This is a genomic window from Kitasatospora sp. NRRL B-11411 (assembly GCF_000721345.1).
Lineage (GTDB): Bacteria > Actinomycetota > Actinomycetes > Streptomycetales > Streptomycetaceae > Kitasatospora > Kitasatospora cineracea.
This window is the reverse complement of record NZ_JOGH01000020.1, coordinates 1-101,788: the sequence shown is the minus strand read 5'-3', so window position 1 is coordinate 101,788 and position 101,788 is coordinate 1. Positions and strand designations below refer to the sequence as shown.

Below are 101,788 nucleotides of genomic sequence, written 5' to 3'. Positions count from 1 at the left end.
CCGCCCCACCCCCACCCCCGCGAACACCTTCCCCCATCCGTAGGCGTGTCTCCCCGCAGCACCCCCTCCGCGGGGAGAGCCCCCCGTCACCTCCAGGACGAGTTACCCTCACCCGCCTGGTACTGCTGCGGGTACCCCTGCGGCTGTTGCCCCTGCCCGTACCCGTACCCGGTCGGCTGCTGCTGGTAGCCGTATCCGTACCCGGAGCCGCCCGGCCCGGCAGGACCGCCGGGGCCGTTGCCGTTGTCGCCGTTCCTGGAACGCCGGACGAGCACGACCACCACCACGATCACGACCAGGACGAGTACGCCGCCCCCGACCGCGAGCAGCATCCCCGTGCTGCTCTTCCCGCCCTCCGCGTCACCGCTCGCCAGCGGGGCGGCCGAACCACCCCCGGCACCGGCCGACGGCGACTTCGAAACCGGAGCGGACGGCGCGGAGCCACCACCCTTGCCACCGCTGTAGTCCGGCTCCGCCCGATCGGTCAGCGGATTCTCCTTCGGCCCGTTGTCCACCGCCGGGTTCGCGGCCAGCGCACCGGACGGGGACGCAATGCCGTAGCCGTACTTCTCGTTCGGGAACGGGCCCTGGCCCTCGGGTTTGAAGGCGCTCCTGGTGATCCGGTTGATGACCTGGCCCGCCGACAGGCCCGGGTACTTCGACCGCACGAGCGCCGCGACCCCCGACACGATGGCCGCGGCCTCGGAAGTACCGGAAGCCGTCCCGTACCCGTGCTTGAGGTCGGCCCGGTGGATGCCGTCGGCCGGAGCCGCCAAGGTCACCTGCGGGCCCGTGGTCGACTTGGGCCACATGCTCCCGTCCTGAGCGACGCCAGACACCACCACCACGCCCGGGAACCCCGCGGGGTAGTCGATCGGCAAGCCGGCGTGGTTCCCGGAGGCCGACACGAGGACGACGTCCTTGTAGATGGCGTAGTTGATCGCGTCCCGGTACCCGGGGTCCCTCGGACTCCCGCCGTAGAACGACATGTTGATGACCTTGGCGCCGTGGTCGACCGCAAAGCGGATCGCCTCGCCGAAGTCCACGTTGTCGACCGTGCCCAGTTTTTCATTGAAGTCGAACTTCACCGGCAGGATCTTCGCCTTGGGTGCGATCCCCATCACGCCGGCGTTGTTTCCGTGCCCGTGCGCGGCAATACCGGAGGCCATCGCCGTACCGTGGCCCTCGGTGTCGATCCGCCCGTCCCCACCGGCACCAGTGAGATCGAGACCAGGGAGCACCTGCCCGGCCAAATCCGGATGGCTCGCGTCGACGCCGCTGTCGATGACCGCGACGATCACCCCGTCGCCCTGGCTGACCGGCCAGACGTCCTTGGCCAGACCGTACTTGTTCAGCACCCACTGCTTCTGCCGCTCCTGGTCCGCCGCAGCCGGACCGGCGCTCGCACCCCACAGCAAGGCCCCCGCAGCGAACGCGGCCAGGCCGCGCACGAATCGGCTGGTCGTCAAACCAATCCCCCCATTGGACAGCCACCCGAGGATCATCGATCCCGCCGGGCGGCCAGACAGTATTCTGATTTTCATTGACCGAAAAATTCCACTACGCCAGGCACGCGACCCCGCGAAGAAAGAACTCCCCTGGCACGGCAGGGAATCGAGACAGTCGAACCGCTCTCTCGGACAATCCCGGGCACCCCCACATCGATCGCCCGGAATCGTCCCCGAACAGCAGCAGACCCCCCACAGCCCGGCCAGGGCATTACACCGACTGACCGACCGCGAGAGGTCTGCTACCTACCGGTCAAGCACCGACCGACTCAACTCTGGTACGGATTCCCCCCGGCCGGCGGCTGCTGCGGCGGGTACCCCGGCACCTGCTGCCCCTGCTGGTACCCGTACCCGGCCGGCTGCTGCTGCGGCGCCTGCTGCTGGTACCCGTACCCGGGACCACCCGGCCCGCCGGGCGCCCCCGGACCACCGGGGCCCCCAAGACCGCCGGGGCCACCGCCGTTGTTGCCGTTCTTGGAACGCCGGACGAGCACGACGATCACCACGATCACGATCAGCGCGAGCACACCGCCACCGACCGCGATCAGCATCCCCGTGTTGCTCTTCTTGCTGTCCGCGTCACCGCTCGCCTGCGGAGCGGTCGAGTTCCCGGCACCGGCCGACGGCGCCTTGGAAGAGTTGGACGCCCCCGAGGACGGAGCGCTCGTATCACCGTAGTTCGGCTCCGCCCGCTTGAGCAGCGGGTTCTCCTTCGGCCCGTTGTCCACCGCCGGGTTCGCGGCCAACGCCCCTGCCGGAGACACGATGCCGTAGCCGTACTTGTCGTTCGGGAAGGAGCCCTGGCCCTTCTGCTGAACGGCGCTCTTGATCATCCGGTTGATGACTTGGCCCGCGGACAGGTCCGGGTACTTCGACCGCACGAGCGCGGCAACTGCCGAGACGAAAGCCGTTGCGTCGGAAGTGCCGTCGCCCACGACATACCCCTGCTTCAGGCCTGCGTGCATGATGTTTTCAGCGGGAGCGGCCAAGGTCACCTGCGGCCCCGTGGTGGACTTCGCCCACAGGTCGCCCTGCTCATTGATGCCCGAGACTGCCACCACTCCTGGCGCGGCCGCCGGGTAGGAAACCGGAAAACCCGGATCGTTTCCAGCTCCGCCGACAAGCACGACGTCTCGCTGAACGGCATACTCAATTGCCGAACGGAATTCCGGCTCGAAGGCGGCCCCGGCAAAGGACATGTTGATCACTTTGGCGCCGTGGTCCACTGCATAGCGAACGGCCTTGGCGTTCTGCGCACCACTGGCGCCACCTTCGACCTGGGCTCCATCCCGCCCGGGGACCCTGATCGGAAGAATCTTTGCCTTCGGCGCGAGTCCCATGACGCCAGCGTTGTCTCCGTGACCGTGCCCGGCGATGTCGCTGGCCATGCCCGTACCGTGACCGTCGGTATCGATCCGGCCATCCGGGCTGTCGCCAATGATGTCGAGTCCGGGGAGGACCTGCCCGACCAGGTCGGGGTGGTTCGCGTCCACCCCGGAGTCGATGACGGCCACGATCACCCCCTCGCCCTGGCTGATCGGCCAAACCCGCGCGTCGACCCCGTAGTTCTTCAAGGGCCACTGTGCTTCGCGGATCTGGTCCGCCGCCGCAGGTCCGGCGCTCACGCCCCACAGCAGGGCTCCCGCAGCGAGCGCGGCCAGACCGCGCACGGATCGGCTGGTCGTCAAGCCTCGTCACCCCTCATTGAGCGGCCGCCCCGCAGACCCTCGAGTCTGCAGGGCGGCCAGGTAATGTCCGACTGTTCTACTGACCGAACGTCATTCCACCACGTTCGGGTTCGCGTTCCCGCCGGAGGCCCAGGTCTCCTCGTCCTCCACCAGGTAGTCCGGTCGGTCCGAGGTGCCCTTCTTGGCGCGCTTGCTCGACTGGCCGTGGCCGGCCATGCCCGCGCCGTTGCCGGCCGCGCCGCCCTGGCCCCGGCCACCCGCGTGACCGGCCTCGGCGGCTCCGGCGACCTGGCCGGGGCGGCTGCGGCCGATGCCCGACCCGCCCTCGGAGAAGGCCCGTCCGCCGGTGCTGCCGTGCGCAGCCTCGCCGACCATGCCACCGGCCCGGCCCGCCAGGCCACCACCGGCCCGGCCGCGGAGGCCACCACCGGCACCGCCCTCACCGGCGCCACCGCCGAGGCCGCCACCGCCCAGGCCACCGGCCCGGCCACCGGTCCCGCTGCCCGCACCGGCGCCCGCGGCACCACCCGTACCGGCGCCACCACCGTTCAGGCCGTTGGAGCCGAACGTCCCGGACTTCGAAACGCTGTTGCCGCTGAACCCGGCGCGGGCACCGATGCCGGTGCCGCCCGCCAAGGTCCCGCCACCGCCGCCGACCAGCCCGGTGCTGGTGCCGCCACCGCCGAACCCGCCGCTGCCACCGCCGGACGGACCCTGCAGACCGCCGGACCCGCCGGGGCCGCCGATCGTCGAGGTGCCGCCACCGCGGATGCCGCCGGTACCGCCCTGGATGCCGTCGATCCCCGTGCCGGGGCCCTTCGGCTGCGGCAGCGGGTTGGCCGTTCCTCCGGAGATGCCCGCGTCCGTCGGACGGATCACCGCGGCCTTGACCTTCGGCGCCTGCGGCGCCCGGGTGGTCGAGGTGCTCTTGAGCGAGGTCCGCGACCCGGAGGAACCGCTCACCTGCCCGGCGCCCTGGACGAGACCGGTACTGATGCCCGCGATCGCTGCGACGAGACCTGCGGCGCCTCCGTTGTCCGGCGGCGTCACTTCTCGGCTCTGCTCCTCGACTGTCTTTGTCCCCGGAGGCTGTAGACGGCTGGCCGTGGCGCTGTACTTGGCCGCCAGCACCTGCATCACGCCGACTGCCTCTTGCTTACGCGTGTCGGCGATGCCCTGCTGGGTGTCCGCATCACTGATGCCGACCGATTCCTTGGCGGCATCACTGATTCCGTCGCCGACCTTGTCCCAGAACCCGGGCTCCTCCGGCATGTCGCTCTTGGCCTGGTCGATCGCCGCGGACATCAACTGCAGCGCAGTGGCCGTGTGGTCCGCGTGAGCGGCCAGAGCGTTGACGCTGTCGGCGAGTGAGGTCATGTGCGTGTGGAAGGCGTCGCTGGTGCTGCCCTGCCAGGTGCTGGTGGCGTCGCCGGTGGCGGTGGTCAACGCACTCTGGATCTGCGTCAGGGTCTGGTGCGCTCGACGCCAGGGATCTGCCGCGGCCATGACCGAACCGGAGTCCATCGAGTGGACCATGGAAATCAGCTCGGCATGGCTGTGGGTGGAGAAGTCGGTGACCACGCCACCACTCTGGTCGGCCATCCTCATCGTGCAGCACCTCGCCCCATGTCTGCGCCTGCTTCCCTGCTCTTCCGCGCCGTCACCATTGCGGCCTCGTCGTAGTCGTCGGCTGGCTCGTCGTGGTCGTGGTCGTCGGCATTGACGCGGCCTTCTGCCGTGCATCCAGCTCCGACTGGCTCCAGGTCGTGGCCCAACCATCCTGCGACAGCGTCATACGCGTGCGGGTGTCCTGCTCGTGCTCCTCGTAGTTCGCAGCCGTGTGGTCCGCGTTCTGCTGTGCGGCATCGATGGCTTCCTGAATTCTGTTGAGAAGCATGCTCAGCTCAGTACGCATGACGTTGTACTGCTTGTACAGCTCCTGCGCTTCGGGAAAACTCCCGAATGCCGCCGAGCTGACCCCACTCGGGCCATAGACCGCCGAGGTGCTGGCACCGCTCTCGTACTCGCTCAGCAAGCCGCGCACCTGGGCCGCGAACGCCCGCAGGTTGTCGACCTCGACCTGGAAGCCGTTGCCGCTCGTGCTCATGTGTCTCGTACCTCCCCCGTACCTGCTGCCCCGCGCGACTGCTGCTCGACCGCCTGGGGCCTGAAAGAAAGTTGGCTCCAACCTCTATGTCTAACACATGGAACGGGCCGTCAACACGCCCCCTGGTGGGTGCGGGTGGGATCAGGTGGCGGCGAGGGCCCGGCGGCAGAGGGAGTCGGCTCGGCGGGTGGTTTCGGGGAGGCGGTAGGAGGGGGTGAGGGCGAGGGTGACGGCGGTGGCTTCGTCGAGGCCGATGCGGTGGCCGACGGAGAGGAAGACGGGCTTGACGCCCTGGCGGGTGCGCAGGGCGCGGCCGACGGTCTCGGGGCCGTCGAGGAGGGGGGACCAGTCGCCGCGGCGGTCGCCGGGGGGCTGGTGGGTGAAGGTGAAGGGGTTCTTGGCGATGCCGAGGGTGGGGAGGCCGGTGTGGACGCCGAGGTGGCTGGCGAGGCCGAGGCGGCGGGGGTGGGCCAGGCCGTAGCCGTCGCAGACGACGAGGTCGGGGGTGCGGGTGAGGCGGGCGAGGGCGTCGAGGACGGCGGGGAGTTCGCGGAAGGCGAGCAGGCCGGGGACGTAGGGGAAGGCGACCCGGCCGACGGCGGTGGACTGTTCGACGACGTCGAGGGTGGCGTAGTCGAGGAGGACGGCCGCGGCGGCGACCACGTCGCGCTCGTCGTCGTAGGCGACGTCCACGCCGGCGATCAACGTGCCGGGGCGGCGCGGGGGTTCGGGGCCTTCGGGGACGACCAGGGGGCGCAGGCGTTCCTGTTCGGCGCGGGCGGCCTCGGCGGTGGTGGGCCAGTCGGCGGGGACGGTCATGGCGGCTCCCGGGGTCGGAGACAGGTGCGGGGACGTGCGGCGGACGGCTCCGGGCGCGCTCGACCGCCCTCCCCACGCTGTTCGGCGGCGGCGCTGCGCGGTACGCGTGCTCGGCGTTCCGCCGTACGGCACGTTATCGGGCAGGCCCGGACCGCAGTTCGGCCAGTGCAGCAGCCGCGGTGACCGCAGTGACCGCAGTGGCCGCGGCAGCCGGGGTTCCGTCAACGTGGTGGTTGCGGTTCCACCGATGCGGCGAGCGCGGAGGACGCGGTCGCGCGCTGCCGGGGCGTGAGTCCGTGCGCCCCCTGTGCCCCGGAGTAGGTCAACTCCCGGCGGTTAGGCTGTACTTACCGATGTTGTTCCGCCGTACCTGTCGAGCCGGGTCCCCCGCCCGCCGCTCCACCGCTGTTCCCCGTCGCTCTCCCCGCTCCGCGCGAAGGGTCGTCCGCCATGCCGCGCCCCGCCGTTCCGTCCCGTGCCGTCACCGCGTCCCGGGCTGCCCGGCTCGTGTCCGGGAGTCGTTTCAGTGCCGTGCAGTTGGGTGTCGGCACGCTGATCGCGGTGGTCGCCGCGGTGGCGCTGCTGGCCGTGTCCGGGGAGACGGGGGTGTGGCGGATCGCGGTGCTGGTCGGCTTCGCCGTCGCGCTCGGGACGCTGTCGGCCGTCCTGCTGTCCCCCGCCACCACCCGTCGCGCGCCGCAGGCGTTCGCGCCCCGGACGGCGGCGCCCGGCACCGACCAACCCGAGCCTGCGGCCACCGCCGCCCGGCAGCCGGCGTACGCGCACCAGTCGCGCTAACGCAGCATCCGAGGGGAGCCCGAGGGGAGCCCGGAGCGGACCCGAGGGGAGCCCGGAGCGCGAACGCGAAGACTCCCGGGCCGGCGGCAGGTGAACGGCTGCCGCAGGCCCGGGGCCCAAAAGGGAACGACCGGCCAAACGACCGACCGCCTGACCGGCCGAACGTCCGGTCAGGCGGTCGAGACCACCACGGTCTTGGCCGCCTTGTCGTGGATGCACTGACGGTAGGGCTTGTCGAAGACGCCGAACAGCCCGTCGACGGCCCACCAGAGGCCGCCGCAGCAGATCAGTGCGGGGACGATGAAGGTCGCGGCGCGGCTCCAGGCGGCAGCGGCGGTGGGGGCGGTGCCGTCGGCGAGCATGGCGACCCTGACCTTCATCAGCTTCTTGCCGAGGGTCTGGCCGTCCCGGCTGAGCATCAGGCCCTCGTAGACCAGGTACAGCGCGCAGCTGAACCAGAAGGAGCCGATCCAGCCGCTCTGCTTGTTGAAGTGCAGGAACGGGAGCAGCACCACCACGGCGATCACCTGCACCATGAGGTAGTCGACCAGCCGGGCGAGGATCCGCGCGCCCCAGCCGCCGAGCGCGGGCATCCCGGGAACGGGCCCGGGCCCGGGGCTGCCGTAGGGCGAACCGTACGGGTCACCGGGACCTCCGGGACCTCCGGGGCCGCCGGGGCCGCCGGGCGGGGGGCCGTAGCCGGGGGGCGGGCCGTAGCCGGGCGGCTGGTTGCTGTCGTGGGGGGAGCCCGAGCCAGCCGGCGCGCCGTACTGGCCGCCGTAGCCGGGCGGGGTGTCGTACGGGCTGCCCGAGGGCGGGGGCTGCTTGTCGAAGGAAGGCCGTCCGCCCTCCTCCGGCTCGGTTCCGGAGGGGTCGCTGGTGCTCATGGCACGAGTAGACCATCGCAAATACTACGATGTTGGGATATTTGCGCCGTTTCTGCCCGTTTAAGTTCGTTCCACCGCCTTCCGCACACCGGCCGACCGGGCCCGACCGGACGACGGGCCGTGCAGCGGCGGGCGGTTGACGGCGCCTCAGCCGCGCTCCACCCGCACCACCCGGGTCCGTGCCGCCCGGTCGTGCCAGCCGCGCCGGGCGGTCCGGTCCAGCAGCGCGACGGCCGGGCCGAGCAGGACGGCGGTGCCCAGGCCGCGCAGCAACCAGCGCACCAGTGAGCGGCCGAACCCCGGCGCACCGGTCCCGCCCGCGGGGACCACCCGGACCCGGGCCAGCCGCTTGCCGAAGGTCTGACCGGTCCGGGCGATCGGCAGCACCTGGTACAGCAGCCCGAACACCAGCAGCACGCCGAGCAGCACGCCCACCCGGCCCAGCACCGTCCCGTCCAGCAGCCACACCTGGTGCTGACGGCCCGTCATGCTCGCGGCCTGCGCCGCCTGGTCGATCTTCTCCTGGACGTGCGCCCGCACCGTCCCGACCATCGGCACCGCGACGGCCGCACCGACCACCGCCGTCACCACCCCGTCCACCAGCCACCCGAACGCCCGCGCCCCGACCCCCGCGGGCACGGCCGCCGGGGCCGCCGGACGCCGCTTCCCGGCCCCGTCGGCCGCAGCGGGACGGCGGGCCGCCGCACCGGTACGGGCCTCCGCCTCCCGGGCCTCGGCGGCCCGACGCGGCGGTCGGACCCGCTCGCTGGTGACGTGCGCCGTCCGCGGCTCCCGCCCCGGCCGCTGGGCCTCAGCGCTCGAAGCCGGGGCCGGGGCCGGCGCCGGGCTCGGAGCCGCCACCGACGCAGCCGCAGGCTCGGGCGCACCTACAGATTCGGACTCGGGCTCGGACTCGGGCTCCGGGTCGACGCCCCAGGAGACCCAGCGCGGGGCCCCACCGGTCTCCATCAGCCCGCGCTGCGCCTGCGGATCGGCCCGCCAGCCCGAGGCCGGGTCGGCGGACGTCGGCTCCGCCGGTTGCGGCACCGGTTCGACCAGCGCGCCGGGCGCAGCGGACAGCCCCACCGAACCGCCACCGCCGGCCCCGTGCCAGGGCGTGCCGCCGAGCGGCTGCGCGACCCGCGGCACGGGCTCAGGCTCCGGCTCGGGCGCGGGCTCCGACAAGAGCTCCTCCACGGGCGCGGCCCCGGTCAGCTCCAACGGCCGGACGACCGCCTCCACCTCACGAACCTCCGGCCCCCGCCGCGGCGCGACCACGGCCCCGGTCCCGGCCCCGCTCCCACTCCCGCCGATGTGCAGCGCGGCAGCAGTGGCCCAGGACTCGGCCGCGACCGGCCGCAGCCCGTTCCCGGCGACCGCCCACGGCCCGGCCTCGACGGGGCGCAGCGGCTCCATCTCACTGCGGGGACGGATCTCCAACTCCCCCGGACCGTCGAACCCGGCCCCGACCCCGCCCCCGGCCCCAGCCCCGGGACCAGCACCGTTCCCGCCCCCGCCCCCGTCCCCGTCCGGCCCGGCGGCCGTCTCCGGGTGGGCCGACATGGTGAAGAGCGCCTGGGCAGCAGTCTCGTCGAGGTAGATCGGACCGGTCTCGACCAGCGGCGCGGCGGGAGCGGCGGGGACCAGGCCGGGCGGGAGGCTGTAGGGGGGCGCGGTGAGGTAGCGGGCGACGAAGCGCGGCGGGTGGAGGGCCTCGCCGGGGGCGGGGGCGGGGCGGCTGGTGCCGGGGACCCAGGCGTGGCCAGCCCAGTAGCGGAGGAAGCCGGGCACCGAGGGGTCGGGGTAGTAGCCGGGCGCTCCGGCGTCCCCGGCCAGGGTGGCGCCGAGAATCGAGCCTGCGGTGGAGGGCCGGTCCGTCATTGCGTCTTCCTTCGTACCGGCACCGCGGCGTGTGGGTGTGCGGACGTGGGTGGGGGAGCCGCGGGCGGAGAGTCGCCGGGCAGTCACAAAGGGTAGTACCTCGGGCGGCCTCGTCCCCCGGGTTCACCGGAACTCGTGAAACGAACGGGGACACGTGGTACCGCGGTTACCCCCTGGGGTGGAGGGGGCGGCTCCGGGACGGTGACGGGCGGTGGCCGACACGGCCCCGGGTACCGGGTTCCGGTGCTCCCGTCCGGAACAACCGGGGCGGGGCGGAAAAGGTTCTGCCGGAAAAAAGTTCCGCGGAAAGTCCCGGAACCCGTGTAAGAGTCCGCGGCCGCCCCGCTCTCGGCTGGTGCGGGGCCGAACGGCGGCCCCGCGTGGCGGAGAGGTGAGGACGATGGCCGGACAGTCGACCGGAGTGGTGGAGCAGGAGCTGGAGCTGAACCTGGTGCTGTCGCCGGAGCGCAGCGTCCCGGTGGCGGCGCGGCTGTCGTACGGGAGCCACGACCCGTTCGCGGTGTACGTGACCTTCCACCTGGACAGCGGAACGCCGGTGACCTGGGTGTTCGCCCGGGAGCTGCTGGTGGAGGGGACGTTCCGGCCGTGCGGCCAGGGCGACGTGCGGATCTGGCCGACCCGGTCGGGGCGGCGCAGCGTGCTGTGCATGGCGCTGAGCTCGCCGGCGGGCGACGCGCTGCTGGAGGCGCCGCTGCCGACGGTGGCGGCCTGGCTGGAGCGGGCGCACCGGCTGGTGCCGCCGGGGGCGGAGCTGGAGGCGATGGACCTGGACGGTTCACTGGCGGAGCTGCTGGCGTGAGGGGGCGCGCGGCACGGCCCCGGGCGCGGGTGACGGCGTGCGCACAGCCACCGGCCCACCCGCACCCGACGCCCGCGCACCCGTGTCTGCACCCGGTGCCCGCCCTGGACGCGGCCCCGACCCGGCCGCCCGGCCGCCCGCCGGAACGCCCACCCTCGGGACGCCCGGGACGGACGGCGGCACCGAACAGAACGACGCCACGGAACAGGACGGCAGCACCGACCCAAACAGCGGCACAGATCCGAGCAACAGCACAGACCCGAGCAGCGGCACGGGGACGGAACAGCACGGCGGGCCCGGCGAACGGCCGCCCCGGGGTTCAGCGGGCCGCGGGGGCCTTCTGGGCGCCGGGGCTGCCGAGCCCGTCCACGCCGCTGCGCGGGGCGGGGACGCGCACCAGCGGGGCGCCGGCCGCACGCCGCCGGGAGCGGACCCGGAGGGCGGCAACGGCGAGGAAGCACAGCCCCATCAGCGGGTAGACGCTCGCCGGGAACTGCTTGAGCACCGACAGGTGCAGGTCCAGGTCGCCCTTGTGCGGGACGATCCACATGGCGAAGGACAGGAAGCCGAGCAGCGTCAGACCGAAGACGAGCCGCCAGCGCAGGCGCCGGACGGCGGCGGGGCGGGAGCGTTCGTGCGCGGCCTCGGCGGCGAGCAGGACGAGGACGGGGACGCACCACACCCAGTGGTGGGTCCAGCTGATCGGGGAGACCAGCACCGCGGTGATCAGCGCGGTGCACACGCTCCAGGCGTCGGCGCGCGGCGACCAGCGGGCGCTGCGGTGCGCCCAGACGGCGATGCCGAGTCCGGCGGCGGCGACCAGGACGCCGAGCAGGGTGGCGGCGGCGCCGGGGGTTTCGAGGTGCATCTGCCGGGCGACCAGGCCGCGCAGCGACTGGTTGTCGACGATGACGGTCTTGCCGACCCGGCTGGAGTCGAACATGTACTTCGTCCAGAAGCCCCAGGTGGCGTCGGGGAGCACCAGCGCGCCGATCAGGAAGGTGCCGACGAAGGTGGCGCCGGCCACGAACGCGGCCCGGACCCGGCCGGTGACCAGCAGGTAGACGGCGAACAGGCCGGGGGTGAGCTTGATCCCGGCGGCGATGCCGATGGCGACGCCCTTGCTGCGGGCGGAGTCGGGGCGGGTGAGGTCCCAGAGGATCAGGCAGGCCAGCGCGAGGTTGATCTGGCCGTAGCGCAGGGTGGTGAAGACCGGTTCCAGCCAGACGCCCAGTCCGGTGACCAGCAGGACGCCGACCGGCCGCAGGTCGCGGCGCGGCCAGCCGACCAGTTTGAAGGACAGGTGGGCGAGGGTGGCCAGCAGCAGCAGGTTCCCGGCGGTGACGGCGAGGCGCAGGAACGGGACGCCGAACCAGGTGGTCGGCACGAACAGCATCGCGGCGAACGGCGGGTAGGTGGCGGGCAGGTTCCACTCGGTGACCCGCAGCGCGTACAGGTCGTGGCCGTCGGCGACGGCGGCGCCCTCGGCCCGGTAGACGATCATGTCGACCATCGAGGTGCCGACGAAGTGCCGGACCGTCGCGTAGGCGAGCAGCGAGACCAGGGCGACCGCGGCGGCCAGCCGCAGCGGGCGCCGGGGGGCGGCGCGCAGGGCCGCGGTGATGGCGGTGAGCTGTCGGCCGGGGGCGGTCAGGACGCGCTGCCAGGCCGGGACGGGCGGCCGGTCGGGGCTGCCTGGGGGCGTGCCGCGTTCCGTGTGCACCGTGCTCACTGTCTTGCTCCGTCCGCCGTCGACCTGCGCTGGCCAGCAGCCGACACTACCCGAACGGTCGGCCGCCGCCACTGGTCGCGGTCACTCCGGGCTCCCCTCCCGGGGCCGTCGGACGGACAGACGGCCGCACGGACGGACAGACAGACGGACAGACGGCCGGGCCCGGCCCGCCGGTCGGCCGCTGTTCGAATTCCGACCGGGCCGCCGACCGGCCCCGCCCGCGTCGCCGACCGCTCGACAGAACGTTCGGCACACCGTTCGACGGACCGCTCGATCGAACGGCCGCCGGAGCGCCCCACGGACGGGTCGCCGCCGCCGGGCCGCGCCGGTTCCGGGCCGCGCACCCCCGTGGTGGGCCCGCCCGTCCGGGCCGGGGCCGCATGAGACAGCGTTGGCCGACGCTTAGGACGCATTTAAGGGAGGGGATCGACACCGAGCTGCCGCCCCCGCGGTAACAGCTCCTGTGTCGGCATCGTGGCCCCCGGCGTCCGGTCCTCAGTCCTTGCGGATCAGCCGGCCGGTCCGGCGGCGCTGCTGCCTGGGCAGTTCGACCTCGGTGCGGGTGTTGAGCCGCACCGCGATCTCGGCGCCGCCGAGGACGGCGGAGCGGCCGAGGACGACGTCGCCGCCGGTGCCCTCGGCGAGTTTGCGGACGATGTCCAGGCCGAGGCCGGTGGAGCCCTCGCCACCGTGTCCGGCGCCGCGGCGGATGGCCGCGTCCGGGTCGGTGAAGCCGGGGCCGCCGTCGCCGACCAGGACGGTGACGGCGTCCTCGGCGGCGACCACGTCGACGGCGAAGGGGGTGCCGACGGCGGTGTGCCGGAAGACGTTGCCGAGCAGCGCGTCGACGGCCGCGGCCAGGTCGCCGCGCTGCACCAGGACGGGGGCCGGCTCCTCGTCGCCGGCCAGCTGCCAGGGGCGGCCCTCGTCCTCGGCGAGCGCGGACCAGAACCCGACCCGGTCCCGGACCACCTCGACGGCGTCGCAGCCGAGGGCGACCGGCGGGGCGTCCACCGGGTGGCGACGGGCGGAGCGGATGATCTGGTCGACCTCGCGCTCGAGCTGGGAGACGGCGTGCCGGGTGGCGTCGGCGGCGTCGCCCTCGCCGAGGGCGGCGGCGTTGAGCCGGAGCACGGTGAGCGGGGTGCGCAGCCGGTGCGACAGGTCGGCGGCGAGTTCCCGTTCGGCGGCCAGCAGGTGGACCACCCGGTCGGCCATCGCGTTGAACGCGTAGGCGGCCTCGCGGAGTTCTTCGGGCGCGCCGGCCGCTTCGCGCCCCTCCACCGGGACCCGCACGGTGAGGTTGCCGGAGCCGAGCGAGCGGGCCGCGGTGGCCAGGCGGCGGGCGGAGCGGATGATCCGGGTGCCCATCCGGTCGGCGACCGCGACGGAGACCGCGACCAGGGCGAGCGCGACGCCGGAGAGCACCAGCCAGGCGGTGCCGACGCCGCGCGAGAGGTCCGCGTCGGGGACGAACACCTCGACCATGGCGACCCGGCCGTTGTCGACGGCGACGGGCTGCAGCAGCGCGTAGCCGCCCTCGACCCGGACGGTGCCGGCCCGGACGGTGCGGGTCCAGCCCTGGCTGTCGGTGCTGGGCAGTTGGTCGTTGTCGGTGCGGGCGCTGCCGACCGTGGCGCCGCCGGGCAGGTGGACGGCGAGCCGGTCGCGGGCGCCGGAGTCGGTGGAGGCCATCGCCTTGGCGATGGCCTCCTGGTCGGTGGTGATGGCCAGCGCCGGGCCGAGGGCGGCGGCCTGCCGTTCGGCGGCGGTGAACGCCCGGTCGCGGGCGGTCTGTTGGACCATCAGGCCGAGCGGGATGAGGAAGGCGAGCGCGACCATGACGGTGCCGGCGATGGCGGCCTTGACCATCGCCCAGCGCAGCGAGCGGAGGATGCGTTTCACGTCGCGCCCCCGACCGGTCCGCCGGGGGCCTCCAGCCGGACGCCGACGCCGCGCACGGTGTGCAGGTAGCGCGGGCTGGAGGCGGTCTCGCCGAGCTTGCGGCGCAGCCAGGACAGGTGGACGTCGATGGTCTGGTCGCCGCCGTAGGTCTGCCGCCACACCTCGGCCAGGATCTCCTTGCGCGGGACGACCACGCCGGGCCGGGCGGCGAGGAAGGCCAGCAGGTCGAACTCGCGGCGGGTCAGGTCGAGCCGCTGCCCGTCGAGCAGGGCCTCGCGCCGCTGCGGGTCGATGGCCAGGCCGCCGACCCGCAGGATCTGGGGTGCCATCAGGGCGCCGCCGCCCAGTCTGCGCAGGACGGCGGCCATCCGGGCCGTGAGGTGCTCCCCGGAGAAAGGTTTCACCAGGTAGTCGTCGGCGCCGTCGTTCAGCAGCCGGACGATCTCCGCCTCGTCGTCCCGCGCGGTGGAGATGATCACCGGGACGTTGGTCAGGCCGCGGATCATCTTGAGCGCCTCGCTGCCGTCCAGGTCGGGCAGGCCCAGATCGAGGACCACCAGGTCGCAGCCGACCTGGGCGACTTCGCGCAGGGCCTCCAGCGCGGTGCCGACGGAGCGCACGGCGTGGCCGGTGTCGGCCAGATGGCGGATCAGGGCGGAACGCACAAAGGGGTCGTCCTCGACCACAAGCACTGTTGCCATGGGGCTGCACGGTACGGCATGGCGGCGCACTGGTCTGTACCTCGGGTGGCTCCGGGACGGCCCGGCCCGGGCGGGGCCTTGAGCTTCCCTGAAGCTCACCGCCCTTTTTCCACAAGGTTTCTGTGGAATGCCCGGCCCACTGACCTGGCCGTGACCTTCGTACGGCAGGATGGCCCGCGATGCGGAGCGGACTGGTTCAACTGGGCGCCTGGACGGCGGCCACCGGAGCAGCGGTGGCGTTGTCCTGGCTCGGCGTGCACGCGGTGCTCGTCGACACGGTGTTCGAGCAACCGGTGGCGGTTCAACTGCCTTCGGTGGCCTCCTCGAAGCCGGGGGGACCGGCCGGGCCGACCCCGTCGGGGCCGCCCCCGAGCAGCGCGCCGCCGTCCGCGGCGGCCCCCAGCCCGAGCCCGGACCCGTCGGCGGGCGCCACCACCCCGGCGGCCGCGGGGTCGAGCGCCCCGGCCCGGCCGAGCGCGACGGCCCGCAGGAGCAGCAGCCCGCCCAGCACCCTGCACAGCTACCCGATGCTGGGCGGCCGGGTGGCGCTCGACGTGCGGGCCACCGAGGCCCGGCTGGTCTCGGCGGTGCCGGAGGCGGGCTGGTCGATGCAGGTCTGGCACGGCGACCAGTGGCTTCAGGTCAACTTCTCCAAGGACGACCGGGTCTCCACCCTCATGGTGTCCTGGAACGGCACCGCCCCCAACGTGCAGACCTTCGTGGTGGGCAACTGACCGGCGCCCCGGGCCCGTCGGACGCCTGGAGCCGGGGGCGAACGGGCCCCGCGGCCGCACCGCGGGTGCCCCGACGGGCGCCCCGGAGGACGCCCCGGAGGACGCCCTGGACTGGGCGGATGCCCCGGGCCCGCAGACGTCCCGGGCTGACGCGCGGGCCGGGGCGGCCGCACAATGTCGGTCGATGCCCGACCGCTCGCACCACCCCTGGAGCCGCCCCGTGCCCCCGCAGCCCGACGCCATCGACGCGCTGGACGGAAAGCTGATCCGGCTGCTCGCCGAGGAGCCGCGGATCGGCGTGCTGGAGTGCTCGCGCCGCCTGCAGGTGGCCCGCGGCACGGTGCAGGCCCGGCTGGACCGGCTGCAGGCGCGCGGGGTGATCGGCGGCTTCGGCCCGCAGGTGGACCCGGCGGCGCTCGGCTACCCGGTGACGGCGTTCGCCACCCTGGAGATCTCGCAGGGGCAGGGCGCGGACGTCCGGGCGCACCTGGCGGCGGTGCCGGAGGTGCTGGAACTGCACACCATCACCGGCCACGGGGACATGCTGGTGCGGATCGTGGCCCGTTCGAACGCGGACCTGCAGCGGGTGATCGACCGGGTGGTCGGGTTCGACGGGATCGTCCGGGCGTCCACCGCGATCGCGCTGGAGAACCCGGTGCCGTTCCGGGTCCTGCCGCTGGTGGAGCAGGCCGCCGGGGGCGGCTGCTGACCGGGCCGCCGCCGGTCCGCCGGGCGCGCCTCCCGGATTCGGCCGATTTTTGGCATATGCCTCTGCCCGTGCACGCAAAGATCGCAGCCATGAGCATACGTACCGCACCCGCCGCGTACCCGCCGGCTGCCCCGACGTCAGCACCGCGCCCGCACCGGCCCGTCGGGGACCGGGGGGCGCGGCGATGAGCCGGCTCACCGAGGCGCCGACCCTGATCGCCTCCGCGCAGCGCGCCCTGCGGCTGCTGGAGGCCGCCGCCCGGCACCCGTCGGGCGCCACCGCCAAGCAGCTCGCCCGGGACACCGGGCTGGCCCTGGGCACCACCTACCACCTGCTGCGCACCCTGGTGCACGACCGCTACCTGGAGCGGCGCGAGGGCCGGTACCGGACCGGCCCCGCGGTGTCCGGGCTGACCGGCCGGAACGGGCCCGAGGGCCCGGCGCCCGGCCCGTCCCGGCCGGGCGGGCTGGACGGGCTGCTCGGCCGGATCGCCCACCAGCTGTCCGCGGCCGTCCACTTCGCCCGCTACAAGGACGGCGAGGTGGACCTGGTCGCCGCGGCCCCCGCCCCCGGCGCCCCCACCGCCGACCCGCGGCGCTTCCGGTCCGGGGCGCACGCCCACGCGGCCGGGAAGACCCTGCTGGCCCTGATGTCCGCCGAGGAGCGGCGCTCCCACCTGGCCCGCTACCCGATGGTGCCGTTCACCCCGTACACCCTGCGCGAGCCCGCCCACCTGCCGCTGCTGCCCCGGCACGGGCCGCAGCGGGCCGCGCCGATCACCCAGTACCGGGAGTACGCGCTGGACACCGCCGGGGCGGCGGTGCCGCTCGTGCTGGGCGGCGACCTGGCCGCGGTCTCGGTGGCGCTGCCGATGGCCCAGGCGCACCGCTTACCGGAGATCGCCGCCCTGCTCCGGGCCCGGGTCGGCGACGACCTGGTGGCCGCCGCGTTCGGCCGGTAGCGCCGGGAGCGCCGTACGAGGGGGACGGGCGCACGGGGGCGCCCCGCCCGGTCCCGTCACCGGCTCCGTCACCGGCTCCGATCCGCCCGCCCGCTCGCCCGCCGGGGCCTTCCGCCGCCGGTGACGGGGCGTCAGCAGTGCGGGACGGCGCCGCCGCTGTTCAGCGCATCGAGCGCGGCGATCGAGTCGGAGAGGGTGTCCACCGGCACCAGTTGCAGGCCGTCGGGGGTGTTGACCTTGCCCTGGGCGCACTCGCTGCGCGGCAGCAGGAACACCGTGGCCCCGGCCGCGCGCGCCGCCTGGGTCTTGAGCGGGATGCCGCCGACCTGGCCGACCCGCCCGTCCGCGTCGACCGTGCCGGTGCCGGCCACGTTCCGCCCGCCGGTCAGGTCGCCGCCCCGGCCGTTCCCGGCGATCTTGTCGACGATGCCCAGCGCCAGCATCTGGCCGCCGCTCGGGCCGCCGATCCGGCCCAGGTCGATCTCGACCTTGACCTGCTCCGGCGACAGGTGCAGGTAGTTCAGCGCGGCCAGGGTGGCGCTGTCCTGGGACTGCGTCATCTGCTGCTGGGTGGCCTCGTCGGCCTTGCCGCTGTCGCTCTCCGGGTAGACCTCCTCGGTGGGCACCACCGCCCGCTTCGGGTCGGCCCAGGCCGCCAGCGAGTCCCACAGGGTGTTGCGCTGCCCCGGGTTGGTGGCCTCGACGGTGACCACCCGCAGCTGGCCGGTGGTCTCGCGCTGCGGCGTCCCGCTGACCCGGATCACCGGGTTGCTCCCGTTGTACGCGCCCAGGGTGTCGGCGGTGTCGCCGGGCGACTCCAGGGTGAAGGGCAGCGGCACGAACGCGGCCACCGCGAACAGCGCGAGCACCGGCAGCGCGCACAGCGCGAGCGCGCGGGTGCGCGGGGCGGTCAGGGCCGGGGGCAGGTTCTGGGAAGGCACACCCCGCATCCAAACACACCGCGCGGCCCGGCACGGACGGCCGCGCGGATCGGCCGGGGGCCCCGGGGCGTCCCGGGGCCGGCGGGTTCAGCGCAGCGCGTCGGCGACCTCGGTGGCGGCCTCGACCACCCGCGGGCCGACCCGCTCGGGCACCAGGCCGTTGAGCATCACCACGCCGACGCTGCCCTCGATGCCGCTGAGGCCGATCAGCGCGGCGGCCGCGCCGCTGGCCCCGGACTGCTCCTCGGCCCGGGTGATCACGCAGCCCTGCTCGGGGCGGCGCTGGCCGGGGAAGCTGCGGGCCTCCAGGATGGCCCGGCCGGCCGCGCTCTCGGAGAGCGGGTGCCGCAGGCCGGTGCGGTAGGCGACGTGGAAGTCCGTCCAGGTCGGTTCGACCACGGCGACGGCGAGCGCCTCGTTGCCGTCGACCAGGGTGAGGTGAGCGGTGGCGCCCAGGTCCTCGGCGAGCGAGCGCAGCGCGGGCAGCGCGGCCTCGCGCAGCAGCGGGTGGACCCGGTGGGCGAGCCGGAGCACCCCGAGGCCGACCCGGGCGCGGCCGCCGATGTCCCGGCGGACCAGGCCGTGCTGTTCCAGGGTGGCGAGCAGGCGGTAGACCACCGTGCGGTTGACGGCGAGCCGGGCGGCCAGCTCGGTCACCGTCAGCCCGCGTTCGGAGTCGGCCAGCAGTTTCAGTACCCGGACACCTCTGTCCAGGGTCTGGGAAGTCTCAGCAGTCACGAGGCGCCAGGTCCTTTCCGCGGCAAGTCCGACCCTACGACAGAACTGCCGTGAGCCGCACCGGAATTGGTCGCGCGCAGGAAGGGTGTCCGGCGCGGGAGTCCGGCCTCGGCGACGTCGACGGGACGCGGGGCTCCGCGGTACCCGTCCGGGCTGATGGGTGGGTCCCGGACGATTGTGGGGAGACGCTAATGAACGGGGCCGCCCGGTGGAAGTGGTTGTCCAAAATTCGGGCAGCATCGATGGAAAGTCGTGATGAAAAATCGGATAAGGCACTCATAACTCGCGCCGCAAGCACTCAAGCGTCCGATATCAGTGCGCCGCCGGGTCGGCGGGTCCGGCGGCCGGGCGGCTCAGAACAGGTTGCGGCCGACCGTCCAGAGCACCGCGCCGACGAGCAGCGCGGCCACGGCGCGCGGGCCCATCCGCAGCCGCCAGTGCCGCCCGGCCAGCCCGTGCCGCAGCCGCACCGCGAACCAGGCGGCGACGAACGGCAGGGCCAGCAGCAGCGCGGCGTTGTCGTGCCAGGCGGCGGCGAGGTCGCCGTGCAGGAGGTCGTACGCCATCCGGGTGCCGCCGCAACCAGGGCACTGCAGGCCGGTCAGGCGACGCCACGGGCAGAACGGCAGCACCTGGCCCGACCGGTGCGGGTCGCGCGAGTAGAGGTACGCCGCGCCGGCCAGGCCCGCGGCGAGCAGGCCGAGCGGGCCGGCCGCGGGGTGGCGCAGCAGGGCCGGGGAGCGGCGCGGCGGGCGGGGCGGGCCGGTGGACGGCCGACGGCCGGCGCCCCCGTCGCGGTCGTCCGCGGGACGGGGGTGCCGGCCGGCCGGTTCGGTGGGCACGTCAGGGGCGCAGCAGGCGGCCCTGCGCGTCGGTGCGGGTGTCGCTGACCAGGAAGATGATGCCGTCGATCAGCGCCCAGAGGCCGAAGCCGCCGCAGGTGAGCAGCTGGGCGACGCCCATGCCGACGTGGCCGGTGTAGAAGCGGCCGATGCCGAGGCCGCCGAGGAAGATCTGCAGCAGGCCGGCGACGAGCTTCGACTTGTCGGACAGCTCGGGGTTCTGGGCGGGGTACGCCACGGGGTGCTCCTCAGGGGTTGCGGGCCGGCAGGCCGCGTGGACGGCGGCGCCGACAGGTGTGACCGCATGCCGAGGCGTCCCCATGTGTGGTGTCCCCCCAGCACCGGCACGCCGCAGATTAGCGGATCATGCGATCACATGTCTCCACATTCCCTTTGCCAAGTGTTGAAGGTGTGGAGCCGACGACCCGTCAGCCCTGGGTGGCCCACTCCCGGATCCGGCCGATCCGCGCCTTCAACTGGTTGGCGGTGGCCTGCGCGGTGAGCGGCCCGCCGCACTGCCGGCGCAGCTCGTTGTGGATGGTGCCGTGCGGCTGCTCGGTGCGGTGGTGCCAGGCGGCGACCAGCGCGTTCAGCTCCTTGCGCAGCTCGCGCAGCTCCTGGTGGGTCACCACCGGGCGTTCGTCGGCCGGGAGTTCGAGCAGGTCGGCCTCCTCGGCGGGCTTGGCCTTGGAGCGCTGGATCTGCCGGTGCTGACGTTTCTGCAGCAGCATCTGCACCTGGTCGGGTTCGAGCAGGCCCGGGATGCCGAGGTAGTCCTCCTCCTCCTCGCTGCCGGGGTGCGCCTGCATGCCGAACTCCATGGCGTTGTACAGCACCCGGTCGAAGACCGCGTCGCTGCCCAGCGCCTCGTAGGAGAACTCCTCGGTGCCGGTGTCCGCCCCGTCGTTGGCCTTCTCGGCCTCGGCGAGCAGCCGGTCCTCCTCGTCGAACAGGCCCTCGCCCTCCTTCTTGGGCCGGTCCAGGACGTGGTCGCGCTGCAGCTCCATCTCGTTGGCGAAGCCGAGCAGCATCGGGATGGTCGGCAGGAACACCGAGGCGGTCTCGCCGCGCTTGCGGGCGCGCACGAAGCGGCCGACGGCCTGGGCGAAGAACAGCGGCGTGGAGATCGAGGTGGCGTACACGCCGACGCACAGCCGGGGCACGTCGACGCCCTCGGACACCATCCGGACGGCCACCATCCAGCGCGAGGTGCCCTCGGCGTAGTCGGAGATCCGCTGGGAGGCCTCGGCCTCGTCGGAGAGCACCAGCGCGACCTTCTCGCCGGTGATCTCGCGCAGCAGCTTGGCGTACGCGCGGGCCACCGTCTGGTCGGTGGCGATCACCAGGCCGCCCGCGTCCGGGATGCCCTTGCGGACCTCGGTCAGCCGCCGGTCGGCGGCCTGCAGCACCGCCGGGATCCACTCGCCCTGCGGGGCGAGCGCGGTGCGCCAGGCCTGGGCGATCAGGTCCTTGGTCATCGGCTCGCCGAGCCGGGCCTCCAGCTCGTCGCCGGCCTTGGTGCGCCAGCGCATGTTGCCGGAGTAGCTGAGGAAGATCACCGGGCGGACCACGTGGTCGGCCAGCGCGTGCCCGTAGCCGTAGGTGTAGTCGGCGATCGACTTGCGGATGCCGTCGCTGCCCGCCTCGTACTGGACGAACGGGATCGGGTTGGTGTCGGAGCGGAACGGGGTGCCGGTGAGGGCGAGCCGGCGGGTGGCCGGCTCGAACGCCTCGAAGCAGGCCTCGCCCCAGGACTTGGAGTCGCCGGCGTGGTGGATCTCGTCCATGATCACCAGCGTCTTGCGGGCCTCGGTCCGGTTGCGGTGCAGCATCGGGTTGACCCCGACGCCCGCGTACGTGATCACGATGCCCTGGTAGTCCTTGGACAGCGGGCCCGAGGAGTACGCCGGGTCGAGCCGGATCCCTATCCGGGCGGCGGCCTCGGCCCACTGCTTCTTCAGGTGCTCGGTGGGCGCGACCACGGTGACCTGCTGCACCAGGTGGTTGTGCAGCAGGTAGGACGCCAGGGTCAGGGCGAAGGTGGTCTTGCCGGCGCCCGGGGTGGCGACTGCCAGGAAGTCCCGGGGCTGCTTCTCGATGTACTGGTCCAGCGCCCCCTGCTGCCAGGCCCGCAGGCTGGCCGCGGTGCCCCAGGGGGCGCGGCCCGGGAAGGCCGGGGAGAGGTGCGCGGCGGCGGAGGTGCCACTCGGGCGGGGGTGGGTGCTGTCGGCGTGCGAGAACAGCGGGGCCATCGAGGAGGAGGCGGCGGTAGTCACGGTCTCCGAACAGGGTCGTCGCAGGTCAGGGCCCATGTACGGCCCTTCCCCCGCGGGCGGCGGGCGGTCGTGGAACCCGCCCAGCCTAGCCCCTCCCGGAGCCCGGTCGGCCGCCGCGGCACGCCCCTGTGGCGTGCGTCCCACTGCGGCCGGGCGCTCGTCACCGGACCTGCACACGGCCCGGCCGGGCGTCCGGGGCAGCCGCCTCCGGCACCGGCCGCGGATGCGTCCGGCCGCCGGGGGAACCGGCCGCCGCGGGCCCGCCGGGCGGCGGCGCCGCGCTCCGGCCGCGCCGTCGCGGCCCGCCTACCCGCGGGCCTCCGCGGACCCCTCGCGCCCTTCGCCGGTGCCCGGCCGGGCCGCCGCCGGGTGCGCGCCGACCGGCAGCGGCCGGCGCGGCGTCCAACCGGAGACCGCGCGGTCGGAGGTGTCGCGCAGCGCGGTCCGGGCAGCGGACCGGTCGTCCTCCCGGCCGGCGACCCGGGGGCGCACCTCACAGCCCGCCGCGGCCTCGATCCGCCGCTCCGGGCCGTCGAACGGGGACAGCAGCAGCGCGGCCAGCAGCGCCGCCGCCCCGGCCAGCCGGAGGTTGACCCGGCGCAGCAGCACGAGGCGGCCCCGGCAGTCGGCGCAGTCCGCCAGGTGCCGCCGGACCCGCCGCCCGGCCCGGCCGCGGGCCTGCCCGGCGAGCGCCGCCCAGTGCGCGGCGCAGCCGGGGTCGCGCGGGGCGCCGGGGTAGGCCCGCAGGTAGGCCAGCCGCAGTCCCTCCCGGGCCCGGTGCAGCAGGACGGCGGCGGCGCCCCGGCCCAGCCCGAGCCGGTCGCCGACCTCGCCGGGCGGCAGTCCCTCGACCTCGGAGAGCCACAGCGCCCGGGCCCAGCGCGCGGGCAGTTGGGCGAGCAGGCCGCGCATCCGGTCGGTCTCGGCCACCCGGGGCGCCGGGTCGGCGGCCTCCCCGCCGCCCCGCTCGGGCAGCGTCCCGGCGGCCCGTTCGCGCACCGGCGCGGCCGCCAGGTGCCGGACGGTGGCGGCCAGGTAGGCCCGCGGGTCCTCGATCCGGTGCCCGGCGGCGAGCCGCCGCCACACCCGCAGGTGCGCCTCGGCCACCAGGTCCTCGGCCCGCCAGGGGTCGCCGCCGGTCAGGCCGCGGGCGTACCGCAGCAGGCCGGGGTGGTGGCGCCGGTACAGCTCGGTGTACACGGCGAGCGGGGCCCGCCCGGCCGTCCGCACTCGTTCCTCGATGGTCACGGCCCTCCCCGGGGTCGCCGGACGGGCGGTCCACGGCGGCCCGGGCGGCTCCCGCGATCCTGCCCGGCGGGCCCGCCGCTGCCCATGGGGGGGCGCGGACCGGCGGCCCGGAATACCCGGGTTGGTCCACCCGGGTGTGACGCAGATCACTGAAGGAGGGGCCGGAACCGGTGTAATCCCTTCCGCCCTTCCCGACTCTTCCTCACCGGGGAGCGACACCGGTCGCACCCGTACCAGCACGCACCTTCGGGAGGAACCGCCGTGTCCGCAGCGCCCGCGCCGGTCGAGCACACCACGCACGCCCGGCTGATCGTCAGCACCCACCGCTCCGCGCTGCTGCGGGTGACCCTGCACTACCGGGCCGACGACCCACTGGCGGTCCGGATGGTCTTCCCCGCCGAGTACGCCCTGGAGCCCGACCCGCTGGACGACCCGGCCGACCCGTACGGCGACCAGTACGGCGACCCGGCCGACCCGTACGCCGACCTGCCCGCCGAGCCGTCCCCCGAGCCGTCCCCCGGGCCGGCCGACGGGGTCGAGTGGGTGTTCGCCCGCCAGCTGCTGGCCGCCGGGCTGGACCTGCCCAGCGGCGAGGGCGACGTCCACGTCCGCCCCGCGCTCGGCACCCGCACCGTGGTCGAGCTGCGCTCCCCCGAGGGCGTCGCGCTGCTCCAGTTCGACCGGGCCGACCTGCGCCGCTTCCTGTGGCACAGCTACCTGGCGGTGCCCGAGGGCCGGGAGCTGAGCCACCTGGACTGCGACCGGGCGCTCGCCGAGCTGCTGGCCTGACCGGCCGCCGTCCTGGCGGCGCGCCCTCACGCACCGTCAGGACGGCGGCCGCTCGGGCCCGACGGCTCCCGGCCGCGCGACTCCCCCGCCCGCTCAGGCCCGCTGGGTGCGGACCAGGTGGGCGTAGACCACCACGTTCCCGTCGTAGCCGCCCTCCCGGGTGAAGCCGCCGCCGCAGGTGATCAGCCGCAGCTGGGCGTCGGGGGTGGCCGCGTACACCTTGCGGTCGGGGAACCCGCTCTTCGGGTAGACCTCGACCCCGTCGACCTGGAACCAGGCGGCCGCCCCGTCCGCCCGGGCGACCTCCAGCTGGTCGCCCTTGCGCAGCGAGCCCAGCCGGTAGAACACCGCCGGGCCGTGCGCGTTGTCGACGTGCCCGGCCAGCACCGCCGCCCCGCTGGAGCCGGGCGCGGCGCCGTCCCGGTACCAGCCGGCCAGGTTGCGGTCCTCCTCCGGCGGCGGCTGCAGCCGGCCCTCGCCGTCCAGGGCGAGCCGGGCCACCGGCGCGTCCACCCCGAGCACCGGGATCCGCACCCGCACCGGCGGCGAGGGCGGCAGCGCGGGGACGGCCGGGCCGACCGGGGTGCCGTCGTACGCCTGCGCGGCGGCCGGCGCCGGCGGCAGGGTGCCGGTCAGGCCGCCGTTCAGCAGCCAGGCGCCCGCGACGACGGCTCCTGCGGCCGCCACCGCCCCGGTCCACGTCCGCTCGCCCACCGCACGCCCTCCGTCCTCCGCCGACTCCGGCCCGCCCAGTTCACCCGGGTGCCGGGGCCCGGGCACCCGGTGGGTTCTGTCCGGGTGACGCGCCGTCAGCGCGGCGGCGGCCGCGCCGCAGCCGGGGCCTGGTCAGGAAGCCCTCGGCCAGCGCGGTGGCCAGGCCGATCGCGGGCAGCTCGGAGGGCTTCTCGTACAGCACGTAGCGCGGCTCCCAGACCGGCCGGTAGCGGGCGTTCGCCCGGTACAGCGACTCCAGCTGCCACCAGCGGGACAGGAACCGCAGCACCCCGCGCCACAGCCGCAGCACCGGGCCCGCGCCCAGCCGCGGCTCGAACGCCTCGCGGAACATGGCGAAGTTCAGCGACACCCGGGCCGTCCCGAACTCCCCAGCGCGGCGCAGCAGTTCGGCGACGGTGTACTCGACCAGGCCGTTGTCGGACTCCCGGTCGCGGCGCATCAGGTCGAGCGAGAGGCCGTCCGCGCCCCAGGGGACGAAGGAGAGCAGCGCGGCCGTCCGCCCGGCCCCGTCGCGGCACTCGGCAAGCAGGCAGTCGCCGTCCGCGGGGTCGCCGAGCCGGCCCAGCGCCATCGAGAAGCCGCGTTCGGTGCGGCCGTGCCGCCAGGCGTCGGCGAGCCGGACCAGGTCGGCGAACTCCTCGGCGGGGACGTCCCGGTGGCGGCGGACCACGACCGTGTACCCGGCCCGGGCCAGCCGGCGGCAGGTCTGCCGCAGACCGCGCATCTCCCGGCCCTCCAGGGTGAAGCCGGCCGCGGCGACCACCGCCTCGTCGCCCAGGTGCAGGGCGCGCAGCCCGGCGGTCCGGACGTAGACGGTGCCGCCGCGCTCGCCGGCGCCGGTGACGGCGGGGATCCAGGCGTGCGCGCGGGCCCGGCGCAGCCACTCCTCGATCGCCTGCGGCCAGGCCTCCGGGTCGCCGACCGGGTCGCCGGAGGCCAGCGCCACCCCGTTGACCACCCGGTAGGCGACGGCGGCCTTGCCGCTGGGCGAGAAGCACACCGACTTGTCGCGGCGCAGCGCGAAGTAGCCGAGCGAGTCGCGTCCGCCGTGCCGCTCCAGCAGGGCGCGCAGCGCCCGTTCGTCCTCGGGGCCCTGTCCCTCGGCGCCGTGCGCGGAGCGCAGCAGGATCCGCAGGGTGAGCAGCAGCAGGGCGGTGGCCAGCAGGTTGAGGCCGAGGTCGACCCAGCCCGGCACGTCCACGTCGGTGACCCGGAGCACGCCGGAGACGGTGACCAGCCGCAGCACCGCGTACCGGGCGGCCTCGCCCCAGCCGGGCACCCCGTCGGTGTGCGCGAGCCGGACGGCGACGGCGCCCAGGCCGGTCAGCAGCGCGCCGCCGAGCAGCAGCACGGCGGCGGCCAGCGGCAGGTTGCCCCGCCCGCCGCGGACCCGGAACACCGGGCGGGCGGCCAGCAGGGCCAGCAGCAGCGCCAGGGTGAGGGCGGCGGAGACCCAGTTGAACGGGTGGGCGCGGTACTCGGGGAAGGCCAGCGCCAGGGCGTAGACGGCGGCGTGCACGGCGGTGACGGCCAGCGCGGCGATCCAGGCGGCCCGCTTGCGGCGGCGCAGCATCACCGCGAGCAGCCCGGTCAGCAGCGCGGTGGTGAAGCCGGAGGTGACCAGCACGGGGGTGAAGTACTCGCCCCGGTCGGCCCGTTCGACCTGGGCTCGGAAGGGGGCGACCAGCGCGCCGAGCAGGTTCAGCAGGGTGGCGATCCGCAGGTACCAGCGGGCCGCCGCGGCGCAGCGCAGCCGCCAGCGCGCGGGCGGCCGCCCGGGCACCGGCTCGGCGGGCACCGGATCGACGGGCGCGGGCTCCGGCGCCGCGGCTTCCGGCGGGGCCTCCGGGTCGGCGTCGGGGGTGCCGGCCACCAGGTCGTACGCGGCGGTCTTGACGGCGACCAGGCGGCGGTGGATCCGGTCCTCGCGGCGCTCGGCGCGGGCCAGCCGGCGGGGGCGGGAGCGGTAGCGCCAGCGGGCCCACGGGCTGGCGGGGCGGGCGAGGCGGACGGCGCCGACCAGGGCCAGCGGCCAGAGCATGATGCCCAGCAGCCCGGTCCAGGTCTTGCCCTTGAGCAGGCTGACCACGACCAGCGCCAGCAGCACGGCCGCCCCGGCCAGGGTCGGCCCGTCGGGGTGCCGGGCGAAGCCGCCGAGCGGGAGTTCGCCGACCAGCAGCAGTCCGATCGTCGCGGCGGCCAGCATCACGGCGTCCACCGAGGTGCGGCCCTGGGTGGACCAGTAGACATCCTTGAGGTGCAGCACCAGCGCGAACTCGTCCAGCACCAGGCCCGCGCCGACGCCGAACCCGAAGCCGAGCAGGTTCCACCAGTCGCCGCCGTCGCCGCGCACCGCGAACGCGGCGACCCCGCAGACCAGCAGCAGGGTCTGGCCGAACACCACGTGGTGGATGTGCAGCCCGCCCGGGGCCACGTTGCCCGGCCACCAGCGGACCCGGGCCCGGATCATCCGGGTGCTGAGCCGGATGAACAGGAACGACAGCACCAGGCCGAGCAGCAGCAGGAACAGCGGCTCCCGTCCGGTGTCGACGATCCGGTCGCGGTAGGCGTCGATCAGCGGCTGCCACATCGGCGGGTGCGACCTCCGTGTCTGCGGGTGCGTCGGGCGGCGGGGTGCGCCGGCGGGTGCGTCGGGCGGGCTGGGTGCGTCGGACGGTACGGGCGGGCCGGGCCGTGCGCCGGTCGCCCTGACGTCCAGTCAACTCCCCGGCCCCGCCGCCGCCCCGGCCCGGTGCGCCGAACAGGTGAGCGTCCCGGCGTGGCGTCCCCCGGTCATCCGTACCGGGGGCGTGCTTACCGGCGCGGCGCCCGGACGCGTGCCATGCTGAGGCCGACTCCCCCGGACGACGCATCTCTCCATTTCATCTGATGGACCGTTCATCCGGCCGGTGACTTCCCCTGACTCCCTGGTGAACGGATGTGAGACATGGACGCCCTCTCCCGCAGGACGCTGCTGGCCGCCGGTGCGGCGACCGCCGCCACCCTGGCCGCCGGCTGCGCCAGCACCTCCGGGAGCGGGGGCTCCGCCCCGCCCGCGCAGGCCGACGGCCTCGCCGCGAACGGCAGCCCCAGCGCCGTCCCCAAGCCCCCCGCCACCCTGATCGGCGACGGCTCCACCTCCGACACCGGCCCGCAGCCCCACCAGCCGCAGGCCGTCCCGCTGGAGGCCGGCCAGCGGCCCCCGCAGTTCGTGGTCTTCTCCTGGGACGGCGCCGGCGAGCTCGACAACCAGCTGTTCAGCCGGTTCCGGAAGCTCGCCAAGGAACACGACGCCACCATGACCTTCTTCCTCAGCGGCATCTACACCCTGCCCGAGTCGAAGAAGACCCTGTACCACCCCCCGCAGCACTCGATCGGCGCCTCCGACATCGGCTACCTCAGCGACCAGCACATCCGCGCCACCATCGAGCAGGTCAGCGCCGCCTGGCTGGACGGCCACGAGATCGGCACCCACTTCAACGGCCACTTCTGCGGCGCCAACGGCGGCGGCAAGTGGTCCCCCGAGGACTGGGACAGCGAGATCCAGCAGGCCATGGACTTCGTCATGAACTGGCGCACCAACACCGGCAACACCGAGCTCCCCGCGCTGCCCTTCGACTACCGCAAGGAGCTGATCGGCGGCCGCACCCCCTGTCTGGAGGGCCAGCGCGGCCTGCTCCCCACCGCCGTCAAGCGCGGCTGGAAGTACGACAGCTCGGGCCCCGGCGGCCTGCAGATGTGGCCGCAGAAGTTCGCCGGCGGCGCGCTGTGGGACATGCCGCTGCAGTCCATCCCGTTCCCCGGGCACACCTTCCAGGTGCTCTCGATGGACTACAACATCATGTACAACCAGTCCGGCGACAACACCAAGGGCGACCCCGGCAAGCAGGCGTTCTGGCAGACCCAGGCCCGCGACTCGTACCTGGCCGGCTTCGACCGCGCCTACAACGGCAACCGGGCGCCGTTCATCATCGGCAACCACTTCGAGCAGTGGAACGGCGGCATCTACATGAACGCCGTCGAGGAGACCCTCAAGCAAATCGCCGACAAGCCCGAGGTCCGGATGGTCTCCTTCCGGCAGCTCGTCGAATGGCTGGAGGCCCAGGACCCGGCGGTGCTCAAGAAGCTCCAGGCCCTCCCCCCGGGCCAGGCCCCGAAGGAGGGCTGGAACGCCTACCTCGGCGGGTCCGGCACCCCGGCCAAGGGCGCGGCCTCCCCGTCCGTCCCGGCGGTGGCGGGCGGCAAGTAGCCCCGGCCCCACCCCCGGCCCTCGGCTCCACCCCGGCCCTCGGCTCCACCCCGGCCCCCGGCTCCGGCCGGGCCGCGCTCCCCGCCCGGGCGCGGCCCGGCCGGAGCCGTCCGTCAGGCCGCGGCCTTCGCCGTCGCCCGCCCCGACAGGACCGCGCCGACCAGCGCGACCGCCGGCATGGTCAGGAACACCGCGGCGAACGCCCCCGCCGGCAGCGCCCCGCCGTCCGCCGCCGTGCCCACCGCGCCGCCGCCCAGGGCCGCGAACAGGACGCCCGCCAGGCCGGTCAGCAGCACGTTGCCCAGCGCGTCGCTGAGCTGCAGGGCCGCCGAGTTGCCGCCGGTCTCCTCCGGCTCGGACAGCTTCATCATCAGCACGCTGATGCTGGCGATCGCCAGGCCCATCCCGGCGCCGCCGACCGCCCAGAACACCGCCGTCACCCACACCGGCACCGCCGGGAACAGCACCAGCGCCGCCCCGCCGACCGCCACCGCCGTCGCCACGAAACCGGCCCGAATCAGCGCCGCCCGGTGCCGGTCCGCACCCGGCCGCCCCTGCAGCCAGGACCCGAACGCCCAGGACAGCCCGCCCGGCGCCAGCGTCAGGCCCGCCATCGTCACCGACAGCCCGCGCTGGGTCTGCATCATCAGCGGGATGAACAGCTCCGACGCGAAGAACGCACCCGCCGCGACCCCGCGCAGCAGCATCACCGTCGGCAGCCCGCGCGCCGCCCGCAGCGTGCCGCGCGGCAGCAGCCGCAGCACCGCCGGGCCCATCAGCACGAGCCCGGCCACGGCCGGCAGCGGCGCCCAGGCGTCCAGCCGCTGGCCCGCGTACTGCAGCAGCGCCGCACCGACCGCGACCATCGCCGCGTCCCGGGTGCGCCGCCAGTCGTACCGGCCCGCCCGCACCGGCGGCTGGGACCGCTCCGAGCGGCGCAGCGCCGGCCCCATCACCGCGAGCGGCAGCAGCACCAGCACAGGCACCGCGAGGAACACCCAGCGCCAGCCGAGGTGCTGGGTGACCGCGCCGGAGATCACCGGGCCGAGGATCGAGGGCAGCACCCAGGCCGCCGAGAACGCCGCGAACACCGACGGCCGCAGCCGCTCCGGGAACGCCCGGCCGACCACCACGTACAGCGCGACGATCACCAGCCCGCCGCCCAGGCCCTGGACCGCCCGGCCCGCGACGAACATCCACATGTTCACCGCCGTGCCGGCCGTCACCAGCCCGGCGGCGAACACCGCGATGCCGCTGAACAGCGGGGCGACCGGGCCGCGGCGGTCGCACCACTGCCCGGAGACCACCATCGCCAGCAGGGTGGTGGTGAAGTACCCGGAGAACGCGAAGGCGTACAGGCCGATGCCGTCGAGCTGCTGGGCGGCCGTCGGCATCGCGGTGTTCACCGCCGTCGCCTCGAAGGCCAGCAGCAGCACCACCGACACGATGCCGAGGGTCAGCGCCCGCCAGGGGCCGCTGAGCACTCCGCCGGTGCCGTCGTCGCCGGGGAGGAGGGGATGCGGGGGCGCTGCCGTTTCGGCCTGGGAGGTGCTGGTCACCTCGACATGGTAAGTGCCGTTGCGGCAGTTTGATCCTGACCTGCGGTCGGAACCGGACTCCGCCCCGCGGCCTAGGACCTCCCCCGCCGCACCGGGGCGGGCATCGCCGCAGGCAGTACGGGCATCGGCGCAGGCAGTGCGGGCAGTACAGGTGATGGAGGCATCAGTGCAGCGCCTTGAGTCCGACCACCCCGGACAGGATCAACACCAGGCAGGTGATCCGGGCCGCGCTCACCGCGTCCCCCATCGCCACCATCCCGTACACCGCGGTGCCCACCGCGCCGATGCCGACCCACACCGCGTACCCCGTCCCCAGCGGGATCGACCGCATCGCGTACGCCAGCCCGCCCATCGACAGCGCCAGCGCGACCGCGAACACGACGCTCGGCACCAGCCGCGAGAACCCCTTGGACGCCTCCAGTGCCACCGCCCACACGGTCTCCAGCACTCCGGCCACGATCAGAACCACCCAAGCCATGACGACGGACTCCTCCGCAGTAGTCGAACCACCTACCGCGCCGTCTTGTCGTGCCGGGTACGACGCACCTCGTCCGGGACGCGCCGCGAACGGCCGCCTCACCACCGAAGGTAGCACAGCGGCGAAACACGGAATTCATGAAAGGACATTGACTCCGCCCCGCCGCCGCCCGCTATAGTGAATTCACCGGACCGCAGGAAGCATCCGGTGCAGCCCCACACAGTCCGGCACGGTCCGGCACACGACAGGAGAAGGCGATGAACAGGAAGACGGCGGCCCTCGCAGCGCCCCGCACCTGTGCCTCCTGTCCCGGCTGCGCCCGCTCCTGTCGCCGCGGCCACCGCTGCCGCTGTTGCGCCTGATCCGCAACTCCCCTGTGCCGCAGGCGTCCTGACGTCTGCGCGGGCCCGATCGCGCCGTTCGCGGCACCGTTCCAGCACCGTTCGCACCACCCCCATGACCATGTGCCCGAGTGGCTGAGGGAACCGCCTGCAAAGCGGTTTACACGGGTTCGATTCCCGTCATGGTCTCCATTCCACCCCGGCGGAATTCACCGGGCGCCCGCCATTCCCGGCCGGGCACCCGGTGAATTACGCCGCCATTTTCATTTTCCCTTTTCGATTTGCGCTCCCCCGGTTCCCGCCCCCGCCGTCCGGAAACTCCCGGGCGGCGCCGGCCGTTGTCCCGGGCATGGCCTCCAGCGACGGCACCGTGCCGCGGATCGAACCCTGCGGCAAACGCATCCGCACCTACCTCGGCGGGCTGGCGGTGGCCGACACCACCCGCGCCCTGCTGGTCTGGGAACGCCCCCGCCACCCCGTCCACTACTTCCCGACCGCCGACGTCCGCACCGACCTGCTCACCCCCACCGACCGGGTCTCCAGCCGCCCCCTGCTCGGCACCGCCCGGGTCTTCGACCTCACCGCGAACGGCCGCACCGCCGAGCACGCCGTCCGCCAGTACCCCGACGCCCCCGCCGGGGCGCTCCGCGACCACCTGCGCTTCGACTGGGCGGCGATGGACGCCTGGTACGAGGAGGACGAGCAGGTCTTCACCCACGCCCGCTCCCCGTACACCCGGATCGACATCCTGGCTTCCTCCCGCACCGTCCGGGTCGAACTCGACGGCACCCTGCTGGCGCTCTCCCGCTCCCCGCGCCTGCTCTTCGAGACCGGCCTGCCCGTCCGCTGCTACCTCGCCCCCACCGACCTGGTCCTCCCGCTCTTCGAACCGGGCACCCGCACCACCCACTGCCCCTACAAGGGCGCCGCCGACCACCTCTCCGTCCGCCTCGGCGACACCCTCCACCCGAACATCGCCTGGACGTACCCCACCCCGTTCGCCGAGTCCCAGAAGATCGCCGGCCTGGTCGCCTTCTACGACGACCGGGTCACCCTCCACCTCGACTGACCACCCCGCGCGCACAACGGCGGCGGGCGCCGGCAACGGTCCCCAGGACCACCGCCGACGCCCGCCGCATCCCCGTTCGACTACTCGATGACGCCGGGGTTGGCCTCGCCACCGCGCCAGGTGTCCTCGTCCTCGACCAGGTAGTCGGGACGGTGTCCCTGGTTCTTCTTCTTGCTGCCGCCGCTGCCCGAGCCGCCGTGCATCCCGGCCGCGCCCGCCTGCCCGGCACGCCCCTTCCCGATGCCCGAACCGCCCTCGGTGAACGCCCGTCCACCGGCACCGCCGGCCTTCGCACCACCGACCGTGCCACCGGCCTTGCGCACCAGGCCGCTGCCGCCCTTGCCACCGGCAGCACCACCCCGCGCACCACCGGCGCCACCGCCGTGCATGCCGCCCATCCCGCCGGCTCCCGCAGCCCCGCGGGCACCACCGGCACCCGAGCCACCGGCCCCCGCAGCACCGGCACCGGCACCACGGCCGACACCTCCGGCACCCGAGCCACCGGACACCCGGCTGCCACCGGCCCCGCCGGCACCCGACAGCCCACCGCCGCCGGACACCCGGCCACCACCGCCGAGACCACCGCCACCGGGCAGGTAACCGCCACCGCCGACACCCGGCACGTAACCACCGCCACCGGACCCGCCGACACCACCGCCACCACCACTCGGCAGCGTCCCCACCCCACCGGGCAGCCCACCACCGGACCCCGGCGGCGTCCCCACCACAGGCGGCGGGTCAACCCCCAGGATCCCGGTCGAAGGCGGCAGCGGCGTAGGCGTGAACGTCGGCGGAGTGAACGGCGGCAACGTCCCCCCAGGAGGCAACGTCCCCCCCGGCGGAACCACCGGCTGCACCGGATGCACCGGCTGCGTCGGATGCGGCCCCCCGGGCAGCCCCGTCGTCGGGGGCTGCTGCGGCTCCTGCGGCGGCACCCCGCTCGGGTACTTCGGGTTGGGCAGGCTCGGCGGGGTGTGGCCGGGCGGCAGAACCGTGGTGGGCGGGTCCGGCGGGAACTTCGTTACCGGTCCTTCGATACCGATCTGCTCGTTGCCACCCATGTACGACGCAGCCTGGGTGTACTGCGGGCCCAGGTGCTCCATCACACCGATCGCGTACTGGTGCGCGACCTCGGTGGCGGACAGGTCGTGCGCGTTCTTGTTGACCGCGTCGATCCGGTTCATGCCCGACGCGAGGTCACGCTTGAACCCCTCGTCCGAACTGGCGAAGCCGTCGCTCAAGGTCTTGCCGACCCGGTCCATGAAGCTAGGGACCTTGATCTGCGACATGGTCGACTTGGTCTGCTCGAGCGCGGTCGCCGCGTAGTTCATCGCCACGGACGTGTTCTGCGCGTGCGCGGCGGTGCTGACCATGCCCTGCTGGATCTGCCCGCCCTTGGCGGCGAAGCCCTGCGAGGCCGCGCCGGTCCAGTTCGCGGTGGCGTGCTCGATCGCCGCCTGCAGGTCCGCGGCGGCCTGCGTCAGCTCCTCGTGGACGTTCTGCCAGTGCTGACCGACTTCCTTGATCCGCCCGGGATTCGAGCCGGACACCATGTTCTTGAGCGGGATCAGGGCGTAGCTGTCGAACTGCGTCCTCTCGGCCATCTCTGACTCACCCCGCCTGAATCTGGTTCATGGTTGTCTGACCGTCGTCCTCACGACCCACGTAGCGGTCGTGGACGATCTGGGTCTTGTCGCCGTACTCGTTGATGAGCGCGTCGATGGACGAGATCGTCTGGGTCAGGAACGCCTGCATGTTCCCGTGCGCGCTGTACAGTGCCCGGGCCTCGACGAAGTCACCGCCGAAGGCATCCTGGGTGATGTCGGTCTTGTACTTGGTGTTGGTCCCGCAGGTGCTGATGTTCTGCTGGAGGGCCCGCAGTCGTTTGACGACTGCCTCCAGCTCTGCAGGGTTGACGCTGTATCCGTCGGACACGAGGCCCTCTCCCCCTGGAGTGTCGAAACTTCCCCGTGGTAGCACTCTGACTGACGGGTTGTCTCAGTCAGAGCGTTCGATCGTATCGCGTTTGGACGGCGCGCTAACACACCGTCAACGCGATTGGTTCCCGTCCTGGTACGGGTTGTTATAAGGCGGCTGCTGCGGCGGGTAGCCGTACGGCGGCGGGGGCTGCTGCCCCGGGTGACCCTGCTGACCGTACGGCTGCTGCTGCGGGGGCCACCCCGGTGCGGCCCCGTACGGAGCCGGGGCACCGGCCTGGGCCTGGAAGTTCTGTGCGCGGTTTCGCTTCCTGCTACTGGCCACGGCGATCACTGTCACCACGACGATCAGCACGACCAGGGCACCACCGATACCCAGGATCAAGGGCAAAGGCGATCCCGACGACGATTTTTGAACACCCGGCACCGCCTCGGGGGAACCCAGCCCGCCCGTACCCGCGCCGGCGCCGCCCGAGTCGTTCGACTTCGGCGTCTCGGCGCCCGTGGAAGGAGCAGCAGCACCGGCAGCCAGGGGGCCCTGCGCGGATCCGGCCGGAACGTTCGCGGTCAGGGCCTTGTAGGGCTGGATGGTCCCGTACCCGTAGTGGGAGTCCGGTAGTTGGGAGACACCTGCCGGAGCGGCAGCGGTCTTCACCAGCCGGTTGGCCACCTGCCCTGCCGTGAGGTCGGGGTACTTGGCGTACACCAGGGCCGCCGCGGCAGAGACATAAGCGGTGGCAGCCGAAGTCCCGTCGCCGATGCAGTACGGGTTCCGGCAGGAGCCGACCGTCTCGGGGGCGGCCGTCACAATGCCGACACCGGGTGCCGTCAGCATGAGCTCGGGACCGTAGTTCGACTTCCCCCAGATCTTCTGGTTCTTGTCCACGGCACCGACCGCCAACACACCTGGGGTGTTCGCCGGGGTGCGGACCGCGCCGGCGTCGTTACCGGAACCGGCCACGACCAGCACCTTGTGCTGGAGGGCGTAGGACACCGCCTCGACGAAGTCTTCCGGTCCACTCGTGGTCGTGACCTGGGAGATGTTGATGACCTTGGCACCGTGGTCGACCGCCCACTTGATGCCCTGTGGCATCGTGTTGCCTTCCCCCCGGTAGACCGGCAGGATCTTGACCCCGGGCGCGAGACCGACCACCCCCTCGCCGTCGCCGTGCCCGTGACCGGCGATCAGACTCGCCATGCCCGTCCCGTGCTCATCGGTCGGCTTGGTCTCACGCCCCTGGCCTTCCGGGTCGTACCCGGGCAGGAGCGACCCCGTCAGGTCCAAGTGGCTCGCGTCGACCCCGCTGTCGATCACCGCGACGATCACTCCGTCGCCCTTGCTGACCGACCACACCTTGTCCAGCCCGAAGTACGAGTTGGCCCACTGCCCGTCCCGCACCTGGTCCGCCGACGCCACCGGCGCCCCCGAGAACAGCACGCCCGCGGTCAGAGCGGTCGCGCCGAGCACACCTGTCAGTCTGGCCAGCCTCATCAAACACCCCGTCAGTAGACAGCCCGTTCGTTCTCGCAGCGCCCCCGGAACACAGGACGGTCCGATCGTATCGTCCGCCACCCGCCCTGGCACTGGCCTCCCGTGGCAGGGCCACTACATTTCCTCGGCTACCGACCGCCGCCCTGGTGAGGCCCCTGATAGGGCGCCTGCTGCTGCGGATACCCCGGCGGCGGCCCGTACGGTTGCTGCGCGTACTGCTGCGGCGGCGCGGGCGGCCAGCCCGGCGGGGCGGTGTGGGGCGGCGGGACGGGGCCCGGTTGGTAGGGCAGCGGTTGGGCCCGCCTGCGCTTCCGGCTGCTCGCCACTGCCGCCACGACGATCACCACGATCAGGAGTGCCACCGCGCCGCCGCCGATGCCCGCGATCAGTGGCAACGACAGGCCGGACGACGGCTGTTGGACGCCCTGCACGGCCGAAGGGGAGCGGTGGTCGGCCGGGGCCTGGCCGGTGCTGTCCGTGGTTGCGGTGTCGGCGGCGGCTGCGAGCGGGCCTTGTGCGGAGCCCGCCGGGATGTTCGCGGTCAGTGCCTCGTAGGGACGGATGACACCGTATCCGTAGCGACTGTCCGGCAGTTGGGAGACACCTGCGGGAGCCGCGGCGGTCTTCACCAGGCGATTGGCAGCCTGCCCCGGCGTGAGGTCAGGGTATTTGGCGAACACCAGGGCCGCCGCGGCCGAGACGTACGCGGTGGAGTCCGAAGTTCCATCAGCCATGCAGTACTGCGAGGTGCAGGAGCCTGGCCCGCCGGTACCAGCCATCACCACGTCGACGCCGGGCGCTGTCAGCATGAGTTGGGGGCCGGAGTTCGACTGGGGCCAGACCTTCCGGTTCTTGTCGACCGCGCCGACGGCCAGCACCCCGGGCACACTGGCCGGAGGGAGGACCGGACCTCCGTCGTTGCCCGCACCCGCCACGATCAGCACCTTGTGCTGAAGGGCGTAGGCCACCGCCTCGGTGAAGGAGTCCCGCTCTGCCGCGTCCGTGACTTCGGAGATGTTGATGACCTTGGCACCGTGGTCCACTGCCCACTTGATGCCCTTCGGCATGGAGCCGCCGTCTCCGTGGAAGATCGGCAGGATCTTGGCACCGGGCGCGAGGCCGACCACGCCCTCGCCGTTGCCGTGCCCGTGACCGGCGATCAGACTCGCCATGCCCGTCCCGTGCTCGCTGGTCGGCTTGATCTCCCGGCCCTGGCCCCCCGGGTCATAGCCCGGCAGTAACGACCCGGTCAGATCCGGGTGACTGGCCTTGACCCCGGTGTCGATCACCGCGACGGTCACCCCGTCGCCCTTGCTGACCGACCACACCTTGTCCAGCCCGAAGTACGAGTTCGCCCACTGCCCGTCCCGCACCTGGTCCGCCGACGCCGCCGGCGCGGTCGGCAGGGTGCCGAGCAGGATGCCTGCGGTCAGGGCGGCCGTGCCCAGTGTTCGCGTGATTCGGCTGTGCGTCATGCGTGTCCCCACCCCCCGGTCGGTGTCCCGGCCCGGGTTGTGGGGGCTGGGACGGGGGGATCGTATCGTTCACGCACTGCTGGTGGGGAAAGGGCTGGTGGGGGTGGGTCGGGGGCTGTGCTATGAATGGCGCGTCGTTCGTCCAGGGGGGTCTCTTGACGCATCCGCCGCAGTCCGGTGGACCGGTGCCGGGGCAGCAGTCGTTTCCGGGGCAGTCGGGGCCGGTGTACCCGCCTCCGCCGTACCAGCAGTACCAGGATCAGCAGTACCGGCCGCCGTACCCGTACCCGTACCCGTACCCGCCGCAGCCGCCGCGGCGGGGTGCGCGGGTGCTGGCGTGGCTGGGGATCGGGGTGGTGCTGCTGGTGGTGGCGGCCGCGGTGGGTGGGACGGCGTACCTGCAGGTGCACCGGAAGCGGCCGACGACGCCCGCGTACGTGGTGGAGCAGGAGAACTGGCGCAAGGTCGCGGACGGGTTGACGCGGGCGCTGGCGGCGAAGGACGAGGAGGCGTTCGTCCGGCCGTTCGCGGCGGGGGCGGTGAAGGACCGGCAGCGGCTGGTGTTCCGGAACCTGCTCAAGGTGCCGTGGGAGACGGCGCGTTGGGAGGTGTCCACGTCGCCGTTGAACGGGCAGTTGCGGGTGGACTTCGTGCACCAGGTGAAGGACGTGGACAACCTGCCGATCGCCGAGGAGTACGGGTGGCAGGTGCTGCCGGTGGGGTCGGGCACGGAGGTGATAACCGGGGTCGGGGCGGTGAAGGACCACCAGGGCAAGAGCCTGGACACGGGGTACTACCCGGCGCCGTGGGACGTGTACGACGACCTGTCGGTGCGGGTGCGCGACCACCTGGTGGCGATGGCGGACAAGGGCCAGGAGGGCGAACTGGACCGGGACGTGGACGTGCTGGCCCGGGCCGCGGGGGACGACCTGTCGGCCTGGCGGCAGTTCGCGCCGGCGCCGGTCGGCGAACGGCGGGGCGCGCAGGGGTTCTTCGTGGTGCTGGAGAAGAACCGGGAGGTCTACAACAAGCTGTACCAGGGCGACGGGAAGCAGGACGACAGCCTGGAGGCCGGCGTCAACATGCCGGTGGTGGCGGCCGACGCGCCGGGCCGCAGCGGTGCGGACGGGATGACGGTCGGCAGCAGCCGGATCGTGATGGACACCACCGACAGCCGGTTCACCGGCTCGCACTGGCAGGAGGGCGTGACGGACATCGGCCGGCACGAGATGGCGCACGCGATCGTCGCCACGCTGCTGTCGGAGCGTCCGACGGCCGCCGGCAAGGGGCAGCCGCACGACTGGGTGGCGGAGGGTTTCGCCGAGTTCATGGCGCTGCGCGGCAAGGACTCGCTGGCCCGCGAGGAGTTGGCCGACGACCTGCGCGAGGTGGAGTTCGACGGCCGGCTGCCGGGCGAGGAGGGCGAGTTCTACGCGGACACCGCCGAGGCCCGGTCCGCGAACTACGCGCTGAGCGGCGACGCGGTGCGGTACCTGGCGGCGACGTACGGGGAGGCCAAGGTGTTCGCCTTCGTCGCCGCGCACTACGCCAAGCCAAGCGGGTACGCGGAGGAGCTGGCCGCGGCGACCGGCCAGAGCGGCGACGCGTTCCAGACGGCCTGGGCGGAGCACGTCCGCGCCGCGACGTCGGCGACCAAGAGCAAGACCAAGTCCAAGACCGACCAGAAGCGCTGAAGCCCCGCCCGAACGGGCGGGGCCACCGAACCGAGCAGGCCCGCGTCAGGCCGGCACCGTGGCGTCCTCCGGCAGGATCGGCAGCCGTCCGACCGGCAGCCCGGTCGCGGCGCGGACCGCGGCGGCGACCGCGGCGGGCGCGACCACGGCGGGCACCGCGCTGACGGCCTTGGCGCCGAACGGGGCGACCACGTCGCGCTCCTCCAGCAGGGCGGCGATCCGGACGTCGGGGGTGTCGAGCGCGGTGGGGAGCCGGTAGCCGGTGAGCGAGGCGTTGACGGGGACGCCGCCCTCGGTGCGCAGGTTCTCCAGCAGGGCGAGTCCGACGCCCTGGGCGACGGCGCCCTCGATCCGGTCCTCGATCTGCCGGGGGTTGAGGGCCCGGCCGACCTCTTGGGCGACGGTGACGTCGACGACCCGGACGGCGCCGAGTTCGATGTCGACGTCCACGACGGCGCGCATCGCGCAGAACGCGATGGAGACGAAGGCGTCGCCCTGCCCGGTCTCGGGGTCGAGCGGCTCGGTGGGGTGCGGCCGGCACTGGGCGGTGGCCCAGAGCTCGCGGCCCTCCAGGGCCTCGCTGACCGGCATGCCGAGCACGCCGTCATACGAGGTGATCTTCCCGTCGGTGATGGTGAGCAGTTCGACGGACATGCCGAAGTCGGCGGCGATCGGCTGCAGCATCTGGTGGCGGACCATCAGCGCGGCCCGCTCGACGGCGCCGCCGGAGACCCAGGTGTGCCGGCTGCGGGCGGCGGGCCCGGCCGCGGACTGGTCGGAGTCGACGGGCGCGATGTACACCTCGCTGACGCCGAGCACGGACTGGACGATCTGCCGGGCCAGGGTGGCGAAGCCCTGGCCGGAGTCGACGGCCGCGCAGATCACGGTGGCGTGGTCGCCGGAGACCCGGACGGTCGCGGTGGCGACCTCGTCCTCGCCCTCGGCGCCGAGCATGTGCACCATGCCCACGGCGTAGCCGATGCCGCGCCGCACCGCGGCGGGGTCGCCCGCGCCGCCGGGGCCGCCGGGCAGCAGCCAGTCGGCCTCCGGGTCGTCGAGCGGGAGGGCGGGCAGCGGGGAGGCGTCGAGCGCGTCGAGCAGGGCCTCGACGGGGGCGGGGCAGGTGACGGCCTGTCCGGTGGGCAGCGGGTCGCCGGTGGTCATGGCGTTGCGGCGGCGGATCTCCACCGGGTCGACGCCGAGCTGCCGGGCGAGCTGGTCGAGCTGCGACTCGTAGGCGAAGCAGGTCTGCAGGGCGCCCTCGCCGCGCATCCGGCCGGCCGGCGGGTTGTTGGTGCGCACCGCCCAGGCGTCGACGAAGACGTTGGGGCAGGTGTAGGGGCCGACCGAGAAGGCGACGGCGGCGGCCAGCGCCTCGGCGGAGACGTCGGCGTAGGCGCCGCCGTCGAGCAGGATCTGCGCCTCGACCTTGACCAGCCTGCCCTCGGCGTCGGCGTGGTGGCGGTAGCGCAGCAGGGCGGGGTGCCGGGTGTTGTGGGCCTGGAAGGACTCGGCGCGGGTGAGGGCCATCTTGACCGGCCGTCCGGTGCGCAGCGCGAGCAGCGCGAGGGTGACTTGGAAGGAGAGGTCCTCGCGGTCGCCGGTGGCGCCGGGGACGCCGGTGACGACCAGGCGGACCCGGTCGGGGTCGAGGCCGAGGCGGGCGGCGGTGCGGTCGCGGTCGCCGTGCGGGTCGGTGGAGGACAGGTGCAGTTCGACGCCGCCGTCGGGGCGGGGCACGGCGAGGCCGGCCTCGGCGCCGATCGGGGCCGGGTCCTGCCGGCCGACCTGGTAGAGGCCCTCGACGACGATCTCGCCGACCGCGTCGGGGTCGCCGGTGCGCAGCGGCAGGTGCCGGAACAGGTTGCCGTCGGGGTGCAGCGGGGCGGCGTGGAAGGCGGCCTCGGGGTCGGTGACGGGTTCCAGCACCTCGTACTCGACCAGGATCGCGGCGGCGGCCAGCCGGGCGGTGTCGGGGTGGTCGGCGGCGACGGCGGCGACGGCCTCGCCGTGGTGGCGCACGACGCCGGCGGCGAGCACGGGGCGGTCGGCGGCGAGCGGTCCGTCGGGGGCGCCGTCCGGGGTGCCGTCCGGTCCGCCGGGGAGGTCGGCGGCGGTGACCACGGCGTGCACGCCGGGGACGGCGAGCGCGGGGGCGGTGTCGACCGAGACGATCCGGGCGTGCGGGTGCGGGGAGCGCAGCACGGCGCCCCAGAGCAGCCCCTCGGCCCACAGGTCGGCGGCGTAGGGGTAGATGCCGAGGGCCTTGGGCAGGGCGTCGGTGCGCAGCGGGGAGGTGCCGAGGCCGGTGGTGCCGGTCTCGTGGTCCGCGGGGGCGGCCGCCGGGAGCTCGGTGGCGGAGGTCATGCGTTCTCGTCCTCGGGGAGGCGGATGCCGTGGGCGGGGGTGGCGTCGTGGCCGGGGTACGGGGTGCCGTAGCCGTCGGTGCCGTAGCCGTCGGTGGCGTAGACGGTGCCGTCGTAGGGGCCCGCGTCGTGGTACGTGGTGGTGCCGAACGGGTCGGTGCCGCCCGCGGCAAAGGCGTCGCCCGCGGGGAAGGCGTCGGGAGCGGCGAAGGCATCGGGAGCGGGGAAGCCGCCGGGGGCCGCGAAGCCGCCGGGGGCCGCGTAGGCGTCGGGGGCCGCGTAGGCGTCGGTGCCGGTCCAGGAGCCCGGGACGGCGGTGCCGTGCGGCAGGGTGGGCGGGTAGGCGTAGCCGCCGGCCCGCAGGGTGTCGTCGTCCTGCGCGACGGGGGGCTGCGGCGGGGCCGGCTGGTCGGCCTCGTGCCAGATCTCGGAGTCGGCGTACAGCGGGAGTTCGCCGCCCGGGTCGGGGTGCGGCGGTTCGGCGGCGGCCGGGGGGGCGTGCTCGGCGGCCGGGCCTGCGGCGGCGGCCTGTTCGGCGGCTTCGAGCTCGGCTTCCAGGGCGGCTTCGCGGGCGTCGGCGACGGCCTGGACGGCGGCGAGCGCGCCGCGGTAGCCGGTGCAGCGGCACAGGTTGCCGCAGAGCGCCTGGCGGGCCTCGACCTCGCCGGGGCGGTGGTTGCGCTGCAGCAGGTCGTGGACGGCCATGGCGAGGCCGGGGGTGCAGTAGCCGCACTGGACGGCGCCGGAGTCGGCGAGCGCCTGCTGGACGTCGCTGGCGCCGCCCGCGCCGGACAGGCCCTCGACGGTGTTGATCTCGCTGTCGGCGGCGAGCGCGGCGGGCACCAGGCAGCCGTTGACCAGCTGGCCGTCGACCTGGATCGAGCAGGCCCCGCACTCGCCCTGTTCGCAGCCGTCCTTGGCGCCGGCCAGGCCGAGCCGCTCGCGCAGCACGTACAGCAGGCTCTCGCCGATCCAGGCGTCGGTGACGGGCCGTTCGACGCCGTTGACGCGCAGCGCGTACGAGGCGGTGGGGCGCACGTCGCCGGTGAGCGCCCCGGGGTGGTTCAGCAGTTCGTCCGTCACTTGAGCGCCCTTCCCAGTGCCCGGCGGGCCAGCACCGCCACGGTACGCCGCAGGCGGGTCGCTGCCGAGCCCGCCCCCTCTCCGTGCGGCCCGCCCTCGGGGACGCACGCTCCGGCCACGTACTCGCCGAACGCGGCGAGCGCGGCGGGGTCGATCAGGACCGCGCCCTCGGCGCCGCGGGCGTCCCAGTCGATGCAGCCGGCCACCCAGCTCTCGGCCTCCAGCGGCCGCAGCGGGACGGGGGCGACGGCGCCGACGGCGCAGCGCACGCCGCGCCGGGCGGGGTCGAGGACCAGGGCGACGGAGGCGGCGGCGCGGGCCGGGCCGCTGCGGCCGGTGGACTTGAGGAACACCTGGGGGGCGTGCAGCAGCGGGACCCGCACCCAGGTGAGCAGTTCGCCGGGGCGCAGCGGGTCGAGTCCGGTGAGCAGGTGGCTGATCGGCACGTCGCGGACGCTGCCGGCCCGGGCGAGGGTGGCGGTGGCTTCGAGGGCGGCGAGCACCGGGAGGGTGTCGCCGGCCGGGTCGCCGGTGGCGACGTTGCCGCCGAGGGTGCCGACGTTGCGCACCTGCGGGGGTCCGGCGGTGCGGGCGGCGTCGGCGAGGGCGGGGATGAGGGCGGCGAAGTCGGGGCGGTCCATCCGGGCGTGGGTGAGTCCGGCGCCGAGGACGGCGGTGCCGCCGTCCTCGTAGCGCCAGCCGCGCAGTTCGGTGATCCGGCCGAGTCCGATCAGGGCGGCGGGCCGCAGCCGCCCGGCGTTGACGGCCTCCATCAGGTCGGTGGCGCCCGCCACCGGCACCGCCCCGGGGGTCGCGGCCAGCGCTTCGACCGCCTCGTCCACCGAGGCCGGCAACATGATCGTCCGGTTCACCAGGTTCCCACCGTGCTCCATTTGCAGTGCGGACTGCCGCCCGTAGGGTACGGGCGATCGGTGCGGGTTGGGCAACTCTGGCACACAAAGACCGCTGATCATTTCCCGGGTGGCGGACAGGTCCGAACAACTCGGGACAACTCCGGACGCGGCCGCGATCAGGTCGTGTCCCGGGTGATCGGTTGTTCACCTGGTCATGACGACCGGGCCTCGCCCGGAGTTCCCTACTCCTGACTCTCCGTCACCGGGCCCGCGGGCTCACGGGGCGGTGTTCTCGCCGGACGGTCCGGGCGGCCCGGCCAGCGGGCGGCCGACGATGCCGGGCTTGCGCTGCCAGGGGAGCGGGCCCTCGGGGCGTCGGTACTCGATGCCGAGCGCGTCCAGCCGCGGGTAGTGGCCGGCCATCCGGCGCTCGAAGCCCGCCCAGTCGCGCGCGGCCGGGTCGCGCGGCAGGTCGGACCAGGCGACCTCGGCGAACGCGGCCAGCCGCGGGAACGCCTTGTAGTCGACGTCCCGGCCGGTGTCCATGAACTCGGTCCAGATGTTCGCCTGGGTCCCGATGACGTGCGCGGCGGCGTCCCCGTCGAGCTGCGGCGGGACGGGCTCGAAGCGGTAGACGTCCTCCAGCGTGCGCACCCAGCCGACCGGGACCGGCTCGTCCTCGCCGTCGGCCTGCCGGTGGTCGAGGTACACGTGCTGCTCGGGGCACATCACCACGTCGTGCCCGGCGTTCGCGGCGGCGATCCCGCCGTCGTAACCGCGCCACGAGGAGACGGCGGCACGCGACCGCGGCCTCGCCTCCGGCTGCTCCTGACCCGGCGCCGGCGTTCCTCGCTCCGGCGCTCCCTCGTTCCTCGGTCGCTTGTCGCTCGTCCCTTCCGGCCCCGGCGCAGCCTTCGGCTCGGCCGCAATGACCAGCCCGCCCTCCAGGATCTCGTCCCAGCCGATCAGCCGGCGGCCGCGCTCGGCCAGCCAGCGGTCGAAGTGCCGGATGATGTGGCTCTGCAGCTCGAACTCGTCCTCGAGGCCGAGTTCGGCGATCCGGGCCTGCGCGGCCGGGGACCGCTTCCACTGGTCCTTGGGGCACTCGTCGCCGCCGAGGTGCACGAAGGTGGAGGGGAAGATCTCCAGCACCTCCTCCAGCACGTGCTCGTAGAACCGCAGGGTGGCCTCGGAGGGGTTCAGGATGTTCTCGCTGACGCCCCAGTCGGTCCAGGTGCCGAGCGCGGCGGTGTCGACCACGTCGGTGTTGCCGAGCTCGGGGTACGCGGCGACGGCGGCCTGGTTGTGGCCGGGCAGGTCGACCTCGGGGACGACGGTGATGTGCCGGGCGGCCGCGTACGCGACGATCTCGCGCAGGTCGTCCTGGGTGTAGTAGCCGCCGTGCGGCTGGTCGTCGTGCCGCTTGCCGGCCCGGTAGCCGACCATCGAGCGCTCGCGCCAGCCGCCGACCTCGGTGAGCTTCGGGTAGCGCTTGACCTCGATCCGCCAGCCCTGGTCGTCGGTCAGGTGGAAGTGCAGGACGTTGAGCTTGTGCGCGGCGAGCTGGTCGATGAAGCGCAGCACGCCGGCCTTGGGCATGAAGTGCCGGGAGACGTCCAGCATGGCGCCGCGCCAGCCGAACCGGGGCGCGTCGCGGACCTCCACCGCGGGCACCGTCCAGCTCGCGCCGGGCAGCGGGGCGCTGCGGTACGCGGCGGGGCCGAGCAGCTGGCGCAGGGTCTGCGCGGCGTGCGCCAGGCCCGCGGCGCTGCCGCCGGTGAGCCGGACGGCGTCGGCCGCGGCGCTCAGCCGGTACTCCTCGGCGCCGAGTTCCGGGTCGAGCGCCAGCACCAGGTCGCCGTCCTGCCCGGCGGCGGCCGGGTCCAGGTCGAAGCCGGTGGCGGCGGACAGCTCGGCGCGCAGCCGGCGGGCGGCGGCCCCGGTGCCGGGGGCGGCGGCGATCCGGGAGCCGGCGTGCAGGACGAAGGGCGGGGCGTCGGTGCGGGCCTGGACGTGCGACGGGGCAGGGATGAGGTCCATGGGCCTCATCCTGCCCCGGACCACCCCGATTGGCATAGACCAGTCGGGAGGTATCTGCGCAGGTCGTCCGCGGTCAGTCCTTCTTGTCGTCCCCGCCGGGGTTGTTCAGCCCGTCGAAGATCTCCTTGCACATCGGACAGACCGGGTACTTCTTCGGGTCGCGCCCGGGCACCCAGACCTTGCCGCACAGCGCCACCACGGGAGACCCGGAGAGCGCGCTCTCCATGATCTTGTCCTTCTGGACGTAGTGGGCGAAGCGCTCGTGGTCGCCGTCCCCGTGCGAAGTCTGCGGGACGGGCTCGACCAGGGTGCCGGTGCCGAGACCGCGCTCGGGCTCAAGAGTGCTCATGGGTGCCAAGTCTATGGGGGCCGCCCGGAACCGGGCCACCACGTGCGCGGGCTCCGGGCTCAGTTCAGCAGCGGGTCGTCGGGGTAGGTGGCGAGCATCGCCAGCGGCCCGCGCTGGCGGCGCAGCACCTCCCGCCAGAGCCGGTCCGGCTCGGCGCAGGAGACGTCGCCCGCCTCGCAGTCGACCGGGTGCCAGGCACCCTCGGCGATCTCCTCCTCCAGCTGCCCGGGCGACCAGCCCGAGTAGCCGGCGAACACCCGCATCCCGCCGAGCACCCCGGCCAGCACCTCGGGCGGCGCCTCCAGGTCGACCAGGCCGATCGCGCCGTGCACCCGGCGCCAGCCGAGCGGGTCGGCGCCGTGCTGCTCCTCGCCGGGGACGACGGCCACCGCCAGCGCGGAGTCCAGGGCCACCGGGCCGCCCTGGAAGAGCACCGCCGGGTCGCCCGCCAGCGGCGCCCAGCCGTCCAGCACGGCGGCCACGTCCACCGGGGTGGGCCGGTTGAGCACCACCCCGAGCGCCCCCTGGGCGTCGTGGTCGAGCAGCAGGACCACCGACCTGGCGAAGTTCGGGTCGGTCAGCACGGGCGTCGCCACGAGCAGTCGCCCGGTGAGCGAGGGGGCCGCTTCCATGTCTGACATCATGCCCCCGACCGGCCGTCCCCGGACACCCGGCGACCCGCTCCGCGGGGCCGCCGGACCGGCCCTCGACGGGCCACCCGTCCGGCCCAGTGGCGGTGCCGTGGAGTCCCCCCTACAGCATGATCACCATTAGGGCACACCGGAACCAATCGCCCACCCCCTACCATCTAGTGGTGGTGAAGGGCCCTTCCCCCAACTCCGCAGCCGAAAACCTCCTGCGCACCCGGATTGCGAGAACGATGACCGACGACGTCCTGCTGGTCCACGGCGGAAACCCGCTCGAAGGCGAGATCCAGATCCGCGGCGCCAAGAACCTGGTCCCCAAGGCCATGGTCGCCGCGCTGCTCGGCCAGGGCCCCAGCAGACTGCGCAACGTCCCGGACATCCGGGACGTCAAGGTCGTCCGCGGCCTGCTGCAGCTGCACGGGGTCACCGTCCGCACCGGCGACGAGGACGGCGAGCTGATCCTCGACCCGTCGCACGTGGAGTCCGCCAACGTCGCGGACATCGACGCGCACGCCGGCTCCTCGCGGATCCCGATCCTGTTCTGCGGTCCGCTGCTGCACCGGCTCGGGCACGCGTTCATCCCGGGCCTCGGCGGCTGCGACATCGGCGGCCGGCCGGTCGACTTCCACTTCGAGGTGCTGCGCCAGTTCGGCGCGACCATCGAGAAGCACCCGCAGGGCACCTACCTGGTGGCCGCCCAGCGACTGCGCGGCACCAAGATCGAGCTGCCCTACCCGTCGGTCGGCGCGACCGAGCAGGTGCTGCTGACCGCGGTGCTCGCCGAGGGCGTCACCGAGCTGCGCAACGCCGCGATCGAGCCGGAGATCGTCGACCTGATCTGCGTGCTGCAGAAGATGGGCGCGATCATCTCGCTGGGCACCGACCGCACCATCCTGGTGACCGGTGTGGACGAGCTGGACGGCTACACCCACCGGGCGCTGCCGGACCGCCTGGAGGCGGCCTCCTGGGCGTGCGCGGCGCTGGCCACCAAGGGCGACATCTACGTCCGGGGCGCCGAGCAGATCCCGATGATGACCTTCCTGAACACCTTCCGGAAGGTCGGCGGCGCCTACGAGATCGACGACGCGGGCATCCGGTTCTGGCACCCGGGCGGCGAGCTCAAGGCGATCGCCCTGGAGACCGACGTGCACCCGGGCTTCCAGACCGACTGGCAGCAGCCGCTGGTGGTGGCGCTGACCCAGGCCACCGGCCTGTCGATCGTGCACGAGACGGTGTACGAGTCGCGGCTGGGCTTCACCGGGGCGCTGAACCAGATGGGCGCGCACATCCAGCTGTACAGCGAGTGCCTGGGCGGCACCCCGTGCCGGTTCGGGGCGCGCAACTTCAAGCACTCCGCGGTGGTCTCCGGCCCGTCCAAGCTGATGGGCGGCGAGCTGGTCATCCCCGACCTGCGCGGCGGCTTCTCGTACCTGATCGCGGCGCTGGCCGCCGAGGGCACCTCCACGGTGCACGGCATCGACCTGATCAACCGCGGCTACGAGAACTTCATGGACAAGCTGCGCGACCTGGGCGCGCACATCGAGCTGCCCTCGGGCTCCGAGGTGTCCGAGGTCCTGCTGACCGCCTGAGCGCGGCGCGCGGGAAAGCCGGTGGCCCGGACCCCCGAGGGGGTCCGGGCCACCGGTGCGTTCAGCTGCGGGGGGTCACTTGCCCTTCGCGGCTTCCTTCAGCTTCGAGCCGGCGCTCACCTTGACGCTGTAGCCCTCGGCGATCTGGATCGGCTCGCCGGTCTGCGGGTTGCGGGCGGTGCGGGCGGCGCGCAGGGTGCGCTCGAAGGTCAGGAAACCGGGGATGGTGACCTTCTCGTCGCCCTTGGCGACGACCTCGCCGGTGATCTCGGCGAAGGCGGCCAGCACGGCGTCGGCGTCCTTGCGGGTCACCTCGGCGCGCTCGGCCAGCGCGGCCACCAGCTCACTGCGGTTCATGTGTACTCCTGTGGTCTGTTGCTCTGCCGTGCACGGAGGCATGGCCGGTCCGCGCGACGGTGTTCGTTCAGGCGAGGGGTGGTCAGGGGCCGGGCTCGCACCGCGAAGCGCCGCAAACTGCCCGCCTGGGTACGAATCCTGCCCCGACCGGCACTGAGAAAGCCAATCGGGAACCGGCGTGGTTGACCCGAACAGCGCCCACCCGACGGAGGTGTGACGCTCCGTCGGCTCCGGCACGGCCGGAACGGGCGGCGGCCGGGACGACACGCCGTGACGCAACTGGGGACGTACCGTACTTGTCGGACACGCCTCCCCGTCGCAGGGCTACCGTACGCCCTGGCACCGACAAGCCCAAACACGCCCCTTGCCCTTGTGTCGCAAGGGCTCGGGCGCCCCCGCCGGACGCGGGGACGCCGGACGGGGCGGAGCTCAGAGCTGAACGGCCGGGAAAGCACCGGTGTCGAGCGTCCCGACGATGCCCGGGGTGGGGGTCTCGGGGGCCGGCTCGGCGTCGCCGCGGGCGGCCACCGCGGCGTCCCGGACGGCGGCCGCGACGGTCTTGGCCACGCCCGGGTGGAAGACGCTGGGGATGATGTAGTTCGGGTTCAGCTCGTCGTCGGTGACGGTGGTGGCCAGCGCCCGGGCGGCGGCCAGCATCATCTCGGTGTCCACGCTGGCGCTCTGCGCGTCCAGCAGGCCGCGGAAGACGCCCGGGAAGACCAGCACGTTGTTGATCTGGTTGGGGAAGTCGCTGCGGCCGGTGGCGACCACCGCGGCGGTCTGCCGGGCCACCGCCGGGTCGACCTCCGGGTCGGGGTTGGCCAGCGCGAAGACGATCGCGTCCTTGGCCATGGTGGCCAGGTCGTCGCCGTCCAGCACGTTCGGGGCGGAGACGCCGATGAACACGTCGGCGTCGGCCACCGCCTCCTTGAGGGTGCCGGTGCGGCCGGAGCGGTTGGTGTTCTCGGCGATCCAGCGCAGGCTGTCGTTCAGGTCCTCGCGGCCCTGGTGGACCACGCCGCGGACGTCCGCCACGGTGGCGTGCGCGACGCCCGCGGCCATCAGCAGCTTGAGGATCGCGGTGCCCGCGGCGCCGGCGCCGCTCATCACGACCCGGATCTCGCCGATCTCCTTGCCGACCACCTTGAGCGCGTTGGTCAGCGCGGCCAGCACCACGATCGCGGTGCCGTGCTGGTCGTCGTGGAAGACCGGGATGTCCAGCGCCTCGCGCAGCCGGGCCTCGATCTCGAAGCAGCGCGGCGCCGAGATGTCCTCCAGGTTGATGCCCGCGAAGCCCGGCGCGATCGCCTTGACGATCGCCACGATCTCGTCGGCGTCCTGGGTGTCCAGGCACAGCGGCCAGGCGTCGATGCCCGCGAACCGCTTGAACAGCGCCGCCTTGCCCTCCATCACCGGCAGCGCGGCCTTCGGGCCGATGTTGCCCAGGCCCAGCACCGCGGAGCCGTCGGTGACCACCGCGACGCTGTTGCGCTTGATGGTCAGCCGGCGGGCGTCCTCCGGGTTCTCGGCGATCGCCATGCAGACCCGGGCCACGCCGGGGGTGTAGATCATGCTCAGGTCGTCGCGGTTGCGGATCGGCAGCTTCGAGGACATCTCGATCTTGCCGCCGAGGTGCATCAGGAAGGTGCGGTCGGAGACCTTGCCGATGCTCACGCCGTCGATGGTGCGGAGCTTCTCGACGATCTCCTGGCCGTGCGCCACCGAGGACGCCGCCACGGTGACGTCGATGCGCAGCGCCTCCAGGCCGGAGGCCGTGACGTCGAGACCGGTGACCGAACCGCCGGAGGACTCCACCGCGGTGGTGATCGAGCTCACCGCGTTGCCGGTGGCCGGGACCTCCAACCGGACCGTGATCGAGTTCGAGACACTGGGCACCGTCGCCATCGACGTCCTTCTTCCTGAATCAACAAACTGTTGAAGTTCCATGCCGCTCGGCATGCTAGACCTCGATGGTCGCACCGACCAAGGGCTTGCCAGAAATAACGTGCATTGAGTGTGCGGACCCCACAAAGCGCCCGGTCCGGAGCAGCACCTCCTTGCCCGTCGGCGCGGATGCGTTACATTGGAACGGCACCGGCTCGATCCAAGCCCCCGGGCCCAACCTTCGTCCCTTCGAGGGACCACTTGCCGCGAGGCGAGCATGGCGGGTCGGTGTTCAACGTGGCGAAGGCCCCCCACCTCCGGGTGGGGGGCCTTCGTGCTGCTCCGGCTACTTCAGCAGCGCCGGGACGCCCGCGGCGTCCGGCAGGTCGTCCGGGCCGGAGAGCACCGTCAGCCGCTGGGTGGCCCGGGTCAGCGCCACGTACAGCACCCGCAGGCCCGCCTCCGACTCGCCCGCGATGCCGGTCGGGTCGGCCACCACCGTGGCGTCGTACTCCAGGCCCTTGGCCTCCAGGCTGCCCAGCGCCACCACCCGCTCGCCCAGGCCCGCGGTCCAGGTGGCCGCCTCGGCCCGGCGGTCCATCGGGACCACCACCGCCACCGTGCCGTCCACCTCGCCCAGCAGCCGCTCCAGCTCGGCCCGGGCCGCCGCGCCGAACGCCGCCGCGTCCGGCTCGCGGACCGCCGCGAACCGCGGGTGCGCGCCGGTGGCCCGCACCGCGCTCGGCGACGGGGTGCCCGGGGCGGCCAGCTCCAGCACCTTCGCCGCCACCTCGGCGATCTCCGCCGGGTTGCGGTAGTTCACGGTCAGCGTGTGCCGGCGGCGCGGCTTGCCCGCCAGCACCTCGTCCATCGCCGCCTGCGCCTCCTGCGGGAACGGCCAGGAGGACTGCGCCGGGTCGCCGACGATCGTCCAGGTCGCCATCCGGGAGCGGCGGCCGATCATCCGCCACTGCATCGGCGTGAGGTCCTGCGCCTCGTCGACGATCACGTGCGCGTACTCGCGCCGCTCCTCCGGAACGCGCTCGCGCTCGCGCTGGCGGTACATCCGCTCGCCGTACGTGGTGACCTCGTCCAGGCCGGTCAGCATGTCGACCGCGTCCACCTCGCGCACCTTCGGGCGGGCCGGCTCGCCGAGCAGCACCTGCAGCTCGTCCACCAGCGCCACGTCGTGCGCGGACAGGTCGCCCGCGCCGCGCTCGTCCAGGTGCCGCCAGGACGCGGCGAGCAGCCGGGACTCCTCCGGGGTGACCGCGCGGCGGGCGATCCGGTTGGTGTGCCGGTGCTGCTTGAGGGTGGCCAGCACCCGGCGCGGGGTGACGGCGGGCCACCAGGCGTCCAGGAAGGCCAGGAACGGGGCCTCGTCGGACACGTACTCGTCGAAGGACTCGCGCTCCTCCTGGCGCTGCTCGCGCTCCGCGTGGCTGGTGGGCTTCGGCAGGTCGCGGACCGCCTCCGACCAGAGCGCGTCCAGCAGCAGGCGGCGGGCCCGCGGGCGCAGCAGGTTCAACGGCGTGCCGCCGCCGCCCACCACGTTGCCGCGCACCGCCTTCAGCCGGCCCGCGTCCAGCCGCAGCGCCCGGCCGCGGGCGAACACCTTCAGCTCGGTCGGCGCGCCCAGCTCCAGGGCCGCCCGGGCGGCCCGGCGCAGCAGCTGCACCATCCGCGCCGAGCCCTTGATCCGGGACACCTCCGGGCTGTCGTAGCGGGACGCCTCGATCCCGTCCACCAGGCTGCCGACCGCGCGGATCGCCACCTGGCCCTCCTCGCCCAGCGAGGGCAGCACGCCCTCGGTGTACGAGACCAGCAGCGCGGTCGGGCTGACCACCAGGATGCCGCCCGCGTACCGGCGGCGGTCCTGGTAGAGCAGGAACGCGGCCCGGTGCAGGGCCACCGCGGTCTTGCCGGTGCCGGGGCCGCCGGTGACCAGGGTGGCGCCCGCGGCGGCGGCCCGGATCACCTCGTCCTGCTCCTTCTGGATGGAGGAGACGATGTCGCGCATCGAGTGGCCGCGGGCCCGGCCCAGCGTCGCCATCAGCGCGCCGTCGCCGACCACGGCCAGCTCCTCGCCGTCCAGGGTCGGCGCCAGGTCGGGGCGGAGCAGGTCGTCCTCGACGCCGATCACCTTCCGGCCCTTCGACCGGATCACCCGGCGCCGGATCACCCGGCCCGGCTCCAGCGGCGTCGCCCGGTAGAACGGCGCGGCGGCCGGGGCCCGCCAGTCGATCACCAGCGGGCCGAACTCGGCGTCCAGCACGCCCAGCCGGCCGATGTGCAGGCTCTCGGCGACGGCCGGGTCGGCCGGGTCCAGCGGAGTCTGGGACGGGATCCCGTGCTCCTCCGGCGCGTCGGCCTGCTGGAGGTCGATCCGGCCGAACAGGAAGTCCTCGAACTCGTTGTTCAACCGCTGCAGGTGGGCACCGGCCCGGTACACCTGGGCGTCCCGCTCGGCGAGCGCGCCGGGGGTGCCGACCTGCACCCGTTTGGCGGCGTCCTCCAGGATGTACTCCGCCTCGGCCAGCTTCTCCTCCAACCGCCGGTAGACGGTGTCGAGATGCCGTTGCTCCCCCGCGATCTCGCGGTCGCGGACGGTGTCGGATCGGTGCTCGGCGGAGCCGTGCGCGCCCAAGGAGCCCCCCAAAGGTGCGGAGAAAAAGGCGGACGGAAGATCTTACAGGGAACCGGCCTCCTCTCCGGTAGACGGGGGCCCCGCCGAACGCCCGGACCCCGCTCGGCGGCCCCGCCCGGCGGCTCCGCCCGGTGGCTCCGCTCAGTGGTCGAGCGAGAGCCGGTAGCCGCGCTTGACCACGGTGGTGATCAGGCCGGGGGCGCCGAGCGACTGGCGCAGCCGGGCCATCGCGGACTCCACGGCGTGCTCGTCGTCGCCGCTGCCGGGCAGCGCGCGGAGCAGGTCGGCGCGCGGGACGACCCAGCCGGGGCGGTGGGCCAGGGTGCGCAGCAGGGCCATGCCGGCCGGCGGGACGGGGCGCAGCAGGCCGTCGACCAGGGCGGCCCGGCCGCGCAGTTCCAGGGTGTGGCCGGCCACCGGGAGCGGGCGGGAGCGGGCCGGGAGGGCGGCGGTGAGGGTCTGCACCATCGCGCCCAGCCGCATCCGCTCGGGCCAGACGGTGGGGACGTCCAGCGCGTCCAGGGGCGCGGCGGTGACCGGGCCGACGCAGACCGCCAGGACGTCGCGGCGCAGGGCGTGCAGCAGCTCCTCGGTGCGGCCGCGCTCGGCGGCCCGCTCCAGCAGGCTGATCGCGGCGGGCGCGGAGGTGAAGGTGACGGCGTCGACCGCGCCGGTGCAGGCCGCGTCGAGGAGGCGGTCGAGCGGGCCGGGGTCGGCGGGCGGCAGCCAGCGGTAGACCGGCACCTCGACCACGTCGGCGCCGGCGGCGCGCAGCGACTCGACGAAGCCGGGCAGCGGGGCGCCGTGCAGCTGGACGGCGATCCGGCGGCCGTCGACGCCCTGGTCGAGCAGGTGGGAGAGGACCTCGGCGGAGGACTCGGTGGCGGCGGAGAAGGACTCGCGCAGCCCGGCGGCGCGGATCGCGCCCTTGGCCTTGGGGCCGCGGGCCAGCACGGCGGCGCGGCCGAGGGCGGCGCGCAGGTCGTCGCCGAGGTCCCAGCCGTCGGCGGCCTCCAGCCAGCCGCGGAAGCCGATGCCGGTGGTGGCGACGGCCAGGTCGGGCGGGTCGGCGATCAGGGCGCGGGTGGCGGTGTGGAGCTCGCCGTCGTCGGCGAGCGGGACGATCCGCAGGGCGGGGGCGCGCAGCACGTCCGCGCCGCGGCGCTGCAGCAGGGCGGCGAGTTCGTCGGCGCGGCGGGCGGCGGTGATGCCGACGGTCCAGCCGGCCAGCGGGCCGGCCTCGGCGGGCCCGGCAGCTTCGGTGGGCTCGGCGGCGGCGGTCGCGGCTTCGGTGGGCTCGGCATCGGTGGGCGCCGGTTCGGCCGGCTGGCATCGGGTCGGGTCGGCCATGCGGTGTGGTCCTTAGCTGCGCGGCCCGGGGTGTCCTGGCGAGGGACGGGGCGGCGGTCGGGTGGGTGATCAATCGTGTCCGGTCGCGGTGTCACCCCCGGGTCGCCCCGATTACCGGCGTGTTTCGCGGCAGGTCGGGGCGGTCCGGGGGCTTCCGAGGGGGTGCTTGCGGGGTGCTTGCGGGGTGCTTCCGGGAGTGTGACGCCCGGTCAGACCCGGGTGAGGGCGGGGGTTTCGGTGGCGGCCCCGGCGGCGGGGCGGCGCAGGTAGACCGCCCAGGTGAGGGCGGAGCAGACGGCGTAGGCGGCGAGGAAGGAGACGAAGGCGGGGGTGCCGGACTTGGCGATCAGGAAGGACTCCCGGAAGGCGAGGTTGATGAAGAGCCCGCCGAGGGCGCCGACCGCGCCGATCACGCCGATCGCGGCGCCGGACATCCGGCGCGACCAGGCGGCGGCCTCCTCGGCGGCGGCCCCGGCGGCGATCCGGTCCTGGGCCTTGGCGTCGAAGATGCCGGGGATCATCTTGTAGGTGGAGCCGTTGCCGAGCCCGGCGAGCACGAACAGGGCGACGAAGCCGGTGAGGAAGACCGGCAGCGAGCGGATCGACGAGGCGTAGGTGACCGCGCTCGCGGCGGCGGCCATCGCGGCGAAGTTCCACAGCGTGATCCGGGCGCCGCCGTACCGGTCGGCGAGCTTGCCGCCGAGCGGGCGGATCACCGAGCCCAGCAGCGGGCCGAGGAAGGTGAGTTGGGCGGCCTGCAGCGGGGTGCGGCCGAACTGGTTCTGCAGCACCAGGCCGAAGGCGAAGGAGAAGCCGATGAAGGAGCCGAAGGTGCCGATGTACAGCACCGACATCAGCCAGGTGTGCTTCTCCTTGACGACGGCGGCCAGCGCGCCGGTGTCGGAGCGCATCGGGGCGAGGTTGTCCATGAACAGGGCGGCGCACAGCGCGGCGACCACGATCAGCGGCAGGTAGACGCCGAGCACCAGCCGCGGGTGGCCGGCTCCGGCCCAGGCGATCACGCCGAGCGAGACCAGCTGGATCACCGGCACCCCGATGTTGCCACCGCCGGCGTTCAGGCCGAGCGCCCAGCCCTTGTGCCGGGCCGGGTAGAAGGCGTTGATGTTGGTCATCGAGGAGGCGAAGTTGCCGCCGCCGAACCCGGTGAGCGCCGCGACCAGCATGAAGGTGGTGTACGAGGTGCCGGGGTGCATCACGTACCAGGCGGCCAGGGCGGGCAGGAGCAGCAGCAGCGCGGAGACCACCGTCCAGTTCCGGCCGCCGAACCGGGCGACCGCCACGGTGTAGGGGATCCGGACGAAGGCGCCGACCAGGGTGGGCATCGCCACCAGGAAGAACTTGCCGGCCGGGTCGATGCCGTACTCCTTGCCCATGAAGAGCACCATCACCGACCACAGGCTCCAGATCGAGAAGCCGATGTGTTCGGAGAGCACCGAGAAGGCGAGGTTGCGGCGGGCGGTGCGGCGGCCGGTGGCCGCCCAGAACGCGGTGTCCTCCGGGTCCCACTGCTGGATCCAGCGGCCGCCCGTCCTGCCGCGCGTGGTGGTGCCGTCCATGGGGCTGCTCCTTCGCGTTCCGTTGTCCTTGGGCATGACGCTAGGAACCCACGATTTCGGACTCGTTGTGCGGTGTGAAGGGCGCGGTACCGTCCGCTCACCCGGCCCGGGGGCGGCGTGTGAGGGCCCGGGACGCACGAGAGCCGCCCTCCGGTGAACGGGGGCGGCTCTGCGGTGCACATGGGGTGGTGGAGATGCCGGGAATCGAACCCGGGTCCAGTGAAGTGGATTCAGGACTTCTCCGAGCGCAGTCCGCTGTGAGTTTCTCGGCCCTGGCGGTCACGCGGACAAGCCGCCAACAGGCCCAGTCACTGTTTGGTTTCCCCGCCACCCCCGCGACCGGGGTGGAAGGTTGAGTTCCCTAGATTATGCCAGGATCCGGGTCGGGAACGCCCCGGGCTGACACCCATTCACTTTCGCAGATCAGGCTGCGAGAGCGAACTGCTGGGAATCGCGCTTAGAGTTGGCGATTATTTTTTTGCGACAGATGGTTAACGAGATCATTGCCGCGTTCCTCGGCTCGCTTCTCCTGTTTCGACTGTCACTGTCGAAACCGATCATCCCCATGTTTTTTTGAGAAACAGCTCCGGCGGGCGGGGCCCTCCGGGTGGTGCGCTGCCATAGTACTCAACCGGCGCGTCAAGGGTCCAGCGCATTGATGCCCGGGGGCGGCCCCGGTCCCGGACCGGGGCCGCCCGAGGTCAGTTCGCGCCGGGCAGGCCGGTCCGCTGGGCCAGCCAGGGCAGCGCCAGCTTGAAGCTCGCGGTGCCGAACTGCCAGTCGTGCTTGCCGGGGTGGACCTCGACCTTGGTCTCCAGGCCGGCCTCCCGGGCGGCCCGGTCCAGGATCTGGGCGCTCTCCAGGTGCTTGCCGCCCTCCTCGTCGCCGACCAGGAAGTAGCCGCCGGAGCCCCGGTAGGCGTCCTTCTTGGCCCGGCCGAGGACGGTCACCGGGTCGTGCGCGTCCCAGGCGGCGGCGTTCCCGCCGTACAGGTCGTTGATGGTGGTCTGCTTGCCGCCGAGGTTGGGGCCGGTGTCGCCGGAGATGTCGACGAAGTGGCCGAACACGTCGGGGTGCAGCACGGCCAGGTCCACCGCGCAGGTGCCGCCCATCGACCAGCCGGCCACCGCCCAGGAGTGCGGGCCGGAGGCGGAGCCGAAGGTCTTGGCGATGTACGGCGGGACGTCCTTGACCAGGTGGTCCTCGGCGTTGCCGGGCTTGCCGTTGACGCACTCGGTGTCGGTCTTGAAGTTCCCGGTGGCGTCCACCATCACCAGGATCGGGGCGTAGCCGTTGTGCGCGGCGGCGTACGCGTCGGCGGTGCTGATCGCCCCGCCGGCCCGGATCCAGTTGTCGGGCGCGGCGAACTGGCCGCCGATCATCTCCACCACCGGCAGCTTGGGCCGGACCTTGCTGCGGAACCAGGCCGGCGGCAGGTAGACCAGTTCGCGGCGGTGCTTGAAGCCGCTCGGCTCGGCGGGGATGTCCACCGCGACCACCCGGCCCGCGTTGGACCGGCCGACGGTGGCCAGCGCCTCCTCCAGCGTCATCTGCTGCGGCACCGGGGCGTCCGTCAGGTCGCCGAACGCCGCGTTCACGTTCGGGTAGTAACCGGTGGAGATGTTGATCGAGTTGGCGGCGCACAGCAGGGACATCCCGAGCGCCACCGGGACGGCGACCAGGTTCCACCAGCGGGCCCGCCGGATGCCGGCGGCCAGGCCGCCCAGGCCCAGCAGGGCGCAGCAGACCCAGAACCAGAGGCCGAACGGCAGCGGGTCCTGGACGTCGCCGAACAGCGACACCAGCAGGGCTATCAGGCCGGTGCCGGCCAGCGATCCGCCGACCACCCAGGGCAGTCTGCGGCGGAGCCAGAACGGGCTGAGCCGGAACAGGGTCCCGACCACCGCGACGACGGCCAGTATCCGGAAGGTCCACGGCAACCAGCCGCTCAACAGCGAGATGTCCACCCGCAGATGATACGGAGACGTCCGATCACGGCCCGCCGCCGGGCCCCGCTCCCGGGGCCCGGCGGCGGATCAGCCCTGGCCGGAGCGCCGGCGGGCGGCGGCCACCGCGCGGTCGGACTCGCGGCGGTCCTGGCGCTCGCGCAGGGTCTGCCGCTTGTCGTACAGCTTCTTGCCGACGGCGAGGGCGAGTTCGAGCTTGGCGCGGCCGTCCTTGAAGTAGAGCGACAGCGGGACCAGCGTGTGGCCGCTCTCCTTCGCCTTGGACTCGATCTTGCGGATCTCCATCTTGTGCAGCAGCAGCTTGCGCTTGCGCCGCGCCGAGTGGTTGGTCCAGGTGCCCTGGGCGTACTCGGGGATGAAGACGTTGTCGATCCAGGCCTCGCCGCCCTGGACGTACGCGTAGCCGTCGACCAGGTTGGCCCGGCCCTCGCGCAGCGACTTGACCTCGGTACCGGTGAGCACCATGCCGCACTCGTAGGTGTCGAGAATGGTGTACTCGTGCCGCGCCTTCTTGTTCTGCGCGACCAGCTTCTTGCCCGTTTCCTTTGCCATAGCCCGGTCATTCTCGCACTTCGGCGGCGGGCGCGGCAGCCCCTTTACGGCGCGGCGGGCCCGGCGGCCCCGGCGGCGGGCGCAGCGGGGGCGGCGGGGGTGCCGGTGGCGCCGGGGGCGGAGCCGCTCAGCCCGTCCAGCACCTTGAGGGCGAGCGCCTGCGGGTCCTCGCCGGCGGCCGGCACGTCGGGCTGGACGCCGGTGCCGTCCGGGGAGCGGCCGGCCGGGGTCTGGTAGCGGCCGACGGTGAGTTCCAGCACCGAGCCGTCGGCGAGCCGGCTGGGCTGCTGGACGGTGCCCTTGCCGAAGGTGCGGCTGCCCACCAGGACGGCCCGGCTGCGGTCCTGGAGCGCGCCGGCCAGCAGTTCGGCGGCGCTCATGGTGCCGCCGTCGACCAGCACCACCAGCGGGACGGCGGTGTCGCCGCCGGGGGCGGCGGTCAGTTCGCGGTGCTCGCCGTGCACCTGGTAGCTGGCCACCGGGCCGCCGTCGAGGAACACCGAGGCGGTGTCGACGGCCTCCCCGACCAGCCCGCCGGAGTTGCCGCGCAGGTCGAGCACCACGCCCCGGGAGCCGGCCTCGGCGGCCCGCACCTGCTCGGCGACGCCCTCGGTGAAGGCGTGCACGGCAATCCGGGCCACGCCGGGCGCCGGGTGCTCCACCTCGACCTCGCGGGTGGAGAGTTCGGCCCGGGTGAGGGTGAGTTCGCGCACCGGCCCGGCCCCGTCCCGGACGTCCACGGCGACCGTGCTGCCGGCCGGTCCGCCGCGCAGCCGGGAGACCAGTTCGGTGACCGGCAGTTGCTCGGCGGGCGCCCCGTCGACGGTGACCAGCCGCTGGCCGGGCTCGATGCCGGCCCGGGCGGCGGGCGAGCCGGGCACCACCTCGGCGACCAGGGTGGGCCCGCCGGCCTCCCGGTCCACGTTCAGCCCGACGCCCGCGTACCGGCCGCCGGTGAGGTCCGCGTACTGCTGCGGGCTCAGGTAGGCCGCCCAGCGGTCGCCGCTGTCTCCGACCAACTGCCGGGCCTGCTGCGGGGTGAGGTCGGCCCCGGCGAGGTCGGCGGGCGGCGGGCCCTCGGACGACGAAGGGGCCCGGGAGGAGCCGTCCGGCTCTCCCCAGGCCCCCGAGGCGGCTCCGGCGAACAGCACCGCGCCGAACACCAGGCCGAGCGTCATCCCCTGGCGTACCCGCTGCGGTGTCGGCATGCCCGCGAGTCTAGTGCCGCGGCGGGCCCGCCGGCCGGTGGCGCCGACGGTCCGTCAGACCTTCAGGTACTTGCGCAGGGTGAAGAACGCGGCCACGCCGGCCATCGCCATGCCGACCACGACCAGCAGCGGGATCACCGCCAGCACCGAGGACAGGCCGATGAAGTGGATGAACGCCACCTTCTTGGCCAGCCAGCCCTGGACGAAGAAGTGCCCGCCCAGCAGCAGCGCCGAGGCCAGCGCCGAGCCGAGCAGCGCGGCGAACGCGGCCTCCGCGATGAACGGCATCTGCACGTAGAAGTTGGAGGCGCCGACCAGCCGCATGATGCCGGTCTCGCGGCGGCGGCTGAACGCGGACACCCGGACGGTGTTGACGATCAGCAGCAGGGCGACGAACAGCATCAGCACCATGATCACGAACGCGGCGGTCTGCAGGCCGCGCAGCAGGCCGAACAGGTTCTCCAGGATCTTCCGCTGGTCCTCGACCGACTTCACGCCGGGCTTGCCGGCGAAGGCGCTCTGCACCACGTCGAACCGGGTCGGGTCGTTCAGCTTGACCCGCCAGGACTGCGGCATCGCGTCCGGGCCGACCGCCGCCAGCAGCGGGTTGTCCGGGTTGCTCTCCTGGAAGTGCTTGAACGCCTCCTGCGAGTTCTCGAAGGTGTAGTTCTGCACCAGCGGCATCTTCGCCAGGCCGTCCTTGACCGCCTGGATCTGGTCGTCGGTCGCCTCGCCCGACGCGCACTGCGGCGAGTTGTGGTCCGCCTTCGTGCAGAAGTAGATGCTGACCTCGACCTTGTCGTACCAGTAGTCCTTCATGGAGTTGACCTGGTCGCGGACCAGCAGCGAGGCACCGGCGAGGGCGAGCGACAGCGCGACACTGACCACGACGGCGATGGTCATGGTCAGGTTGCGGCGGAGACCGACGCCGATCTCCGACAGAACGAACTGGGCGCGCATGCTTCTCTCTTCTAGCTCTGGTAGCCGTAGACGCCGCGGGCCTGGTCGCGGACCAGCAGGCCCTTGTCGAGCTCGATGACGCGCTTGCGCATCTGGTCGACGATGGCCTGGTCGTGGGTCGCCATCAGCACGGTGGTGCCGGTCCGGTTGATGCGGTCGAGCAGCTTCATGATGCCGACCGAGTTCTGCGGGTCGAGGTTGCCGGTGGGCTCGTCGGCGATCAGCAGCATCGGCCGGTTCACGAACGCGCGGGCGATCGCCACGCGCTGCTGCTCACCGCCCGACAGCTCGCCGGGCATCCGGTCCTCCTTGCCGCCGAGGCCGACCAGGTCGAGCACCTCGGGCACCACCTTGTTGATGGCGCTCTTCGGCTTGCCGATGACCTCCAGGGCGAACGCCACGTTCTGCCCGACGGTCTTGTTCGGCAGCAGGCGGAAGTCCTGGAAGACGGTGCCCAGTTGGCGCCGCATGTGCGGCACCTTCCAGTTCGAGAGCTTGCCCAGGTCCTTGCCGAGCACGTGCACGTCGCCGGTGGAGGGGCGCTCCTCGCGCAGGCACAGGCGCAGGAACGTCGACTTGCCCGAACCGGACGAACCGACCAGGAAGACGAACTCGCCCTTCTCGATCTCCAGCGAGACGTTGTCCAGGGCCGGACGGTTCTGCTTGGGATAGGTCTTGGAGACGTTGTCGAATCTGATCACGGCTGCATCACGGGGGCCATCCTAGGTGGATCGGAGCCAGTGACCTTACGCGATGCCCAACTGCACCCGCAGTCGCCGGACGCCTACTGACCGTGGTTTCGTCAGGTGTTGTTCGGGTTCGCCCCGGAAATTGCGAGCTACGTCACAGATCGATAACCCTTCTCCTCCGGGAGCCGAGGGGTGGGGAACCTGGCAGAGTGGTAAGCAGTCGGAACCGAATCCGCCTCCGGCACGTTGGCTATGCAGCAAGGAGGAGATCGCATGACCTGCGACCAACTGGTGTGCGCCAACTGCAACGGCCGCGTGAGCGACGGCCGCTGCCCGGTGTGCCGCGCCAACCGGGCCCGGCTCCAGCAGGAGCAGCACGGGCCGTTCGCCGCGCTCAACCCCGCGGTGCTGCTCGGCCTGCTGTTCGCCGCGGTGCTCGTGCTCGCCCTGCTGCTGCGCTGACCTCGGACCACGAACCACAAACCACGGGAAGGGCCCCTCCGCCACGGCGGAGGGGCCCTTCCCGTTCTTGCCTTGCCGCTCTTTAACCGCGCGTTCAGTTCTCGCGCTGCTTGCGCCAGCGGATGCCCGCCTCGATGAAGCCGTCGATGTCGCCGTCCAGCACCGCCTGCGGGTTGCCGACCTCGTGCTCGGTGCGCAGGTCCTTGACCATCTGGTACGGGTGCAGGACGTAGGAGCGCATCTGGTTGCCCCAGGACGAGCCGCCGTCCTTGAGCGCGTCCATCGCGGCGCGCTCCTCCTGGCGGCGGCGCTCCAGCAGCTTGGCCTGGAGGACGTTCATCGCCGAGGCCTTGTTCTGGATCTGGGAGCGCTCGTTCTGGCAGGAGACCACGATGCCGGTGGGCAGGTGGGTGATCCGGACCGCGGAGTCGGTGGTGTTGACGCCCTGGCCGCCGGGGCCGGAGGCGCGGTAGACGTCGATCCGCAGGTCGCCCTCGTCGATGTCGACGTGGTCGGAGGTCTCGACGACCGGGAGCACCTCGACGCCGGCGAAGGAGGTCTGCCGGCGGCCCTGGTTGTCGAACGGGGAGATCCGCACCAGGCGGTGGGTGCCCTGCTCGACCGAGAGGGTGCCGTAGGAGTACGGCGCCTTGACGGTGAAGGTCGCGGACTTGATGCCGGCCTCTTCGGCGTACGAGGTGTCGTAGACCTCGGTCGGGTAGCCGTGCCGCTCGGCCCAGCGCAGGTACATGCGCATCAGCTGCTCGGCGAAGTCGGCGGCGTCGACGCCGCCCGCCTCGGCGCGGATGTTGACCAGGGCCTCGCGGGCGTCGTACTCGCCGGAGAGCAGGGTGCGCACCTCCAGCTCCTCGACGGCCTTCTGCACGGCGACCAGCTCGGTCTCGGCCTCGGCGCGGGTGTCCGCGTCGTCCTCGGCCTCGGCCAGTTCGAACAGGACGCCCAGGTCCTCGACCCGGCCGCGCAGGGTCTCGACCTTGCGCAGCTCGCCCTGGAGGAAGGAGAGCCGGCTGGTGACCTTCTGCGCGTTCGCGAGGTCGTCCCACAGATTGGGGGCGGCTGCCTCCTCCTCCAGGGTCGCGATGTCGGCCCGGATCTTGTCCAGGTCGAGGACGGCCTCGATCGACGCCATGGTCGAATCGAGGTTCTTGAGCTCTTCGGAAGGATCGACGGCTGCCACGCCTCAAGGGTAATGGTTCGGCGGGGGGGCTCGGCTACAACCGGGGGTACCAGCCGGTGTGCACCGCCGCGGAGGCGCCCGCGGGGGGCTCGGCGGCGAACGCCGTCCACGCGGCGGCGGCGCCCGCGAGCAGCAGGACCACGGCGATCAGCACGGCCAGGGTGCGGCGGCGGCGGATCATCTGGGCCCGGGTGCGGCGGTGCGGGCCGGCCGCGGGGCGGTCGCGCTGGGCCCGGGACTCCTCGGCGTAGGAGGCCAGCTCCTGGGCGGAGGGGCGGCGCAGGCTGGTGTGGGTGTCCCGGGTGGAGTCGGGCTGCGGGCCGGGCACCAGCGGGACGGCGGGGCCGCGGCGGCGGCGGTGGGTGCCGCTGCCGGCGAAGGCGTCGCTCTCGGCGTAGACCGCCTCGCCGGGGGTGGGGACCTCCTCGGCGGCGGCGCGCTGCTCGGGGACGGCGAGCGGGCCGACGCCGGCCAGTTCGGGCAGCAGGGCGCGCAGCCGGGCGGCCAGCTCGGCGGCGCGCAGCCGGGAGGCGGGGGCCTTGGCCAGGCACTCGGAGATGATCCGCCACAGGCCGTCCGGCATGCCCTCGACCGGGGGGACGTTCTCGGTGACGTGCCGGCGCAGCACCGCGCCGGTGTGGCCGCCGCCGAACGGGGTGGTGCCGGTGAGCAGTTCGTACAGCACGGTGGCGGTGGCGTAGATGTCGACGGCGGCGCGCGGCTCCAGGCCCTCGATGATCTCGGGGGCGAGGTAGTCGGGGGTGCCGATGATCCGGGTGGCCCGGGTGCGGCGGGGGGCGTCGACCAGGCGGGCGATGCCGAAGTCGGTGAGCTTGGCGCGCGGGGCGCCGCCGGGGCCGGGCGGGGCGGCGAGGTCGAGCAGGACGTTCTCCGGCTTGACGTCGCGGTGCACGATGCCGGCGGCGTGCGCGGCGGCCAGGCCGTCGGCGACGTCGGCGATCACCGAGGCGGCGACCAGCGGGCTGAGCACGCCGTCGCGCTCCAGCCGGGTGCGCAGGTCGCTGCCCTGGACCAGGTCCATCACCAGGGCGAGGTCGCTGCCGTCGACCACCATGTCGTGGACGCCGACCACGTGCGGGTGGTCGAGGCCGGTGAGGGCGGCGCGCTCCTGGACGAAGCGGCCGACCAGCACCTGGTCGGCCGCGAGGTCCTCGCGCAGCAGCTTCACCGCGACCGGGCCGTCGGGGCCCTCGCCGAGCCACACGGAGCCGGCCGAGCCGCGGCCGATCACCTGGTGGACGGTGTACCGGCTGCCGATCTTGCGTGCCAATGCTGCTCCGTGGGCTCGTGTAGGTCGGTGCTCGACGAACAACCTACGCGCCCGCGGGGCCTCCGGGGGCCGCGGAGGGCCCCCGGGGAGGTACCGATCCGGTGGAATTTCGCGAGATTGTCGACAAAGCGTCAATTCCACTGTCAGGTATGGCTGGTGACCCAGTTCCGGGCCGAGTCGTACCAGCCGACCACGTTGTCCCAGTAGTGCGGCAGCGGCGTGAAGTTCCACAGCGCCAGGCAGCCGACCGCCAGCACCACCAGCACCAGCAGGCAGCCCTTCAGGCAGCCCAGGCCGGGGATCCGCATCCGGTTGGGGCTGCGCCGGCGCGGCTCGCGCTCGCGCTCCCGCTCGCGGGGCGGCTCCGGCTCCGGGCGGCGCTGCGGGGCCGGCGGCTCGGCCCGGCGCTGCGGGGCGCCGTAGTTCGGCGGCGCCTCGTAGCCCGGCTGCCCGCCGTAGCCGGCCGGCTGCTGGTGCTGCTGCTGCGCCTGGTACGGCGGCGGGGCGACCGGCGGACGGCCGCCCCGGCCCTGCTGCGGGTGGCCGCCCTGCTGCGGCTGCTGGGGCTGGTACGGGCCCTGCTGCGGGGCGTAGCGGCCGTCCTGCGCGGGCCGCTGGTAGGGCGGCGGGGCGACCGGCGGGCGGCCGCCGGGGCCCGGCTGCGGGTAGCCGCCGCCCTGCTGCGGGTGCTGGCCGGCCTGGTACGGGCGCGGGGCGACCTGCGGCTCGCCGGGGCCGTCCGGATCGAAGTAGCCGATCCGGGTCTGCGCGTTGCGGTCCCGGGCGGCGCGCAGCTGGGTCTGCCAGGGGTGCGGGCCCTCCGGCTGGGCGGGGGCCTGCTCGGGGGCGGGCGGCACCGCGGGCATCACCCGGGTGCGCTCCGCGGGCGGGGCGGCGGGCGGCTGCGGGGCGATCAGCTGGGTGCGGTCCTCGGTGCCGGGCGCCGGCGGCTGGTGCGCCATGACCTGGGTGGCGGCGGCCGGGTCGTAGCCGACGCCGGCCAGGGTGGCGTCGTGCGCGCCGGCCGGGGCGGCCGGCGCCGGGGCGGGCACCAGCAGGTCGCCGACGGCCAGCGCGGCGTCCACCGCGGCCGGGGAGGAGTGCACCCCGACGCCGGCCGCGACCACCCGCAGCGCCTCGGCCAGCGAGACGGCGGTGGGGCGCTGGGCCGGGTCCTTGCGCAGGCAGCGCTCGACCACCGTCCACAGCGGCTCGGGCATGGTGCGGGGGCGCTGCGGCTCCTGCGCGAGGTGGGCCTGCAGGACCGCCAGCGGGTTGTCGCCCTGGAACGGCGGGCGGCCGGTGACCAGTTCGTACAGCATGATGCCGGCGCCGTAGACGTCCACCGCGGCGGTCTGCGGGCGGCCGTCGGCGGACTCGGGGGCGACGTAGACGGGGGTGCCGACGAACTCGTGGGTGCGGGTGATGCCCGGGGAGTCGGCGAGCCGGGCGATGCCGAAGTCGGTGAGCATCGGGTGCATCCGCTCGTCGCCGTCCACCGCGAGGGTGGCCAGCAGCACGTTGGCGGGCTTGAGGTCCCGGTGCACGACGCCGTCGGCGTGGCTGGCGGCCAGCGCGTCGGCGATCTGGGCCATCAGCAGGGCGCCGGCGATCGGCGACAGCGGGCCGGACTCGCGCAGGTAGCGGTACAGGTCGGGGCCGTCGACCAGGTCCATCACCAAGGCGAGCAGCTCGCCCTCGACCACCAGGTCACGGGTGCGGACGATGTTGGGGTGGGTCAGCCGGAGCAGGACGGAGCGCTCGCGCAGGAAGCGCATCACCACGTCCGGGTCGGCGGCGAGCTCCTCGCGCAGCACCTTCACCGCGACCGCCTGGCCGGGCAGCAGGCCCGGCACGGCGGCGTCCTCGCGCACCCGGCCGCGCCAGACCGTGCCGGTCGCTCCGCGTCCGAGGCTCTCCTCGAGCAAGTACTTGCTGCCGACAGGCCGCACCTGTGCACTCCGTTCGGTCACCCGGCGCCCGCTGCCGGGGCCGCGTTCCGGCACTCCCCCGTTCCCGTGAACGGCGCCGGGGCCTGGGGAGTCCGCCCGGGCGGGCGGGCTCCCGTATTTCGGCAACTCTAACGGTGCCCGAGCGGGTTTCCGAGGCGTTGCCCGGCCGGGCCGCGCGCTGTCGGCCGGGCGGGCGTCCGGGGCTCCTTGACCTGACTCCCCGTCGGATTCACCATGGCGATGATCGCAAGATCGTCAAATCCGGTACCGTGCGCGGACTGTCCGTCCCGAGTGGCAGGATGGCACGCACCACACGTGTGCAGAAGGGACCCCGGGCGAGATGCAGATCCGGCTCACCGTCCTTCGACCGCGCAGCGGCCCGGCCGCCCCCGGCAGCACCGGCGGCACCGGCAGCGCCGCCGACGTGCTGGTCACCGCGCCGGACGGCACCGCGCTCGGCGCCGTCGCCACCGCGCTGGCCGGAGCGGTCGGCGTCCGCGGCCCCCGCTCCGCCACCCACGTCCACCTCTACGACGGGGAACGGCGGTTGGACGAGCAGACCCCGCTCGGCCACCCCCCGCTGGTGGACGGCGCGGTGCTCTCCCTCGGCGAGCCCGACCCGGACGCCGAGGGCGCCGACGAGCGCCCCGCCGCCGAGCTCCGGGTGGTCGGCGGCCCCGACGCCGGCGGCGTCCACCGCCTGCACGGCGAGCGGATCCGGATCGGCCGCTCCGCCGAGGCCGACGTCCCGCTCGACGACCCCGACGTCTCCCGCCTGCACCTCGCCCTGCACCTGGCCGCCGACGGCCGCGCCACCGTCCAGGACCTCGGCTCCACCAACGGCACCCGGCTCGACGAGCAGTGGCTGCGCGAGGAGTCCGCCGACGTCGCCCCCGGCGCCCTGCTGCGGATCGGCGAGTCCACCCTCCAGCTCGCCCGCACCGCGGACACCCCGGCCCGGCCCACCGTCCCCGACGGCGAGGGCCGGCTCCGGCTCGCCCCGCGCACCGGCGCCCGCACCGCCCCCGGCCGCCCGCCGCTGCCGCCCGGCCCGCCCGAGCCCGAGCAGGCCCCCGCCACCGGGCGCGGCGGCCGCTGGCTGCGCCGCGGCAAGGCCGAGGCGCCCGCCCCCGACGGCGGCCGCCAGCACGACGCCGCCCGGCTGCGGCAGGCCGCCAACCAGCGCGAGCGCTGGCCCGACCCGGCCGCCCTGCTGCTCACCGCGCTCGGCACCGGCCCCCGGCTGTGGGAGCGCGGCCCCGACCACCCCGACGCGCTCACCCTCCGGCTCGGCACCGCCGACCTGCCCGCCGGCCCCGGCGCCGTCCCCGGCGCCCTGCTGCCCGCCGTCCCCGTCACCGTCGACCTGCAGACCGCCGGCAGCCTCGGCCTGGCCGGCCCGCGCCACCGCCTCACCGGCCTGGCCCGCGCCGCCCTCGCCCAGCTCGCCGCCCTGCACCCGCCCAGCGGCCTCGCCCTGGTCGTCGTCGCCGCCGGGCAGCCCGCCGAGGACTGGGCCTGGGCCCAGTGGCTCCCGCACCTGCGCCCCGCCCACGGCCAGGCCTGCCGGCTGCTCTACGGCCTCGGCCCCGAGCAGGCCGAGGCCCGGCTCACCGAGCTCGCCGCCGCCACCCCCGGCCCGCCCGCCACCGTCGTCCTGGTCGACGGCGACCCCGGCACCGAGGCCGGCCGGCACGCCCTCGCCCTGCTGCTGCGCCAGGGCCCCGCGGCCGGCGTCTTCGCGCTCTGCCTGGCCGCGGCGCCCGAGGAACTCCCCACCGGCCTGGGCGCCGTGGGCACCGTCACCGGCGAGGTCTCCACCCGCCTCACCCTCGACCGCCCGGCCAACGGCACCCGCGAGCGCCTCACCGACGTCGCCCTCGACGCGGTCTCCCCCGCCTGGGCCGAACGGCTCGCCCGCACCCTCGCCCCGCTCACCGAGGCCGACACCGGCGCCTCCCCGCGCGGCCCGCTGCCCGAGGCGCTGCGCCTGCTCGACCTGCTGCGCTCCGAGTCGCTCTCCCCCGCCCGGCTCGCCGAGAGCTGGCAGGCCCTGCCCGCCGGGGCCGGCGGCGCCACCGCCCTGCTCGGCACCGCCCGCGGCGCCGGCGGCGAGGAGAACTGCGCCGTCGACCTCGCCGAGGACGGCGACCACCTGCTGATCGGCGGCGGCCCCGGCTCCGGCAAGTCCGAACTGCTGCGCAGCCTCGCCGCCTCGCTCGCCGTCTCCGAACGGCCCGACCGGCTCGCCCTGCTGACGGTCGACGGCGACCGCGCCGAGGACGGCGGCCTGGCCGGCTGCACCGACCTCCCGCACGTCACCGGCCACGTCAACGCCGCCGAGGACCCGCGCGGCGCGCTGCTCGCCGCCGAGCGCCTCACCGACGAACTCGCCCACCGCGAAGCCCTGTTCGACGGCCTCACGTTCACCGACTGGCACACCCGGCGGGCCCTCGCCAAGACCCCCGCCCTGGTCGGCGGCCCCGCCGCCGACCCCGCCCCGCAGGTCCGGGTGGTCGAGCCGCGCCGCTCCCCCGACGCGCCCCCGCCCCCCGCCGCCGACGCCGCGCCGCCCCGGCTGGTCGTCCTGGTCGACGACTACGACGCGCTGCTCGGCCCCGCCTCCCCCGGCGGCCGCCCGCTGGCCCGCGCGCTGGCCGCCGTCGCGGTGCACGGCGCCCGGCTCGGCGTGCACGTGGTCGCCACGACCGGCTCGCCCGAGAGCACCGCCGGCACCGAGCTCGACGAGTGCGCGCAGCTGCGGATCGCCCTGCGCACCGAGCAGCCCGGCGACTCCGACCTGCTGGTCCACCTCCCGGACGCCGCCGCGCTCCCCGGCACCACCCCCGGCCGCGGCTACCTGCGCCGCCCGGACGGCGCGGTCACCGCCTTCCAGGGCGCCCGGGTCAGCGGCCGCATCCCCCGCACCGCGACGCTGCGCCCCACCGTCGTCGCCCAGCGCCTGGAGGACCACGGCGCCGCGCCCTCCCCCCGTCCGGTCCGCGAGCTCGGCAACGGCCCCACCGACCTGGCGCTGCTCGCCTCCGCGCTGCGGCGGGCCACCGAGAACTGAGCCTCAGCCGGCCGGGTGCGGCAGGTAGCGGGGCTCGGGGTGCGGCCAGGTGAAGTCCAGGAAGAGCGGGTAGTCCCGGCGCTCCAGGCAGCGCAGCAGGAACGCGTCGAAGCTGCCGCGGGTCGCGTACCACTGGCCGGTGTCGCTGAACACCGCGATCGGCCAGCGGTCCGGGTCGGGGCCCTGGGCGAGGAAGAACCAGGCGCCGCCGTAGCGGTCGGAGCCCCAGCCGATCAGGCCGCCGGGTTCGGGGTGGTACGGGAACGGGTCGAAGTCCGGGTTGCGCTCCTGGCCCTGCCGCCACCCGTACCAGGTGCCCCACAGGGCGCGGGCCTCCGCCGCGGTGCCGTCCACCGGCCCGAAGACGGTCAGGAAGCCGTCCAGCACGCCCGGCCCCCGGCGGTCCACGAACGCCTTGTACGCGCCCGGCAGCGGCACCCCGAGCAGCGCCTCGGCGGCGTCCCAGCTCGCCGGCGCCCCCGGCCGTCCGGGCTCCCCCAGCAACTCGTCCAAGCGTTCCGTCACGCCCCCATCATCCCCGCCGGGCGGGACGGTTCGCACCGCCCCCCGGCCCGGTTCAGCCCGCGGCGTCCGGGAGTTGGGGCGGGCAGGAGCCGCCGGGGGCGGTGAGGAGCTCGAAGTGCCACATCTCGTTGGCGTAGACCTGGCAGAGGCCGTAGCGGGTGCCGTGCCGGCCCAGCCAGTCGGCGGCGTCGGTGGGGCCGACGTCGACGGCGTGGCCGGAGACGTGGGTGGACTTCTCCGGGGTGTTGACGTAGCGGCGGGCCAGGTCGAGGGAGCCGTAGCGGCCGACCGCCCGGTCGAGCAGGCGCTGCTGGTACGAGGGGCTGCGCCGGCCGGAGGTCAGCCGGAGCTCGACGCCCTGCGCGCGGGCGTCGGCCGCCGCGGCCCGGACGGCGGCGAGCAGCGCCGGGTCGAGGCCGCGGACCGCGGGGACGTCCGCGTCGACGGCGACCGAGCCGCCGGCCGGGATCCCGTCCCCCGCGCCGTCCCCGCCGCCGCCGGGGACCAGGCTGTACGCGGCCACCGCGCCGAGCAGCGCCACCGCGCCCAGTCCGGTGATCGTGGTCCGTGCGCTCTTCTTCATCTCCGCCTCCCGGCCGTCCGTGTCTGGGTCCCGGGCCCATTGCAGGTCGGCGGGTGTTGCGCGGGCGTCTGCGCCGGGGCATACGTTTTCGACATGCCCGGCGGTGTCCAATGGCCGGGGGCGTCGAGGAACGGGAGCGGTGCGTGCGGGTGCTGGTGGTGGAGGACGAGGAGTACCTCGCCGAGGCCGTGCAGGCGGGACTGCGGCTGGCCGCGATCGCCTGCGACGTGGCGGGCGACGGCGAGTCGGCGTGGGAGCGGCTGGCGGTGCACCGGTACGACGTGGTGGTGCTGGACCGGGACCTGCCGGACGTCCCGGGCGACGAGGTGTGCCGGCGGATCGTCGCGGCCGGGCTGGGCTGCCGGGTGCTGATGCTGACCGCGGCGGCCCGGCTGGACCAGAAGGTGGCCGGATTCGAACTGGGCGCCGACGACTACCTGACCAAGCCGTTCGACCTGGCGGAGCTGGTGGTGCGGCTGCGCTCGCTGGCCCGCCGCCCGGCCCAGGGCGCGCCGCCGGTGCTGGAGCGCGCGGGCCTGCGGCTGGACCCGTTCCGCCGCGAGGTGTACCGGGACGGCCGCTACGTGGCGCTGCCGCGCAAGCAGTTCGCGGTGCTGGAGGTGCTGATGGCCGCCGGCGGCGGCGTGGTGAGCGCCGAGGACCTGCTGGAACGCGCCTGGGACGAGCACGCCGACCCGTTCACCAACGCCGTCCGGATCACCATCTCGGGCCTGCGCAAGCGGCTCGGCGAGCCGTGGGTGATCCACACCGTGCCGGGCGTCGGCTACCGGCTGGACGTGCGGTGACCCGGCCCCGGCGGCTGACCGCCCGGATGCGGCTGACCCTCAGCTACACGCTGTTCACCGTGACCACCGGCGTGCTCTGCCTCGCCGTGGTGTACGTGGGCATGAAGTACGTGCCCAACTACCCGCTGATGCCCGCCAATCCGCGCGACCGGGCGGACGCGCCGTCCCGGCAGGAGATCCTGGAGTCGCTGCTGGCCGCGTCCGGGTACGCGCTGGCGCTGCTGACGGCGGTCGGGATGGCGGGCGGCTGGCTGGTGGCGGGGCGGGTGCTGCGGCCGCTGCAGGAGGTGACGGCGGCGGCCCGGCGGGCGTCCGGCGGCGACCTGGGGCACCGGATCGCGCTGGCCGGGCCGCGCGACGAGTTCACCGAACTCGCCGACGCGTTCGACGAGATGCTGGCCCGGCTGGAGCGCTCCTTCGACGCCCAGCAGCGGTTCGCCGCGAACGCCTCGCACGAGCTGCGCACCCCGCTGGCGATCAACCGGACGATGCTGCAGGTCGCCGCGGCCGACCCGGCGCACCAGGACTGGCCGAAGCTGGTGGCCCGGCTGCAGGACACCAACCAGCGCGGCATCGAGGTCACCGAGGCGCTCCTGCAACTGGCCGAACTCTCGCACCGGGAACCGGAGTCGGCGCCGCTGGAGCTGTCGGCGGCGGTCCGCGAGGCGCTGGCCGCGACAGCGGCGGAGGCCGCGGCGCTGGGCGTCGCGGTGGACGCCGCCCTGGACCCCGCGCCGACCACCGGGAACGCGGTGCTGCTCCGGCAGGCGGCCGTCAACCTGCTGCAGAACGCGCTGCGGCACAACCTGCCCGCCGGCGGCCGGGCCGAGGTCCGCACCGGCCCGGACGAGCGGCGGCCGGGGTGGGTGCGGCTGGCGGTGCGCAACTCCGGCCCGGAGCTGGACGGGGCGCTGGTCGACACCCTGACCGAGCCGTTCCTGCGCGGCCGGGGCCGGACCGCGCAGCGCGACCCGGCGCGGCGCGGCCACGGGCTGGGGCTGGCGATCGTGGCGGCGGTGGTCCGGGCGCACGGCGGGGAGCTGCGGCTGGCCGGCCTGCCGGAGGGCGGCCTGGAGGCGGTGCTGGCCCTGCCGGGCCGGGACTAGGCCCGGCCCGGCCGCAAACGGCCGGGGGCCGGGAGCGACGCGTGTCGCTCCCGGCCCCGGCCTCGAACCTCCCCCGGCTCAGCGGCCGTTGCGCAGCAGGGTGCGGATCACCCGCATCGCGACGGAGAGGCTGGAGAGTTCGTAGTTGTCCGAACCCCTTATGTCGTCGAGGGTGGTGCGGGCCCGGCTGAGCAGGGTGCCGTTGAGGGCGGCCCAGGCGGTGTAGCGCTCCTCGGGGCTGGAGCCGGCGGGCCCGGCGGCGAGCACGTCCGCGGTGAGGGCGGAGTGCGCGGCGAACAGGTCCTCGCGGATCGCGGCGCGGGCCATCGAGGACCAGCGGTCGGTGCGCGGCAGGTCGATGACCCGGTCGAGCAGGTGGCTGATCTGGAGCCGGTCGCCGAGGTCGTAGTACAGCTCGGCGACCTCCATCACCTCGGTGTCCGAGCGGTCCGCGACGCCGACGATGTCGAGGGTCGGGAACGCGGAGGACAGGCCGGCGATCCGGGTGGCCAGTTCGTCGGGGACGCCGGCCGCGGACAGCTCCTGGTGGACGGACTCGAACCAGGCCAGGTCCTCGCCGGTGAGCGGCTTGGGCAGCGCGTCCCAGACCTGGTTGACCCGGTCGTGGAAGAACGCGATGGTGTCCGCGATGTCCAGCGGCTGGCGGTTGTTGAGCATCCACCGGGTGGCGCGCTCGACCAGGCGGCGGGAGTGCAGCCGCATCTTGGTCTGGACCCGGGCGGCGACCTGGTTGTCGAGGCGCTCGACCTGGTCCCAGATCTGCTCCAGGCCGAAGACCGCGCGGGCCGCGGCGTGGGTGCGGGCGATCTCCTCCATGGTCGCGCCGGTCTCCTCGCGGAGCCGGAACGCGAAGGTGCAACCGCCGCGGTTGATCGTGTCGTTGACGATCAGGGTGGTGATGATCTCGCGGCGCAGCGGGTGGTGGTCGATCTGCTCGGCGAACCGGGCCCGCAGCGCGCTGGGGAAGTACGCGTGCAGCACGTCCCGGAAGTACGGGTCGTCGGGCAGGTCGGTGGCGAGCAGCTCGTCGGCGAGGGTGATCTTGGTGTAGGCGAGCAGCACCGACAGCTCGGGCTGGGACAGGCCGCGGCCGGCCTGCTGGCGGTCGCGGATCTGCTTCTCGGTGGGCAGGTACTCCAGGGCCCGGTCGAGCTGTCCGTTGGACTCCAGCCGGTTGATCATGCGGGAGTGCACGTTGACCATGCTGGCGGCCTGGGCGACGGCGTTGGCGAGCACGACGTTCTGCGCGTAGTTGTTGCGCAGCACGAGGTGGCCGACCTCGTCGGTCATCTCGGCGAGCAGGGCGTTGCGCTGCTTGACCGTCATGTCGCCGTCGGCGACCACCTGGTTGAGCAGGATCTTGATGTTCACCTCGTGGTCGGAGGTGTCGACGCCGGCCGAGTTGTCGATGGCGTCGGTGTCGATCCAGCCGCCGTTGCCCTGCGGGCCGCCGGTGGAGGCGAACTCGATCCGGCCGAGCTGGGTGCAGCCGAGGTTGCCGCCCTCGCCGATCACCCGGGCCCGGACGTCGCCGCCGTTGACCCGGATCGCGTCGTTGGCCTTGTCGCCGACCTCGGCGTTGGTCTCGGCGGACGCCTTGACGTAGGTGCCGATGCCGCCGTTCCAGAACAGGTCGACGGGGGCCTGCAGGATGGCCTTCATCAGCTCGGCGGGGGTGAGCTTGGCGGCGTCGATGCCGAGCCGCTCGCGGACCTGCGCGGAGAGCTGGATGGCCTTGGCGGAGCGCGGGTAGACGCCGCCGCCGGCCGAGATCAGCGACTTGTCGTAGTCGTCCCAGGAGCTGCGCGGCAGGTCGAACAGCCGGCGGCGCTCGGCGTAGGAGGCCGCGGCGTCCGGGTTCGGGTCGAGGAAGATGTGCCGGTGGTCGAACGCGGCGACCAGCCGGATGTGCTCGGAGAGCAGCATGCCGTTGCCGAACACGTCGCCGGACATGTCGCCGATGCCGATGACGGTGAAGTCCTCGGACTGGGTGTCGACGCCGAGTTCGCGGAAGTTGCGCTTGACGGACTCCCAGGCGCCGCGGGCGGTGATGCCCATGCCCTTGTGGTCGTAGCCCGCCGAGCCGCCGGAGGCGAACGCGTCGCCGAGCCAGAAGCCGTACTGCTCGGCGACGCCGTTGGCGATGTCGGAGAAGGTCGCGGTGCCCTTGTCGGCGGCGACCACCAGGTAGGTGTCGTCCTCGTCGTGCCGCACCACGTCCACCGGGTGGACGACCTCGCCCGCGACCAGGTTGTCGGTGATGTCGAGCAGCGCGGAGATGAAGGTCTTGTACGAGGCGATGCCCTCGGCGAGCCAGGCGTCCCGGTCGATCGACGGGTCGGGCAGCTGCTTGGCGACGAAGCCGCCCTTGGCGCCGACCGGCACGATCACGGTGTTCTTGACCATCTGGGCCTTGACCAGGCCGAGGATCTCGGTGCGGAAGTCCTCGCGCCGGTCGGACCAGCGCAGGCCGCCGCGGGCGACCTTGCCGAAGCGCAGGTGGACGCCCTCGACGCTGGGCGAGTACACCCAGATCTCGAAGGCGGGGCGCGGCGCGGGCAGGTCGGGGATGGCCTTGGGGTCGAACTTCATCGACACGTACGAGTGCCAGCGGCCCTCGCCGTCGTGCTGGAAGAAGTTGGTCCGCAGGGTGGCCTTGATCAGGTGCAGGAAGGAGCGCAGGATGCGGTCCTCGTCCAGCGAGACGACCTCGTCGAGGGCGCCGGTGAGCTCCTCGAGGATGCCCTCGGTGAGTTCGCCGCTGCCGGACTGGTGGCTGGGCGAGAGCCGGGCCTCGAACAGGTTGACCAGCAGCCGGGTGGTGTGGGTGTTGTTGCGGAGCGCGTCCTCCATGTAGTCCTGGGAGAACGTGGAGCCGGCCTGCCGCAGGTACTTGGCGTAGGCGCGCAGCACCACGGCCTGGCGCCAGGTCAGCTTGGCGGTGAGGACGAGCTCGTTGAAGCCGTCGTTCTCGGCCTCGCCGCGCCAGGTGGCGGCGAAGGTGTCCTGGAAGCGCTCGCGGTCCTCCTCGGTGAGGTCGGTGCCCTCGCGGAGCCGGAGGCCGAAGTCGACCACCCAGGCGGTGGTGCCGTCGGTGCGGCGCAGCGCGTACGGGTGCTCGTCGAGGACCTCGACGCCCAGGCGCTGCAGGACGGGCAGCACCTCGGTGAGCGAGATCGGGCCGCCGACCCGGTAGATCTTGAAGCGGCGCTCGTCGTCGCCGGCGCCGACCGGCTGGTACAGGTTGAGCCGGAAGTCGCCCTCGCCGGTGAGGGATTCGATCTGCTTGAGGTCGGCGACGGCGGTGCGCGGCGGGAAGTCGGCGCGGTAGCCGTCGGGGAAGGCGTTGGCGTACTTGTGGGACAGCTCGGCGGCCCGCTCCTCGCCGAACTCGGTGCCCAGCTGGTCGTTGAAGCCGTCCATCCAGAACCGGGCGGCCTCGGCGAGCCGGTTCTCGATCCGCTCGATGTCGGCGTCGGACAGCTGCGGCAGCTCGGTGCCGGGGGCGACCCGGATCACGAAGTGCAGGCGGGTGAGCACCGACTCGGTGGCGTACACCGTGTAGTCGATGGCGTCGCCGTTCAGCTCGGTCTTGAGGATGTCGGTGAGGGCGAGCCGGATCCGGGTGGTGTAGCGGTCGCGCGGAAGGTAGACGTACGCCGAGTAGTAGCGGCCGTACTCGTCCTGGCGCAGGAACAGCCGCAGCCGGCGGCGCTCCTGGAGGTACAGCACGCTGGTGGCGATCGACTGGAGCTCGGCGGCGGCGGTCTGGAACATCTCGTCGCGCGGGAAGGTCTCCATGATCTGGAGCAGGTCGCGCCCGTCGTGGCTGTCGCCGGAGAAGCCGGCCCCGGTCATCACCTCCTGGACCTTGCGGCGCACCACCGGGATCCGGGTGACGGACTCGGTGTACGCGGCGGAGGAGAACAGGCCGAGGAAGCGGCGCTCGCCGACCGGCTCGCCGGCGGCGTTGAACTTCTTCACGCCGACGTAGTCGAGGTAGGCGGTGCGGTGCACGGTGGCGCGGCTGTTGGCCTTGGTGAGGACCAGCAGCTTCTTCTCGTGCGCCTTGGCGCGGACGGGGGCGGAGAGCCGGCCGAACGCCTCGGAGACCGGGTGGTGGTCGGTGTCGTGGCTGAGCGGGTCGGCGCGCAGCACGCCGAGGCCGGTGCCGGCCACCGCCTTGAGCACCTCCTCGCCCTCGTGCTCGACCAGGTCGTACTCGCGGTAGCCGAGGAAGGTGAAGTGGTCGTCGGCGAGCCAGCGCATCAGCTCCCAGGCCTCGCCGACCTCCTGCTCGGGCAGGTGCGCGGGGGGCTCCTCGGCGAGCTCGTCGGCCAGTCGGAGCGCGGAGTCGCGCATCTTCGACCAGTCCTCGACCACCTCGCGGACGTCGCCCAGCACCCGGCGCAGGCCCGCTTCGAGGGTGCGCAGGTCGTCGCGGTCGGTCTCGCGGTCGATCTCGATGTGCATCCAGGACTCGACCACCGCGTCCTCGGGCCACTCGGTGCCGGCGGCCTGGGCGCGGTTGCACGCGTCGGTGTCGAGGATCTCCAGCAGCTTGCCGGTGATGTCGCGGCGCACGGCGAGCTGCGGGTGGACGACCAGGTGGATGGCGCGGTCCAGGCGGGTCAGCTCGTTGGTGACCGAGTCGACCAGGAACGGCATGTCGTCGGTGACCACCTCGACCACGGTGTGGCCGCAGGACCAGCCGTTCTCCTCGACGGTCGGGGTGTGCACCCGGACCTCGGCGGTGCCCTGCGGGCGCTTCAGGCCCAGCCGGTAGTGGGAGGCCGCGGCCCCGTACACGTCCACCGGGTCCCGGTTGATGACGTCCTCGGGGGCGGTGTGGAGGTAGTAGTGGTGCAGGTAAGCGGCCAGAGCACCGTTGCTCAGGCCCTCCCCCGGCGCCGCTCCCCCCACCTGGCTGTTCTCAGCGGCTGCTGCTGCTTTCCTGAGCAGGTCGGCCTTGGCTGCGTCCAGCTTGGTCTGCATGGCTGTTTGGCTCCTGTCGCGCGCCGTTGCGTGACTCGGTGATGACTGTGGGTGCACCGCCGGGCCCCGTCGGCAATCCTCCCGTACGCGAGGGGTGAAAAGCGCTCAAGGCACGCATGAGTCGCGTTCCGCCCGGGTACGACAGCACGTTTGGCCTGCCTGACCGATAACCGGCGACGTCGTCAGCCTAGCCTGACGAAACGAAGGTGTCAGGGGACACGGAGGAGCAATCCCGCAGGAAGATCGAGCCTTCCTGGACACCTTGTCCAATGCCCCTCACCTGGGCCGTCCGTCATTCGGGTGACCACTCCATGTGCGGGTGGACGTAGTCGGTCGGCGGAGTGAACGTCTCCCGGATCGAGCGGGCGGACGTCCAGCGCGCCGGGTCCGGGGCCGCCGCGCCGCCGCCGGACGGCTCCCCGTTGACCCGCAGGTCGCCCGCGGCGAAGCGCAGCCGCTCCACCGCCCGGGCCAGCGCCGGCCGCTCCCGCACGAACACCGCGCCGGCCGGACGGGCGTCCGGGGCGTCGGCGGCGACCAGCTCCAGCGCCTCCTCCCAGCGGTCGTCCTCGTACACCCGCACCGCGAGCAGCGGCCCCGCGCACCCGCCGTACCGGTCGGTGCCGCCGAGCAGCACGGTGGGCCGGACGAACCAGCCGATCGCGCCGTCGTACTGGCCGCCCGCCAGCAGTTGCACCGCCGGGTCGGCCTCGGCCCGCCCGATCGCGCCGACCGCGGCGGTGAACGCCCGCTCGTCGATCAGCGCGCCCATGAAGTTGCTCAGGTCGGTGACGTCGCCGACGGGCAGCTCGTCCACCTCGCCCAGCAGGTCGTCCCGGATCCGCCGCCACAGGCCGCGCGGCAGGTACGCCCGCGACAGCGCCGAACGCCCCTGGCCCTGGTACCCGAAGGCGCCGCGGACCAGCGCGGTGCGCACCGCCGCCGGCTCCGCCGACGGGTGGGCGAGCAGGAAGTCCCCGCCGCCGCCGGTCGCGCCGGCCAGCCGCGGGTGGCCGCGGTAGCGGGCGACGTTCGCCCCGACCTCCCGCCACAGCCGCCGGAACGCCGCGGCCGAGCCCGCGAAGTGCAGCCCGGCCAGCGCCGGGTCGCGCAGCGCCACCTCGGCGACCGCCTGCCCGTCCCCGGTGACCAGGTTGACCACCCCCGGCGGCAGCCCCGCCTCCTCCAGCAGCAGCATCGTCAGGTGCGCGGCCAGGGTCTGGGCGGGCGCGGGCTTCCACACCACGGTGTTGCCCAGCAGCGCGGGCCCGGTCGGCAGGCTCCCGGCGTCCGCCGTGGAGTCGGACGGGGTGATCGCGCAGACGAAGCCCTCCAGCGGGCGGTGGTCGGCCCGGTTCCACCCGCCCGGCCCCGAGGACGGCTGCTCGGCCAGCAGCAGCCGGGCCGCGTGCACGTCGCCGCGCCAGCGGTCGGCCAGCGCGCACGCCGCGTCAATCTCCGCCGGCCGCACCGTCTTCGACTGCCCCAGCATGGTCGCGGCCACCAGGGTCTCCCGCCACGGCCCGGCCAGCAGGTCCGCGGCCCGCAGGAACACCGCCGCCCGGTCGTCGAACGCGAGCCGCCGCCACTGCTCGCCCGCCGCCAGCGCCGCGTCCACCGCGGCCCGCACGTCGGCGGCCGTCGCACTGCCCAGCACGCCGAGCCTCGCCGCGTGGTGGTGCGGCTGCACCAGCTCGGTGCGCTCGCCGCCGCCGAGCCGGCGCTCCCCGCCGATCACCATCGGCAGCGAGGTGTGCCGCCCGGCCAGCTCGTCCAGTCTCCGCTCCAGCCGGGCCCGTTCGGCGCTGCCCGGCGCGTACCCGCGGGGCGGCTCGGCGACGGGCGGGGGGACGTTGGTGACCGCGTCGATCGGCATGGTGCTGGGGTGCTCCCTAGGGTGGTTCCCGCGTGCTGTGCTCCCCCCACCCTGGCCGCGCCCGCGCCCACCGCCCCGGCGTGACACGCCTGTCCGGCGGGTTCCCCCGCGTTCCCCGGCGGATTCCTCCGCATTCCCCGCCGCTACCCGGCGAGCTCCCGCGCCGCCGCGACGGCGTCCGCCAGCGAGTCCACCACCGGCACGCCGAGGTGCGCCAGCTTCTCCCGGGTGTGCGAACCCCCGGTGTACAGCACCGACTTGATGCCCGCCGCGAGCGCCGCCTCGGCGTCGTCCGCGGCGTCCCCGATCAGCACCGTCCGCCCCCGGTCGATCGCCCCGCCCAACGCGTCCAGGTGCACGGCCAGTTCCCCGGCCTTGCGCCCGCCGGCCGCCCCGCGCCGCCCGTCCACCCGCAGGAAGTGCCTGGTCAGGCCGAACGCGTCCACCGCCGGCACCAGCTTCTCGTGCTCGTACATCGACAGCACCGACTGGCTCCCGCCACCCGCCGCCCACCCCGCCAGCAGTCCCTCGGCCCCCGGCGTCAGCCCGCAACCCGGGAACAGCTCCGTGTACTTGACGTGGAACGCGTCGTCCAGCGCCAGCCACTCCTGCGCACTCGGCGCCCGCCCCATCAACCGCTCGTAGAACCGCGGGATCGGGATCTCGTACTGCGCCCGGTACTCCTCCAGCGTCATCGGCGCGATCCCCACCGTCTCGAACGCCGCGTTGCTGGCCGCCACCACGGCCGCCATGTCCGACAGCAGGGTGCCGTTCCAGTCCCAGACTATGTGTGTGCGCACCCGCCAAGCGTACGCGCCGGGCCGGGCGCGGCGGCCCGGCCCGGCGCGCGGGCCCCGGGGGGTGGGTCAGTTGAAGGCGTCCGGGTCCGGGCCGGTGCGCAGGCCGCGGTCGGTGGCGGCGATGGCGGTCATGTCGTCCGCGGTGAGCGCGAAGTCGAAGACGTCCAGGTTCTGCCGGATCCGGGCCGGGGTGACCGACTTGGGGATCACCAGGTTGCCGAGCTGCAGGTGCCAGCGCAGCACCACCTGGGCGGGGGACTTGCCGGTGCGCGCGGCGATCGCGGTGATCGCCGGGTCGTCCAGCACGGCGCCCTGGGCGAGCGGGCTCCAGGCCTCGGTGGCGATGCCGTGCGCGGCGTGGAAGGCCCGCAGCTCGGCCTGCTGGAGGCCGGGGTGCAGCTCGACCTGGTTGACGGCGGGGACGAGTCCGCCGGCCTCGATCAGCCGGGTCAGGTGCGCGGGCTGGAAGTTGGAGACGCCGGCCGCGCGGATCCGGCCCTCGGCGGCGAGCTCCTCGATGGCCTTCCAGGACTCGGCGTACAGGTCCCGGGCCGGGGTGGGCCAGTGGATCAGGTACAGGTCGACGTACTCCAGGCCGAGCTTGTCGAGGCTGGCGTCGAAGGCCCGCAGGGTGGCGTCGTGGCCCTGGTCGGCGTTCCACAGCTTGGTGGTGACGAACAGCTCCTCGCGCGGCAGCCCGGACGCGGCCAGCGCCTTGCCGACGCCGCGCTCGTTGCCGTAGATCGCGGCGGTGTCGATGCTGCGGTACCCGGCCTCCAGCGCGGCGGCGACGGCCGCGGTGGTCTCCTCGTCGGGGACCTGGAAGACGCCGAAGCCGAGCTGGGGCATCTCGATGCCGTTGTTGAGGGTGACGGTGGGGACGGTGGTGCTCATGTTCCTTCTCCAGGAGGGGAGTTCGAGGGTGTTCAGTGGTTGAGGACGGGGACCCGGACGGCCGCGGGGGCGGCCTTCGCCCGGCGTTCCAGCCCGGCCGAGACCAGGGCCAGCACCAGCGCGGAGCCGGCCAGCAGCGCGCCCACCCAGTTCGGGGCGGTGTAGCCGAGCCCGGCGGTGATCACCGCGCCGCCGAGCCAGGCCGCCAGCGCGTTGCCCAGGTTGAATGCTCCGATGTTGACGGCCGAGGCCAGCGTCGGCGCGCCGTGCGCCTGGTCCAGCACCCGCTTCTGCAGCGGCGGCACGGTGGCGAAGCCGAGCGCCCCGATCAGCAGCAGGGTGACGGCGGCGGTGGCCTCGTTGTGCGCGGTGACGGTGAACAGCGCGAGCACCGCGGTCAGGCCGCCCAGGGTGGTGAACAGCATCGGCATCAGCCGGCGGTCGGCGAACCGCCCGCCCAGCAGGTTGCCCAGGAACATGCCGACCCCGAGCAGCACCAGCAGCCAGGTGACCGAGCCCTCGGAGAACCCGGCGACCTCGGTCATCATCGGCTTGATGTAGGTGATCGCGGCGAACACCCCGCCGAAGCCGAGCACCGTCATGCCCATCGCCAGCACGACCTGCGCGTTCTTGAACGCGGCCAGCTCCCGCCGCAGGTGCGCCCCCGCCGGCCGGGGCAGCTCCGGCACCAGCCTGGCGATGCCCAGCAGCCCGACCACGCCGAGCGCGGCGACGGCGGCGAAGGTGGTCCGCCAGCCGATCTGCTGGCCGACGAAGGTGCCCAGCGGCACGCCGACGATGTTGGCGACGGTCAGCCCGGTGAACATGGTGGCGATCGCCCCGGCCTTCTTCTCCGGTGCGACCAGCTCGGCGGCGACCACCGACCCGATGCCGAAGAACGCGCCGTGCGCGAGCGAGGCGACGATCCGCCCGGCCAGCATCACCCCGAACCCGGGCGCCAGCGCGGACAGCAGGTTGCCGGCGGTGAACAGCACCATCAGCAGCATCAGCATCCGCTTGCGGCTGATCCGGGTGCCGAGCACGGTCATCAGCGGGGCCCCGACCACCACGCCGACCGCGTAGCCGGTGACCAGCAGGCCGGCGGTCGGGATGCTCACCCCGAAGTCGGACGCGACCTCGGGCAGCAGGCCCATGATCACGAACTCGGTGGTGCCGATTCCGAACGCCCCGATGGCCAGGGCGAGAAGCGCGAGGGGCATGACGCGGACCTCCATACGATTGCCGGTGCGCCTTACGTGCTTCGACAATAATTGCAGACACACATACTTGCAAACGCAACGACATAGCCCGGGGAACGACTCCACGACTCCGCCCCCGCCCACCGGGCCACCGGCCACCGGCCACGGCCCGGACTCCGCCCCGAGAACGCCGCAGACCCCGCCCCGGCCGGGTGGCCGTGACGGGGTCTGCGGGAAAGCCGCGGGGCGGGGTCAGCCGATCAGGCCGGGGATCTCCTGGATGGCGAACCAGAGCAGTTCGTGGTCCTCCGCGCCGTCCACGGTGAACTGCGCGTCCTGGTCGCCGCCGTCCGCGGCGGCGATCGCCCCGACCGCCGCCGCCACGTCGGCGAGGACGTCCGGGTCGGCGTCGTCGGCGTGCACCGCGGCGGCCTTGGCCAGCCGGATCGGGCCGCCCAGCACGACCCGGCCGAGCGAGGCCTGGTCCTGGTACTCGTCGCCGGGGAACGGCGTCACCGCCGAGTCGGCGACCTCGACGGCGAGGACCACCCGGCGGCGCGGGGCGTCCGGGTCGGCGGCCAGCAGGCGGACCGAGGAGAGCGCGGCCCGGTTGAGCGCCGCGTACTCGAGTTCCTCCAGGTCGTCGCTGACGTACCACTCGCGCAGCGCGGGCGTCACCGCGTAGGCGACGCTCTGCTCCAGGACGCCCCCGGGATGCGCCACCGCCAGGTCGCTCAACGTGGTGGGCACGTACACGCGCATCGGTGGCACCTCTCTCGGACACTGCGGACGGGTCAAGAATACGCAGCCCGCCGGGCCGCCCGCGACGGCCCTCCGCCGCCCGCTCCCTGCGCCGATCAGGTCACCGCCGACGTCCCCCTACGGACCGTTCCGGCACCCGAGCCGCCGTCAACTCCCTGCGCCGGCACCGGCCGCACCGCCCTTGCGAACACCGGGCCGCCACCCGTACGGGTGGATTTCCGGCGGCTTCCGCGGGGCCGGAAAAGCCCTTGGAGCGCTCTTTGCCGACCCGATACCAAAGGCCCCGCAGCACCCCGACACTTCCCCACCGAGAGGGCCACGATGACCGAGCAGCTCACCCGGACGCCCGGCCCGCGGATCCGTCCGCTGGTCCGCCCCGTACCGGCCCCCCGCCGCCCGGTCCGCCACCCGCACCCGGAACCGCACCCCCAGCCCCAGCACCCCCAGCACCCCGCCGGGACCGGCCCGCGCCCGGCCCGCAGCCCGCGCGCGGCGTGCGACGGCCCCCGCCCGCCGTACCGGGCCCGGACGGCCGCGCCGAGCAGCACCGGCCACGCCGAGCTCGCCGGGCGGTTCGCGCACCGGCTGGTGGAGGTGCTGTCCGGGGCCCGCCCGGTGCACCAGTTGCAGCGGCACACCACGCTGCCGGGCTTCCACCAGCTCGCGGCGCTGGTGCGGACCGGCCCGCTGCGCCCGCGCGGCCGGGCCCAGCGCCCCCGGCTGGGCCGGGTGCACGACTGCGCGCCGGGCCCGGGCGCGGTGGAGGCGTGCGTGCGGGTGGAGTTCGGGCCCCGGCACCACGTGCTGGCCTTCCGGCTGGAGCAGCACACCCGCACCGGCCAGTCCCGCAGGAGGCGGCGCCCCGCCGGACAGCCGGCCGGTCAGGCCTTGCGGCGCCGGCCGCCCTTCGCCGCCTTGGCGGCCTTGCGGCGCTCGGCGCGGGTCAGGCCGTCGCCCTCGTCGACCGCACCGTCCTCCTCGAAGTCGCCCTCGATCACGCCGCCGCCGATCTCGTCGGACGGGGCGGTGTAGTGCAGCCGCTTGCGCTCGGGGGCCTCCAGGCCCTTGGCCCGGATCTCCGGGCGGGCGGCCGGGACGGCGTCCTTCTCCAGCTTGTCGAGCAGCACCTGCTCGTCCTCCGGCAGCGGGACCTCCTCGACCTGCTGCTCGACCTGGACCTCCAGGTTGAACAGGTAGCCGACGGACTCCTCCTTGATGCCCTCCATCATCGCGGAGAACAGGTCGAAGCCCTCGCGCTGGTACTCGACCAGCGGGTCGCGCTGGGCGTAGGCGCGCAGCGCGATGCCCTCCTGCAGGTAGTCCATCTCGTAGAGGTGCTCGCGCCAGCGGCGGTCCAGCACCGAGAGGACGACCCGGCGCTCGAGCTCGCGCATGATCTGGTCGCCGAGCTGGTCCTCGCGGCGGCCGTAGGCGGCCGCGATGTCCTCCTGGATGGCCTTGGTGAGGAGCTCGGGGGTCAGGCCGCCGCTGTCCGCGGCCTCCTCCTCCAGCTCGTCCAGGTCGAGCGAGACCGGGTAGAGCTGCTTGAGCGCCGTCCACAGCTTGTCGAGGTCCCAGTCGTCCTCGAAGCCCTCGCCGGTGGCGGCGTTGACGTACGCGGCGACGGTGTCGTCCATGAAGTGGCCGACCTGCTCCTGCAGGTCCTCGCCCTCCAGGACGCGGCGGCGCTCGCCGTAGATGACCTCGCGCTGGCGGTTGAGGACCTCGTCGTACTTGAGGACGTTCTTGCGGATCTCGAAGTTCTGCTGCTCGACCTGGGTCTGCGCGGAGGCGATGGCGCGGGTGACCATCTTCGACTCGATCGGCACGTCCTCGGGGACGTTCGCCATCGACAGCACGCGCTCGACCATGCCGGCCTTGAACAGGCGCATCAGGTCGTCGCCCAGCGACAGGTAGAACCGGGACTCGCCCGGGTCGCCCTGGCGGCCGGAGCGGCCGCGCAGCTGGTTGTCGATCCGGCGGGACTCGTGCCGCTCGGTGCCCAGGACGTACAGGCCGCCGATCTCCTGCACCTCCTCCTGCTCCGACTTGACCGCGGCCTTGGCCTTCTCCATCGCGGCCGGGAGCGCGCCCTCGTACTCCTCCGGGGTCTCCTCCGGGGTGATGCCGCGCTGGGCCAGCTCGGCGGCGGCCAGGTGCTCGGGGTTGCCGCCGAGCATGATGTCGGTGCCGCGGCCGGCCATGTTGGTGGCGACGGTGACGGCGCCCTTGCGGCCGGCCTGCGCGACGATCTGCGCCTCGCGCTCGTGGTGCTTGGCGTTCAGCACCTCGTGCGGGATGCCGCGCTTGCGCAGCTCCTGCGACAGGTACTCGGACTTCTCGACCGAGACGGTGCCGACCAGCACCGGCTGGCCCTTCTCGTGCCGCTCGGCGATGTCCTCGACCACGGCGGCGAACTTGGCCGGCTCGGACTTGTAGATCAGGTCCGGCTGGTCGATCCGCCTCGGGGTCTTGTTGGTCGGGATCGGGACGACGCCGAGCTTGTAGATCTGGTGGAACTCGGCCGCCTCGGTGGTGCCGGTACCGGTCATGCCGGACAGCTTGTCGTAGAGGCGGAAGAAGTTCTGCAGGGTGATGGTGGCCAGCGTCTGGTTCTCGTTCTGGACCTCGACGCCTTCCTTGGCCTCGATCGCCTGGTGCATGCCCTCGTTGTAGCGGCGGCCGGCCAGGATGCGGCCGGTGTGCTCGTCGACGATCATGACCTCGCCGTTGATGACGACGTAGTCCTTGTCCGCCTTGTAGAGCTCCTTGGCCTTGATGGCGTTGTTCAGGAAGCCGACCAGCGGGGTGTTCACCGACTCGTAGAGGTTGTCGATGCCCAGGTAGTCCTCGACCCGGCCGACGCCCTCCTCCAGGATGCCGACGGTGCGCTTCTTCTCGTCGACCTCGTAGTCGCGGTCGATCTTGAGGCGCTGCACCAGCTTGGCGAAGTCGTTGTACCACTTGGTGGCCTGGTCGGCCGGGCCCGAGATGATCAGCGGGGTGCGGGCCTCGTCGATCAGGATCGAGTCGACCTCGTCGACGATGGCGAAGTTGTGGCCGCGCTGCACCAGTTCGTCCTGCGACCACGCCATGTTGTCGCGCAGGTAGTCGAAGCCGAACTCGTTGTTGGTGCCGTACGTGATGTCCATCCCGTACTGGCGCTTGCGCTCGGCCGGCGACATGTTCGCCAGGATCACGCCGACCTCCAGGCCCAGGAAGCGGTGCACCCGGCCCATCCACTCCGAGTCGCGCTCGGCGAGGTAGTCGTTGACGGTGATCAGGTGCACGCCCTTGCCGGTCAGCGCGTTCAGGTACGCGGGCAGGGTGCCGACCAGGGTCTTGCCCTCGCCGGTGCGCATCTCCGCGACGTGCCCGTAGTGCAGGGCGGCGCCGCCCATCAGCTGGACGTCGTAGTGGCGCTGGCCCAGGACGCGCTTGGCGGCCTCGCGGACGGTCGCGAACGCCTCGGGGAGGATGTCGTCGAGGCTCTCGCCGTCGGCGAGGCGGGCCTTGTACTCGTCGGTCAGCGCGCGCAGCTCTTCGTCGGTGAGGTTGACGAAGTCCTCTTCGATCGAGTTGACCTGGGCGGCAATCCGCTGCAGCTTGCGGAGGATCTTGCCCTCGCCTGCGCGCAGGATCTTGTCGAAGACGGACACGTGAGCGGGCTCCTTGCCTCATTCGGCTCTGGATGACTGCCGGTGGGGAGTCCACCCCACCGTACGGGCCATCGTATGCGAGGAGCCCGAGCGGCCGGGAGGTCCGTCAGCACGGTATTCCTGTGTCACCCCTGGGAGCACATCGTGCGATGCCGGGTGCAAACGGTCAAAGCGGTTCGCCGTCGGCCGGTTGTCAGTGCCCGCGCCTAGCCTCGCCCCATGGCCGAGACCCTTGCCGCGACGCCCCCGCCCACTGTCCGGATCCCCGCCGACCACGCCCGCCGGCTCGCGCTGCGCGCCCAGGGCCTGCTCGGCTCCCCCGACCGCCGCTCCGGCGCGCAGGGCGTGCTGCGGCAGCTCGGCGCCGTCCAGTTGGACACCATCTCGGTGCTGGCCCGCTCGCACGAGCTGGTGCCGTACGCCCGGCTCGGCGCGGTCGGCCGCCGCCCGGTGGAGCAGGCGTACTGGGGCGCCGGCACCGCCTTCGAGTACTGGTCGCACGCGGCCTGCGTGCTGCCGATCGAGGAGTGGCCGCTGTTCGCGTTCCGCCGCCGCGCCTACCGGAGCAAGGGCCGGGTCTGGGGCCACCCGGTCTCCCCCGAGGCGTACGCCGCGGTGATCGACAAGCTGCGCGCCGAGGGCCCGTTGACCTCCACCGCGCTCGGCGGCGCCAAGAAGACCTCCGAGTGGTGGGACTGGTCGGACACCAAGATCGCCGTGGAACGGGCGCTGGCCTTCGGGGACGTGGTGGTCACCGAGCGCCGCGGCTGGAAGCGGGTCTACGACCTGGCCGAACGGGCGGTCCCCGGCGAGCTGTTCGGGCAGGACCCGACCGACGCCGCGTGCCTGGCCCGGCTGGTGGCCCGGGCCGGGGCCGCGCTCGGCGTGGCCACCCGGGCCGACCTGATGGACTACCACCGCCTCAAGGGGGCCCAACTGGACGCCGCGCTCCCGGAGTCGGGCCTGGTCCCGGTCGAGGTGGAGGGCTGGGGCGCGCCCGCCTGGGCCGACCCGGCGGCGCTGGCCGCCGAGCCGCGCGGGCGCCACCGCACCACCCTGCTCTCCCCGTTCGACTCGCTGGTCTGGGACCGCCCGCGCACCGAGCGGATCTTCGGCATGAGCCACCGCCTGGAGGCGTACACCCCCAAGCACAAGCGGGTGCACGGCTACTTCGCCATGCCGCTGCTGACCGCCGGCCGGCTGGTCGGCCGGGTCGACCCGGCCCGCGAGGGCAGCACCCTGGTGGCCCGTCAAATCTCGTTGGACGCACCGAAGTTCGTCCCCGCACTGGCCGAGGCGCTGCGCGAGGCGGCCGACTGGGTGGGCTGCTCGGACGTCCGGGTGGAGCGGCTGGCGGACGAGTCGCTGCGGCCGGAGCTGGAGAAGCTGCTGGGCTGAGACACCGGAGCGGCCGCCGGGCCCGGGCGGGTCCGGCGGCCGCTCCCGGCGCGCGCTCAGCCTATTTCGAGGATCTTCTCACGCATCGCGTACACCACCGCCTCCATCCTGGAGTGCAGTTGGAGCTTCTCCAGGATGTTGCGCACGTGGTTCTTGACGGTGTTCTCGCTGATGAACAGCTCCTTGGCGATCTCCCGGTTGTTCATCCCGGTGGCCACCAGCTTGAGCACCTCCAGCTCCCGGTCGGTCAGCCGGGGCGCGGGCAGCAGCTCCCGGTCGTCCGAGCGGCGCTGGATCATCGACTTGAACTCGGTCAGCAGCTTGGCCGCCATCGACGGGCTGATCTGCGACTGCCCGTCGGCCACCGCGCGGATCGCGGTGGCCACCTCGTCGGTGGAGATCTCCTTCAGCAGGTAGCCGGTGGCGCCCGCCTTGATCGCCTCGTAGAGGTCGGCCTCCTCGTCGCTGATCGTCAGCATGATGATCTTGGCGCTGGGCACCACGTCCTTGATCGCGGTGCACGCCTCGATGCCGCTGCGCCGGGGCATCCGGACGTCCATCAGGATGATGTCCGGCAGCAGGTCGGCGGCCTTCAGCACGGCCTCCGCGCCGTCCCCGGCCTCGCCGATCACCCGGATGTCCGGCTCCTCGGCCAGCACGATCTCCAGGCCGCGGCGGAACAGCGCGTGGTCGTCCACCACCAGCACCCGGATCGGCTCCGCGCGACGCGGCGGAAAGCCGGCGTCCTCCGGCCCCAGTCCCTCGCGCGAAAGCTCCCCCATCCGCCCCTCCCCCGCCTCCGGCCACGTTCGACGCGCCCCATCATTCCACGGCCCCGGCCCGCTCCGGTCACCCTGCGCCGCCGGACCGCCCGGCTGGGTGACCCCGGCGCCGCCGCACGCGCCGGTGACCCCGGCGGCCGGTGCGGCCGCCGGGGTCACCGTGGTGCTCCGGCTGCGGGCGGGGCCCGCCGTCAGTCCTGCCTACTCCTCGTCCGGCCCGTTGATCGCGCCGCCCGCCCCCGCGGCGTCCACCGCGGCGGCCAGGTCCTCCTTGAGGTGGATCACGCCGTAGTGGTAGCCGTGCCGGCGGTAGACCACGCTCGGCAGGCCACTGTCCTTCTCCTGGAACAGGTAGAAGTCGTGGCCCACCAGCTCCATCGCGTACAGCGCCTGGTCCAGCGACATCGGCGCCGCGGCGTGGGTCTTCTCGCGGACCACCAGCGGCCCGTCGCCCTCCACCTCCAGGTTGCCCGCCACGGTCTTGCGGGCCGTGCCGTTGACGCTCGGGGCGGCCTCGGCGGCGGGCAGGTCGGCCAGCGCGGCGGTCGCCGCGGCGACGCTGACCGGGGCGCGCCCGTTGGTGCCGCCCTTGTGCACCCGGCGGCGGTCGGCGGACTTGCGCAGCTGCGCCTCCAACTTGGCGGAGGCCAGGTCCAGCGCCGCCCACGGGTCGCTGGCGGACGCCTCGGCCCGGATCACCGGGCCACGGCTGCGGAGGGTGATCTCCACCCGGTCGGCGCGGTCCGCCTGGCGCGGGTTGGGCTCCTTGGACACCTCGACATCCAGGCTGATCGCCTTGGTGTCGAACTTCTGGACCTTCTCCAGCTTCTCGGCCACGTGCTCGCGGAACCTCTTGGGCACCTCGGTCTTGCGGCCCTTGACGACGATGTCCACGCAGAACTCCGATCCCTCGTGCTGACCGGCCCGGAGTGCGTCCCGAACCGGCGTGAGACCCAGCCGGACCAGTCGGTCACCGCCCGCCCCCGGACACCGCCCGGGGAACCCGCGAGGACCACCGGCCCTTACCTCACTTCCTCCCCACCAGGAGCGTTCGAAACCCCTGGAAACCTCATGCAACACCTGACTCGGGGATCTCGCCTCCCCAGTCGAACGAACGTACCGACGTCCGGTCGGCGGTCCGGCTGTTCTCCCCTGTTTACCCACCTACGGGTGAAACAACGGTGAACGGCTGGACAACACGCCCGGCACCGCCCACCGTATGGCTGATGTCGCCGCCCGGCGAGCGTTCCGGAGGGGTTCCGTGACGAGCCGCAGCACCGCCCACCAGCCCGGATCCGGCCCCGCCCCGGTCCTCGCCGCCCTGCTCGACCTGCTGCTCCCCGCCCGCTGCGCCGGCTGCGGAAGCGGCCTCACCGGCCTCTGCCCGCCCTGCCGCGCGCTGCTCGACGGCGCCGCCGCCGGGCCCGCCGGGCCGCACCGCCCGCCGCCCGGGCTGCCGCCGGTGCACGCCGCCGCCCCCTACGCCGGGCCGGTGCGCCAGCTGCTGCTCGCCCACAAGGAGCGCGGCGCGCTCCGGCTGGCCGCCCCGCTGGGCGGCGCGCTGGCCGCCGCGGTGCGCTCCGCGACCGGCGCGGGCGCCGCCCCGCTGCTGCTGGTGCCGGTCCCCTCGGCCCGCGCCGCCACCCGGGCCCGCGGCCACGACCCGACGCTGCGGCTGGCCCGGGCCGCCGCCCGCGAGCTGCGCCGCGGCGGCGTCGCCACCCTGGTCGCGCCGGTGCTGCGGCACAGCCGCCCGGTCGCCGACCAGGCGGGCCTGGGCGCCGCCGAGCGCCGCCGCAACCTGGACGGGGCGCTGGCCGTGCCGGCCCGGCTGGCCCGGCGGCTGGCCGGGCACCGGCTGGTGCTGGTGGACGACCTGGTGACCACCGGGGCGAGCCTGGCCGAGGCGGCCCGGGCGCTGCGCGCGGCGGGCTGCCCGCCGCGGGCGGCGGCCACCGTCGCGGCGGCCGCCCGGCGCGGGCCGGGGGCGGTGCGGCGCGGGGCGCTGCTCGGGGAGGCCGGGGAGGCGGCGGGCGGGGCCGGGCTCAGCCCGGGTAGATGAACGCGTCGGCCTTCGACTTGGTGGGCACCTCGTGCCACTGGTTGTCCTTCAGCAGGGACAGGCCCCGCTCGGAGGAGGCCAGCACGGCCGGGCCGGACGGGCCGGTCGGTCCGGCCGGCAGCCGGGCCTCGGTCGCGGACAGCGCCGTCATCGACTCGCCGCCCTGCAGCGGGGAGTCGGTGGACTGCGAGCCGTCGGTGCCCAGGAAGTGCAGCTGCTGGAGCCGGTCGGCCTCCTTGCCGAGCACCACCAGCTGGTCGGTGTCGCCCCAGGAGACGGCGGCGACCTCGGTCAGCTGCGGGGCGATGTCGCGCAGCCCGGTGATCCGGGCGGTCGGCTGCTTCGCGGTGCCGCCGTGCTCGACCAGGCCGAGCAGCAGCGTGGTCGGGCCGCTGCCGCGGCTGACCAGCAGGGCGATCCGGGTGCCGTCGGAGGAGATCCGCAGCGACTGCACGGTCTGCCCGCCCAGCCCGTCGACCTGCACCTGGGCGACGGTGCGGTCGCGCACCATCAGCACCTTGGGCGCGGCCGGGTCGCGGTCGACCAGCCACAGGTCCTGCCGCCCGTCCCAGCTGGGCGAGGCCAGGCTGCCGGGGCTGCGCACGACCGGCTCGCCGTACTTGCCGCCGTCGGCCAGTTCGGCCTCGACCAGCTCGTGGCCGTCGGCGCTGACCGCGGCCGCGACGTTGCCGTCCCGGCGGACCGCGACGGCGCCCGGGCCGGGGCGGAACTGGCCGGCCTGCGGGACCTGCCCGAGCACTCCGGGGACCGGCATCGGGTCCAGGCCGCCGTCCTGGTAGCGGGTGAGCCGGCCGTCGTTGAGCTGGATGTAGGCGGCCACGCCGTTGTCGGTGCCGGCCAGCACGCCGGGGGCGACCAGGGCGGCCTCGCCGCTGCTGAGCGAGCAGCTGCCGCCGGTCAGCGTCAGGTCGAGCCGGTCCAGCTTGCTCTGCTGGTCGGCCAGGGTCTGGAAGAGCTGCTGGGCCATCTGCTTGCAGGCGGCCGGGTCGCCGCCCTCCAGCTTGACGGTGGCCACCCGGCTGTCGCCGATGCTGGCGCTCTGCACCCGGACGCCGTCCAGCTTGGAGGTCACCACCGGACCGAGCCAGCGGGAGGGCCCGTCGGCGGTGGCCTGGGCGGCCTCGGTCAGCGGGTCTATTCGGCGGCGCAGGTAGATCGGGTCGGGCACCAGCGCCGGGGCGGCCTGCGGGTGGGCGGCCGAGCTGTCGTTCTGCGCGAAGAAGTAGCGGTGGACCGGCTTGTAGGTGTTCTTGAAGTTGGTCTGGTCGACGATCAGGCCGTCGGGCAGGTCGCTGATCCGCCACTCGCCCTTGTCCGGGCCGTCGGACTCCTTCACGAAGGTGAAGGTCCGCTGGTAGGCGTCGCCGGAGTGGGCCTGGTAGCTGTGCTGCGCGTCGAGCCCGGCGACCTGCTTGCCCGTGACGGTCAGCTGGACGGTGGTGGCGACGTCCGCGATGAGCGGGTTGTCCGGGCTCGGGGCGCCGGCCAGCACCACCACGCCCGCGTCGGGCTTCCAGCTCTGGGCCGCGGCGACGGTCAGGTACTGCTTGGCGGTGTCGTAGTTGGCCTGGTCGGCGTTGGAGGAGTCGAGGAAGCCGGCCAGCAGGTCCCGGGGGCTCTCCCCCTTGTGCGGGGCGACGGGGTAGACGTGCACCTGGAGGCCGTCGGCGGCGTTCTGCGACACCTCCAGGCGCTGCGGGGCGCCGCCGGAGGGCATCGAGACGCAGCCGGTGGCGGCGGTCGCCAGCAGCGCCGCCCAGCCCACCGCGAGGGCCCGCCGGTCAGCCGTCCTGTCGGTCCTGCGCACCGGCGGTCCCCTCCTGGTCGGTGTCGGCGCCGTCCGGTGCGGGCGGGGCCGGCTGGGTCGGTCGGCCGCGGTCGACCACGATCTGCGCGCCGGTGGCGCCGTAGCCGGTGACGTCCGACGGGTCGGAGACCGGGGCGGCGGCGGGCCGGCCGAGGCCGGGGCCGATGCTGAGCACGCCGCCGAGGCCGGAGCCGAAGGCGTGCCGCTCGGTGTCCGGGGTCTCCGGGACGGCCGTGGACTCGCCACCGGGCAGCGCGGCCGCGCCGCGCGCGGTGCGGCGGTAGGGGGCGCCGGCCGAGGACATGCCGCGGTTGTAGCGGGAGTCCTCCGGCTCCAGCCGGAACGGGGCCCGGGCGATCTCGCCGCCGCGGGTGCGCGGCAGGGTCAGCCGGAAGTGCGAGCCGCCGCCGGGCTCGCCCCAGGCCTGCAGCCAGCCGCCGTGCAGGTGGGCGTCCTCGACCGCGATGGACAGGCCGAGGCCGGTGCCGCCGGTGGTCCGCACCCGGGACGGGTCGGCCCGCCAGAAGCGGTGGAACACCCGGGAGGCCTCGCCGGGCTTGAGGCCGATGCCGTAGTCGCGCACGCCGACGGCGACCGCGCCCTCGGCCGAGCCGAGCCGGATCACCACGTCCCGGCCCTCGCCGTGCTCCAGCGCGTTGACCACCAGGTTGCGCAGGATCCGCTCGATCCGGCGCCCGTCGACCTCGGCCAGCACCGGGTTCTCGGCGCCGCGGATCAGCACCGCGCTGCCCTTGGCCCGGGCCAGCGGGTCGGCGGCCTCGACCACCCTGGTCACGATGTCGCGCAGGTCGACCGGCTCGGCGTCCAGGATCGCCGCGCCCGCGTCGAACCGGCTGATCTCCAGCAGGTCGGCGAGCAGCGACTCGAAGCGGTCCAGCTGGTCCTGGAGCAGCTCGGCGGAGCGGGCCGCCATCGGGTCCAGGTCCTCGCGGCTGTCGTAGATCAGGTCGGCGGCCATCCGGACGGTGGTCAGCGGGGTGCGCAGCTCGTGCGAGACGTCCGAGACGAACCGGCGCTGCACCCGGGAGAGCTCCTCCAGCTTGCGGATCTGCGCCTGCAGGCCGTTGGCCATCCGGTTGAACGATTCGCCGAGGCGGGCGATGTCGTCGGTGCCGGTGACCTTCATCCGCTCGTCGAAGTGCCCGGCGGCGAGCCGCTCGGAGATCCCGGCGGCCATCCGCACCGGCGTGACGACCTGGCGGACCACCACCCAGGCGATGCAGCCGAGCAGGATCACCAGGAACAGCCCGGCGGTGGCCAGGGTGCCGATCACCAGGTTGAGGGTGGAGGTCTCCTGATAGAAGGAGAAGACGTAGTACAGCTGGTACGGCTTGCCGTCCGGGCCGGTGAACTGCTTGCCGATCGCCAGGCCCTTGTCGTCGCCGGGCGGGGTCTGGCTGTTCGGGGCGCGGTGCAGCTTGACCGGCTGCTCCTGCGGGTTGGTCGGGTCGGCGGCGACCGAGCGGCGCAGGTCGGAGGTGATCGAGTCGGGCAGGATCGTGCCGGAGTAGCGGGCGCCGCGCAGGCCGGCGCTGGAGGCGCTGGCCTCCTGGTCGCCGGGGGCGAGCGCGATCACCGAGTAGACGCCGGAGCCGCCGGAGGCCAGGTCGGAGACCTGCTTGGTCAGCCAGGAGTTGATCTGGTCGCGGGTCGGGTCGGCGGTGGGTCCGGCCTTGGCCTGGAGGTTGATCGCCTCGTTGATCTTGTCCTGCTCGATCTGGAAGCCGCCCAGGGCCTGCCCGTGCGCGGACTTCTGCTTGGCCTCCAGCAGGCCGGTGCGCACCTGGGCGACCACCACCACGCCGAGCACCAGCACCACCACGAAGGACAGCAGCAGGGTCATGGCGACCACCCGCAGCTGGATCGAGCGGCGGTACAGCGCCAGCAGCCGGCCCACCGGGTACCGCAACGGGCGGACCACCGGCGCGAGCAGCGCCGCCCACCACCGCCGCCGGCGCGGCCGGCCGGTCGTGGTGGAACTCAGCACGTCGCCGCGCACAGCGTTCTCCCCGCCGGAGCGGTCGTCCGGCGGGGAGTCCTCGGGCCTTGCCTCGCTCATCCTCAGCTGGGTCCGGCCTTGTACCCGACGCCGCGCACGGTGACCACGATCTCCGGGCGCTCCGGGTCCTTCTCGATCTTGGAGCGCAGGCGCTGCACGTGCACGTTGACCAGGCGGGTGTCGGCCGCGTGCCGGTAGCCCCAGACCTGCTCCAGCAGCACCTCGCGGGTGAACACCTGCCAGGGCTTGCGGGCCAGTGCGACCAGCAGGTCGAACTCCAGCGGGGTCAGCGGGATGCCGCGCCCCTCGCGCTTGACCGAGTGCCCGGCGACGTCGATCACCAGGTCCCCGATGGTCAGCTGCTCCGGCGTGGGCTCCTCGGCCCGGCGCAGCCGGGCCCGCACCCGGGCGACCAGTTCCTTGGGCTTGAACGGCTTGGTCACGTAGTCGTCGGCGCCGGACTCCAGGCCGACCACGATGTCGACCGTGTCGGTCTTCGCGGTCAGCATGACGATCGGAATGCCCGACTCGGCCCGGATCTGCCGGCACACGTCGATGCCGTCCCGTCCGGGCAGCATCAGGTCGAGCAGTACGAGGTCCGGCTTGGTCTCCCGGAAGGCGGCCAGCGCCTTGTCCCCGTCAGCGACGAAAAACGGCTCAAAACCTTCACCACGCAGCACGATGCCGAGCATCTCGGCCAGTGCGGTGTCGTCATCGACGACGAGGACACGTCCCTTCATGTCTCCATCTTCTCATCACCCGAATGTGACCTGCGCCGCACGGCCGTTCCGCCCGCGCCCCCGGCCGCCCGCCGAACCAGTCATACCATCGCAAAGGTCATGGTCCGGAGCCCTTGTCCGGACCGTTGTGGATCAGCAACGGGATACCCCTGGGGCACGCGTGCGCACCATGGCACGATAAACACCCCGAAGCATCCGAGCCAGGGTGCCCCGACGAGGAGCGTCGATGACCGAGACCCCGGGCTGGACCTCACCCGGTTCTCCTGAACCACCGCCCGGCACCGCCGAAACCGGCCACTCGACGCCCGCAGCACCCCTCCCCGGCACCCCCGCCGGCGCCCTCCCGCCGCTCCCCGGCACCCCGCTGATCCCGCTGCGGCCGCTCGGCTTCGGCGAACTGATGGACGGCGCCTTCGCCCTGGTCCGCCGCAACTGGCGGGCCGCGTTCGGGTTCGGCCTCGGCCTCGGCGCGCTCGTCGAACTCGCCCAGGCCGGCGTCGACTGGTGGATCCACCTCAACGGCACCGACGCCGAGGCGCTGTTCTCCTCCTTCTACACCCGCCCGGTCGCCGCCCTGCTCAGCATCCTCGCCGCCGGCCTGCTCGCCCCCGTCGTCGGCAACGCCCTGACCGGCCGGGACACCCCGCTCCGGGAGGCCTGGGCCCTGGTCCGGCCCCGGTTCGGCCCGCTGCTCGGCCTCTACCTGCTGGTCGTGCTGATCCTGCTCGCCGCCCTCGCCGCCCCCGCCGCCCTGCCCGTCCTGCTCTCCGCCGCCACCGGCGGCGCCGGCTGGCTCGCCCTGCTGCTGCTCGCCCCGCTGCCCGCGCTCTGGCTGTCGGTGCGGCTGCTGCTCGCCCTGCCCGCGCTGATGCTCGAGAAGCAGACCGTCGGCGCCGCCCTCAAGCGCTCCTGGCGGCTGGCCCGCGGCGCCTGGTGGCGGATCTTCGCCCTGCTGCTGGTCTTCTCGATCGCCCTGTACTTCCTCACCGAGGTGCTGCTCGTCCCCGGCCGGCTCGTCTCCGACCTGGTCGTCGGCCTCTCCGGCGGCCTCGGCAGCGACGACACCGACGCCGCCGTCGGCATCGCCATCACCGCGATCGGCGGCACCCTCGCCCACACCGTGACCGTCCCGCTGGCCGGCGCCCTGTACGCCCTGGTCTACACCGACCGGCGGTTCCGCCGCGAGGCGCTCGACCTGGAACTCACCGCCGCTGCCGCCGACCGCCCCGGCCCGGCCCGGCCCGCCGCGGCCGTCCCCTCGGGGGTCTGACCAGATGGGAACCCGGGGGACGGTGGCGCTGCTCGCGGACGGCGCCCCGGTCGACGTACCGCGCGACGCCGCCCGCGACGCCGCGCACGAGGAACTCCGCAAAGCCGTCTACCACCAGCACGAACCCGGCATCGTCGAACGCGTCATGGACTGGATCGGCCGCCAGATCGGCCGCGCCTTCGACGGCGTCGCCGCACCGCTCGGCGGCGGCGGCAACGCCGCGCTCGTCGTGCTGCTGGTCGTCCTGCTCGCCCTGGCCGGCCTCGCCTGGTGGCGCTACGGCGCACCCCGCCGCGCCGCCCGCTCCGACGGCAGCCTGTTCGCCGGCGCCGAAGGACCGCGCAGCGCCGCCCGGCACCGCGCCGACGCCGCCGCGCACGCCGCCGCCGGCGCCTGGGCGGACGCCGTCCGCGACCAGATGCGCGCCCTGGTCCGCGGCCTGGAGGAACGCACCGTGCTCTCCCCCCGCCCCGGCCGCACCGCCGACGAGGCCGCCGCCGAAGCCGGCCGCGCCCTGCCCCGGCACGCCGCCGAACTCGCCTCCGCGGCAAGGCTGTTCGACGACATCGCGTTCGGCGAGCGCCCCGCCGACGAAGCCGCCTACCGGCTGCTCGCCGACCTCGACCACGCCCTCGGACGCACCCGCCCCACGCCCGTCCCGGCCGGCGGAGGACCCGCATGACCACCACCGCCCCGCCGCCCGCCACCGCCGCACCCGAGGCCCCCGCGGCCCCCGCCGCGCCGCCCGCACCCCGCGCCCCCCTGCGCGCCCTGTGGCGGCGCTCCCGCTGGTGGCTGCTGGCCGCCCTGGTGCTGGTCCTGGTCGGCGCCCTGGTCGCCGGCATCCCCGGAAACTCCAGCTACGACCCGCTCGACCCCCGCTCCGGCGACCCCCGCGGCACCCGCGCCGTCGACCAGCTGCTCCGGCAGCACGGCATCGACTCCCGCACCGCCACCAGCGCCGCCGAACTCGCCACCGCCCTGCGCGCCGACGACACCACCGTCGTCCTCACCCGCCCCGCCGAACTCGCCTACCACGACCTGGCGAGCCTCGCCGCGCTCACCCCCGGCCACCGCAGCCGCCTCGTCCTGGTCGCCCCCGACCAGCCGGTCCTGAACGCCTTCGCCTCCGGCATCGAGGGCACCTCCGCCGACACCGGCACCTCCGCCGCCCTCCCCCCGTCCTGCCCGCTGCCCGAAGCCTCCCGGGCCGGGGCCGCCACCCTCGGCGGCCAGGGCTACGAAGGCCGCCCCGGCGACACCGGCTGCTACCCGAAGGCCGACCACGACACCCTGGTCAGCCGTACCCGCGGCGACCAGCAGGTGGTCGTCCTCGGCACCGGCGCCCCGCTCACCAACGAGGCCCTCGACCACGAGGGCAACGCCGCCCTCTCCCTCGGCCTGCTCGGCGCCCGCCCGCACCTGGTCTGGCAGATCCTCGCCCCGACCGCCTACACCGCCGCCGACGACGAACCCAGGACGCTCGGCGACTTCATCCCGGACGGCTGGTACTGGGCCACCTTCCAGCTCGCCCTGGCCGGCCTGCTCGCCGCCGCCTGGCGCGCCCGCCGCCTCGGCCCGGTGCTCACCGAGCAGCTGCCCGCCGTGGTCCGCGCCTCCGAGACCACCGAGGGCCGCGCCCGGCTCTACCACCGCGCGAACGCCCGCGGCCACGCCGCCGAGACCCTGCGCCGCGCCACCCGCCGCCGGGCCGCCGCCGCCCTCGGCCTCCCGCACACCACCGGGGACCCGGCCCCAGCCGCCCTCACCGAGGCCGCCGCCGCCCGGCTCGGACGCCCCGCCGCCGACCTCCAGCACCTGCTGTACGGCCCGGCCCCCACCGACGACGCCGCACTGCTGCGGCTCGCCGACGACCTCGAAGACATGGAATGGCAGGTACGACAGCCGTGACCGACCAGCTGCTCAAGACCGTCCCGGCCCAGTCCGGCGACGCCCGCGCCGCCCTCACCGGCCTGCGCGAGGAGATCGCCAAGGCCGTGGTCGGCCAGGACGCCGCCGTCACCGGCATCGTCGTGGCCCTGCTCTGCGGCGGCCACGTCCTGCTGGAGGGCGTCCCCGGCGTCGCCAAGACCCTCCTGGTGCGCACCCTGGCCACCGCCCTCGACGTGGAGACCAAGCGCATCCAGTTCACCCCCGACCTGATGCCCGGCGACGTCACCGGCTCGCTGGTCTACGACACCCGCACCGCCGAGTTCTCCTTCCAGCCCGGCCCGGTCTTCACCAACCTGCTGCTCGCCGACGAGATCAACCGCACCCCGCCCAAGACCCAGGCCTCCCTGCTGGAGGCCATGGAGGAGCGCCAGGTCACCGTCGACGGCGAGCCCCGCAAGCTCCCCGAGCCGTTCCTGGTCGCCGCCACCCAGAACCCGGTCGAGTACGAGGGCACCTACCCGCTGCCCGAGGCCCAGCTCGACCGCTTCCTGATGAAGCTGATCCTCCCGCTGCCCACCCGCGACCAGGAGTTCCAGGTCCTGTCCCGGCACGCCAACGGCTTCGACCCGCGCGACCTCGCCTCGGCCGGCGTCCGCCCGGTCGCGGGCGCCGCGCACCTGGCCGCCGCCCGCGCCCAGATCGCCAAACTGACCGTCTCCCCCGAGGTCCTCGCCTACATCGTCGACCTGGTCCGGGCCACCCGGCAGTCCCCCTCGCTCGCCATGGGCGTCTCCCCCCGCGGCGCCACCGCCCTGCTCAACACCTCCCGCGCCTGGGCCTGGCTGGCCGGCCGCGACTACGTCACCCCCGACGACGTCAAGGCACTCGCCCTGCCCACCCTGCGCCACCGCGTCCAGCTCCGCGCCGAGGCCGAGATGGAGGGCACCACCGCGGACAGCGTCATCCAGGCCGTCCTCGCCCAGACGCCCGCCCCCCGGTAGCCCGCCCGGGCCGGGGCCCCGCGCCCCGGCCCACCGCCGCCCCCACCCCCAGAAAGCGAGCCCAGCCACCCCATGGCCCTGACCGGCCGAACGGCCCTCATCGCCGCCCTCGGCGCCCTCCTGGTCGGTCTGCTCCTCCCCTCCTGGACGGGCATCGGCGTGGTCATGCTGCCGCTGCTCGCCGCCGTCACCGCCGACCTGCTGCTCGCCGCCCCGGTCCGCCGCCTGGCCCTGGAACGCTCCGGCGACCCCACCGTCCGCCTCGGCGAGGCCACCACCGTCGACCTGCTCGTCGCCAACCCCTCCGGCCGCCCGCTGCGCGCCCGGATCCGCGACGCCTGGTACCCCTCCGCCTGGACCCCCGGCACCGCCACCACCGCCTCCCGGCACACCGTCACCGTCCCGGCCGGCGAACGCCGCCGCCTCACCACCCCGCTCGCCCCCACCCGGCGCGGCGACCACCACGCCGGCCGGGTCACCGTCCGCTCGCTCGGCCCGCTCGGCCTGGCCGGCCGCCAGGCCACCCTCGACGCCCCCTGTCGGATCCGCGCCCTGCCCGCCTTCACCAGCCGCAAGCACCTCCCCTCCCGCCTCGCCCGCCTGCGCGAACTCGACGGCCGCACCTCCGTCCTGACCCGCGGCCAGGGCACCGAGTTCGACTCCCTGCGCGAGTACCTCCCCGGCGACGACGTCCGCTCCATCGACTGGCGCGCCAGCGCCCGCCGCAGCACCGTCGCCGTCCGCACCTGGCGCCCCGAACGCGACCGCCACGTCCTGATCGTCCTCGACACCGGCCGCACCTCCGCCGGCCGCGTCGGCGACGCCCCCCGCCTGGACGCCGCCCTCGACGCCGCCCTGCTGCTCACCGCCCTCGCCACCAAGGCCGGCGACCGCGTCGACCTGCTCGCCCACGACCGCCACCGCCGCGCCGCCGTCGCCGGCCGCTCCCCCGCCGAGGTGCTCCCCGCCTTCACCGACGCGATGTCCCTGCTCGAACCCGCCCTGATCGAGACCGACCTGCGCGCCCTCACCTCCACCGCCCTCCGGATGGCCCCGCACCGCTCCCTGATCGTCCTACTCACCGGCCTCGACGCCCACCAGATCCAGGAGAGCCTGCTCCCCCAACTCCCGCTCCTCACCAAGCGCCACGAGGTGGTCCTCGCCTCCGTCGCCGACCCCCGCCTGGACGAACTCGTGCACGCCCCCCGCACCACCGTCCGCGACGTCTACGCCGCCGCCGCCGCCGAACAGACCCGCGCCGACCGCCGCCGCACCGCCGACCTCCTCACCCGCCGCGGCATCACCGTCCTGGACGCCCCGCCCGAGTCCATCGCCCCCGCCCTCGCCGACGCCTACCTCGCCCTCAAGGCCGCCGGCCGCCTCTGACCCACCCTCACATCCCGGCCCCCGTAACCGCGTTGCCCACCCCGGCCGCGGTTGCTTGGATACCCGGATGCTGTATCAAGAAGAGCTGATCACCCGCGTCCGCGCGGCCTGCGAAGCCGACCCGGGCCTGGACGCCGCCCTGATGTACGGCTCCTTCGCCGCCGGCGAGGCCGACGCCCACAGCGACATCGAGTTCTGGCTGTTCTTCACCCCCGAACGCCGCACCGAGATCGACCCGACCGCCTGGTGCAGTGCCATCGCCCCCACCAGCTACGTCCTGCTCAACGAGTTCGGCTCCCACGTCGCCTTCTTCCCCGGCCTGGTCCGCGGCGAGTTCCACTTCACCACCGCCGACGAGATCCCCACCGTCGCCACCTGGCCGGCCCGCGGCGCCACCACCGACCGGATGCTGCTGGTCGACCGCAGCGGCGCCCTGACCCCCGTCCTGGACTCCCTCCCGCTGCGCTACGTCCCCGGCCTCGACAACCCCGGCATCATCGCCGAGTACTGCGACCCGCTCGCCAACTGGCTGGTCCTCACCCACCACCTGACCGCCCGCGGCGAACACCTCCGCGCCTGGGACGCCCTCGGCCACGCCCACCGCCACCTCCTCTGGATGGCCCGCCTGGCCGAGAACTCCACCACCCACTGGCTCACCCCCTCCCGCGCCGCCGAACGCGAACTCTCCCCCACCACCACCGCAGAACTCCGCACCACCACCGCCCCCGCCACCCCCCAAGCCCTGACCACCGCCCTACGCGCCGCCACCGTCCTAGGCGAACGCCTGTGGACCACCATCGCCGCCCACCACGGCCAGCACCCTCCGACCGCCCTGTTCGCCGAACTCAAGGCCGCATTGGACAGCACCGGCAGCTGAACGCGAAAAAGCCCCCTGACTTCCCGTCAGGGGGCTTTCCCACAATGATTGTTCGGCGGCGTCCTACTCTCCCACAGGGTCCCCCCTGCAGTACCAT

The 101,788-nt window shown here is 74.0% G+C and carries 79 protein-coding genes, 1 tRNA gene, 1 other RNA gene, 1 pseudogene and 1 riboswitch; of the genes and pseudogenes, 24 read left to right on the top strand and 58 right to left on the bottom strand.

Annotated features, from left to right (window positions below):
- Positions 1-86 precede the first annotated feature (86 nt).
- From IH44_RS0112930 to nfi, 5 genes are all read right to left on the bottom strand, one after another.
- The gene (locus IH44_RS0112930; protein ID WP_081966872.1) at positions 87-1,544 is read right to left on the bottom strand and encodes a S8 family serine peptidase; all 1,458 of its coding nucleotides are present in this window, start codon (positions 1,542-1,544) and stop codon (positions 87-89) included.
- A 233-nt stretch (positions 1,545-1,777) separates the two neighbouring features.
- Positions 1,778-3,196, bottom strand: coding sequence for a type VII secretion-associated serine protease mycosin (gene mycP, locus IH44_RS0112925; RefSeq protein ID WP_081966871.1), 1,419 nt, complete (start codon positions 3,194-3,196; stop codon positions 1,778-1,780).
- A gap of 90 nt (positions 3,197-3,286) precedes the next feature.
- Complete coding sequence (locus IH44_RS49380; RefSeq protein ID WP_198544983.1) at positions 3,287-4,777, bottom strand: WXG100 family type VII secretion target; 1,491 nt, start codon at positions 4,775-4,777, stop codon at positions 3,287-3,289.
- A 79-nt stretch (positions 4,778-4,856) separates the two neighbouring features.
- Positions 4,857-5,303, bottom strand: coding sequence for a hypothetical protein (locus IH44_RS46470; RefSeq protein ID WP_030459647.1), 447 nt, complete (start codon positions 5,301-5,303; stop codon positions 4,857-4,859).
- 141 nt (positions 5,304-5,444) lie between these two features.
- Positions 5,445-6,122 (bottom strand): deoxyribonuclease V, encoded by a 678-nt coding sequence (gene nfi, locus IH44_RS0112910; RefSeq protein ID WP_030459646.1) that lies wholly within the window; start codon positions 6,120-6,122, stop codon positions 5,445-5,447.
- A 531-nt stretch (positions 6,123-6,653) separates the two neighbouring features.
- Here nfi and IH44_RS0112905 point away from each other — a divergent pair.
- Positions 6,654-6,920 carry a hypothetical protein gene (locus IH44_RS0112905; RefSeq protein WP_030459645.1) on the top strand — a complete coding sequence of 89 codons (267 nt, stop codon included), beginning with the start codon at positions 6,654-6,656 and terminating at the stop codon, positions 6,918-6,920.
- Positions 6,921-7,090: 170 nt separating this feature from the next.
- Here the strand turns inward: IH44_RS0112905 and IH44_RS49375 are convergent, their stop codons facing one another.
- The gene (locus IH44_RS49375; RefSeq protein WP_030459644.1) at positions 7,091-7,807 is read right to left on the bottom strand and encodes an RDD family protein; all 717 of its coding nucleotides are present in this window, start codon (positions 7,805-7,807) and stop codon (positions 7,091-7,093) included.
- Positions 7,808-7,954: 147 nt separating this feature from the next.
- Positions 7,955-9,688, bottom strand: a complete 1,734-nt coding sequence (locus tag IH44_RS0112895) for an RDD family protein (RefSeq protein WP_030459643.1) — start codon at positions 9,686-9,688, stop codon at positions 7,955-7,957.
- Between the two features lie 400 nt (positions 9,689-10,088).
- Between IH44_RS0112895 and IH44_RS0112890 the strand changes: the two genes are divergently transcribed.
- On the top strand, positions 10,089-10,508 hold the full coding sequence (locus tag IH44_RS0112890; RefSeq protein ID WP_014135973.1) for an SsgA family sporulation/cell division regulator: 420 nt from the start codon (positions 10,089-10,091) through the stop codon (positions 10,506-10,508).
- Positions 10,509-10,827: 319 nt separating this feature from the next.
- Here the strand turns inward: IH44_RS0112890 and IH44_RS0112885 are convergent, their stop codons facing one another.
- The 3 genes from IH44_RS0112885 to IH44_RS0112875 all read right to left on the bottom strand — a co-directional run bounded on the left by IH44_RS0112885 (position 10,828) and on the right by IH44_RS0112875 (position 14,846).
- The gene (locus IH44_RS0112885) at positions 10,828-12,240 is read right to left on the bottom strand and encodes a glycosyltransferase 87 family protein (protein ID WP_030459642.1); all 1,413 of its coding nucleotides are present in this window, start codon (positions 12,238-12,240) and stop codon (positions 10,828-10,830) included.
- A gap of 495 nt (positions 12,241-12,735) precedes the next feature.
- Positions 12,736-14,124 carry a HAMP domain-containing sensor histidine kinase gene (locus IH44_RS0112880; protein WP_035954918.1) on the bottom strand — a complete coding sequence of 463 codons (1,389 nt, stop codon included), beginning with the start codon at positions 14,122-14,124 and terminating at the stop codon, positions 12,736-12,738.
- 17 nt (positions 14,125-14,141) lie between these two features.
- A complete protein-coding gene (locus tag IH44_RS0112875) occupies positions 14,142-14,846 on the bottom strand; it encodes a response regulator transcription factor (protein ID WP_030459640.1) in 705 nt (234 codons plus the stop codon).
- 179 nt (positions 14,847-15,025) lie between these two features.
- Between IH44_RS0112875 and IH44_RS46465 the strand changes: the two genes are divergently transcribed.
- The 3 genes from IH44_RS46465 to IH44_RS0112860 all read left to right on the top strand — a co-directional run bounded on the left by IH44_RS46465 (position 15,026) and on the right by IH44_RS0112860 (position 17,250).
- A complete protein-coding gene (locus IH44_RS46465) occupies positions 15,026-15,580 on the top strand; it encodes a hypothetical protein (protein ID WP_030459639.1) in 555 nt (184 codons plus the stop codon).
- 184 nt (positions 15,581-15,764) lie between these two features.
- Positions 15,765-16,289, top strand: coding sequence for an Lrp/AsnC family transcriptional regulator (locus IH44_RS0112865; protein WP_051816831.1), 525 nt, complete (start codon positions 15,765-15,767; stop codon positions 16,287-16,289).
- A gap of 184 nt (positions 16,290-16,473) precedes the next feature.
- Positions 16,474-17,250 (top strand): helix-turn-helix domain-containing protein, encoded by a 777-nt coding sequence (locus tag IH44_RS0112860; protein WP_030459637.1) that lies wholly within the window; start codon positions 16,474-16,476, stop codon positions 17,248-17,250.
- 131 nt (positions 17,251-17,381) lie between these two features.
- On the opposite strand, the gene IH44_RS0112855 is transcribed toward IH44_RS0112860, so the two are convergent.
- The 6 genes from IH44_RS0112855 to IH44_RS46460 all read right to left on the bottom strand — a co-directional run bounded on the left by IH44_RS0112855 (position 17,382) and on the right by IH44_RS46460 (position 23,295).
- Complete coding sequence (locus tag IH44_RS0112855; protein ID WP_051816830.1) at positions 17,382-18,200, bottom strand: hypothetical protein; 819 nt, start codon at positions 18,198-18,200, stop codon at positions 17,382-17,384.
- A 78-nt stretch (positions 18,201-18,278) separates the two neighbouring features.
- Complete coding sequence (locus IH44_RS0112850) at positions 18,279-18,929, bottom strand: IclR family transcriptional regulator (RefSeq protein WP_030459635.1); 651 nt, start codon at positions 18,927-18,929, stop codon at positions 18,279-18,281.
- 353 nt (positions 18,930-19,282) lie between these two features.
- Positions 19,283-19,660, bottom strand: coding sequence for a DUF2752 domain-containing protein (locus IH44_RS0112845; RefSeq protein WP_030459634.1), 378 nt, complete (start codon positions 19,658-19,660; stop codon positions 19,283-19,285).
- A gap of 112 nt (positions 19,661-19,772) precedes the next feature.
- Positions 19,773-20,009: a TM2 domain-containing protein gene (locus IH44_RS0112840; protein ID WP_030459633.1), complete on the bottom strand. Its 237-nt coding sequence runs from the start codon at positions 20,007-20,009 to the stop codon at positions 19,773-19,775.
- Positions 20,010-20,199: 190 nt separating this feature from the next.
- Positions 20,200-22,023 carry a DEAD/DEAH box helicase gene (locus tag IH44_RS0112835; RefSeq protein WP_030459632.1) on the bottom strand — a complete coding sequence of 608 codons (1,824 nt, stop codon included), beginning with the start codon at positions 22,021-22,023 and terminating at the stop codon, positions 20,200-20,202.
- 330 nt (positions 22,024-22,353) lie between these two features.
- Positions 22,354-23,295 carry an RNA polymerase sigma factor gene (locus IH44_RS46460; protein WP_198544982.1) on the bottom strand — a complete coding sequence of 314 codons (942 nt, stop codon included), beginning with the start codon at positions 23,293-23,295 and terminating at the stop codon, positions 22,354-22,356.
- Positions 23,296-23,556: 261 nt separating this feature from the next.
- Here IH44_RS46460 and IH44_RS0112825 point away from each other — a divergent pair, with 261 nt between their 5' ends.
- The gene (locus tag IH44_RS0112825) at positions 23,557-24,084 is read left to right on the top strand and encodes an SsgA family sporulation/cell division regulator (protein WP_035954889.1); all 528 of its coding nucleotides are present in this window, start codon (positions 23,557-23,559) and stop codon (positions 24,082-24,084) included.
- A 93-nt stretch (positions 24,085-24,177) separates the two neighbouring features.
- On the opposite strand, the gene IH44_RS0112820 is transcribed toward IH44_RS0112825, so the two are convergent.
- Positions 24,178-24,798: a class F sortase gene (locus IH44_RS0112820; protein WP_030459629.1), complete on the bottom strand. Its 621-nt coding sequence runs from the start codon at positions 24,796-24,798 to the stop codon at positions 24,178-24,180.
- A 40-nt stretch (positions 24,799-24,838) separates the two neighbouring features.
- Positions 24,839-27,409 (bottom strand): phosphatidylglycerol lysyltransferase domain-containing protein, encoded by a 2,571-nt coding sequence (locus IH44_RS0112815; RefSeq protein WP_081966865.1) that lies wholly within the window; start codon positions 27,407-27,409, stop codon positions 24,839-24,841.
- 357 nt (positions 27,410-27,766) lie between these two features.
- Here IH44_RS0112815 and IH44_RS0112810 point away from each other — a divergent pair, with 357 nt between their 5' ends.
- On the top strand, positions 27,767-29,068 hold the full coding sequence (locus tag IH44_RS0112810) for a hypothetical protein (protein ID WP_030459627.1): 1,302 nt from the start codon (positions 27,767-27,769) through the stop codon (positions 29,066-29,068).
- A 113-nt stretch (positions 29,069-29,181) separates the two neighbouring features.
- On the opposite strand, the gene IH44_RS0112805 is transcribed toward IH44_RS0112810, so the two are convergent.
- The gene (locus IH44_RS0112805; protein WP_030459626.1) at positions 29,182-30,627 is read right to left on the bottom strand and encodes an MFS transporter; all 1,446 of its coding nucleotides are present in this window, start codon (positions 30,625-30,627) and stop codon (positions 29,182-29,184) included.
- Between the two features lie 163 nt (positions 30,628-30,790).
- Entirely contained in the window at positions 30,791-31,105 is a 315-nt protein-coding gene (locus IH44_RS0112800; RefSeq protein WP_030459625.1) for a multidrug efflux SMR transporter, read from the bottom strand.
- 34 nt (positions 31,106-31,139) lie between these two features.
- A riboswitch (guanidine-III (ykkC-III) riboswitch) is annotated at positions 31,140-31,207 on the bottom strand.
- Between the two features lie 356 nt (positions 31,208-31,563).
- Between IH44_RS0112800 and IH44_RS0112795 the strand changes: the two genes are divergently transcribed.
- Both IH44_RS0112795 and IH44_RS0112790 read left to right on the top strand, forming a co-directional pair.
- A tRNA-Cys gene (locus IH44_RS0112795) sits at positions 31,564-31,638 on the top strand.
- A 157-nt stretch (positions 31,639-31,795) separates the two neighbouring features.
- The gene (locus IH44_RS0112790; protein WP_030459624.1) at positions 31,796-32,515 is read left to right on the top strand and encodes a DUF427 domain-containing protein; all 720 of its coding nucleotides are present in this window, start codon (positions 31,796-31,798) and stop codon (positions 32,513-32,515) included.
- An 80-nt stretch (positions 32,516-32,595) separates the two neighbouring features.
- On the opposite strand, the gene IH44_RS49090 is transcribed toward IH44_RS0112790, so the two are convergent.
- The 4 genes from IH44_RS49090 to IH44_RS0112770 form a co-directional block, all read right to left on the bottom strand.
- Positions 32,596-34,119: a WXG100 family type VII secretion target gene (locus IH44_RS49090; RefSeq protein WP_030459623.1), complete on the bottom strand. Its 1,524-nt coding sequence runs from the start codon at positions 34,117-34,119 to the stop codon at positions 32,596-32,598.
- A gap of 7 nt (positions 34,120-34,126) precedes the next feature.
- On the bottom strand, positions 34,127-34,450 hold the full coding sequence (locus IH44_RS0112780) for a hypothetical protein (RefSeq protein WP_030459622.1): 324 nt from the start codon (positions 34,448-34,450) through the stop codon (positions 34,127-34,129).
- A gap of 114 nt (positions 34,451-34,564) precedes the next feature.
- Positions 34,565-35,920 (bottom strand): S8 family serine peptidase, encoded by a 1,356-nt coding sequence (locus IH44_RS0112775; RefSeq protein WP_051816828.1) that lies wholly within the window; start codon positions 35,918-35,920, stop codon positions 34,565-34,567.
- Between the two features lie 152 nt (positions 35,921-36,072).
- Positions 36,073-37,419, bottom strand: a complete 1,347-nt coding sequence (locus IH44_RS0112770) for a S8 family serine peptidase (RefSeq protein ID WP_030459620.1) — start codon at positions 37,417-37,419, stop codon at positions 36,073-36,075.
- A 224-nt stretch (positions 37,420-37,643) separates the two neighbouring features.
- Here IH44_RS0112770 and IH44_RS0112765 point away from each other — a divergent pair, with 224 nt between their 5' ends.
- A complete protein-coding gene (locus tag IH44_RS0112765; RefSeq protein ID WP_030459619.1) occupies positions 37,644-39,113 on the top strand; it encodes a hypothetical protein in 1,470 nt (489 codons plus the stop codon).
- 45 nt (positions 39,114-39,158) lie between these two features.
- On the opposite strand, the gene IH44_RS0112760 is transcribed toward IH44_RS0112765, so the two are convergent.
- The 6 genes from IH44_RS0112760 to IH44_RS0112735 form a co-directional block, all read right to left on the bottom strand.
- Positions 39,159-41,480: a xanthine dehydrogenase family protein molybdopterin-binding subunit gene (locus tag IH44_RS0112760; protein WP_030459618.1), complete on the bottom strand. Its 2,322-nt coding sequence runs from the start codon at positions 41,478-41,480 to the stop codon at positions 39,159-39,161.
- Positions 41,477-42,562, bottom strand: coding sequence for a (2Fe-2S)-binding protein (locus tag IH44_RS44190; RefSeq protein ID WP_369794941.1), 1,086 nt, complete (start codon positions 42,560-42,562; stop codon positions 41,477-41,479). The genes IH44_RS0112760 and IH44_RS44190 overlap by 4 nt, the downstream gene beginning before the upstream one ends.
- Complete coding sequence (locus tag IH44_RS0112750; RefSeq protein WP_030459616.1) at positions 42,559-43,455, bottom strand: xanthine dehydrogenase family protein subunit M; 897 nt, start codon at positions 43,453-43,455, stop codon at positions 42,559-42,561. Before IH44_RS0112750 ends, IH44_RS44190 begins: the two co-directional genes overlap by 4 nt.
- Positions 43,456-43,692: 237 nt before the next feature.
- The gene (locus IH44_RS40975) at positions 43,693-45,456 is read right to left on the bottom strand and encodes a beta-N-acetylhexosaminidase (protein WP_035954887.1); all 1,764 of its coding nucleotides are present in this window, start codon (positions 45,454-45,456) and stop codon (positions 43,693-43,695) included.
- A 73-nt stretch (positions 45,457-45,529) separates the two neighbouring features.
- Positions 45,530-45,805 (bottom strand): DUF3039 domain-containing protein, encoded by a 276-nt coding sequence (locus IH44_RS0112740; RefSeq protein WP_030459614.1) that lies wholly within the window; start codon positions 45,803-45,805, stop codon positions 45,530-45,532.
- A gap of 59 nt (positions 45,806-45,864) precedes the next feature.
- On the bottom strand, positions 45,865-46,446 hold the full coding sequence (locus tag IH44_RS0112735; RefSeq protein WP_030459613.1) for a YqgE/AlgH family protein: 582 nt from the start codon (positions 46,444-46,446) through the stop codon (positions 45,865-45,867).
- A 239-nt stretch (positions 46,447-46,685) separates the two neighbouring features.
- On the opposite strand from IH44_RS0112735, the gene murA reads away from it, so the two are divergent.
- Positions 46,686-48,041 (top strand): UDP-N-acetylglucosamine 1-carboxyvinyltransferase, encoded by a 1,356-nt coding sequence (gene murA / locus IH44_RS0112730; protein ID WP_030459612.1) that lies wholly within the window; start codon positions 46,686-46,688, stop codon positions 48,039-48,041.
- 75 nt (positions 48,042-48,116) lie between these two features.
- Here murA and IH44_RS0112725 read toward each other — a convergent pair whose 3' ends face one another.
- From IH44_RS0112725 to ftsE, 11 genes are all read right to left on the bottom strand, one after another.
- Entirely contained in the window at positions 48,117-48,398 is a 282-nt protein-coding gene (locus tag IH44_RS0112725; RefSeq protein ID WP_030459611.1) for an HU family DNA-binding protein, read from the bottom strand.
- 429 nt (positions 48,399-48,827) lie between these two features.
- Positions 48,828-50,303, bottom strand: coding sequence for an NAD-dependent malic enzyme (locus IH44_RS0112720; protein ID WP_030459610.1), 1,476 nt, complete (start codon positions 50,301-50,303; stop codon positions 48,828-48,830).
- Positions 50,304-50,628: 325 nt separating this feature from the next.
- Entirely contained in the window at positions 50,629-52,929 is a 2,301-nt protein-coding gene (locus tag IH44_RS0112715) for a UvrD-helicase domain-containing protein (protein WP_030459609.1), read from the bottom strand.
- A 141-nt stretch (positions 52,930-53,070) separates the two neighbouring features.
- Positions 53,071-54,279, bottom strand: a complete 1,209-nt coding sequence (locus IH44_RS0112710; RefSeq protein ID WP_030459608.1) for a uroporphyrinogen-III synthase — start codon at positions 54,277-54,279, stop codon at positions 53,071-53,073.
- Positions 54,280-54,488: 209 nt separating this feature from the next.
- Positions 54,489-55,856, bottom strand: coding sequence for a NarK/NasA family nitrate transporter (locus IH44_RS0112705; protein ID WP_030459607.1), 1,368 nt, complete (start codon positions 55,854-55,856; stop codon positions 54,489-54,491).
- Between the two features lie 186 nt (positions 55,857-56,042).
- Positions 56,043-56,421: a transfer-messenger RNA gene (ssrA, locus tag IH44_RS43645) on the bottom strand.
- A gap of 136 nt (positions 56,422-56,557) precedes the next feature.
- On the bottom strand, positions 56,558-57,823 hold the full coding sequence (locus tag IH44_RS0112700; protein ID WP_081966862.1) for an alpha/beta hydrolase family protein: 1,266 nt from the start codon (positions 57,821-57,823) through the stop codon (positions 56,558-56,560).
- Positions 57,824-57,892: 69 nt separating this feature from the next.
- On the bottom strand, positions 57,893-58,375 hold the full coding sequence (smpB, locus tag IH44_RS0112695; protein WP_030459605.1) for an SsrA-binding protein SmpB: 483 nt from the start codon (positions 58,373-58,375) through the stop codon (positions 57,893-57,895).
- 44 nt (positions 58,376-58,419) lie between these two features.
- Complete coding sequence (locus IH44_RS0112690) at positions 58,420-59,583, bottom strand: S41 family peptidase (protein WP_081966861.1); 1,164 nt, start codon at positions 59,581-59,583, stop codon at positions 58,420-58,422.
- A 54-nt stretch (positions 59,584-59,637) separates the two neighbouring features.
- Positions 59,638-60,543, bottom strand: coding sequence for a permease-like cell division protein FtsX (gene ftsX / locus IH44_RS0112685; RefSeq protein ID WP_030459603.1), 906 nt, complete (start codon positions 60,541-60,543; stop codon positions 59,638-59,640).
- Between the two features lie 11 nt (positions 60,544-60,554).
- Entirely contained in the window at positions 60,555-61,244 is a 690-nt protein-coding gene (gene ftsE / locus IH44_RS0112680) for a cell division ATP-binding protein FtsE (protein ID WP_030459602.1), read from the bottom strand.
- A 261-nt stretch (positions 61,245-61,505) separates the two neighbouring features.
- Between ftsE and IH44_RS0112675 the strand changes: the two genes are divergently transcribed.
- The gene (locus IH44_RS0112675) at positions 61,506-61,694 is read left to right on the top strand and encodes a hypothetical protein (protein WP_030459601.1); all 189 of its coding nucleotides are present in this window, start codon (positions 61,506-61,508) and stop codon (positions 61,692-61,694) included.
- A 94-nt stretch (positions 61,695-61,788) separates the two neighbouring features.
- Here the strand turns inward: IH44_RS0112675 and prfB are convergent, their stop codons facing one another.
- The 3 genes from prfB to IH44_RS0112660 all read right to left on the bottom strand — a co-directional run bounded on the left by prfB (position 61,789) and on the right by IH44_RS0112660 (position 66,135).
- The gene (gene prfB, locus IH44_RS0112670; protein ID WP_030459600.1) at positions 61,789-62,892 is read right to left on the bottom strand and encodes a peptide chain release factor 2; all 1,104 of its coding nucleotides are present in this window, start codon (positions 62,890-62,892) and stop codon (positions 61,789-61,791) included.
- A gap of 34 nt (positions 62,893-62,926) precedes the next feature.
- A complete protein-coding gene (locus tag IH44_RS0112665) occupies positions 62,927-64,183 on the bottom strand; it encodes a serine/threonine-protein kinase (RefSeq protein WP_030459599.1) in 1,257 nt (418 codons plus the stop codon).
- Positions 64,184-64,326: 143 nt separating this feature from the next.
- A complete protein-coding gene (locus IH44_RS0112660) occupies positions 64,327-66,135 on the bottom strand; it encodes a serine/threonine-protein kinase (RefSeq protein ID WP_035954884.1) in 1,809 nt (602 codons plus the stop codon).
- Positions 66,136-66,475: 340 nt separating this feature from the next.
- Between IH44_RS0112660 and IH44_RS0112655 the strand changes: the two genes are divergently transcribed.
- Positions 66,476-69,208 (top strand): FtsK/SpoIIIE domain-containing protein, encoded by a 2,733-nt coding sequence (locus IH44_RS0112655; RefSeq protein WP_030459597.1) that lies wholly within the window; start codon positions 66,476-66,478, stop codon positions 69,206-69,208.
- 3 nt (positions 69,209-69,211) lie between these two features.
- On the opposite strand, the gene IH44_RS42720 is transcribed toward IH44_RS0112655, so the two are convergent.
- Both IH44_RS42720 and IH44_RS0112645 read right to left on the bottom strand, forming a co-directional pair.
- Positions 69,212-69,733, bottom strand: coding sequence for an SMI1/KNR4 family protein (locus IH44_RS42720; RefSeq protein WP_157852292.1), 522 nt, complete (start codon positions 69,731-69,733; stop codon positions 69,212-69,214).
- Positions 69,734-69,785: 52 nt separating this feature from the next.
- Positions 69,786-70,316, bottom strand: a complete 531-nt coding sequence (locus IH44_RS0112645; RefSeq protein ID WP_030459595.1) for a M15 family metallopeptidase — start codon at positions 70,314-70,316, stop codon at positions 69,786-69,788.
- 143 nt (positions 70,317-70,459) lie between these two features.
- Between IH44_RS0112645 and IH44_RS0112640 the strand changes: the two genes are divergently transcribed.
- Complete coding sequence (locus IH44_RS0112640; protein ID WP_030459594.1) at positions 70,460-71,122, top strand: response regulator transcription factor; 663 nt, start codon at positions 70,460-70,462, stop codon at positions 71,120-71,122.
- Complete coding sequence (locus IH44_RS0112635) at positions 71,119-72,228, top strand: HAMP domain-containing sensor histidine kinase (RefSeq protein ID WP_030459593.1); 1,110 nt, start codon at positions 71,119-71,121, stop codon at positions 72,226-72,228. Before IH44_RS0112640 ends, IH44_RS0112635 begins: the two co-directional genes overlap by 4 nt.
- A 78-nt stretch (positions 72,229-72,306) precedes the next feature.
- Here IH44_RS0112635 and IH44_RS0112630 read toward each other — a convergent pair whose 3' ends face one another.
- The 6 genes from IH44_RS0112630 to IH44_RS0112605 form a co-directional block, all read right to left on the bottom strand.
- Positions 72,307-77,244, bottom strand: a complete 4,938-nt coding sequence (locus IH44_RS0112630) for an NAD-glutamate dehydrogenase (protein ID WP_030459592.1) — start codon at positions 77,242-77,244, stop codon at positions 72,307-72,309.
- A 292-nt stretch (positions 77,245-77,536) separates the two neighbouring features.
- Positions 77,537-79,114: an aldehyde dehydrogenase family protein gene (locus tag IH44_RS0112625; RefSeq protein WP_030459591.1), complete on the bottom strand. Its 1,578-nt coding sequence runs from the start codon at positions 79,112-79,114 to the stop codon at positions 77,537-77,539.
- Between the two features lie 149 nt (positions 79,115-79,263).
- Positions 79,264-79,920 (bottom strand): HAD family hydrolase, encoded by a 657-nt coding sequence (locus tag IH44_RS0112620; protein WP_030459590.1) that lies wholly within the window; start codon positions 79,918-79,920, stop codon positions 79,264-79,266.
- Positions 79,921-79,986: 66 nt separating this feature from the next.
- A complete protein-coding gene (locus tag IH44_RS0112615; protein WP_030459589.1) occupies positions 79,987-80,814 on the bottom strand; it encodes an aldo/keto reductase in 828 nt (275 codons plus the stop codon).
- Positions 80,815-80,846: 32 nt separating this feature from the next.
- On the bottom strand, positions 80,847-82,034 hold the full coding sequence (locus tag IH44_RS0112610) for an MFS transporter (protein ID WP_030459588.1): 1,188 nt from the start codon (positions 82,032-82,034) through the stop codon (positions 80,847-80,849).
- Between the two features lie 231 nt (positions 82,035-82,265).
- Positions 82,266-82,775, bottom strand: a complete 510-nt coding sequence (locus IH44_RS0112605) for a hypothetical protein (RefSeq protein ID WP_030459587.1) — start codon at positions 82,773-82,775, stop codon at positions 82,266-82,268.
- Here IH44_RS0112605 and IH44_RS49680 point away from each other — a divergent pair.
- Positions 82,728-83,594 (top strand): annotated as a pseudogene (locus IH44_RS49680) (Rv3235 family protein); the annotation flags it as partial. The gene IH44_RS0112605 and the pseudogene IH44_RS49680 overlap by 48 nt on opposite strands.
- 62 nt (positions 83,595-83,656) lie before the next feature.
- Here IH44_RS49680 and secA read toward each other — a convergent pair.
- A complete protein-coding gene (gene secA, locus IH44_RS0112600) occupies positions 83,657-86,434 on the bottom strand; it encodes a preprotein translocase subunit SecA (RefSeq protein WP_030459586.1) in 2,778 nt (925 codons plus the stop codon).
- A 219-nt stretch (positions 86,435-86,653) separates the two neighbouring features.
- Here secA and IH44_RS0112595 point away from each other — a divergent pair, with 219 nt between their 5' ends.
- Entirely contained in the window at positions 86,654-87,832 is a 1,179-nt protein-coding gene (locus IH44_RS0112595; RefSeq protein WP_030459585.1) for a winged helix-turn-helix domain-containing protein, read from the top strand.
- A gap of 56 nt (positions 87,833-87,888) precedes the next feature.
- On the opposite strand, the gene IH44_RS0112590 is transcribed toward IH44_RS0112595, so the two are convergent.
- Positions 87,889-88,614 carry a response regulator transcription factor gene (locus IH44_RS0112590; RefSeq protein WP_030459584.1) on the bottom strand — a complete coding sequence of 242 codons (726 nt, stop codon included), beginning with the start codon at positions 88,612-88,614 and terminating at the stop codon, positions 87,889-87,891.
- Positions 88,615-88,815: 201 nt separating this feature from the next.
- On the bottom strand, positions 88,816-89,508 hold the full coding sequence (gene hpf / locus IH44_RS0112585) for a ribosome hibernation-promoting factor, HPF/YfiA family (RefSeq protein WP_030459583.1): 693 nt from the start codon (positions 89,506-89,508) through the stop codon (positions 88,816-88,818).
- A gap of 367 nt (positions 89,509-89,875) precedes the next feature.
- Between hpf and IH44_RS0112580 the strand changes: the two genes are divergently transcribed.
- Positions 89,876-90,676, top strand: coding sequence for a ComF family protein (locus IH44_RS0112580; protein WP_030459582.1), 801 nt, complete (start codon positions 89,876-89,878; stop codon positions 90,674-90,676).
- On the opposite strand, the gene IH44_RS0112575 is transcribed toward IH44_RS0112580, so the two are convergent.
- The 3 genes from IH44_RS0112575 to mtrA are packed head-to-tail and all read right to left on the bottom strand — an operon-like array spanning position 90,660 to position 95,264.
- Positions 90,660-92,504, bottom strand: a complete 1,845-nt coding sequence (locus tag IH44_RS0112575) for an LpqB family beta-propeller domain-containing protein (RefSeq protein WP_030459581.1) — start codon at positions 92,502-92,504, stop codon at positions 90,660-90,662. The two genes, IH44_RS0112580 and IH44_RS0112575, sit on opposite strands and share 17 nt — an antisense overlap.
- Positions 92,479-94,584 (bottom strand): MtrAB system histidine kinase MtrB, encoded by a 2,106-nt coding sequence (mtrB, locus tag IH44_RS0112570; protein ID WP_030459580.1) that lies wholly within the window; start codon positions 94,582-94,584, stop codon positions 92,479-92,481. Before mtrB ends, IH44_RS0112575 begins: the two co-directional genes overlap by 26 nt.
- 2 nt (positions 94,585-94,586) lie before the next feature.
- Positions 94,587-95,264, bottom strand: coding sequence for an MtrAB system response regulator MtrA (gene mtrA, locus IH44_RS0112565; protein ID WP_030459579.1), 678 nt, complete (start codon positions 95,262-95,264; stop codon positions 94,587-94,589).
- Positions 95,265-95,490: 226 nt separating this feature from the next.
- Between mtrA and IH44_RS0112560 the strand changes: the two genes are divergently transcribed.
- The 6 genes from IH44_RS0112560 (at position 95,491) to IH44_RS46455 (ending at position 101,691) form a co-directional block, all read left to right on the top strand.
- Positions 95,491-96,534: a glycerophosphoryl diester phosphodiesterase membrane domain-containing protein gene (locus IH44_RS0112560; protein ID WP_030459578.1), complete on the top strand. Its 1,044-nt coding sequence runs from the start codon at positions 95,491-95,493 to the stop codon at positions 96,532-96,534.
- A gap of 4 nt (positions 96,535-96,538) precedes the next feature.
- Positions 96,539-97,216, top strand: coding sequence for a DUF4129 domain-containing protein (locus IH44_RS0112555; RefSeq protein ID WP_030459577.1), 678 nt, complete (start codon positions 96,539-96,541; stop codon positions 97,214-97,216).
- Complete coding sequence (locus IH44_RS0112550) at positions 97,213-98,445, top strand: DUF4350 domain-containing protein (protein WP_030459576.1); 1,233 nt, start codon at positions 97,213-97,215, stop codon at positions 98,443-98,445. Before IH44_RS0112555 ends, IH44_RS0112550 begins: the two co-directional genes overlap by 4 nt.
- Complete coding sequence (locus IH44_RS0112545; protein WP_051816824.1) at positions 98,424-99,428, top strand: MoxR family ATPase; 1,005 nt, start codon at positions 98,424-98,426, stop codon at positions 99,426-99,428. Before IH44_RS0112550 ends, IH44_RS0112545 begins: the two co-directional genes overlap by 22 nt.
- A gap of 72 nt (positions 99,429-99,500) precedes the next feature.
- Positions 99,501-100,814 (top strand): DUF58 domain-containing protein, encoded by a 1,314-nt coding sequence (locus IH44_RS0112540; protein WP_030459574.1) that lies wholly within the window; start codon positions 99,501-99,503, stop codon positions 100,812-100,814.
- A 67-nt stretch (positions 100,815-100,881) separates the two neighbouring features.
- Complete coding sequence (locus tag IH44_RS46455) at positions 100,882-101,691, top strand: nucleotidyltransferase domain-containing protein (protein ID WP_051816823.1); 810 nt, start codon at positions 100,882-100,884, stop codon at positions 101,689-101,691.
- Positions 101,692-101,788: the final 97 nt, after the last annotated feature.

What these genes read in the sequence shown, in the direction of transcription:
- IH44_RS0112930 (WP_081966872.1), bottom strand. Translation starts at nt 1,544, where the DNA reads ATGAAAATCAGAATACTGTCTGGCCGCCCGGCGGGATCGATGATCCTC.
- IH44_RS46470 (WP_030459647.1), bottom strand. Translation starts at nt 5,303, where the DNA reads ATGAGCACGAGCGGCAACGGCTTCCAGGTCGAGGTCGACAACCTGCGG.
- nfi (WP_030459646.1), bottom strand. Translation starts at nt 6,122, where the DNA reads ATGACCGTCCCCGCCGACTGGCCCACCACCGCCGAGGCCGCCCGCGCC.
- IH44_RS49375 (WP_030459644.1), bottom strand. Translation starts at nt 7,807, where the DNA reads ATGAGCACCAGCGACCCCTCCGGAACCGAGCCGGAGGAGGGCGGACGG.
- IH44_RS0112895 (WP_030459643.1), bottom strand. Translation starts at nt 9,688, where the DNA reads ATGACGGACCGGCCCTCCACCGCAGGCTCGATTCTCGGCGCCACCCTG.
- IH44_RS0112890 (WP_014135973.1), top strand. Translation starts at nt 10,089, where the DNA reads ATGGCCGGACAGTCGACCGGAGTGGTGGAGCAGGAGCTGGAGCTGAAC.
- IH44_RS0112875 (WP_030459640.1), bottom strand. Translation starts at nt 14,846, where the DNA reads ATGGCAACAGTGCTTGTGGTCGAGGACGACCCCTTTGTGCGTTCCGCC.
- IH44_RS46465 (WP_030459639.1), top strand. Translation starts at nt 15,026, where the DNA reads ATGCGGAGCGGACTGGTTCAACTGGGCGCCTGGACGGCGGCCACCGGA.
- IH44_RS0112865 (WP_051816831.1), top strand. Translation starts at nt 15,765, where the DNA reads ATGCCCGACCGCTCGCACCACCCCTGGAGCCGCCCCGTGCCCCCGCAG.
- IH44_RS0112860 (WP_030459637.1), top strand. Translation starts at nt 16,474, where the DNA reads ATGAGCCGGCTCACCGAGGCGCCGACCCTGATCGCCTCCGCGCAGCGC.
- IH44_RS0112855 (WP_051816830.1), bottom strand. Translation starts at nt 18,200, where the DNA reads ATGCGGGGTGTGCCTTCCCAGAACCTGCCCCCGGCCCTGACCGCCCCG.
- IH44_RS0112835 (WP_030459632.1), bottom strand. Translation starts at nt 22,023, where the DNA reads ATGGCCCCGCTGTTCTCGCACGCCGACAGCACCCACCCCCGCCCGAGT.
- IH44_RS0112815 (WP_081966865.1), bottom strand. Translation starts at nt 27,409, where the DNA reads ATGTGGCAGCCGCTGATCGACGCCTACCGCGACCGGATCGTCGACACC.
- IH44_RS0112810 (WP_030459627.1), top strand. Translation starts at nt 27,767, where the DNA reads ATGGACGCCCTCTCCCGCAGGACGCTGCTGGCCGCCGGTGCGGCGACC.
- IH44_RS0112800 (WP_030459625.1), bottom strand. Translation starts at nt 31,105, where the DNA reads ATGGCTTGGGTGGTTCTGATCGTGGCCGGAGTGCTGGAGACCGTGTGG.
- IH44_RS0112790 (WP_030459624.1), top strand. Translation starts at nt 31,796, where the DNA reads ATGGCCTCCAGCGACGGCACCGTGCCGCGGATCGAACCCTGCGGCAAA.
- IH44_RS49090 (WP_030459623.1), bottom strand. Translation starts at nt 34,119, where the DNA reads ATGGCCGAGAGGACGCAGTTCGACAGCTACGCCCTGATCCCGCTCAAG.
- IH44_RS0112770 (WP_030459620.1), bottom strand. Translation starts at nt 37,419, where the DNA reads ATGACGCACAGCCGAATCACGCGAACACTGGGCACGGCCGCCCTGACC.
- IH44_RS0112760 (WP_030459618.1), bottom strand. Translation starts at nt 41,480, where the DNA reads ATGACCTCCGCCACCGAGCTCCCGGCGGCCGCCCCCGCGGACCACGAG.
- IH44_RS0112750 (WP_030459616.1), bottom strand. Translation starts at nt 43,455, where the DNA reads ATGGAGCACGGTGGGAACCTGGTGAACCGGACGATCATGTTGCCGGCC.
- IH44_RS40975 (WP_035954887.1), bottom strand. Translation starts at nt 45,456, where the DNA reads ATGGACCTCATCCCTGCCCCGTCGCACGTCCAGGCCCGCACCGACGCC.
- IH44_RS0112740 (WP_030459614.1), bottom strand. Translation starts at nt 45,805, where the DNA reads ATGAGCACTCTTGAGCCCGAGCGCGGTCTCGGCACCGGCACCCTGGTC.
- IH44_RS0112735 (WP_030459613.1), bottom strand. Translation starts at nt 46,446, where the DNA reads ATGTCAGACATGGAAGCGGCCCCCTCGCTCACCGGGCGACTGCTCGTG.
- murA (WP_030459612.1), top strand. Translation starts at nt 46,686, where the DNA reads ATGACCGACGACGTCCTGCTGGTCCACGGCGGAAACCCGCTCGAAGGC.
- IH44_RS0112725 (WP_030459611.1), bottom strand. Translation starts at nt 48,398, where the DNA reads ATGAACCGCAGTGAGCTGGTGGCCGCGCTGGCCGAGCGCGCCGAGGTG.
- IH44_RS0112720 (WP_030459610.1), bottom strand. Translation starts at nt 50,303, where the DNA reads ATGGCGACGGTGCCCAGTGTCTCGAACTCGATCACGGTCCGGTTGGAG.
- IH44_RS0112710 (WP_030459608.1), bottom strand. Translation starts at nt 54,279, where the DNA reads ATGGCCGACCCGACCCGATGCCAGCCGGCCGAACCGGCGCCCACCGAT.
- IH44_RS0112705 (WP_030459607.1), bottom strand. Translation starts at nt 55,856, where the DNA reads ATGGACGGCACCACCACGCGCGGCAGGACGGGCGGCCGCTGGATCCAG.
- smpB (WP_030459605.1), bottom strand. Translation starts at nt 58,375, where the DNA reads ATGGCAAAGGAAACGGGCAAGAAGCTGGTCGCGCAGAACAAGAAGGCG.
- IH44_RS0112690 (WP_081966861.1), bottom strand. Translation starts at nt 59,583, where the DNA reads ATGCCGACACCGCAGCGGGTACGCCAGGGGATGACGCTCGGCCTGGTG.
- ftsX (WP_030459603.1), bottom strand. Translation starts at nt 60,543, where the DNA reads ATGCGCGCCCAGTTCGTTCTGTCGGAGATCGGCGTCGGTCTCCGCCGC.
- IH44_RS0112675 (WP_030459601.1), top strand. Translation starts at nt 61,506, where the DNA reads ATGACCTGCGACCAACTGGTGTGCGCCAACTGCAACGGCCGCGTGAGC.
- IH44_RS0112655 (WP_030459597.1), top strand. Translation starts at nt 66,476, where the DNA reads ATGCAGATCCGGCTCACCGTCCTTCGACCGCGCAGCGGCCCGGCCGCC.
- IH44_RS0112645 (WP_030459595.1), bottom strand. Translation starts at nt 70,316, where the DNA reads ATGAAGAAGAGCGCACGGACCACGATCACCGGACTGGGCGCGGTGGCG.
- IH44_RS0112630 (WP_030459592.1), bottom strand. Translation starts at nt 77,244, where the DNA reads ATGCAGACCAAGCTGGACGCAGCCAAGGCCGACCTGCTCAGGAAAGCA.
- IH44_RS0112615 (WP_030459589.1), bottom strand. Translation starts at nt 80,814, where the DNA reads ATGAGCACCACCGTCCCCACCGTCACCCTCAACAACGGCATCGAGATG.
- IH44_RS0112610 (WP_030459588.1), bottom strand. Translation starts at nt 82,034, where the DNA reads ATGCCCCTCGCGCTTCTCGCCCTGGCCATCGGGGCGTTCGGAATCGGC.
- IH44_RS0112605 (WP_030459587.1), bottom strand. Translation starts at nt 82,775, where the DNA reads ATGCGCGTGTACGTGCCCACCACGTTGAGCGACCTGGCGGTGGCGCAT.
- IH44_RS0112595 (WP_030459585.1), top strand. Translation starts at nt 86,654, where the DNA reads ATGGCCGAGACCCTTGCCGCGACGCCCCCGCCCACTGTCCGGATCCCC.
- IH44_RS0112590 (WP_030459584.1), bottom strand. Translation starts at nt 88,614, where the DNA reads ATGGGGGAGCTTTCGCGCGAGGGACTGGGGCCGGAGGACGCCGGCTTT.
- mtrB (WP_030459580.1), bottom strand. Translation starts at nt 94,584, where the DNA reads ATGAGCGAGGCAAGGCCCGAGGACTCCCCGCCGGACGACCGCTCCGGC.
- mtrA (WP_030459579.1), bottom strand. Translation starts at nt 95,264, where the DNA reads ATGAAGGGACGTGTCCTCGTCGTCGATGACGACACCGCACTGGCCGAG.
- IH44_RS0112560 (WP_030459578.1), top strand. Translation starts at nt 95,491, where the DNA reads ATGACCGAGACCCCGGGCTGGACCTCACCCGGTTCTCCTGAACCACCG.
- IH44_RS0112555 (WP_030459577.1), top strand. Translation starts at nt 96,539, where the DNA reads ATGGGAACCCGGGGGACGGTGGCGCTGCTCGCGGACGGCGCCCCGGTC.
- IH44_RS0112550 (WP_030459576.1), top strand. Translation starts at nt 97,213, where the DNA reads ATGACCACCACCGCCCCGCCGCCCGCCACCGCCGCACCCGAGGCCCCC.
- IH44_RS0112545 (WP_051816824.1), top strand. Translation starts at nt 98,424, where the DNA reads ATGGCAGGTACGACAGCCGTGACCGACCAGCTGCTCAAGACCGTCCCG.
- IH44_RS0112540 (WP_030459574.1), top strand. Translation starts at nt 99,501, where the DNA reads ATGGCCCTGACCGGCCGAACGGCCCTCATCGCCGCCCTCGGCGCCCTC.
- IH44_RS46455 (WP_051816823.1), top strand. Translation starts at nt 100,882, where the DNA reads ATGCTGTATCAAGAAGAGCTGATCACCCGCGTCCGCGCGGCCTGCGAA.